This is a genomic window from Acinetobacter sp. SK-43 (assembly GCF_015351505.1).
GTDB lineage: Bacteria > Pseudomonadota > Gammaproteobacteria > Pseudomonadales > Moraxellaceae > Acinetobacter > Acinetobacter junii.
The window spans coordinates 1-115,343 of the sequence record NZ_JADKPY010000001.1; the positions used below are offsets into that span (position 1 = coordinate 1).

Consider the following 115,343-nt stretch of genomic DNA (forward strand, 5'->3'; position numbering starts at 1 on the left):
ACCCTTATTTCTTCCCTTGACAAAATTCTTGAAACGAAATTTGGGGTCTAGGAACAGAAAAGTACGGACCCCAAGAGATGATACTACCTTCTTGTTCAATATGATTTTTTATATCTCCAAAGAAGGAATCATAAAGTTTGAAATAGTTATATGCATTTAGGTTTTTGGAATTTTCATTGCAGACTTGATGGATGCCCGATTGTAAATCAGGAGCTTGAAAGCTTGAATTTTTATCCTTTATTTCCTCAATGATTGAACTCAAATAGCCTATCTGGAACTGAGGAACTGGAACTAAAAAAAGGAAGGCGAAATAAATAGTTGCAACAACAGCTAATAGTTGAATAATGCTTTTATTTTTTTTGGCTTTATCCTTGTATTTTTTAATAAAAAAATAAAAAATGAGGCTCGGAATAGCCAGTAATACTAATATAAAGTACCAGTCTACATAAAGAAAACTTATTAAACTTTCCAATCTCTTTCTCAACTTATCGCGTCAATATAAATATTTGATTAACTACACCTAGTGTACACAAAACCATTAAGAATAATGAGGGTATGTAAATCTTAAATTTACGATAAAACCATAAGGCTGCGATAAACAAAAAAATTAAAAACATCATAAAATTAACGTTCAACTCTGTAGGTCCATCTACGGCGTAAATTGATGTCCATGTTAAGAGCATGACTAACATTAATGTTAGTGGAATTAAGTAATAAATATGATTTTTTAATATTGCATATTTAAATTTCATTGAAGTAAAACTTTTTTAAAATATTAATAATTATATCACACCTAAAATTGCCCAACCAATTGTCAATTAACATTTGCGTGGTGCTGCGAGTTGAATTAACATTGGCTATGAAGAAAGCCTATTTCAAGTATTTATTTTCATCAACTATCCTTACCAAAATTTTAATTTTGTATGGATAGCTGATGATTGCTTTGTGCATTCTTTCGTTATCCGTACGCCAACGGAGTTTTAATCATGAACTATTCTGTATTCACTTTAGCTGTTGTTGTTCTTGTTGTTTATCTTAAAGATTCAATTCTTTTAAGATTGAAAAACGCTCATTTTCCTTTCTCTGGTGCCAAACCTATAGTATTGGATAGTGTTAACTTTGGTTTGAAATACATGATTTATATCCTTATAAGTTGTGTAGTAGTCTCAGCTCTTGTTGCTTTGACTCAAAAAATCAAAAAAGAACAAGCTTCTAGTAAAGTTATGAGTGTAATCAATACTCATGCTTTGTTAAGTATCATTTCTTTCCTTGTGGTCATTGTAATAATCCCATGTGTCAAAGGAATCTCTATCTTGTTAAAAGATGGTACCAATGATCTTTACACAGCTTGGATCGGTGTTGTACTTTTCCTTGCTTTTACATTTGCCGTTACAGTTTTCGTAAGTTTGAAAGCTGAATGGTTCAAGGTCATTGATAAAGCTACAGACTAAACATCTGTTTGCAATTTTTTTAAAAAACCATTTAGAGTTATCTATCTGGTTTTTTTTGTTCTGAGGTAGGGGGATTTGCCGATCGGCAAATTTTCAGTCAACAAGAGAAAACGTATACATTGGTTAAATTTCAATTATTACAAGTTTAGTTTATCTAGTGATTTACATTTACAACTTTAGTTTATGTTGCAAGCTAAAGTGACAAGTTTAGTTAATTAAACAGGTTGTTTCAAAAATGAAACTTTAAATTTTGCAGTAATATTTGCCTAATATTAAAACATCTATTAATATTAATTTTGAAGAATGCCAACGTAGACATGCTTTCATCTAATGCTATCAATCAAAAATCAAATTTTTGTATGGATAGCTGATGATCGCTTAACGCTTTCTTCCGTTATCCGTACGCCAACGGAGTTCCCCTCATGACTAATTTAGCTATTTCCGCAAAGCTTGAATCATCTTTAGTTGCTAATCGTGTAAAAGCGTTTGTTCAACATAAAGGTTTCTCAAAAGCACAACCTGTTGGTTGGGTAAAAGATAATGTTTTTGACCTTAACGCAATTCTTTGCAGCGTTAAAAATAATTATCCCTTTGGATATTGTCCTTCAAATGAACGTTATGTAAGTAACGTTGAATGGAACTGGACAAAACTTCCAAAAGATTTACCTATTACTAAACTTGCATTTAGCTTGGTTCTCGGTGTTGAGTGTTTTTCAACATGTGTCCTTCAAAATGTCGGACGCAAGAAGATCAAGCTTGATGATAAATGGTCACATAGACTATGCAAAACTGGTGTTTGGTATGAAGAATTAACTTCAACTGTAGATTTATCTAAGTTTACTGATGAAGCAATCATTCAAAGTACACAAATAGCACAGCAAATCATAAATGAGATTTGCACAGTAGAGTTTAGTGATGTTGCTCAACTTGTTGAAGAAGATCGAAGCTTTAAAGGATACAAATACGAAGCGCGTAGAATTCTTTCATCTTTATACATGTTGGATATTTCAACTGAAATGCCAATATCTATAAATGATCGAATTGATTTTGTTAAGTTGCCTAAGCCTTACGCTTATAAGACTCAATACTATTGCGAATCGGAGTATTCACAGTACTTTTCTAAATTATTGAATCGTTTGCCTGTTAAAACAGTTGCCGATTTAATGCTTGATTTGATCCCTTGTCAACATGATGCCGGATTAATTCTCGCTGTACTGACCAGTGTAGACAATGATCAGCTTTCAAAAGAGCTTTTTCAAAGTTTGCATCCTGTGATTATTCGTCAAATAGATGAGTATGAGCAGTTGGTACTAAATTATGAAAAGCCTTCTTCTAAACCAGAAGATGTGTTGGCAATGAATCGTAAGATGCCAACTCCTGTTCTTACTAATTATTTGAACAGAGTTTCATAATAAATAAAGCCTTTTAGAATTTTTCTAATTGGCTTTTTTTTTGATTCTATATCGGGAGAACTGTAAGAAAGTACTGGTATGTCAGGAACAGGAATGGGTGGTGGTTTCATCCAGTTATTTGTAGGCAAACCTGCCAATGATGATCTTAAGGCAGTATTATACCTGTCAGCTATTCAATAAAATGCACGAGAGCAACATGAAAAAATCTGTTTTAATTATTTCAATTTTTTTAGGAACGATGACAATGAATACATGGGCTGAGAGCAGCAGTAGTAGTAGTAAGGAAAAGGTTATCGAAAGTACTAATATAAAAATTCAACCAGACAAACAAAAAGATGTTTTCGAATCGCCTAAGGAAGATGTGTTTGCTAGACCAGATCAAGATGTATTTGCATCACCTAAAGCTGACGTGTTCGCTGAACCTAATCAAGATGTATTTGCCTCACCTAAAGCTGATGCATTTGCTAATTCAACACCAGATGTTTTCGCTACTCCTAAAGTCGATAAATTTTCTGAACCCAAAAAAGACGTTTTCAAAAAGTAATGTTTTGAATTGATTCTTAAGATACCTCTTAGCAATTTTCTGAGAGGTATTTTTTTTATAATATTTATTTAAAATAAAACATTAAATTAATATTTATATTATATACTGATATTTTAATAATATATTGGTGTAATTCATGAGCTATCTTACGAACAATCCTAAACTGGCTGATTCAATTGAGAGCCTACACTCGGTGGCTGCAAATTTTGGAAAGGTTTTTTATCTTCCAATTTTAGACCCACACAATGTACAAGATGATTTTATTGAATTTTTTGACGATCTTGATGATTACAATGTCGAAAGTTTAAATGAACAATATGCCGGATTTCAGGAAATAGCTGATAGTTATGAGAAATGTTCCCGTAATGATCGTAGAGACTTTTTTTGTGAATTTATTTCAGAGCTACATCAAAAGTGCGAATTTCCAATGTTAGTCGAAGTTAGATTATGTCAGACAATATCAAGTGTAACTTTGGATAAAAATCAGGAACCGGTTGGTTTTGGCGGTGTATGGAACTCATATCACTCTAACTGGATTTTAGTTGAAAATTGGGAACAGGCAATTGAAAAGGGGATCACACTTGGTAAGCAAAACCTTTTAGAACATCACAAACTAAAAACTGCTTAAGTCGGTGAAGTTGTTTTGATAGGATCAATTGATAGAATTATTCCAAGGGGCATTATTATGACTAATTTATCGGAAAATAGTCCAAGAGAAAGCGGATCAAATCATTTTATTCTTAAGCATCATTATGACATTGGTGATCGATCTGTTCTCTTTTCTCTGGATGGATTAACTGAACATGAAGTTAAAGATTTGGCTGTCTATTTGCAATTTAAGGCTGAAAATCTATTAGATGTTACGATTTCTCTTGATAATATTACCATTGTACAATTCTTGGAACATTATGGTGCTGTTATTAAAAGTCGTGATCAATCGAATTTGAATGATCCCTCAAACTTAACGTTAATCGAAATGTATTATGAGCGAGAATCAAGAATCTGTGGTAATAACTGGTATGCAGAACATTACTCAGAGTTCGATGCAAAGTACGGCGTTCAGGCAACCGAATTTTTAAAAAGTAAAAGTGATGGAAAAAAATTAGATGGTGCCTTGATCTAAGGTATTCTTAAATGTGAAATCCCAAGAGTGAGTTATAAATGATCAAATGTCAAAAGTATCAAATATCCCGACCTACTCTAAAAAGTAGCTTGGAAGAAGATTTGCAAAAAGTTAATGCGCTATTTGAAAATAACCCCGAACGAAAAATTATTAATATTGAACATGTAATTTCACCTTCTGAAACCACTTATGGTTACAATGACTATTTTATTTGTGTTTGGTATTCAGAGTAGTAATTTTTGAATATCGTATTAAAAGTGATAAGAATCCCTATCTGTGAATAGGGATTCTTAATTAAAGTTATTAAGCGGTTTTTGACATAATGGTTGTAAACTAAAATATTTGAAGTTCTTAAATTACTTGAATTTAATCTTACCTAACCCACTTTTTGATACATTTCTTTCAATAGGATTACCATATATTTTTATATCGCCTACACCGCTTACTTTAGCTGTAACAGACTCAATAACATGAGACTTGATGGTTCCAACGCCACTGAGTTTTAAAGTAGCTATATCACAGATTAAATTTTTAAGGTTAATTGTCCCTGTTCCAGATAACTTTGCATCAACATTTTTTACACTCCCTGATAGAATTATATTTCCCGCACCTGACAAACGGAGTTCTATATAATCTTCTTTTAAATCATTACTTAAAAAACTACCTGTACCCGATAACTTTAAATAATTAAGTCTTGGCAAGACTACAAAAATTTTAATTTTACCACTCAAGTTATTGAAATTATTTATTTGATTTCTATTACCTATTTGAATACTCATACCATTAATTTGAAAACCATTTCCATTAAAACTGTTTGAACAAATGACTTGTGTTCCATTATTCGTAATAATAGTTATATTGCCTGTATTCTTGATGTGCAGCTCACCACCAGTAGCAATAAACTCAATGTTGTTTAAAATTTCATCATTATCGGAAAGTGCTATTGCAAAACCTGTATCTAAATCAGACTGAATAAACTCCACATCAAACGAACCTGAGCTACTTATGCTCGATACTCCCAAAAGATCAATCTTTTTTGAACTTTTGAGATCGGAGTTGCTTCTTATAATTTCTTCTATTTTCATTTTTCAAAAACTCCAAAGTTTACAACTATATTGTTCAAGTTTTGAACTTTAATGTTCAGTTTAAGACCTGATTGTTAAAGCACAAAACTTACAAAAACTAATTCATTAATTTATATTCAGATTGACCAAATAATTAAATTGAAAAACTGCTTGAGCTGCTCCAAGATTTATTGCATTTTCTTCCATTACTTGAGGAGCAATCAAAAGAAACCGCTCAACCAATTCCTCATAGCTTTGGGCTTCTGTAGTTACATTGACTGCTTTACAATCTGCGATCCACACTCCTTTGTCTATATCTCGCGTTACATCTACGTTAATCACTATGCTTAGAGTGGAGCTTTCATCACGTTCTAACTTTCCAATCGTAGTATCTGGTATGGAATTTATTTGTTCTTTTGAATTGTGGGGTATATCAAGCCAACCATGGGGTTTTCCAAACTCAGCTTCAATCTGTCTGGCAATTTTATTACCAATACCCTTGATTGGTGTCTCACCGGCAAATTGGCTCGCTTGAGACTGGCTTTTTTGAATTCTTTTACCAAAATTCGTAATGCCTCCGGATTGTTCCACCAAAGTTCTGGTATTTTGGTACCTGATTGTTTTGCTATCCAAGTTTTGTTCCTTAAACTGTATGCTTGATTATTAGAAAATATAATTTTAGTTTGAAAACTGGATTAGTATATTTATCGTAAACTTATTCAGTTTCAGTAATTTTGCCTTCTTCAACAAGACGTTTGAACTTTAATCGGTTGAAATGATGTGCAGCCGCGCATAAATCACCATTTTTAAGCCATTGCTCGGTAGAAGGTTCCTTGCCACCTTCATAAGAAATCTTTCCATCTTTGAAGAAATTGTCCATATCTCTGTGATATGCATCAATGACATCTTGGTACTTGTAGCCACGTACACCTTTTAAATTTTTATCTTCACAAGCGAAAAGAATGTTATTGATCGCAGCATTTGAATCAACTTTGTTATATTCAAGTTCGCCCAGAATAGAGATCAATTGACGATCGAGTGCCGGAGGTAATGGAGAAAATTGAATTGCAAAATACAGTACGAAAGTGAAAGCAATGACCAACCCAAAATCAAGTTGACGTTTTAGTAATACTTGTAATAATGCAACGATTCCAAAAGATATAAAAGCAGCCACTAAAATGGCTGCAACTGTACTGGAATAAATTAAGTAAAAAAACGGTTCCATAAAATGCCTGATTGAATTTATCTTAATGTCACACGAACCGGTCCTTTGCATTGTTTGTTTAAGGGGATACCTTCTTCATTAACACGGCGAAAGTATCCACATTTCTTACAAACTGTTTTGCCAACCAGTCCTTTAGGGGTTTGCAGTATTTTAACCCATTCATGACCATTTTGGTCATCAATATCAAGTTGAAGGTAATTTGAATTATCCATTAATGATCAGACTCTCTATTCTGATAAAGACAAAGCAATCGGATCAAGCTCAGATGAAGCATGTTGCCGCTCCAACTTTTGAATAATGTCTAATAACTGGCTTCGAACATTCTGAATTGCTTTACGTGGGTCAGCGTCTTTGGCTGAGAAATAGTAGTTGCTTTCCAATTGGAATTGCAGAGTTGCACTAAAGCAGCCCTCCGGATGTTCCGGTCTTAATTCAAGATCGCCTTTTTCAATTTTCCAGTACCAACCTAGATTTTCAAACACTATAGGTTTCCAACCGGCACCAAGTAGAGAAGCCATTTCATTTGAATCAACTACAGCTTGATCGTATGCTGATTTTTTACATTTTCCACCGCAAGCCGGTGAGCAGTAAATATCTCCATTAAGTACAGGTACCCATCTCGGATTTGAGTCAACCTCGCCAACGGCGGTTTCATCATGTTCATAAATATTCATATTCCTAGTATCCTTAAACCTGTATGTATTAAATCGACCAATTAAGATTGCTTGCTTTCATTATCGTTCCATCCATAAATGATGGAGATACTCATAAAAAGGACGATGAATGCAGCGACAATGCATAAGAAACAATAGAAATAAGAGAATTGCACCGGTTCAAACTTATATAGATACGCTGCAAGTCCTATTAAGATAAATTGGACAAATAATCCACATATAGCAATATTTTTTAGCATGGTGAGGCTCCATTAATTTCTGTAGGAATTCATCAATTGAATGAACTGATCTTCATTTAAGACGGGTATATTCAATTGCTGAGCTTTGTCTAGTTTGCTACCGGCTTTTTCTCCTGCGACTACACATTTTGTTTTTGCTGAAACACTGCCTGACACCCGTGCGCCAAGCGACTGTAGTTGTTGAGTTGCTTCATCGCGACTCATGGTTGATAAGGTGCCTGTTACGACCCAACTTTCTCCATTCAGAGGCAGGTTGGAGGATGCCTGAGGTGCTTCCCACACAATTCCGGAGGCAATTAAACGAGCAATAATCTCAAGGTTATGACTCGCCCTAAAGAAATCATATATCCATTCTGCTGTTATATCGCCCACATCGGGTGTTTTCTTTAGTTCCTCTAGGTTGGCACTCATTAAAGCTTCTAAGCTTAAAAATTGATTTGAGAGCATTTTAGCGGTAGTCTCTCCAACTCCTCGAATACCTAGCGCATAGATAAAACGATGTAATTGAGTTTGTTTACTCGCTTCAATTGCTGCTAATAAATTTTGGACTGATTTCTCGCCCATTTTGTCGATCGTTAATAATTTATCCTGATGTTCGTGTAGATGATAAATATCTGAAACATTGTCGAGAAGATTCAGTTTTAATAAAGACTCAGCCCAACGATCACCAAGTCCATCAATATCGATGGCTTTCCGCGAAACAAAATGTCGGATAGCTTCGATACGTTGTGCTGAACAATACAATCCGCCAGTGCAACGAGCCAGTGCTTCGCCTTCTGGCATGACTACGGGAGATTCACACTCAGGACAATGCGTAGGTAACTGCACCATTTGAGTAATCTCAGGACGGTATTCATGCCAAACCTTCTCAATTTTAGGTATGACTTCACCCGCACGGAATACACTTACTGTATCCTGAATTCGCACGTCTAAACGATGAATTTCACCTATGTTGTGGAGTGTGACATTTGATACCGTGACTCCTCCAACGGATACAGGTTTAAGTCGGGCAACAGGTGTTATTGTGCCTGTGCGTCCAACTTGCCACTCAATATTTTCTACTGTAGTGAGAGCAGCTTGTGCAGGGAATTTATATGCAGTAGCCCAACGGGGTTCACGGCTTAAAAAACCAAGTGTTTTCTGTTGTTCTAAGCTATCTACTTTAATGACCATCCCGTCAATCTCTACAAGAAGATCAGGGCGGATGCTCATAATGTACTGATAACACTCCTCTACCTCTTGAATACTATTTACAAGCCACTGGCGTTCAGCAATTTCAAATCCAAATTGTCTAAGCCAGTATAGGCTTTCAGACATTGAATCAAGACCGTGAGCAGGATTACATTGAGCAATGCCGTAAGCATAAAATGCTAGGGGGCGACTAGAGGCAATCTTAGGGTCCAATTGACGCAAGCTGCCCGCAGCAGCATTACGAGGATTTGCAAAAGTCTTTTCACCAAGTTCTATTGAACGGCGATTAATCATTTCAAAGCCGGCTTTTGGCATTAATACTTCGCCACGTACTTCTAAAAGATCAGGAACGTTATCAGCGTAGATATTCAAATCAATAGGAAGATTACGAATCGTTTTGACATTTTGAGTAATATCTTCTCCATTTTCACCATCACCACGAGTAACTCCACGGACTAGAACGCCGTGTTCATACCAAAGTGAAATTGCTAGACCATCAAGCTTTAGCTCAACGTCATATTGAATTTTTTGATTCGGCAAACGTTCAGTTATACGCTGATCGAAACTCTTTAATTCATCGAAGTGGAATACGTTACCAAGAGATAGCATTGGAACAGTATGTTTGATTGATTGAAATTTCTTTAATGGCTCTCCACCTACTTTCCGAGTCGGGGAGTCTTTTTGAGCAAACTCTGGATGTAATTCTTCCAACTGCTTAAGTCTGAAAAAAATTTGATCGTATTCAGCATCAGTGATTAATGGATCATCCATTACATAGTAAGCATGATTATGCTTTGAAATAGATTGAATAAGATTCTTCATTTGTAAGACAATGGGTTCAGAACTCATTTTTTTCTCCATTAAACGATTTGGAAATATTAATTTTTTACATCCCGCTAGAGAAAATTATTTTAGTGAAACAATAAATTGATAAGGACAATATTTATAAGAAAGTAAGTCGGCTGTAATCTTTTCTTTAGGCGTAAATGTCTTTATTACTTCGCCATTTTTTGGGTTTTCTTGAATTAGTTCCAATTTTAAGGAGAATTTACGACCTTGACTCCGGATAAATTCAAGTATTTGAATTTCAGTTTGATTTAATTCAAAAATGCTCTCGCCATTAACAGTTGCAATAAAGTTATTAAATAATTCTTTTGTAATTGGTGAATTTTGCTTAATGGCAGATAGAATATTAGAGTAGGCTGTATTGTTCATTAAAAATATCCTTTAAAAAATTAGGGAAACACTAATTTAATTAGACGCGAATTTGGCAATCTTATCGTGAGTTTTTTCTAAAGAGGATTTCTCTGCATCTTCTTTAGTACTTGGAGCAGTGATGATTTCGTTCATTGAACGGATGGTATCAACTGGAGTTGAACCAGTAAGGTACCAAAGGACAAAAATACAAAACGCTGCCGCTAAGACTAAACAACCAAAAAATTTCACTGCTACAGGTATACCAGTCGCAGAGTTTGGTTTTTTTGTTGAACTATTATTCATAGAAATCAATCCTCATAATTTTTCAAAAGTGCCACTATTCTTTCTAAAGAATTTTCAATAATTTCAATTTGTTCAGTATTTAAAGTGGTTGATTCTCCTTTAATTTTGGAGTCATAAAAATTGCTAATAATCTTTTGCATAGAACTTGTTATACGGTGTAAATCATAAGGGTAAATATCCCCCCGTGACTTATAGAGATATTGAATAGTATTTACCAGTTTAGAGTCCTTACATTCATTAATTAATTCAAAAGCCTCCTTTTTCTTAATCTTTGGTCTGAAAGGATTTAAGATATGAAGTACCGGCGCATTGTAAACTTCTGGATTAATGTATAATTCTTGACTCATAGGACTATCCCATCAATGTAAATTAATTTGAGAATGGTAATGCTTGGATCATGGCATAAATGTCGGCACCATCTTCCTCTGAAACGTATTTCTTAAGATCGGGTCCTAGCTCAATCAAAATTTCTTCAATTTCTTTTCCATCCAATACTTGTTGTAAAACTTTTGCTGCAAGTTTGAAGGATGTGTGTTTTTTATCCAATTCAATCGAAGGGGAGACGATAGCAGGGGATGGGGGAGTCTGCACAATATCTTTATCATTCGCAGTGCTTTCGATATTACTGTTTTCATTTCCCTTTTTAGATTCGCTTGAATCTTTTTCCTCAGAATTTTCTCCTTGATTACCATGGCTTTCAGGCTTTACTGAACTATTAGCCGGTTTGAGATCAGAGGGACCAGATTTGATCGCCGTTTCACTACTGCTTTCATTCTCAGAAGTTTCATTCTCTTTGAATGCGTTTGGGCTGATACCTTCTGCTTGAGGTTTGGCACTTGGTTCAACCGCTTCTTGTTCAGGTTCCGCAGGCTCAGTTAATTCTTTGATAATACGTGTCAGTGTACTTTCATAAATCAGTTCCGGATTAAACTCACCATCAGCATTTTGAGCGTATGGTTTAACTTTGGAGAGCCAATCTGAGTGTCCCATTTCGATTAATTTTGAAATGCCAACAAGGACCCGTTCAGAGTTAATGTTATGCTCAAGGACAAACTGATTGTCTTTTTCAGTAAAGTATTTTGCAACTCGTAGCAAACGACTCACCACTGAATTAGTAATACCTAAAACTTGACCGGCTTCACCTTTTGAACATTGCGCCGCATCCATATAATCAATTAGGGATTTTGCTTTTTCAATAAAATGCATGTCTGCACGAATATTGTTTTCAACAAACTGATACTTGATTACATCGGCTTTTGTTTTAATCAAACTCGGCGGTACGAATTTGAAGTCGTGTTCAGTGAAATTTAGTTTTGCCAATGCATGAAAACGATGTTCACCAGTTAATAGAACATACTCAAAACCATCAGGCACACTATCGCCGTCAATTTCTGGGTCTACCTTTCTAATTTCTGGATAGTTGCGCAATGGGTAGGTAGCGGCAATCTCATCAACTTTGTCTTGATGAATCTTAAGACGAATCTGTTTAGAAACATAAATCTTGTTGAGACTGACTTTGATCAGTTGTTCAGTATTCAGCAAAGACTTATTAAGCGTATCAGTAATACGTTCACCTTGTTTGGCTCCTAATCCACCAACAAGGTCATCAACATTTAATTTTCTTCCGCGCATTGTTTTCACCTTATTCTTGATCATCTAGTTCGTCTTGACGTTTTTCTTTACTTGCATTCTGACGAGTAGATTGCAAACTGGAGATGATGTCCTCAACAACATCACGCTTTTGGCTTTCAGAGATCAATCCTAACTGTTCACGGATTTCCAAAAGGGCTGAAACATAAGCCTCAGTAACACGTTCGATTTTGCGAGGAACAAAGGCATTGCCACCACGCTCGTGTGCTTTAACAAAAAGTCCGCTATATGGAATATAAGTTTTCATTACAGTCCATTCAGAATTTGAAGGAAGGCTTAAAATTGGCTCTAATAGAGCAAGAGCGTAATTTGTGCCTTTTTCCCCACCCTTAATATCGGAAAGTAATAATAATTTTGGAATATTAAGGTTAATGTTACGGCTGAAATGGTTGATGTATTCAAGGGTATCTTTTGTTGCGTTCAAATCAAATTTAGACGCTTTAAAAGGTGTAACTATAAGGTCAACTAAAGGAAGGATGTCATTAAGATACATTTGGGCAGTATCTTGCGAGTAACCTACAAAGCCTGCTGTATCAATCCAGATTTCATCCATTTGATCTAACAGACGATTAACGATCTGTGATGGCATTACATCTTGCTTCGGCGCAACCACCTGTGGAAGCACGTATTCAAAGGCTTTTACCTTATCATCACGATTATCATCTTGCCAGAGAGTTGCAGAACGCTGAGGGTCGCAATCTAAAATTACTACATTACGAGTACCTTGGAACATAGAAGCAGTCGCAAGATTGATGAGGTTGGTTGTTTTACCGCAACCACCTTTTTGCGAAACAAACAGGATAACTTTTGCTTTATTTTGAGTCATTTTGAAACCTTTTGGTAATAAGTAAACCTATCATACGATGGATATAAGTATAACTCAAAAATAGGGGTGTATCAAAATTTAGAACACTCAAAAAAAGGGGTTTTTTTGATTATTTTGTGATTAATTGTAAATAACATTAATTTAATATTTGATTTTAATTGTCGTTAATTATTTGAATAACTATATTTATAAAACACTATCAAAAGAACGGTGAAATAAATGTCTGAGTTAAAAAATGTAGAAAATGAAGAATTTTGGAAAAACCGACCCGCATTTGTCATGGAGCCTAACCCATTAAAGCTTGATACTCTGAAAAAGACGGGGAAAAAAATTGGCTTATTTGTTGTCTTTGCTCTTGCATTCTTGTTTGTGATGGAAGAAATAGTTATACCAAAATTAAGTAAAGCCCAAGCTCAACTGAATAGCGACACTATAAAGCCGGAAATGCTTAAATTGGCAGATTCTGGAAAGCCACAAGCAGCTATTTGGATGGCGTTAAATTATCCAAAAACGGATGCTTATCGATTGGATCAATTGATCGCACAAAAAGATTCGAATGCGATGATGGCAAAAGCTACTTTGCTCTGGTCAACTGATCCTGATTCTGCAAAATTATATATTAAAGAGGCTGCTGCGGAAGGTAATCCTGCGGCAGTAAATTATCTTTCAGAAAAAAAACCTAATGATATTGGCTTTGGACGTTTCATTGTGGAATATGTATTGAAATAGAGCATAAGAAAAAAAGAGCCTTTAAGAAGGCTCTTTTTTTGTTTTAAATATTATCGGACAAAGTGACAGTAGCTTGGATTAACTCAGAATTGATCCGGTCTATTTGTTTTTTTAGAGGAGCAAAAATTCTCACGAAGGAATCTTTAGATTCTTTTGACGATGGTGATTCACCTGTAAAGGTAATACTAAATAGGGGTTTAACTAAATGTAGAAGCTCTGTTTGCAGCTCAATATATTTTTCAATAAATGGAAGGATAACTTTTGCATATTGTTTATCTAGTTCGATTACAGCATTAGTAATGGATAAGCTATCGTTTTTGAATTGCTGCACAACATCCTCAATTTTACAACTATCTGTTTCAACTGTTTTGCAAACATAAATCGAGCGGTCGGGGAGACCTAAGCTGTTTAATAAAATTTTGAAATACATTCTTTTAACAATTTGATACTTAACAATATCATTACCCATTAATCGTTTAATAGGTGAACTGGTTATACATGCAACTTTAAAAAAAGTTTGAAATGCAGAGTTATAATGCTTGATGTACATATCAAGTAAAGCATCAATTTTTTGGCTCGCTAAATTCTGAATTTTGATAACATTCGAGATTAGTTTTAACTGTTGAGCTAATTCATGAGACATAGTTATATTAACCATGGAGTCTTGATGTTTATCAAAATCTAAATGACCTGAACTTGCCTTAATAATATTAGAAGAATTTAGTAAATCTTCAAGGTCGATTACAACATCACGGACTTTATGTATATCATTGATTTTGTGTGGATAAAACAAACTTATAGGCAAGCCAAACATAGTGGTGTTTTCAAATTCAATAAACTCCAACTGGTCATAGTACTCTATGATCGTTGAGAAAATTACATTAAATGTAACTTCATGAAGTTTGTTTATGAAATATTTTGATTCATTGCCGGTCCATTCAAAGATAAATTCTAATGAATAGAATCGATTTGGTATTTTTATTTTATCTACCGTGGGATAAGCACGAAGGTATGGCAATACATTTCCTACTTCCGTGATTATTTCACCTAAAACATCAGGGTTATTAATAATATTTATAATTTCTACAATACCTGAACTATGATTAACATTTTCTCGAATAAGAAACTTCGCAAGAGAATTTTCCATTCTTTTAGTATTGAAATCATTCAAACTAATTGCAGTCTTATCATCATTAGAAAGACTGCACAGACCATTGTATGTATTAAATCCATAGCCATGAGCAATAATTTCATAGCATTGTTTGAGAGTAGGTGATTTAAAACTTGGTTCTAATTGATTTAAGCAGTCGGTGTGTTGCAAGACTAATTTTAGTGTTGAATGTAAACGTTTTGCTTCTTTCTTTACACGACCATCTAAAGGGTGAATGTTAGTATTCATGACGAATCCTTGATATATTCTGCAAAGGTGTGAATTTAAGCTGAGCAGGGTCAAGGCTCGGCTATATTAAATGAAATAGCTAAATGACTTTTACGTTCACACAGGTAAGGCGCACAAAACCTTTAATCAAAATAATATGATTGTAAAGATTTTGCAAATCTTTTTATAAAGGTCATGGTATTTGAAAAAGGAAAATAAAATTAAAAGAACAAAAAAAAGCACTTATAAAAAGTGCTTTTATGGAAAGCCTACAAATAAGAAAAGGCTTAAATATAAGTTTTGTATTTTTCTAAATCTTCGCCAGATGCTTCAAGTTCTTTAAACCAAAAAGGCTTACGTCCCAAACCATTCCAACGCTGTGTAGGTTTTTTAGGATTGAAAAAGTACAATTTTCGTTGATTGTCATTTTCGTTTAATTGAACCGCAAAATCTTCAATATTTACACCTTGTTCAACTTTTTCACGAATCCAATCTGGACGGCGACCAACACCAGTCCATGTGTTCATAGAGTTGTTAGGATCAATATAAAGCTTACGATATTTACCATTCTCAGAATGACTACCGTACACGGCATCCGCACTTTCTAACACATGCGTGATCTCATCAAATGGAATATTGTAACGCTTTACAATTTCCAAAATTTTGAGAAGTGCGCCATCTTTTTCAATCAATTTGCGTTTTTCTAGCTCTTTTGCTGCATGAGCTAACATTTGGTCAATTACACTTGATGGTAACTGACTAACATTAACAATTATGCCGGCTAAGCTATTTTGGCTTTCATTGGTGTCGAAAACAGCTTGGAGCAAATTGCTAGAATCTGATGTCTGTTTATTCATGGCTAACCCTATCTATACTGCAAACAATCCATGGCATTAAATTACCACTTATTTGCTTTATGTTCACCTAAAATTAAACTAATTTTACCTAAAATAATTGACCCAATAATTTGAACCTTAAAAGAGAAGAAATTTTTTAATATTAGATCAAATAAATACATTCAAAACCACTTTACTTAGTTTAATTTAACATATTGATTTAATGTTTAATTAAAAGAAATGTTTGAAAAATTTTATTAATGTAAACGACCTATTAGGTCGGTTCTTGACAGAATTTGGATCAAAACCTTATGAAAAACAAGACTCCCCCTAGTACTGCACATAACTGAAATTATATGCAGTACTCTACATTGCCTTACTATGTAATCTTATGTAATATAATTTGATAATAGTCGTCTACCTCTAAATTGAATCCAAAGTTTTAAAATTAGAGTGGAACGACCTGTATATTTTATTCTAAATTTATAAGCTGAATTAATACTCTAAAATTTCAAATTTTAGCTATTGCGAATAAAATTTAGCTAATGCTTTAAACAGAATTTTTAAACTATTTTTGAACGTATGATAATAAAAATATAATTAAATCGTTATTCGATTTTAATAATGTTTTGACCAAACTTTGTTCTTTATATGTGGATCAGTTCACGGAAATTTAATCTTATTTTAAGCTTTGTACATGTATGACCGCTACTCCAATGATTGAGATCGCATGTTCATTAGATGTAATCTTGGGGAAATCAGGATTAAGTGAAATTAGCTCAAATTCAGGTTGTCGATAATTCGTATAGCTTAAGACTCGATATTTCTTAAAAATAACTGAATTGTGTCCCTCACTTTCTGCTATAACAAAATCACTTGGTGCCGGCTTTGCTGTAGGATCGATGATTAGCTTATCTCCTATTTGGAAACGTGGATACATGCTCGGATCATTAACCAAAACACAAAATATTTGATCAATTGAAGCACCTGTATAATCAGTAAAAGTATAGCTCGTTGCTCTGAGTGTCCCTTTTGTATATTCTCTCCATTTCTTTGCTTGGGTCATGTTAAGAACAGGAATCATTTTTACTTGAAGTTCTGGAGGTTGTGTTTGGTCATGAACACCTTGTATGGTTGTTGGATTATCAAGGCTTTTTGGTGTCAGCCCAATTTTTCCCTCTAAATTTCTTGCTGAACGTTCACCAATGTTTCTGTGTCCATGAAGTATCTGTGATAAATAACTTGCCTCTAGCCCTTTTACAGCACAAAACTCGGCGTAGTTCTTAAATTTTCCCGAATCTATATACTCACTAATAAACTTTTTTAGATTCATTCTACGAATAATCGAAATGTCCATTTGCCCGTATCACAGAATTAAAGCTAAATTCTTGCTAAATTGAATAAAATGTAAATTGCATAATGCTAATAAAATTAAGCACTTGCTAAATTATTATTGAAAAACAATGTGAAATATAAAAAATATATCAATAAAATCAATATAATAAAGTGACTAAAGGAGAACCTGAAAAAATATTCATGATCATATTTAAATGTATGAATATAAAGCAAATATAATTATTTCAATGAGGTATAGGTTATCCAGAAGGTTAAATACCTATACTTCATTATTTTTGTACTACTCTCTTTCTGATAACAATTTTGTTAATTTATCGATTTCCTTGAGTCGATGTTCATCTGTTTCGCGTATATAGACCATGGTTGTGTTTAGATTTTTATGCCCAAGATGTTTTTGAGTAGCTACTACATCTATCCCCATATTCAGCCAATGAGTAGCACAAGTATGTCTGAATGTGTGTGGGGTTGCATTACCAAGCTCTTTTGCTATGAAGTAATCTTCACATTCCAAGGCTGCTTTTTTAAGTGATTCTTCAATAACGTAGTTGATCCCTCTATCTGAGATAGGTTTAGTTGCTTTTAAGATACTGTTGGGTTTAAGTTTCACCGCAGGGACCACAGGTATATGTTCTTCATTTTCACTAGGCAACTCTGTTAAACCGATACTTGTTCGATAAAATTTTAATTCATTCAACAGTTGTTCGGTCAGTAATACAGTATGTTCCCTATTACCTTTCATTAAGAAATTAAGGACCCAAACTCGCCGATTTGCTTTCTGCTCAACTGAGAAACAAGCCATATTAATTTTTGAAATAGATGAACGCCGCGCACCAGTGTAATACAAGAGATGCATTAGCCATCGATCTCTAACGGCTTTACTACGGTTATGATGGTTATTCGACTTTAAACTCTCATGCTTTAGCCAAGAGCTGAGGAAATCCCACGCATCAAAGCTCAGTGACTTGCCTGTAATGTTGTAAGAGGTATCGACTTTGATTATGGTTGATAACGCAACCGGATTTGAGCGAATAACCCCTGCTTCTTTTATGTAACTGTAAAAGCTGTTAAGCACCATTTGACTATATTTAACAGATTCACGTTTTAAACCTTTCAGAAGAATTTGGGTTTTTGCTGTCGGTTCACCATCTTTAGGCTTAAGCCAATCTTGATTTGGACTGAATAGTATTCCCAGATACTCATTAATATCATTAGCAGAGATATGATCGAACCGGATGTTCTTCGAATCGCAGAATATCAAAAAACGTTTAATCTCTTTGACATAACTGGCGAGAGTATTGTCTGAATTACTACAAGTGCGTTCGATCCATGCTTTGATGACATCAACACCCGATTTCGCCCCGATCGGATTGCTTACACTCCAGTAATCAAAATTCTCAGACAGTTCTTGCATTGTGTTAGTAGTCATAGAGCAATAGAAACATTAAAACTTTAAAACATGTTAAAGCATAAATCTAAATAATAAAAGATTAATAAATATTATCATCATGGATTATTTGTTAAATATATTTAAAATAAAATATTTTTTAAATATAATTATTATATTGTTGAGGAATAAGATTTTATGATGCCAATGTTCTTTAAAATTTTGGGAATTGTTGCTTTGATTTTGTTAATACTAATTATTGTATTTGGACCCAACTTTAAAGCTAAGGAACTTGAACCCAATGAAGAACAAGAAGATTCAGGGAACGAAGAATGTGCATCTGACTTTGACGGGAATGTTTCCCCTAAAAGAATTTTAACTGATAGTGAAGCTTACAATCTTGAACGAATCATTAACAACATGCCAGAAGGATTACTGATTTGTCCTCAGGTCAGTTTCAATGCTTTTATTAATTGCAAAATTACAAAACTCCGAAACCAATTTAATCGAAAGTCGGTGGACTATTTGATCGTAGATCATGATTTCAATCCACTTCTTGTTGTTGAAATTGACGATGATTCACATACAAGTAAAAAGGTAAGAATGCGTGATTTAAAGCGGGATGAGATTGCAGCAGCAGCCGGTATACCCACACTTAGAATAACTAATAAAACTCCAACGGAAAGTCTTGAGAATCTAATAAGGACCCATATACGAGAGGCTGCTTAATTATCAATCTTCGAGATATTCTGCTTGTGTTAGAAGTGATTGATAAATTGCTTCTCCAAGAAGCTGTTTGGAAAACATTAGTTGAGATAGATCAAAAATATACGAAATTTTATCTATGTTTAACCATAGTCGTCCTTTAGACAAAAATGAATCAATTTTGTATAAGTGTAAAGAGCTGACTAATTCTGTATCCAAGAAAGTAATACACTCCCATTCTTCCTTTTCCTTTTTTAGCAACTGGAAATAGAATAATGGAATAAAATTAATTAACTCATCCAAAAGGGTTATAAGATGAGGTGTACCATTTAAAGTAATGTTAATTTTAAAGACAATATTCCCTTTGGGATTTACAAATACCTCGCCACAAGCTCCATCCATTGACCTAAAACTTATAGCTTCGCCTATCTTGTCTATTAACATTTTCGTAACTCCTATGAGTCTAATAAAAAAGCGGAACTTATAAGTTCCGCTTTAAAAATTAGTTTGCGTTCGAGAAAATTTCAACAATTTCCTGAGGTTCCAAATAACGAGAAATAATTGGGTTATTCTCAATCAATTTACTCATAAGGACATGGTTTTGTTGAGTTTCCCTTGGAATTGATCTAACTTGGCTAGGATATTTTTTTAAAAATATTTCTGTACGATCAATTGTTTTGGCATCATCGGTGAAAGCAATGTATGACTCAACATTTTTTTCAAAAAATATTGCTGCTTTGTCAGTCGGGATGGATTGTTTTAATAATCTGTATTCGTCTATTGAGCAGTCAAATTTTTGTAGTTGGTCCCAATCCAGTTTATCCGCTTGCGTGATTAAATAAGCGAATGACTCTCGGCTTCCAAGAAGTGACTGTCGCAATTCTTCATTATTTACAACCTCATCAATGAAGAAATATTTTGGGAGCTGATCGATCCACCCTTCTTTAATTGCTTCTGCGACTGTTTGAACAATTCGATCTGCTCCAACAGATTTTAGTCTATTGTAAGGAAGATACCTGAAAGCCTTTTTATTCAACGTATAAGCACTGGCAATTATTTCACCGGTCCAATTGAAACTTTCTAATTTAGGATATACGTCATTTTGAATAGCGATTTCAAAAATGTCTTTTGTGATAAAGCACGGTTGTAAATGTACTATCCACTCAGGTTTTTGTGAGAACAAATGTACGAAGGCTTCGTATTTTTCGTGATGCATCAGGACTTTTGGATCACAGTTGTCAAAAATGTATTGAGGCGAGTAACTATCAAGATTTTCAATGAAATAAATTAATTCATTGATTCGGTGTTGATTGGGTATCAAATTTGCTGCAATGAGGTGGGTAGCCCCCTCAATTGGAAATTTTATAAGCTGCTCTATGTAAAAATCTGCATCCAATTTACTTCGATCTATTTTGTCGAGTAAGAATGCATCTTCACTTTCTTTGGCAATTTCAATTATTTTCGAATCAATAATATTTGGTGGTACAAACTCTATGGCACGCCAATCCAGTGAAACGGCTTTTTGACAAATATAGAAATATTTAAGGTCATCACGCACATACTGTAGAGCTAGTGGTTGTTTATTTATCACCTCTTGGACTATTTCTTTAGTCTGGTGAAATTCATTCAAAAGACCGAGCAATCTAGGCTCTAGCATGACTGCTGTAGCATACATTTTTGGTTGAATGTATGAGTCGTCTAAATTTATTAAACAAAGAGGATTTGCATAAATTAAATCCCAAACATCATTTTCATTGAATACTTCGGGGGGTACATAACCTAGAAAAAGAGGATTTTTTTTGATTTCGTTAATAAAATCAGCAGATTTTAAAAAGTAAATATTAAACGCCCGATTGCTTGGATCATAAAAGCGATTTGACGTGTATTCTTTGTAAATATTATTGCCATACGGAGGCTTGATGTTGGTCGCCAAAATTTTGCCACTGTGTAGTAGCTCGTTATAAAGCTCCTGATTTGTATTTGACTTCATAATATAATTTTCACAGCAAATAAATATAAATATTATAGTATTATTTTAATAATATAAAATAGAAATATAAATAATATTTAATAAAAAATCCCCATTACGGGGATTTTAAGGATTCCAATTTATTGCTTTGGTTCAGCACTTAGGAGATGTTTGGTTCTGTTGTGGACCTCACTATTCGCATCCCTAGCTTTCTCACTGTATGATTGCGGATCAACTGTAACCATGTTCGGATTAACCTTTTGAGGTGCGTGAACAGTATTCGAGCTTGGACCTTGTACATTGCTTGGTAATGATGTAGCACTCGGAGATAAATTGGTTCTTTCTTGTGCTGCTTCTATTTGAGACTGAGCATTTCCTGTCTTTTGATCAACACGGTTGCCAATGTCTTGGACTGAAACATTACCCACTGATCTACTCATTTCATTGTATCGTTCCGCACCTTGTGGATTTAAGAACTCCATTGCAGCATTATTAATTGCAGGGTTTCTGGATTGTAATGCTGCCGCTACCAACGCTACATTTTGTCTGTCATTCGGATTTCCGAGTGATGTTAAAGCGTCTTGTTGTCTACGCATGTCATCTTGGAATTTAGGATCATTAACACTATTCACAGATGATTTTAAATTCTCAAATGCTTGAGGATTCATATTAATCATCCCCTGAACATCTGGAGCTTTAGCTGAGACAGAGCTTGAGAAATCCATACTCTCTTGTTCAATGTGTTTAAGGGACTCAATTTTCTGTTGAATCTTATTAAAGTCACTAGAGAACTGTTCTGTATACCCACTACCTTTAGTTTGTGTAGCAGTATTTCTTAGCTCTTGTAGTCTTTGAGAATAGTCAGACGATGTGTGTGAAGTGGTTTTACTATTTCCGGTTGTAGCCGCCGTTGAGTTAAATTGTGCGTCATTTTTAGCAAGCGTGGTAGACTGATTTGTAGTCAATGCTGTACCGTCACTATTCACATTAGAGGTTGATCCAGAAACTTGCCCCCCAATTTGCGCTCCTGCCTGAACATTTAAAGCAGCAGGATTTTTGCCATTCTTTCCAGAGTTAGCATCATTTTTGTTGCCAGTATCGCCACCAAAATTTTTGTTCCCTGTGACACCACCAGAAGCCCCAACGCCACCACTAACCCCACTTGACGAAACATGTTGTTTACTTGCTGTAGTATCCAAGCTAGTTCCATCAGCTTTACTTAGTTGAGTTGTATCACTTGTTCCTCGTTGCGTTACACTACCGCTACTTATAGAGGTGCCAGAAGCGTAATTAGCTTGACTACCTGTAGTTGATGAATTAGTTGTTGAACTCCCAATTTCCACTCCCATGCGGCTCTCAAGGTTTGCTATATCAGAAGCAATTTCACTTCTGGTCGCACTGGCAGATTTAGAAAGTTCAGTTGCACTCTTTTGTGTATTTGATGAAGATAAACTGACTTGTGGAACACCATTTACAGTTGCAACATTTTGACCGGAAATTGTCACGGCTGAATTTGTTGTTGCTAATGGTGCTGACTTTGAAACATCCGGAGTATTTACTTTAGCGTCATAATTACCTGCATCAGCACTATTCATTCGGGCAGTGATTTGGCTCATACCCATCATCATGCCAGTAAATAGCATCATGCAGAGCATTGGGACACTGGCGAGTAAGGAATTTGCTAGGGAAAGTTTTTGTGACACAGCCGCATAAAATTGTGGACCTGTAATCAAGTTTAATGTGTGAATACCTGTGGAAGTTGCAACTTTGTACCACTCGTCAGCTAAGGTATGCTGAATATAAAAATTGATCATTGCTGCTACAGGAAGCCATAAATATGCTGATACAGTAAAAGCCATATAGTTGCCTAACAACTTAAATGAACTTGTTCCCTGAATCATCACGAATAACACCATAATCGGGAAAAATAAAAATGAAATCATTATGAGAACATTTTGACCATCTCGCATTACTTGTAAAAAACCTGTGCCTGCCGCCGCATTTTTTTCTTCCCATTGGCTACGTGAAGCGATCCAAGCAGAACATTTTGACATTCCAGACATGCCATCTGCTTTGTCATAACAGTAGCTTGCAGTTTCTAGCATTGGATTGAATATCGTAGCCATCATAAAGCTACGGGCATTATCCTGAGAAGTATTACCCATCAAACTTACATAATTGACCATATCATTAATGGTGTAATTACTTCCGCCTGCTGTTGGTTTTGGATTGAAGCCTGCAACTTCACCATTCGCTGTCATCTGACGTATCATTGCATTCCTCAAGTTGTACAATGTCACATCGCCAATAATCTTATTAACTTGTGTGGCACCACCAGTTGAGTTGTTTATCCCATCAACATAAGCTTCCATTGCTTTTTGGACTTCATCTGCTGCTGACGAGCAAGTCATAATATTGTCAGAAGTACTACCTGTAGCAGCTAAAGTTACATATACGACAGAGTTACTACTGGTTTTTGCAGCATCCGTAAAATATTTAACAGGATTCGCGTCTTTCTTATAGCTTTCAACATTAAAATTCGGATTGCCGGCAATACATGACTGATAAATATTTTTAGTAGTTTGTAATAAGGATTGTGACGGAACGATAGATGCAGAATCACGTAAAGCATTGATGAGCTTAAGAGGAGTTACATAACCTTCTTCTGAAATTTTAGGCATATAACCAGTAGGGCTGCCGCCTACGACTTGATAGGCTTTTTCAACAACTTCTGTAAAAACAATACTAAATCCACTAGCGACTGCTGCCGGCAAGCCCAAACCAATTGGAACATTCGCGACCGTCTTTACATTACCTGTTGAGATTTCTTCGATTGCGATTGTTGTTTTTGGTACCGTTAAGACCATGTAAACAATTAATGGAGCCAATAATGCTCTTAAATCCATTTGCTGTTTGAATGCAGCGTTATAAAGCCAAACAACAAATAATAGCATTACACCAAAGAAAGCCCCGATACCTAAGTTACCCAGACCCGTACCATGGAATAAACCCGTATCATTGAACAGCATTGCTACGCCGTTCAATGCACTAGCAAAAAGCCCTGATTCGCCCATCGTGTAAATTACAAAAGGATCAGCCATCAGAAATCCTATTAATATTTTTTAAAATTAATCAATTATAAATCTAATGTTATGGAATATAAAATAAAACAATAAAAAAACTTTAAGAAAATAATATAATTATTTTTTCATTTTTTATCTGTTATATTTTTACAAGATAAAAATACTTATTTATCAATCAAAAGAGGAATTCTATGAAAAAATCTACTAAAGCACAGCTTTGCGGCTTAATATTTTCACTATCACCACTGTATCTTTATGCGGAGCCTGTCAATGTTCAAGAAAGTCAGTACACTGACTCAAATCCAGAACAAAATTTTCGCACTTTACATAAAGATTTGAAAATTTCCTCTTTGTCAGGTAGGGAGAAGGCACAGAAATCCATACTTGAAGGTGTAAATAAGAAATTAGATGCCTTAGAAAAACCTGATCAAAAGTTTTCCTTTCTTATGGCAATGAACCAAGTTTTCAAGGACAGATTCCATGTAAATTACAATGCCTTTGTTCATCTGAATGATGAAGATAAAGCATTTATGGATGGTTATTACACGACAATGTTGGTTCTATTAGATAATGAAATTAAAGAAGGTAAGAAAACAAAAGCCGAACTTATTGAAGAATATGAAAGTAAATATCCTTTTAAAGTATTTAATCAAGACTTAGATAAAGTCCACGCCGCAAATCGATAAAAAAAGCGGCAAAGCCGCTTTTTTTATTTCTTGGGTTCAACCCCAAGTTTTGTATCTAATTCACTCGTGATTTTGTTAACTGCTTCACTATTACCTAATTCTAATTGTTGCTTTTCATTTAACAAACGAATGATTTCTTCATTGTTCCCATCTTTCTGGGCATTCGCAATTTGTCGATCATACTCAGTTGGATAATCCGAAAATGACGTAACAGTCGGGGTGATTAGCTTACCATTCGAATCTTTTATTACTGGAGCATTTGATGCTATTTCGGAACTTACATCGCCATACTCTTTATTAATGTTCTGGATTTTCGCTTGTTTATCAATCGAAATTTGATTTACATTGACCTGTTTTATTGGGTCAAATTCTTGACCGGTCAGATTGTTTGATTTTTTGACTAAATCGCCAGTGCTTGAGATTAGCTCATCTGCCTTATCAAATGACGTGCCATACTTCTCTTTTGCTTTTGAAATGGTCTCAGCATCAATTGTTGATGAAATTGAATTAAACTTTTCATCTTCGGCTTTCATTCTTGAATTTGCGGAAGATAAGTTCGATAACGTGTCTCTTTCTCTAAAAGTATCAACAACTGTAGTAGATGGCGCAATTGCGTCCATTGCCGAAAGCATGACTTCCGAATTACCAGACTGCCGAGCAGCTAAAAAAATAGAAACACGTTCTATGGCATCAGGCGTAGATTGCCCACCAAGTCTAAGAATTTTTTCCGCATCACCTTTTAACTGATCCCAATTAGTAACATTTGATCGACCTAACTCATCAGTTTTATCCAAAGCGGCATTTACGACTTTACTATTTGGGGCAAGTACATTGGTTCTACCGGAAATATCACTATCACTGATACTGTTAGATATGACCCATTGTAATGCCTGAGATTTTTGTCCACTTAAGCTTTGCACTTCACTCGCTAATTGGGCAGCTTCTCTTTTTTCAGCTATTGAATAATTATTTGATTGATCTTGTTGAATAATTTCGTTCAAAGCTGTTGCTTTGAAGTTTGCATCTTTACTATTCTTGATTCGTGATATTAAGTTTTCAGTCGTTACAGCTTGATTATTCTTTGATTCTCCCCCCTTGATACCATGTTCATTATTGACGGTACTATCGAAAGTAGGATTCTCAGTTAATTGATTTACTACAGTACGTTTACCCTGCACTGCACTTGAATTGACAACATTAACATCTCCGCCAATTGATACGCCCGCAGCAGCTTTTACCTTATCTTTCCCACCTATACCACCCTTCGCCGTGGCTGCAAGTGTAAGGTCTCCCTTAATAACAGTATTACCAGATTTTTGAGAATTCGTACTCAAAGAATCTGATTCATTAATATCTTTAGTGGTATGCGTATTACCATCAGTAATAACCTTGTCAGAATTACCTGTACTATCATTATAAGTAGCTAGTTTTTCTGTTCCTGTTTCAGTTGAGTTCCGATGTCCTTGTGCATTTGATACAGAATTACTAAATCCATCAGACGATCGTGCAGATAACTGTTCTAATCGTGATAACTTTTGGCTGATTTGATCATCATATTCAGCCGCTTTTGATCTCGCAGCACTGATTGATTGATTCATTTTTATATCAGTTGATCCAACACCCTGAATAGTCGCGGCACCAAAACCATCCTTATTGATAATACTCGAATGCGAATTAAGAGGAGCAGAACTAATCGGTGTCTTACTATTTATATTTGCATCGTAACCGCCGTCTGCCGGATTGATACCTTTAGCGAATGCATTCATACCCCACATCATTCCGCCGAAAAGCATAGAGCATAATACAGGAACCATTCCCATAGCGTTATTTGCTACGGCAAGCTTGGTTGTAACCACGCTATATAATTGTGGGGCTTGACTAATTGTGAATATGCCATTCGGATTGGCTAATTTCAGCATGTACACAGCATCTTGAAACGTATATTGCCCATAAAAGTTGATAATGGCAGCCATTGGCAACCATAGGTAGTTTGATAAAATAAATGCTATATATCCGGCAACCATTTTTTTACTTGCCATACCTTGAAGCATTATCATGAAAACCATAAATGGAAAAAGCATGAACCCTACAAGTACCATCATGTTCTGACCATCTTTCATTTTCTTAAGAAAACTTGTACCACTCGCAGCAGATCGATCTTTCCATTGTTCGACAGTACTGATCCAAGCAGAACATTTTGAAATTTGGTCGAGTGAAAACTCAGATGTACACTTTGATGCTGTCCTTACCATTGGGTCAAAAAGAACATTTACTAAGAATGAGCGACTCTCGGATGCACTTTGACCAGTAAGGCTACTGATCATATTCGCTACCTGTGCATAGTCGTATTTAATTGTACCCGTTGGACCTTTTAATTTTCCATAAGTGTTATTCACCGCCATGGCTCTAGCCATTTTTTCAGTAAAAGAGTTCTTTTTAAAATTGGAGCCTAACAATCCCGTTGAATCGTTATTTTTATCAGTTAAATGAACATCTAAGGCTATTCGTATATAGGAACCCGCATCAGCACATGACATGGTTTTGATTGAGCCTTGTCCTGCTTCACTGACAGTGAAAGAAACTAATCTTTCCGTTGAGTTCAATACACTTTGAAAATATGCGGATACATCCTTCGAGCGAGTGTAGGTTTCTGGATTCCATTGATCATTCCCGACAATACATGTGGCATAAACTTTATTAAATGCTTGTTGTAATAATGGGTGATCCGTATTCAAGTTGTCATATCGAACAGAGTTCAATACTTGTAAGGGGGTTAAAAAACCATCTTGGGTTAATTTTGTTGGTGATCGCATTATGTTATCGACCGGCAAAACATAGAAAGCCTTTTCAATATATTGAGTGATTACTGAGGACATTCCACTGATCACTGAAACAGGAATTGCCAACCCAATCGGCACATTATCAACTTTCTTCGGTGCCTCAACATTATAAATATCACTAATTACAACAGATGTTTTAGGAACTGTAAGAATGATATAAAAGATGAGAGGGACAATAAGAGTGTGCCAATCGAATTTCTGCTCAAAAGCAGCTTTATATATCATTACTGCGAAAAGGATTACTATTCCTACGAAAGCCCCAAATCCTAGTTGTAAGGGACCATTTCCCTTAAAAATAGGGCTGTTACTAAACATCATGGCAATGCCATTCAAAACTTCTGCAAAAGTCTGGGTATCCCCCATAGAGAATATTTCAAACATATCTTATTCCTTATCTTTTGCTTCGCGTTTCGCGTTATATCGTTGAACAGCTTCGACCATGGTTATATTATCTGCGGTCAACATTGAACTATCTGGGTCTGGCGTATAGTTTTTGGCGACAAGTGCTGAGTTTAATGATGTAGGACCATGACGCTCTCTTGGAACAGGATTATCCCTTAGCTCATCCTTAATCACTTCAAACCTACGCTCTTTTTCTTGTTGCACTTTCTCATTTAGACCTTTCTGCAAATCCGCTCTACTTAGGTCATTATTTTCCTCAATTTTTCTACGGTCTTGCCCAACTTCTTGACGATTTAATCCTGTTGATTCCGTCAATTTTTGGTCATTCACTTGTGTTTCTTTTTCAACGTATTTTTGTCGTGAAAGATTAAAATCACTATATTGAGGAGTTTTTTCTTCATCAGTTTTTGACATAGCCCGATCTAGGTGCAAATTTGCAGGCATAGTTTTATTACGCTCAATAGTGTTCATAACATTTTCTTTGAGCATTTTTACTGCTACATCACCTGAAACAATCGGAGCATTCAAGTTCTCAGCTAGTTTTCCTTTGTCACCCACCGAATAATGCAAATCTTCACCATTTTTATCCGGAGAGACAGTTATACCGTGCGTCAACAATGTATTTTTATTAAATTGTTGTTGGCTTTGTTGTCTGTTCTGCTCATGACGTACTGCCAAATCAGACGCATTTGGTCCACGATAATCCGCACCATGTCCTTGGGGAATAAAGCTACCCACATCACTTTTAACGGGTCGAGCAATTTGTGTTCTGGTTAAATCTGCTTTATTTAGTGAGCTTGCAGCAGCAATTTGTCTTTCCTCGATTTCTCTTGAAATCTTATTCTGGTAGCCTCCATCACGTCCGAGGACCGAGACATGTAGATGCTGTCCAGTAAAGTCCTTGGATTTAGATTCATATTCATTAACAAAAGCTACTTTATAACCGTGTTTTTTGGCTAATTCCTGCATCTCTGAAATTGCTTTTTTTGCATCACTAGGATTACTAAGTACTATATCGAACGCTTTTCCTTGTACATGTTTGCCAGTACTGCCAACGTTTTGATGATATTCATCATTAAACCCAGAAAAGTATTTGATCTTCCCTCCAAGGTGTTGATTTGTAAGATGTGCAAATTCAACTGTGTAACCTCGGGACTGACCACCGCCGTAAGCTTGGTCCTTATTGTGACTTGGAGCTTTAATCGGAAGTCCTGCATTAGCAATGTATTTATTATCGACTAGCCCATCACCCAAAATTTGTCCTTTTAGCCCTGTTTTTGAAAGTGCTGATGAAAGGCTTGGATTATTTGCTGCCGCGAAATCTGCCGATGACATTTGACTTATATGACTAGGTTCAAATTTTGCTTTTGATTGTGAGACCAATTCATTATTTAGACGTTCAGCAAAATCCTTTCTATTTTTTTCGCCGTTTTCGCGATATTTTTCATCATCAATGCGCCAGACGATGTAATTCTTACCAACAGCATAATGAATTTGATCGATTGTATTGGTATCACTATTTAATGCAGCCCAAGCTGTTGCGTAACGTTTATTACCTGAAAGTTCTTTATGCATGAATTGAGCCATTGCATCTAAAGAAGCTTGACTCTCTACATAGGATGCAGAACCAACTTTTCCTCGTGAAACCAGTCCTTTTGCCATCATTTCTTGATCTAAGGCGATTTTACGATCTTGGTTAAAGCTGATCATTCCCCCATTGGTTAAATGTTGTTTTTCTGGGTCATAGTGTGTGCCATACAAAGATGATGAATTGAAGCTATTTTCGCGTCCTACTTCGGCTGTCAAAATAGCTGCTTGTTTAGGTGTAAAGCCTGCATGTAAAAAAGAGTTATACACCATAATCATATTTTGTTGCTGTTTATCCCCTCTAACCTCCAACTCTCCGGCTAAATAGGCATATTGCCCATCCAAATTAGCATTTGAACCAAAGTATTTTGCAAAAGTACCGGCTAAATCTCTATGGTCTACATTCATTTTAGACCAGTCGGTGTTAACTGATCTTAGATTGTCATTTAACTCATGAGATGGAGCATCAAATCCTGTTAATGCTTTATATGTAGCATTTGCAGACTCGTAGTTCATGCTCATGCCTGCCATTACTATTGTGTAATAAGCAAATTGTTCAGGGTTAGCAAATTGAGATACAGCTAATTCAGTTACTTGAGCATGAGCTGCTGCAATGCGCTTCGCATCTTCCCATTTATCCCCATAACGTTCTTTATTTTCACGATCGATACGGTCTAAGTCCGCACGTACAGATTCATGTCTTGTTATACGATGCATTACATCTGAATCAAGCATGTTCACAGTAAAACTAGACGCTGCTATTTGTGAAATAGCATTATTCACTTGCTCTAATTCTGCTTGGGTTTGTGATAGTGCTTGTGTGAGAGAAGCTTTATATGCTTGACTTTCCTTTGTCGTTTCATTTGATGCGACACTCACATTTTTATCTAAACCATGTGACTTTCCATCAAGTACTTTATTATCTTGATAACCGCCTGTTATCTGGTAGTGGCTATCTGAATATTCTTTCTGCTGATTCCCTGACCCTTTATAAATGGTATTTTTTTCGGTACCACTCATTACACCCCGATCCGCATCTTGATAGCCTGCCTGCGCAATTGTTGCTGAACCGGCTTTAACTTGTACGAAACCAAGAGAATAGGCATTATCTCCAGAACCTTTTGCAGCAGTTTGTTCTGTACTCGCATTCTGTAATGCAGCCGGTGTTCCATCTGCTGCTAATGTAGTATCAGCAAATGTGGTCCCTTTTCCTGCCTTTAAACCAATGCCTGCACCAGTATTTACGCCTACTTGATTTGTAGCAGTTACTACATCACTTTCATCACTTTTAAGCTGCGTGCGTTTCCCATTTTGAGTATAAATACCACTATCTGTTTCAGAGTATTGTTGGTTATAACCTGAGCCAGAACTTATATCTTTCCTAGTGTGATCTCGAACGTTACTTAGATTATTCTCAGTTGTTCCCCCATTTGTTGATAGGGAACTTAAACTATTAATTTGAGCTGTGAGACTATCAGAACGACTTTCTAAAATAGACTTCTTTTTTTGCAGCGCAACCATTTGAGAGCCTGTTGCTTCAAATGATTGAGATGATGACGTTGTAAAAGCTTTACCACCATTTGAATCAGTAACCGCCCCCAAGCCATTTGATGTTGTCATTGAAGTTTTATTTGCAAAAGGCGATCCACTAATAGCATCTGGTACATTTTGTTTAGCATCATAATATGAGGATTTAGTTACATCTGAACGTCTCATGAATCCAACAACAGCCATGGTCAGCCCAGAGAAAAACATCATAGAAAAAATTGGTATGATCGCAGTTAAACCATTGGCGAGTGATAGTGAATCACTTACGGCTTGATAGAATGCAGGATAATCTGAAATACCAAACAGATTTCCAGAATTAGAACCAGAAAAAGTAAAGATTGTGTCCGTAATTCTTATATAGGAGTAAAAATTAATAATGCTCGCGATCGGCATCCAAAGATATACGGATGCGAGATACATACAATAACTGGTTACAACTACTACTGATTTTGTCCCCATGTATACGATCATGATCACTACAAGTGGGAAAAGAAGGATTGCCAAAAATAGTAGAATATTTTGACCATCTTGTAGCATTCTTACGAAGCCTGTTGCTGCCGCAGCATTATCCTCTGCAAGCTGAGCTTCACTTTGTACCCAAGATGTACAATGAGCCATATTTGTTGAAGTAGAATCAGTTGATCCTTGATTATTTGCACAAAATGAAGCTGATTGAAGTGGCTGATTAAATAAAGTGTTTAATAGAAACTGACGACCATCTTGAGCTGTCAAATCTGTGATTTGAGCGAAACTATTCATGACATCGTTATAGTCACGGGTTTTACTAAGTGAACCAGAACTGTTTGAGAGCAATAGTGCGCCGTTTAATGCTCTTTTAAAATTATAATTTAGAGTTCCGGCTGTTGCCCCATTTCCATATACAAAAGATTCAAATGATGTTTGAAGTTTGTTAGCTGCCTCATAACAACTAAAAGTTTCAGAGGTACCATCAATATTGCGTAGTGTTACGATGCCGGCAGAGCTTGTATATAAAAAATTGATAAAATATGTGTACGCATCAGGTGAATTTTTATATTCATCAGGATCAAACCTAGAATTACCAACGATACAACTTTGATAGACTTGATTAATCATATTTGAAATATAAGGGCTTTCATCACTAATATTTATATAGCGCAATGCGTATAGTGTTTTTAAAGGTGAAGCGAAGCCGTCAGTCAGCAGTCTTGGACTATTAGGCGTACTGTATGCCTTCTCCATGGATTCTGTGAAGCCATACGCGACACTACTCGCTAAGTTGAGTGGTAAAGCTAACCCAATTGGAATATTCGAAACTTGTTTAGTAGGGGCTTGATTGTAGACATCAACTACTGTGACGGTAGTTTTAGGTAGAGTAAGCATGACATAGAATATCAATGGTGCGATCAACATTTTTAGTTCAAACTTTTGCGTAAATACCGACTGGTACAGCGCAATTGTGAAAAGAATAAAAACGCCTAGGAGTACACCATAGCCCAAGCCAAATGCAGCATTCCCCGAATATAATGGGTCCTGAAAGATCAACGCAACACCCTGCAACATAGCCTCAAAAGTATCAGTGTCGCCAAGTGTATAAATTACAAAATCTGCATTTGCCATCGCATATATTCTAAATTATTAGCACAATATTATATTATAGAATAATAAGCCCTTAATAAATAATTATTACTGAAATGTTTTTTAATTATTAAAAACAAAAAGCCTAATATTAATTAGGCTTTTAAGGAGTTGAACTTAGATTGAACTTAAAAAAGATCGTTACTAGAAGAATTGAAGTCACGCATGTCATCGTTGAGTGTCTCATTGATTGAGCCTGTAATTGTCTCATCAAACATGGTGGTGCTTGAGTCAACTGCACCCATCCCTAAGAACACGGCACCCATTGCAGAACCAGTTGCTAGGTTATATTGATTTAACGTGTGCAAACCAAATTTATTGGCTGCATGATATACGCCAAATGGTGCGAACATTCCAAAATCGTAAAACTCATTTAGTAATCCATCAATGCGTTTAGACTTGTTATGACTTTTCTTTTCTTTCAAGCTTAACCGGTTGTCCATAGCAGACTTCTTGGTGATTCGCTTTGCATTAGATTTGAATGCTAATTGATTTTGCAAATCTTGCTGTGATTTTCCATGCACATAATATACATAGTCATCAATGCTAAGATTTAATTTTAAAAATTGATCTAAATTTGGAACTGAGTTATCTCGATTACGGTACACATTGCCACTTAAGATAAAATGTTGTTCCATTAACGCAATTTTTTCATCAACAATAGATGTCTTACTATTGTTTTCAACGCTTTTAAATAGTTTGGAAATAATACCCATAGTGACACCTCACAATTTAGTGAAATCGAAAAAAACTCCAAGTTTTGATATGAATGAATTAATATTATATAAAAGTATTATAAAAAACTAGGAAATTATTGTTATTAAATATTAATGTAATCTGAAAATTAATAAATAAAAAACGCCCTATTGGGCGTTTTGTTTTAATCCAATATATTATATCGCATGTACTTTGTCTTAGGGTCGATATAGTACTCAGCCTTTTTTGTCACTTCATTGCCGGTTCCGTCATCCACTTTTATTGAATGAGTGACAGTTTTTCCTTTGAATAATTTTGACATCTGGGCAGTTGAGAAAGGTTTAGTTGCGATTTTAGGCTTAGATGTATACCAACTTTCACATGTATTGCACTTGTAACGATTACCTGCGATTAAATAAAGTCCTGCACAACCATCCTGCATACATTTGTCTTTACTTTCTTCACCAGTATTTGCAGCGTCTACACCATCAAAACTAAAACCCACTCGCTTTTGTTCATGGTTTATAACCAATTTTCCTGCAAAATTATTTCCTTGCGCACTTTTAAAACCATTCAGCACGTCTGTAGTTCCGTTTTGAATTAGAGTCCTAATTTCATCTTCTGACAACTTTCTCTCATTGATGGTGCGCCAGACGCTAAAATTACAATTCTGGTTATCTGTACAAACCACGCTCGAAACTGTAGATTCCATTTCAGACTTACACAACGGACAAGCTAAATCATATTTAGATTTAGGGAAATAAAACTGAATAAAGTAACTTCCATCTTCTTTGACTTTTAAATCCAATGCGGCACTAAAAACTTTATTTTTTGAACCTTTAATTTTGGGATCAGCTTTTTTTACAAAACCAGACAGAACGCCAGTTTGTTTATTTTTGATTAGGACCTGTAATTCTGCATCTGAAAGCACTTTGTCAGCCACAATACGTTGTATTTTGAAACGACATTTTGTATTTGAACACATTACAAATCGAGGTTCTAAATTCAGTTCATTTGCACATTCTGGGCACTCACAACCGGCTAATTTAAGGATTGGAATATTCTTATGAGCAGTTTGTAGCTTGGAAATGAAATCTGTAACAATATCATTAGTATGCTTCATAAAATCTACGGATTTTTCCGCATTTTTATTCACTGTTTCTAATTGTAGCTCCCAATCTGCTGTAAACTCTGGCATCGTTAGAGAGGAAATCCCATTTTCTTCCAAGAATTCAATAACCTGTTTTCCATATTCAGTCGGGATGATGTATTTATTGCTACCCGATTCTTGAAGCATAGCTTTTTTAGGACTGCCATTCGAAGCTGTTGTAGATAACAACTCGTCAATAATGTTTGCGCGGGTTGCCGGAGTACCAATGCCACAGTCTTTTAATGCTTTTTTCTGGTCCCCTTTCATTAACCGAGAAATGTTTTGCATTGTTCGTACTAACGTACCATTTGTGAATGGTTTTGGAGCTGTAGTTTTGCCATGGTTTAAGTTTACTGATAAAGTTTTAATTTCATCTTTAGTTGTAAAGGCTGGTAAAAGAACATCTTTCTTTTTAGCTTTTTTATCATTTTCTTCTTCATTCGCTTCAACTAAAGCTTTCCAACCTTTATTTATGATACTTTTCCCTACTGACCGGAATGCATTATTTTCGATAAAGGTGAACCGTTCAGTTTCGCTATATTCCATAGGTGGTAAAAAAGCAGCCTTGAACCTTTCCACGATTAAGAAATAGATTTTTTTTACCGCATCAGTGGCACTTGGATCTAATTCTTTACCAGTTGGAATAATTGCGAAATGGTCAGTAATTTTTGAATCGTCAAAAATATGTTTACCAACAACATTTATCCGATCTTTGGCTTCCTGAGCCATAAATACTACAGAAGCATTATTCTTCTGTTTAGTCATAAGATCATCAAAAATACGAGCGACTTCAACAGGATAATCTGACGGTAGATGGGTTGATTCAGTACGAGGATATGTAACAGCTTTATGTTTTTCATAAAGCTCCTGTACTAACTCTAGTGTTACCTTACTACTAAATTTAAATTTTTTATTTGCAATGTATTGAATGGTTGTTAAATCAAATAAATTTGGAGCGTTAGACTTCTTTATAGCCTGATTTTCAATAACATTGGAAACAGCTTTAACATTCTTACCATTATGACATGATGCCAAAATCTCGTCTGCTTTAGCTTTATCAAAAAATCTCGAAGTACTGCTTTGATCAGAGTTGTTTTCATCCTCCTCCTCATCACTCGATGATTCTTGATCGTCATTATGATTTTTTTGTTTTTTCAAAATTTCTTCATAATTTACCCATTTCCCTTCATAAGTTTCGCCTTTAACATCGAATTTGGCACCAATTTCCCAAAATTGTTCAGAAACAAAATTATCAATTTCCCGTTGACGATGAACTACCATGGTGAGAACCGGTGTCTTAACACGCCCTAACGCCGTGATCTGGGAAAGGTTCTGCATTCTACTCATTACTGCTGTAGCTGCGATTGAACCATTAATACCTACGATCCAATCGGATTTAGAGCGGCATCGAGCAGCTTGGTTTAAACCTTCATAGGCTGATGCATCTTTAATATTTTTATATGCTGTAATAAGACCTTCTTTTGTCATTGAATTAATCCACATCCGCTTAAGCGGCTTGGTGGTTTCAGACTTTTGATAGATCAAACGTCCTATCAATTCACCTTCACGCCCCGCATCACAAGCATTAACAATTTCTTTAACTTGGGGACTATCGAAAAGTTTTTTGATTACATCGAACTGAGCTTGATAACCATCTGCATCAATAATGTTTAACTGCCAATCTTCATCATTTGGCAGGATTGGCAGTTTAGAGATGTCACTGGTAGTTGGGTGATGTAGTTCTACTAAATGACCGATTGCCCAAGTGATAATGCAGTCTTTCTGATTTGTTAAAAAACGATTTGTTGGCGATTTTGTAAAACCGCCAAGTGCAAGTGCAATCTCACGTCCGACTGATGGCTTCTCAGCTAAAATAACTCGCATTATATTGACCTCAATCCTCTAGTTCATTAATAGGACAATTAAATCCTTTGTCAGTATTACTACCGCTATAAAAACGCAGGGTATTTCCGTTTTCATCATTAACCCAAAAACCAAATTCACGACCAAACCAATCCAAGTCCAAATTGTCGCCAACTCGCAAAGTTTTTTTTATGAATCTATCTAAAAGAAACTTGCACTCATTGTTCGAAAATGTTGAGGAAGCTCTTGTTTTTACAATTAAATCTTTATGAAAAGGAAAATTACTGACGTTCTTTAAGTAATGAAGATGTTTAGGTAAGTAATTTGGTAAAAAGGTCCGGCTCTTATCTTTTTTGTTCTTATTTATATATCCATCAATGTAGTGTCCAGAGCCTAGAAAAACTGCTAGAGGAATTAAATCAAAAATGATTTCTTGGTTAAGTAATTTATGATTAAAAACAATAAATGGTTCAAACGTGTAGTTACCTTTTATTGAGTCAAAGAAACCATAAGCATCATTCTGGGACTGATCTTCATGAATTATTTTTAAGATTTGTTCAGACTGAACTACTTTTTTTATAGACCCACCACAGCGTAGCTCAAACAATTGGTTCAGCCTATAAAATCTGGATTTGTGCTGAGGTAAAGCAAAGAAAGTGCCTGACCGATTATCTTGATAGAGAGCGACTTTTTTAACGGCTCCATGCTGCATGAATGCAAGTCTTAGATTGTTTTGATACTCAACAACGTCCCCACCATTTTTTGGAAGAAATGGCAGTGTGATTACCAATTTGTCACCAATAAAAAGCCCAAAAGAAAGCCCAACGAAAATAGCATTCTCAAGTAGTGAATTAGGTACATCAATAACAAGTTTCAGCTTGCTTGCAATAGCCTTATATTCTTGAAATTTAGATGGCATAATATTATTACGTCAAATTATAAGGGATTAATAAATAATATAACATTTAAGAAATAATTTTAATATTTAAAATAAAATAAATCAGCAATTTTGCTGATTTATTTTTAATAACATTTAATAAATTTTAACTTTCATCACTGTTCGTATGACAAACTGGAACTTCGAAATCCTGCCAATAATCGACTAATGTTTGAACACCAAAATTATTTTTCATGGGTACATTCGTGACTGTGATGCGAGCAGAAATATCAACGCATTGGGAATATTCTTTTTTTTGATCAGTCTCGTTCGTAAATTCTTTTGGTTCATAGACTTTGTTGAATCTAGTACTTACAAACACTTTTCCATTCTTGCTATGGGTAAAAGCTAAAATAGATTTAGCATTGTTTCCGATCAATTCGGCATGAAGGCTTTGACGATAAAAATACTGCTTTTCAATTAAATTAGGTACTTCTTCAATAAACTGAGATGGTCGTTCAATACGATAATCTTTTTCGTAGATTAAGCCACTAGGATCGGCGGTTAATTTACCTTTCGCTTTAATCCATTCCTGTAAAGTAGGCTTGAACAATTCGTTGTAGAGTGGTTTTTCTCCAGAAGTTTGTTGTGCATCGTACGAAGTAATTAAACTTGGGTTTAATAATTCGTTAACTGGTAAGCCCTTACGGTTATCAGTCGAGGCTAAGCTTTTATCTGGTACTGGTTTTAAGGTTTTAGTTTCTGCATGAGTACCTACTGATACGATCAAAGCCGAAAAAAAACAAAAATTTGAGAAAAATTTATTGATCATCATAATCATTTTGTCCCATTGATAAAGTTTTGTTTTGCCTGATCTAAATCAGCCTGATTTACAGGGTTCTTACCTGTTTCTTTGGTCGTTGTTGTATTTGCCTCATTTTCATTTGGAACAACACGCCCATCTCTTTGTGCTGCCGCTTTACCATCAGTAGGTTGGCTTACAACTGAATAAGGATCATCAGCAGTAAGAATTTTATACTTCATATCTTCCGTATTAACATTTTGCCAAGTATTTTCCATTCTCACTTCATTTCGTTGTTCCCAGTACGCTTGATTCTTTGACGCACTCGCTTGTGACTTTGCCGTAACTTCCGCAACAAATTCTGACAAGTCCATTTTCGACAAATCGATCCGGTTAAACTCATCAATTGTAAAACCTTGGCAAGTGGCATTTTCTGGTCCACCCATGCCTCGTCCTAATTGCTTATTTCCTTCTGTATTAACAATCCTTGCCAATGTTGAATTGAAACAGCAATATGTTTTTTTCTTGGTACGGCAAAGTTTAACTCCTAAAATTTTCACCGTTTTAGAGCAGTACTCACCCACATATATACATAAATTTGCACTGAGACGATTTGGCAATGCTTTTTCTTCCTCAGACATTGCACTTTTACAAGTAAAAATCTGTTCAATGAGTCCAATGGCTTGCTGAGCTGCAAATGCACTAGGGCTAAACATCAAAGCTTGTGACATCCCCCCAATTGGGCTACCACCAGTACTCGGTGTACTAACATTGGGATCATTGTTTGCGCTCTCCTTCACTTGATCCTGAATTGTTTTCCATTCAATACATTCTTTATTTTGAGTATTTTCTGGTAAAGCGCAAAAGCTGTTTAGTTTACTTGTACATGCCTCCTCATCCATATCATCAGTACAAATTGGTGCCGGTTGTGTAGGCGTGGTCCCTGTTTCTGCTGCATAGGCAACTGGCATAAAACATAATATCGAGGTAAGCAATAAGCTGAATTTCATAGCTTGATTTTTCTTATGTTTAATCATTACCAGTCCCTTTTTTTGGTTGTGAACTATATTGGCTATAACTTTGTTGATCACCTGTAGCTGTTCCTGATGGTGAATAGCCATAACCCATTGCTGTCAGTTTAGACCCACCACCGCTTGCTAAAGCTTCTTTACCGGCATCTGTTTCTGCTACTGAGCTTGTACCCTGCAACATATACATGGCTTCATTTGGTGCATACATTGAGTCGTATGTATATGGATTTGCACCACCATTTTTAAACTCTTGGTTTGCAGTGGCATTTGGGTCACTATATTTTTTATCTACTGTAGAAAATGTGTCTTTAAAGGCATTTTCATTAGTAGGCACAATTTTATTTCCGCTACTATCGAGTGCTTTTGGTGGCGTTCCACTCCCACCTTTGCAACAAGCTGCTAATGCCCCAAAACCACGCTTTGATCTACATTGTGATTTAACACCATTGAATAACCGGATATTATCTTTATCCATGTATTTGCCTGCTTGGTTGCCTATTTCGAGCAATGCCAAAACATAAGGCATATCTTCATCTGGTTTATCTTTTTCTTGGGCAGTAATATAACAATCCGGTCCTACACATGTTTGTACAGGTTTACATGATAAGCGGCGATCAGCATTTTCTTTGTTATAAGCTGCTAATTCCGAAGGGGTCATATTTTTTGGATCGATTGGAATCGTACATCTAGTTTTTGTCTCGTATAAAGTACATCCTTTAAACTTATTAAACCCAACAGTGTATTCGTTTTCATCCAAGCAAGTTTTAGAGACAACTTCACAATTTCCACCAGTCGGAGGAGTTTCTTTACAGGTTGATTTATCCTCTAAAAAGTCATAGCAAGTTCTTTTGGTCTGATACTGCCAACAGCTTCTCGTAACATCAACCCCGTTGAATTGACGTGTATCAATAGGTTGGGTACAAACGACTTCTTCTACACAGCGTTGACTATCCTGCAATGGTGGAATTAATGGACGAGGTAAGTCTGTGTATGTACATCCTCCTTCCGAATATTCAAACCAAGCACCAATAGCCGCCCAATTAGGAATATCGTTTACCAGTCTAACCCGAATTGTATTTATTCCATTTTTAAAATATCTACCTACATCAATATCAGTATCATAACCATCAACCCCCCCACCTATTCGTCCAAAAATCTCTTGACCATTCACATAGATGTACATGTTATCATCATATTTTACATGTCTTAATCTAACTCTCACTTGATCGGCATTTGAGAGATTTGCAGTAAATTCCCAACTAGCATCGGTCGGGTATTCTTTCGCATTCCACTCAAAGCCAAACATCGTATCAGTTCTAATAACATTTACTGGTCTGTCTTGTCGGGTGACAGTGAAAGTGTCTCTAAAGTTATGCGTATATTTACATTCAATCCCACTTGAATCTGCATAAACGGTTTGCAATCCACCTAGAGTACTTAAAATTAATAATGTTCTATTAAGGAGCGTAGAAAAATTCTTCATGATCAAATCTCCACTTTTGATATAGAACAAGTCGTTTTCCAAGACTCTTTACACATACACCCCATATAACTGGAAGGATCAATAGCTACATTGAATGATATGCCTGCCGGTCCATGGTAGTTAGTCATTTCAACAACAAAGGTATTTTGTCCAACAACCAACCATTGTCGAAGATTTAAATTTAGTGTTTGTGATCCATCTGTTTTGGGACTGTCTGCCCCCGCTACGCGATTACCATTTACATAAAAATCAGCTTTATTGTCATAGTAAAAACTTGTAAATATCATCTGGACCTTATCGGGATTTTTTACAAGAAAATTAATTTCCCAACGCCCCGTGGATGATCTGTTACCATCATTCCATCGCTCATTGAGAGAAAACCCGCCATCGGTTGCGACAAAACTGCCGACCCTACCGTTACTACTACTTGACAACTTAACTGTGCCTCTATCCATTCCTGCTATGCATTCAGGTAGGTCTCTTGTACCAGTCACATTATTTCCGCAAATGATTTCACGATTTTGCATACAGATTTGTTGGCGACCTAAACTTTTTGTATTACAAGTAGTCGTGTGATATTCGGTTCGAGTTGGCTCAACATCACACGCATAAGCTTGGCTGTTTGCAGCGTTTACACTGGCTGAGGATTTGGCATCAACACTAGACACATAATTGTTTGTTTTAATATTTGTAGTGTTACGTTTGACAACGGATGTTCTTAATGGATCGGTCTCAGCAAAACCATTAACAATTGCACTATCGTTTGTGTTTGCAACAGTACGGATTACTAAACACTGATTTGCTAAATCTGATGTTGCACTATTCGGGCTTTGGGTCATTTCGCTTAGCTGTTGATCGCTATATTGCAGGCACTTATTTTTAAGTGCTAAGCCATCTTTATCTGGAACAACGTTTGTATTGTAAGTAGATTTTAATGAATCTACATTTCCCCCGCCACCATAGAGATCAGTAATGGTATTTTGTTGCTTACTTAAGTCGCGAGTATCGGAATATTTGACAATATTACGATTGTCATCCATCTGATTTATACCGAGTTTACTCGTATTTGACTGATCATAAATATCTTGGCTGTTATTTGCAGTTCGACCATCATTGGTACCTTTATTAATATTGTTGGCATCTGCATAGCCTTTCTGTACTGAAGGATTGCTACTGTCGCAGTTCCCGTTCGCGTAATTGTAACCACAATCAATTACTGAACTAATATCTACACCGGTTTGCTCTTTGGTCAAATTAGGATTGTAGTTGTGATCTGCCACATTAGCAGCGAAAGATACATTCTGCACTGCGATCGCGATACTGACAGCTAGTAAACTTTTTTTGCTAAACATTAGAAAAACCCAAAATTATATTTAAATTATTTTAATTACAAATAGTAAAAATTCAAACATTTTATAAATATTAATTGTTAGATAATAAAAACATTAAATTTTATATTTATTTAAATCAAAAAAAATAGCTTTAAAATTTTAAAGCTATCTTGGCAACAAAGTGTATGTCTAAGCAAATTTCTTAAATTGAGGATAACCAATGATGTCATAGACTTGCTCTAACGCTTTGAGTCCATTTGAGTTTAATCTAATTGGCTCATTTGAAAGTATTTGTGCATACGGATACAACTCACGGATTAAATGGAAGTGATAGTCACTTAAAAATTCCTTGGGAATTAGATCAACATACTTTTCGCCGGCATGTATAACATGCTCCAAAATTTCATCATCAAGATGTTGCGGAGGAATGAATTTGATAGCTATTGGGTTAGAGTATACGGCAGTCGCACACATTACATAATCACGCATTTCTACCTTAATGAACTTAAGAAATATGCCATTTCGTTTTAAAAGCGATAGCTTATCCATATCCAGTCTCCTTTAGTTCGCAGATTCACTTAAAGATGAAACCAGTGAAGTATTATTTTTACGTGCTTTTTCTCTGGCGATAAAAATACGAATTGAATCACTTTGTTGATCTAGTGGTATGGTCTTATAAAATTCGGGTTTTTGTTTCAAAGCAATTTCCCAAAGTTTGCCACTTCTTTTTAAGGAAGTAGGCGTATTCAAGATGTTGTCAGGATTATACTCCACCGCAGCCACCGCCATATCCCAAGTTTTTGAAGCTAAAGGTAAACGATGGTAATACTCTGGATTTTTCGTGAACAAATATTCAGCCAGTGACTTTCTTACGATTTCCGAATCAAAAACCTCTTTGTCATTCGGGTTACTGAAATACTCTAACTGTGACATCTTTTCAAGCATAGCAGGCTTGTCGTATACAGGCTCGGGAAAATATGCAATCCATTTAGGATCATGTTGCATAATTGCCTCACAAATTTCAGGTGTACGATCCGGCATAACCATGAATTCAATTACGAAAGGATGATCCAAAACTACTTGTTTCAATATTCCTGAGTCACGTTGTTCAATATCGATTCGGCGGACGTACTCTGGTGCCTGTAAAATTAACTTATTGATATAAGACGCATCACGTAACTGTAAAGGGACGTATTCATGCGCTTCCACATTTTGTTCAATAGCTATAGTACATAATTCAGTAGTCAACATCGACTCAGGAATAAACTGAATAGCCAAACCTTGAACTTTTAGTAAATTAAGCAAATGCTTTGGCTTAATTAACGATAAGTTCAGATTCTCAAAAACCCTTTGCGGATTATCAAGAATTAGTCGATTAACCAAGTCATCAGAGAAAAATATTCGATTGATCATGCCATAAACACGATGGTCTCGTCTAAGTGCCTCAAACAAAACATTATCAGTAAGTAAATTTTCAGGAAAGCTTGCAACAATTGTTGGTTCAGACTGAACAATCAGTAAGGCTTCTTCTTCTGATGAAACCCCTGTAAATTTTAAATCATAATCTTTATTCATACGGAATACCCTTATTGGTCAGCCTTTGGGTTTAACTCTAATGTAATTGAGCCAGAAAGCCCTATTTTCTGTGCAATTAACAGTAAATTATAGAGAGTTGAGTCTCCACCTCCACCCAAATGATAGTGAACTTTACCGACACTCGATCCTACTAAAGAAGCGAGCTGCCGAATACCAATTTCGTTCTTTTCACAATGGGCTTGAATTGCTTCTATAAGTGCTAACTCAATTCCTGCCAGTTCTGTTTCAATTTTCTCAATTGGAACAGAAAGTTCAAAAGCACTTCCTGACATTAATTTTTCCCTTTTGCAGAAATTGCTTTTGGCGGTCTACCACGAGGTCTTTTCACTTTTTCATCAACTGGAGCAGAGTCAATTGGATATTTACGTGGTCTACCTCGTGGGCGTTTAACTTCCTCAGTTGCTTCTTCTATTTCATCATTGTCTTGAGCGATCTTTCTAAAATTAGAAAATGCTTCAATTACACTATTCTTTTGACTTGTAGGAATGCTATCCCACTGATCTTTCCAATTTGTAATGAAGTTGTGAACTGCTTGACGCAATGTACTATTTCGGGAACGTAATGAAGCTCCGCATATAGTAATTAACCAATAGAAGAATGATGCCGGAATAGAAAAGAAAATTGATTGTGGCTTTTCGTTATCCATGATATTCGTCAAAGTCGGATAATAGATGAAAGTTTCATCCTCAAATGGATCATTGACCTCAAGATAAAGTACGTGTTTATAGTACTCCAAGTTTTGTGCGAAAAGCGCATCTAAGTTTCGGAGGTTAAATTGAATTGGAACTTTATCTTCGTGAACTAGCTGACCATCTGCACGATAGGCACTTATCGTGTAACGAAGTTCATCATATTTATCCTGAAACTTTAAATTAGTTTTATATTCAGCAAAAGTCTTTCTTGCTTTTAAAATGAAAGCATTAATTTTCTTTTCGTCACAACTATTTTTGCCAACGATATTCTTTAACCCGTCAGCAATCTCTGTCCACGACAGGTTTTTGGGTTCATGAGAACAGTCAAACTCTGGCTTTTCTACAGTATGAGATTGTAGGTTCATGGCACAGTCAATCAAGCTTTCAAACGGAGCTGTTCTATCACCCGACCATGGATTTGGTGAAAACTCAGTCAAGGTTGCAAGTACCATCAAATGAGCTTTCTTAATTTTCATGGTTTTACTAGCTTTATCAATTTGTTTGACCAAACTCTCAGTTAGCGGCAAAGATAAATAACTGGTTTTTTCAGAAGCACGGAAAAGCTCAGTGTATTCAATTTGATTAAACCAGAACGGTTTGGAAACTAATTTATCATGGGTGATAAATAAAGTTACCCCTGCTTTATAAGTGTAGTATGAAACATGAAATGGCTCATCAGATTGCTGAATTGCAAAATTGAGTAATTGGATGAGCGTTTCTTCTGGGACCTGATGACAGTCAAAAAAAGGGATATTTCGTTTACCCACAAAACGAATAACTGAGTCTTGGGAATACTTAAAATTTAAACTCGTAAACAAAGGAGATTTCAATACTAGGTCGGACATAGATACTCTAATAATTAAAATAAATGATTAACAAGAGTATAGTAAATATTTGCAGCTAAGTCTATATCATTTTTGCGGTATATATTTTGATTGAATTATTTTATTTAAGTACATAATTTTATAATATATTTATAGAAATCATTGAATCTTAGGAATTAATATCAACTTGAAAGGAAAAGGTATCACCTTTTCCTTATCATGATGGTCACTAGAAAATTTTAGAAGCTGCTCGTTTCGCACGGTTCATATCAACAAAATCTTTCCAATTTTTCTCGGTGACAATCTCATTTTTGATGCGGTTTTCTTGTGAGGCAATAGAGAAAACACCATTTCGATTGAGAATATTTTCAGCAGGAGTTCTATTCTCATACCGTAGAAATGTTGTGATCGCAAAAGTACGGGATTTATTCTTTAGATCAATATTTGTGGAAACTAAGGAAGCAAAGGGAATGTAAAAGCTTTGCCCTAACATAACTGGATCAAGCGTAATGAAATCTACTACTGCAATTTTATAACATTTGTCATCTTTAACATGACCATGCCAGAAACCTTTAGAAGCATTGAGATTTTCAATGGTTTCCTCAAGACCTTTCCCGTGTTGAGGCTTGTATGCGCCATAGACTACTTTTAACGGCAAATTTTCTTCATCTGGTTCTGGTACATCTGTAATTTGTCCCTTGTATGTGTAAAGTGCTTGAGCTTCACTGGCATCCATTAATACCATTGCGTTATCAGAAACTTTCATAAGTGCATATTGCATGATTTGGTCCTTATTTATTCAATCAAACGGAATAAAACAATGAGTTAGTCGGTGGAGAGTAAATTAATTTTTGACTGCGCAGCGATCATCTTTCTATACCGGATTTTAAAGTTTTCAACTGCTCGTTCATGTGAACCCATGACGGCGGGCAAAACTTTTCCTTCCATTTCATTATCGATTAGTTCTTGTGTTGGCTCTTTAGGCATTAAGATGTATCCATCTGGAATCATTTTAGTTTTTGCACACTCTAACCAACTTATTAAACAACCAGTTACTTGTTCCGCCAGTTGAGAAATCTTCTCTTTATATATAGGATCATCATTGTCTATTAAGGACCAATTGGGATCATATCTACCAGTACCATCATCGCTTTGCTTCCAAACAAGAAGGCTTATATCACCACCTTTTTGTATGTAATTTTTTTCAAATGCTTGTCGTTCGAAAATTGCATTCATATAGGTAACAATATGTTCTGCATTCATAATAAACGTCCTACTTTAAAACTTTATTCCAGTTGACCTTCCAGATTGATAATTTCAAAATAATCATCAATTCTTAGGGCGTAAAAATCCATATTTAGTAAGCCATCTTCTCGATATTTAATGAATTTTGATAGTTTATCCAACAAGACCATGTTATCGATTTCATTGATAGCTAAATAATTATCAGCTAACATTTTTTTTGTACTTATAGAACCTATCTCTAATCCATAAGGAAGTAGTGTCGCCGTGTATTTCGAATGATGACGATAGTCGATGATCCAAAGTATGCTGAATATTAGCAGTGTACCCATGCAAAGCAGTAAGCTTCGTTGACCTAATGAGACATGCCCGAAATATAGGAAAAGACCTATAATTAAGATATGGAACAAAATAACAAAAATTGCCATGAATTTGATTTCATACCTATTCTGTTTTTTCTCTAAATCTTTAGCTAATTCAATTGGTAAAGGGACGACACTAAGGACATAGTTTTCATATTCTTTTAAGCTCATTTTTTTATGTTTACTAAGAGATAGCACTCGCATGATACACCTCATTCTTAATTCTTTAAGGATTAAGTAATGGTTAATGTTAAGCTAAAAAATTAAATCATTAATAGCTTAATTAATATTGGATTATAATAAAACGTTTTTTTAATGTTTTTATATATAAAATATTTGCACATAGTATTGGGTGATGTTTGATTTGCATTAGAATCTAAATGTTGCTCAATGAACTTGTAGAAATTAACGAGATTGAGCATTTGGACAAAAAAATCGAGGTATAAAAAAGTATGGGAAGCAGTCTAAATAACGAATTTTATGGGCATTTTTGTCCTGTAGAGGAGTATATTTATATTTTTGGTCAATGCCTTAGTAAAGATGGGTATATTTTAGTTGCGATCCTCACAATTGCACTTGTTTTTTATACAATTTTCAAATTAATTCACAGCAAAAGAAAAGATATTGAACCAGAATTTTTGAGTAATCAGTATTCTTTCACATCATATAAGCCTCTTGAAAAGGGTGATTTAAAGCAAATTACTGTTCATGAACTTGGTCATGCACTTGTCGCAATGAATTTCAAATCTTTATTTCAAGACCTTTCCCTTCAAATATTTGATAAAGATTTAGAAAGTTTGAGGCAAGGTTATATTTTTTATCAAATCAATTCAGAGATAGATGATAAAAGTCCAAAGATTCTGGAAGTAAAAATGCTAATTTTATTGGGTGGGATGCAAGCAGAGAAACATTACTTTGATGGTAATTGTCTTGTACATGGTTGCAAAAGTGATTTAGATCATTGGTTCAAACTTGCCAGAACTTATCTGCGTCACAAAGACGATGATATATTTTACAACGATCCGGAAAATTCGTTTGAACAACAACATAACACTCAACTTTTGTTAGATTTAAAAAAATACCAAATTCGAGTCCTATCCGAATTTTTTAATGCTAACGGCGCAGTTTTATCCAAGCTAATCGATTCAACGATGGACAAAAAAAGATTATCATTTACTGAGCTAAAAGAATGTACCAAAGATATTGTGCAGACATCCAATATGCCCCATGAAAGTTAAAGTAAACATGAACCATGCTTGGCATGGTTTTTTTTCATCAGCCAATTGACAAAAATAGGCACAAATGCCTATATTCCTCAATAGGCACAAATGCCTAAATAGTTTCCTTTGCTCTGGAGCGATTACATGGAAAAAGCGGAAATTAGGATTTCTGATGTGGCACGGGTTTATGTGAATTCAATAGAAGTAGGATCGATACCACTTCAAGATTATTTAGATATGAGGAGAAATGCTTTTCGAAACTATAAAAACTATATAGCTCAAGCATTTAACTATTTGCATACAGCTTTTATTGTAATGAATAGAATTATTATGAGTGTTCCTGCAATTTGGTTTGCGATTGCATTAATTTTTACCCTTTTTGATTCAAGTATAATTACAGATTTTTTTACGCTTGTTCAATCTAATAGCCCGCAGCAGAATACAGATTTATTCATTTACATACTAAATAGATCATTGATCTTGAGTTCATTACTAACTTTGCTGATGTTTCCTCTTACCGGTTGTGATCTAACTAGGTATGGTTTTCAAGACAAATTTCAATTATCTGTAGCAAAACAGCTAATGAAAGAATTAGGAGAACCCGCATTGGGGACAATCGAAATTACATACACAAAAAAATCTGCATTGTAGGTGAATGAACCTATGCCGACCAGTAGAGAAAGATATATAGAATTGCTCGAAACTTATAAAATAACCCAAGCAGAGAGTGCGGCTCTGATATGCGCAGAGACTAAAAGACCTTGTTCAGTTCGAACAGTTCGATCGTGGATTAACGATCCTGATAAGCCGTCATCCCGTCCCTGTCCTGCATGGGCGGTTGAAGTATTAGAAAATGCTCTTTTGAACAATGCAACTACGAACATTAACACCATGGCAGATAAATGAATTTACTTAACTTTATAGAAACTTATCCTTTTACTACCGGTCTTATTATAGGGACTGTATGCCTTGTTTTGCGTTTACTCAGACCGTTAATCATTAGATTCGATTTTGTAGGAACACCATATTTTCACTATGCAGTTGTAAAAAAAATTCTCGAATCGGACCACACTGTTGTTATGTATGAAGTGAGTTCCAACGGGCACAAAAGTGTAATAGATGAAGAAAAATCCCAAAGAGTTTTTATCGAGGACCCATTAAGAGTCGAAGATGACTTTATGTTCTCAAAAGTCACCCCGCATATACACTATGATCCAAAAACACTCAAAATTAAGGGTTATTTTCACTTATTAAGTCCTAAGATGGCTAAAGATAAATATTATGAAACCGTCTACGAAGGTCAATTAGTACTGATAGAACATATACCGGCTTATAAAGAAAATTCTAAGGTTGAGGACAAATAATCATGATTACTAAAATTTTTGTGAACTCGCTGCTTATATTCGCCGGTTTCTATTGCATGTACATAATTGTTTATAACCTGATCCAGAAATTTATATTTCAACCTAAGCGAGATTTCGTTCATGCAATGAATGCCCAAGTAACCAAATTATTAGACAAGTCAGCTAATAAATATGGCTTAAAATCAGCATATACAATGGACGAAACTGTTGGCTCAACTACAAAAACGAAAGAAGCAGCCCAAGAAAAGTATGCCGTAGAGCTTTTAGCAAAATGCAAAGAGGAATTAAAAATGCACTCTTTTTACGTGGCTAACCAAGACGCAACTAAAGTAAGTGCGATCTGCATGGTGCCATTAGAAGATGAAAGCATAAAGGTTTATCACATTGTATTAAGCCCTAAATCCAAATCTTGAACCGAGGTTAATTTCATGAGTGACATGGACCAAACTGATCTTATTAAAGAGATGGTTGGTATAGAAACAGCCAGAGCCGTGGTAACTGGAAAAGCTTCTCAAGATATTTTTTTTGATATTGGTTTAAAGACTTTTTTCCAAATGGATAATCACGGCGAATGGAAGTATTGGGATGCAAAAAAAGAATCATGGTTGATATGTGATCCAAAGTCAGAGGATGATCTTATTGATCACTCCCGTCTTTGGGTCGCAATTTGCAACTATACAAGGTCATTAACACTTGGTTCAAAAGTCGTTGCGTTCAAGCCTATGGAAGCTGAAATAAGGACAATTTCACTAATTTATAACGATACTGGCATGGCGATGTTAGATGATTACTACCTCGTCCCTTTAGACCAAATCCGGCACCCTACAGAAGAAGAACTTAAATTGGGCAAACGTAGTGATACTGAGCCTTAAAAAAACTTTCAAGCATCAGTGGTCAATATGAATTCCTTTGTTGTGAGTAGCGCACTTGATTACCAATGAGTTGATAATTATCAATTGAATAATAATCACGACCATTATGTTCGATCCGTGTTTCGAGCCACTTATCATCTATAAGAACTTCAACCACATCACCGCTTGTGAATTCAACACCATCACATTCAATACGACCAATAGCATTTTTTATAGCAGACATACATTACTCCATGCGAACGATTAATTGATTGTTTCAAATAAACTAAATCAAAGTTTTATTTTATGATTAGTAATGCTTGCACCACGATTGATAGTTTCCTCAGCTTTTTTTCTTGCTTCACTGTATTGGTTTTGACCTTCTTTCAATGTTTTTTTAAAGTTTTCAGCAGTCTCATCAAGCTTATTTGGAGAATCATTAACCTTTGTACTCATACTAGCCACCTTTATGGATTGATTAGCCCTTCAAGTGAAGGTAGTCGATAAATCATACTAACATGTTAAAATTGGTAAATACCAATTGAGTCCAGACCTTTTATAGACTCAAAAAACGGATGGTTTTTAAATTGTTTTTCAGCTCCCATTCCCCTACAAAATCTTCATTAGAGATGCCATTGTTTTTTGATGTTATATCCATCCATTCTTCAAAAGCGGTTTGATCCACGTACCGTAGTTGATCCAAATGAAAATTATCCTTTTTGAAAAATACAGCGACAGTTTTTGTTTCAACCAATTCTTTTAAGATTTTTTGCGCGGTATCAATACCGCCAATCCGGTCAACTTCGAATTTTGCTTGTTGAAAATCCATATCATCGTAAACGTCAGCTAAATCTATTGCTTGCTTAAGATCGTCAGCCTCAGCAACTTCGATAAACATGACCTTGTTTTCTTTATTGATAAGCCATTTACCAATCTCGAAGGTACCATCATCTTTTTCACGAATCTGATTACGCATAACACATCCTTTGAATCATTAGTTTTTCATGAACTGGAAATAACGCTAAACGTACGCTTAACTTTATTCTTGGTAATATATAAAACAAATAAAGAAAGCCCAAAAGAAAAAATAGCATTTTTCAAGTCTGGTACGTTGTTGTTGTAGTTATACTCAATGTATAGCGTGAAAGACAGCCAAAACATGAAAATTAAAGCCAGTGCAAAAACTAAAAGATTAAAGATGAGTACTAGCCAGTGTTTTGTCATTTTTTATGTCTTAAGTAAAGTTTAGACCATTGTATCCTAAAGGCTATTGTTTGGAGAGACTGTTGTTTCCTGATCCGGATAAGATTAGCGATCGAGGTAAAGTTCACAACGGTTTTTGGAGATAGGACTTCTCCGGAAAAAGACCTGGTGTAAGCTTCATTGAAACCAGTTAAAAAATAAACCAGACCACGGTGCGAGAATTGTTTCGCTCTTAAAGATTTACAGTTATGAGTAAAAACTAAAATCGATAAAAAATATATAAATAGATTAATGATTGAGAAATGTTAAGCAAATTTAAATGCCACTATGGATTGAAGCCTAAAAATTTCGTGGATTAAATCAGCGACTTTTATAAATCCTAGATGGGTAATGGCATCAATAAAATAGCTATTTTAACCCACTTAAAAACTATCAGGAAAAGCCCCAATTTTTTTCAAAATGATAGCCTACTTGCTGCGACCGCCACGCGCATTTTTCCGACCGCTCGGGTGAAGTCCACGGCGGGAAATTTTAAAAAAATTTTCGCCGCGCCTACCAGCATATACCACAAATATGGGAAAACTCAGATAAACGCATTTAAACCATACAATCCCGACTGCTATAAAGCACCATGGTTTTCTATAAAAATGGCATAGGAATTCACAATGCCTTATAGGTATCTATAAAAATCAAATCGGGAACCATAACTTTAAAATAGGAAACTATCCCCTATCCTTTAGAAATCTATAAATACAAATATAGCTGACTATATAAAGCAAGGAAGCACCCTCACATGCGATGTAACATCAGATAAGCGAATCAATGTGTCAAATCATCAACTCATATATAGAAAGCTAATACAAAGCGAATAGGAGGCAATAGAGCAGAATATAGGTAACTCTTAAGGATATAGCCATCTAAATATAAACAACTATTGAAATTTATAAGCACGCAGTGGATCGGGCGCGGTGCCGCCAGAATTTAGCAATATAGAAAGCCGTAACAAGAACAATAGAAAGGTATTTTATAAGTATAGAGAGCTAAATTTTTAAAAATAGAAGACTATAAATAGATAATAGGAAGCTATAAGTGGGATAGTGGCGGCGGCGGGGCTAACCCTAGCTCTAGGGCGGATTAAATCTAAAATTAAATTTAATACTAGACTTACACTAATTCATGCTCATGAACGATATGCCCCGCCGCTAGATAAGTATAATTAAATATTCACAAAGATTTATATAATTGCTGTAAATAAATAGCAAAAAACTAAAATATTAAACCAAAAAAACCACTGCGCATGCAGTCGGGAAAATGACCAGAATTTGCGAGTACTGCACATAATAATTATTTTTTTCAGTAGGTTAACTACCCCCACAGTTAATAATTTATTTGATTTTAAGCAATATATATAGTATTTTTATTCTAATGCTTTTTATTTCCGAAATATTAATTTCAAAATTAATCTTTTCCCGATTTTAAGAATGAGGCTTTTAAAATGAGTAAAGAAGCAACTCAGATCGCTCAAGATAATACGGACTTAACCGAACAGTTCAAAGAACTCTTGAAGGACCGTGATGTCAATGACATCGAAAGTGTTATCAAAAATTTAAACATGATGGCTGATGTAAAACGAAAAGAAGATTACCTCGCTATTTATAATGAATTTGAAGAACGTGTGATTGCACTTGGTTTCGGTAGCTTGCCAGACTTTTTGGTCGCGATCGAAGCGCAAGGGCTTGTTAAAACCGCACGTAAAGAACGTAAGAAAGTTGATGTTCGCTATATCGATCCAGAAAACCAAAACAATACATGGACTGGTCGCGGCAAAAAACCAATCTGGATTCAAGATTACCTTAGTAAAGGTCGTGAACTTGAAGAATTCTTGGTACCGGCAGAGAAAGAAGATCAGGAATAAATTTTCAAATCATTTGTACATCATTAAAGCAGCCAAAAAACTGGCTGCTTTTTTCTGGAACGTAAAAAATTATTTGTTCGCAAATTTCCTGTAAAAGAGTTCTTACAAAGTATGTTTAAACAATAAAAATTTTTGACATAATAGATGTAAACTCAAACTAATAATTAGCCCAAATATCATTAATCATGAATTGGTTTGAAGTTTCAAATAAAACACAAACCAAAAGCTTATGTTTTGAAATCTTTTTAGCGTCTGAAATCGCTTTTTGTGGCTCATCATATATCATTGCTAATTCAGGTGTCCGAGCATAAGCAACTGAAAAAGAAATATTATTGTCATTAATTTTAGCTACAAATTCATCTTTTTCAGGAAGATGGATAACATAACCTTTTACTGTGCTATCTCTTGGTAAGCCTAGTTCAGCTAGAACTTCATCTACACTTCTTTCAGTTCCATAAAAATCATCTCTTTGTTCTTGAGCTTGCTTTACTCTTTGCTCAAGTGTACCCCTTTGTTTAGCTTGTCCCATTTATTCAACCTTTTGGTTTACAAATATATTGTTTAAGTTTAGAACATTAATGTCTAGTTTACGACCTGATTGTCAAAGCACACAAAGTTCCATCTTATTTATATTCTTTCTTTAAATTCTGTCTCTATCCATATTCTTTTTATGTTCGTCTATTCCTAGATTCCAAGTCACCCATAGAATTATCAATGAAATGATCCATGAAATATATTTTAGCACACTTCTGCCCATTGATTCATCTATAAGTTTTTGTATTATTTGACTTTTTGAACTTTCTATATTTATTATGTTTTGCATCTTGATCATTACAATGTAAGCCATTAATCCACCCAAAAACCATATAGCTAGTGGTTTCTTGTGTCGTAATAATACGGTTATTTGTTCTATAAATTTTGATAACAATTTCTACTTCTCTCTATTGATTTGTTTTATTTTTCCATGGGGTCACAAGTGAGTTAACCCAAGTTTCCATTGCCATAACTATTTGCTCTCGTTCAACTGATTCTGGATACATGCTTACTTTAGCATTCCAACTTGACGGCGTTTGATCTGTCCCATAAACCAAAAATTCATTTATTTGTCCTTCTTCAATTAACCGATCACTCATCCATGTCTCAAATGCCCTAGCAAAAAGTTCAGTTGGTTCTGCCCAATAAAGCTTTTTGGTTGCAGCATCCAATCGTGCGGCATTATTTGAATATTCACTTATTTTACTCAATGATCCATTGTATTTTTTATAAACTATATTTTGCATCAAAAACATAAAATCTGGGATCATTGTTTGGTCCTTTATATTTCTTATATATCGAGCTTCCTCTCTAAGAAAAGTCCGATGGTCCTTAATACTATAAATAAATTCTTCTGATAGGAATTTTGAATTTGTTTTGTTTCTTTTGGCTAAATACGCATCAAGAGCATGTCCAAATTCATGTGCCAATGCCCCCACACCCTTTGTTTTAGTCAAATGGATTAACCATTGATCCAGTTCAAAATGTGCGGCAACACTATCTCCTTTCCCACGACTTCCAAAAGCAATCCCCAGAGTCCCGCCCAAAGAAGCAAAAGTCGGTGGTAAACCAAAAATACGAGTTAGGTCCATAAATGCATCATAGGTTGCATCAATAAATCCTTGTCTTTCTGATTGAGTTACCCAATTACCAAATTCAACTCCACGAAATTTAAAAGTTTCAGCAAATGTTTCAACTGATATAAGCCCACCTTGTCTGTAATCTGGACCTTGACGGATATATGGTCTATCGAAACATGGGCGAACTGGTGGTTTGGTTCTCTCCTTTTTTTCCTTTGGCTTATTTTTTCGACCAGTCAATACTTCTTTATCGAATATCTTCTTCGCTTGTGCCATAGCCTCCTTAAATGTTGAAAATTCAGTCCACCCATCCAATGTCCTTACTGTTTTAGGTGTAGCAGATTTCACGGCGAACCAAGCCTTTTTTTTGGTATTACTATCTATCAGAATACAGGCTCCATAATTATCACTATCCAATACATCTTCATCATCAAACCAACCTAAAGCCTCTAAACTATCCAACCTTAGTTTGGACTCCATATTTAAACTCAATGGATGTGCTACTTTTCTTCTTGTCGTTTTACCGGCTGCGTAACGCTCTATATCATTTTTTGAATTAGGGTATTTGTTTTTTATAAAGGAATTAAAATGATTTCTCAGAATATCAATTGATTCATAATGCGAATTTTCATAAGCATTTTTCAAGAATTCAATGCTTTCTATGTAGGCTTCACGCCAGATCGTTGCCGATAAGTTAAACCAACCTCCATCTAAAGGCTTATTAGATAAATTTTCATAAATTACCATGAATAAAACGGCGTGTTTACCGGTATTTAACCCCCCCTTAACATCATCTCGAAAGTTTGGTCGAGTCCAGAGGCTCCTTTTGGATATTTGACCTCCAGTCTGATTCAATGTGAAATGAACAGGTAATGCCAAATCTTTCTTAGCACCTTCAAATTTTTCACCTATATCACCGATATAGTCACTTGAATCCTGTAAATTTCCGTCATTCATCTGGCTATTACCATCCCATTAAAGCCAAATCAATTTTGCTGAGGGGTTATCTAGCATTTTACTAAAATGAATCGCATGTTCTAAAGCTGAATTGACATCAAATACTATTCCTAGTTCCTTAAGAAATTTAAGTTCATCCTTGAAGGTTCTTTTATTTACACTGTCCCTTGATGTTGAAGCATAGTATGCGTATTGACCCGCCAAATACTCGACAGTGAAGTTTGTATGCTTACCGGTATGATTATGGTCAAAAAAACTAACCAACTTTGAACAGTCTATTTGCCATAGTCCGGCACTTACAATAAATTCAGATGCCATTGTTTGCCTAACCTAATTCATCAACGAAACGGATGTATTAAAATCTGGTAACGTTAAATTCTGACTTGTGTAAATCTCAAAGTGTTCCGAATCATCAGTGAACACTTTCAGTTCATCAAGCAAATCATTAACTTCTTGTAATATATAGTTTTTAAATATATTGTACAGTTCTTCACTTACATACTTATTCCGAGTAAGAATATTTGTAGTTTCTACGAGGAAGGTATATAGAACCTTTTTTAACTCGAATATTAAATTTGCCTCTGATACTCCCTCAATATTGAACATTCCAGATTCTTCACTGAAATACCTAACAAATATTAATGATTGATGTTGATCTAAGAACCGTCTTAATGCTGAGTAAGACTCCACATGCTTTTTATAAACCTGTATATCTTTAATGGAATCAGTTATATAAACATGGTACCGACTTGATAGTAGGAATGAATGATGATTTTGTGTTTCCAAATATTTGGAAACATTGGTTTTTAGATTTTGACCAACATATCGATTTTGCATACTTTTTCCTTAAGAAATCTTTAGTTATTAATTATCTAACTGATTTACAGACATACTTTTGAATTGCGCCTGAAATTTTACTTTCATTTGCTATACGGTACTTGATTTCAGAAAATGAATATCGTTCTTCTGAGAGTTGAGTTCCATTCCTATCATATTTTGAAACATACAGACGAGCGATCGTCCCTTTTTCACAATCAGCCATATTTTTTGCAATAAAATATTGTCCCTTACCTAAGTAAGATGAATTATTACTTTTAGATGTCATTTTACTTGTAAAGGCTACCATCTTATTTTTTTTATTCGCCGAGATAGATGCTTCATCTACCTGAACTAAAACATTCTCATCCTGCGTAACAAAGGACCAGATATTTTTATTATCTGTTCTGAAATTCGGGACCGATTGTATAACCTCTTTTTGAGGATTATTTTTTGGCAATAAAGGGCATAAATAGTTCATCACATCTGAGTAGATTGTGTTTGGACTGACTTTAACCACATTAATTGCGTTGCCATCGTCAGTAGATTTATATGAAATTTGACCGGCAGGGTTATACTTAATTAGAGCAAAAAGTGTTTTAGTACCTGTTGCGCAATTTATCGTTTCTTTAGCAACTAACAGCTCTCCTTTTTTCAACCCGTCCTGATCGCTACCTGACTCTAAACGGCTTTTGTAGAGAATTTCATTGGGATCATTCACATTGATCAAGATGGAATCTTTATCAACAAACATTTTCGTGCCAGTTTTAGTGATAGCGATTGGTTGCCAAGAAGCAGCGCCGACTTGAACAGAGAGTGCCGTGATTGCACCAAATATCACATATTTTTTCATATTGGCTCTCATTCTTGAATGATCATTAGCAATACAATATTAATATAATTATAAATCATTAATATAAATATTTAGTAAAATATTCTATAAATAATATATGCAATTAAGATTGCAATAACAAAATATAAGTATCGTAAAATGAAAGAGCCAGAGTGGTCCCCCTTCATTTTTCGCACATAGTCAACATGGTTCTCTCTCATATTTTCATCAGCTTGTTTAATTTTTTCTTCTAATTTTTCCACAAAACCTAAAACTTCATCCTTTGTATAATCATTATTAGATCGCAGCCATAAACTAAAAATGAACCAAGTACCTTTTTCAATTGCCGCTTTTCCAAATAACGGCTGGATATTTCCTTTTAATTTCGCATCACCTACATTCGTCACAAAACCTTCAATTGAACTTGGATCGACCTTCAATACTTTGGCAAGATGATTGATGTGTGATTGATTTTGGAAAATAGGGTTGTAAATTGTATTTTTATTTCCTTTCCTATTGATATGAATCCAATTTTTCTCATCCACATTCCCTTTTAACACACCATTTAGATTTTTTGTTTCAATACAATAAATTCCTTTTTTACTGATAACGATATGATCAATTTGAGTTGTGTTTCCTGATACCGTCATAAATGTCACATCATCATAGATTTTGGCACCACCCCACCCCAACCAGAATCTTAATTTTCTATCAACGATGATCTCGCCTTGGCGACCAAACTCTTTTTTTCTTTTTTGATCAAAGTAGTTCTTAATACAGAGAATAATGCCGAGCAACGCAAGACCGATAAACAGAAAATAAATATCCATACAATGCACCAGTTAAAGCAAATATTAAAATAATAATACTAAATTTTATAATAAATGTTATTATAAAATTAATGTTTATCTTAATATTTAAATGCTATGAAAAACCGTCATCGTGTTAATTTTGTTTGCGCAATTTCTATAACTTTGGTGGGCTGCGGCACAAGTGGCTTAGGCGAAATCAGCAAATATCAAGCTGCCCCCCTCATGACTGATTGCTTAGATAACTCCACATCATATATCTACAACAATGAGCAAAAGGAGTTCAGCACAGCAAGTATCAACCTAGACATGCCAAAACCTAGCGACTTGACATACATTGCTAAAAGCATCAAATCCTACTTATCTAATGAAACCGAGTCACTTAAAGAATATCAATCTACTTTAAGAAAGAACCCTTTAGTAAAAATTGCTCGAGTTAATTTAACTTCCCTGAACGATAAGATTTCTTGTGATTACATCTATTTAACCGATAAAAATAATCTTATTATCCAACAGCCATTACTCTATAAAATTACGGGACCACACCAAACGCATTTCATAAATTCTGAACAACTTGTCCACGAGATAAGCCCTATTGAATACCTTTTCGAACTGCCAAAAAGCCAACATGGAATTCGTCTATTTCATTTAAATTTTACAGATCAAATCCGCAAAGTTACAGTTAACAATTCGGATGTACTCAATCGAATCAGTAATGTAATCGCAAGTAATAGTTTATTGGAGTTCTATGACTTGGATAAGCCAATACAAGACAGTCTTGCGATAGAGTTGGCGAATTCAGCAACTACAAATCTTAAGATTCCTACTTTTGTGCCTCAGAATCCGATATATATAACCCCATCACTAAAATCAAAACCAATGACCAGTTTGGACATTGCAGACGATGAAAATATCAATGCTAAACAAATGGATCAATACAACAACGAACGCTATGTTGATGCAACTACAGGTATTAATACTACACGTCATATTTTGAATCAAATGCGTCAAGAACTTGGTATAAGTGATGATCGATATACAGTTGGTGGAAAACAAGAAAGTACCCAATTGAGTATCAATACAAACAACTTCACTCGGGAGGAAATCCAACAAGGGAACAGACAGATGCAGCAAGAACAAGAAAAAAAATGGGGTAAACCTCAGTGAACTACTTTGAGCGATTAACCACGTATGTAAAGGCAATCAGGGGCAATTCCGATGCTCAATTTAGCATTGCCAAATTTATGATGGAGAATGATGATCCAGATTCAAAAGATAGAGCTATTACTTGGTTCACAAATTCTGCTAATCAAGGTCATTCAGAAGCTTGTCTTTATATAGCTAAACACTTCATTAGAAGTAATGATACAGATAATGCAATTAAATATTTACGTTTAAGTATTCCTTCTCCAACCGGTATTCAAGAATCCTTGTTAGGGCAAATGCTGTTAAATGGTTTTACTGCATATATAGACCAAAAAAGAATGGATCAAAGTTCAGGCGAACCTGTCAGTGATTTGGATAATTATATAAAGTCCCTCTATCCACAAATCGAAAAAACACATCGTTTGTGTACCTCTGACAAAAATGCTCAAGAAAACTTAGAAGAAGCTCTGAATCTACTCAATCAGGGGATCGAAAAAAACAACCCATTAGCATTACATGCTTTAGCTATTTATACACTCGAATATAAAGATGGCTTGACTAAACCAGAAAGGAACATTGCTTTAGATTGGCTGCATCGTGCTGCGGAAGCAAACTTTGCACCTTCATTACAAGTATTGGCAGGGATGTATGAAAACGGCTTGTTTGGCATAAAAACTGATATTGGGAAAGGTTTAGACATGCGTATCAAAGCAGCAGAAACCGGCTCTAAAGAAGCGCAATATGCACTGGGTATGTTAATTTACAAAGGTAATGGTTTTGAGCAGAATCGAAAAAAAGGGATCGTTTTAATGAAAATGGCGGCTAAACAAGGTCATCGAGAAGCGATAGACTTTCTTGAATCAATTGATTCGAAAATATAATTTAAAATTTTATGAAGGGAAAATGTAATGGAACAAGAAACAATAGAAATCAAAAAATTACGAGATGAAAGAACACCAGACCTATTTCACACTTTAACTGAAAGTGATATTGATATTATTAGTCTAAAATTAAGTGAAGAACCCAAAGCAAGATTCAAGAATTACTTGGACAAAAATATCATACGTGAGTTTATTGTTTATATCTCGGATCGAAACCCTAGTATTGTCACGAAACTTCAAAAGTACAAAAAAAGTAGAAAGTCTAAAAAAAATATATCGGCTGCCAATAAAAAAGACGAAATTCTTATATAATTAATAGCTGCTAAATTAATCGATGCCACATAGATACAGGAAAACTATTATTAGGCAGAAACCCTTTATTATTACGTTTAGCAGGGATTAAAAGGTTGTCTCCATTTAAAGTGAAATATTCTTGTTTAAAATAGCCACCCATATTCAATAAATCATCAACTACCCAATGTTTTAATCCATACTTCTCAATGGATTTTGATCTTAAAGCTTCCTCTGTATGCCAACCATAACTAAATATTCCGTAGACCTCTCCACTATCATCTGAGCTAATAAACGGAGCTAGAGTTGTATCAATACGCATAGGGACCTCTGGTATCTGGTGCAGTGTAATTAATTTATATAAACAAACGATTGAGGTGCTTTGAGTCCTTCTTTAAGTTCATTTAGACTAATAGGTGTTTTATATGCTTTTACGTTAGCAATTTTTATAGCATGAGCTAACGATCTACCCTTGAAATACTCATTGAAAAAATCTTCACTAATCCCTGAATAATGCTTTGTTTCCTCCCATACCTGATTTGGGGAATTTGAAATTATTTGATCAATTTCGAATTCCCCAATAATTTTTCCAACGGGAGCAGTTGCATATATTAATACTTTCTTTATATCAGTTTTCTTGAAAATTGTTTTACGATATTCAAAATGTTTTTTACCGTTTAAAATTTTATCTGCGTAATCTGGTTTTATTGAAATTAAAATTTTCATCATTATTTCTCACAGGTTCTTCAAATCAGATTTTATTTCAGGTAACTCTTTATCGTCTATGGTTGATGAAAAGTGCCTCAAATCATAACGCATAAAATCTACCACAGACAGGCTAAAAAGCTCTATATCAATGAGATCATCCTTATCACATTTATCTTGTTTTATTAATTCATTAGGATCATATAATGTTACATTTTTTTCTTTTATGGCTAAAAACCTAGAATTATTTTCATGGGAGTTTTTTAGAAACTCTTTTGCCTCACTCTCATTTTCGAAATGTAAATATATGGGGTTTGCTTTTATTACAGAATAAAGGAATCCATTATCCTCTAATGTTTCACAAATTGGCTTTTGGGGGAATTGACGGCACATCAAATGAAAAACATCATCGTGTGGATTGTATGTGTCGCTAATGTCATTCGTTATATTAAACATCTGCTGATAAATGGTGCTTGTACTATCATTACTTTCAACCCTGATAAATTGTACATCTTGAATAGACTGAACTTTTGCAATTTTTTTTATCAATTGGCTAAGAGACTTGATAGTTCTAAATTGCTCCTTAGAATAAAGAAATATGATGATTTTATACTTATGTAAGTGTGATCTTATACTAATATACGACCACAAGAAGCTTTGCATATCTACTAACAGAATTCGCTTCATGCAATTAAAATCCTTTTAGTTGATATTTAAATAGGAACTAGCTCGATCATTAATTTGATCGAGCTTAATTTTTTAAGCTGCTCTATTTTCTAATAAAGCCAGTGCCTTGAATTTAACATTTGGATAGCACTGCCATACAGTTTTCTCATCAGTAATTTCATCAAAAACAGGCGCGGACCAATTGTAAAATTTCAGAAATTTATCTTTACTAATGGTTTCACCATTAAAGAATTGTTCTTTGCTCGAAAATATAGCATAACCGTTATTAGTTTTTTTGAAATATGTTTCACATCCTTTTTTCGCATACACTTCAACGGACTTTTCCGCATCATCAATTGTTGGGCAAATCTTAGACAAAGAAGATGCCGTGATCGCTACCAAATCATCTCTTATCGTGAATTTTGCAAATTCTGGTAAACCATGGTAAGTGTGCGCAAGAATTCTTATAATTTGTGACTTCACCTGAGTTAAATCTTTTTCTACTATCGCTTTTTCTAAAAGAATAACACCATCATAAATATCATCTACATAACCCAAATAATCTTCTCTTGGAAAAATTGTTTCTTTGAAATAAATATCTTTTAAATCCTTTTCTTTTATTTGCATATCAATCAAGTATGCTAGAGCTAAGCTAGTGGTGATCACATCGCCAATCCCATCGCGCAACTCTATGTAGTCTTTTTCATGTACCGCTTTTACTAATTCCTTAAATTCAGACAAGAAAATATTAAAGCTACCGAGTGAAGCTGCTTGATTTTCCAAATTAAACGACCCCTTCACTCTTGTAAATTCTTCCTGCAAAGCAAAGATCATAGGATAGTCATGTAACTCTAAGATTGAAGATAGTGAACTCACAATTTCCACTCAATAAAAAAACTCATTTGCATGATTATATCATACAATTAATATTAGATTAATATTATTAAATAAGTTAATACTCGCAAATATTTTAAATTAATATTTTATTACATTATTGAATTTCAAAAGCACCTGCTATTTTTATAATACTCTATTCTCTTTAGTCCCTTACCATCAGTTGTGACTGGAAAAATTGGCTAACTTTGTGAAAATTGGCTTTTAAGCCCGAGAGCTGCCCTTTAAAATAAAAATAATTTTCAGTCGGGCAGCAATTGAATTTTTACCGTAATCAATGGCTTATCGTTAGCTTAAAAGCCTTCATTTCTCTACCTGCTTAGAACCGCCGCCACAATCAAATAAGACATCAAGCACAGTTTTTTCAATTACCATTTGAATTAACTTCAAGATCAAATGTTTTTGCCTTTAAAATTTTAGCTGCTTCGGTATCACCCTTAATCGCAGCATCATTTAACAATTCCAGACCCTTCGAAGTATCTTGCTTTACTCCAATTCCGTTATAAAAGTATAAGCCTAATTGTCTGGTGGCGGGTTTATAATCTTGCGCAGCAGCCATAGCTAAGTATTCGGCAGATCGCCTCAACAAGCTTTGTTTATCTAATACAACATCTTCATTTAATTCACCGAACCTTAAGGTGTTTGCCATCTCGAATTGAGCTTGAGGAAAACCTTCATCAGCAGCACTCATCATTAGTTCAACACCTTTACCTATATAGTTTTTATCTTTTTTGGCTTCCTCTATGTATATTTTGGCTAAAATATATTTGTATTCTAATTTTTTATCTTTAATTAGCTCTAACAACTGAATTGCCTTTTGTGGATCAGCTTGCGTTGCCTCACCATAGTAGTTCATTCGCGCTAAAATAAATGTCGATAATTCGTCTTGTTTTTCAAATCCTCTTTTCGCCCAGAAAAGTGCTTTTTCATCGTTACGCTTAATGTTCACACCATCATAGTATTCACGAGCCAATTTACCCATTGCGATGGGTACGCCTTCCTGCGATAAATCATACAGTGACTTTAAAGCCGTGTATTTGCTGTCTGTGATTACTTCTGCTTTTGTGAAAGAATCTACTTTCGAGTCAGTTGATAAATAATAACCTAATCCACCAAAACACAATGCTACTGTTGCCAATACAACAATTGGCTTTTTATTTTTCATCTACTTTTATCCAAAATACTTAAAATTAAATAATTCTTTATCCAATAAAGAGCTTTCAAAAGCTTTTAGATCAACATCTATATCAATATCCAAAGCCTTTATAAATTCTCCATCTTTCCATCCAATTTCACCACATGGAAAGCCCTCCGGATGTGAAAAATTATGTTCTGTAATTTTCCAGAAAGGTTCGACTTCTCCATAGTTATATGAACGACCACCTCCTACTCGAAATAATGGTAGTTTACTGATTGTCCAAAATAAAAAATGCAAGGACCCCAAATGGTTTCCTGTTAATTTCATGGTATGTTGTGCTACAGAGTCCGCAGCGATAACATCAAGCCCATAGTTAACACGGCGAACCGATTCTTTAGAACCTGTCTTTTTTCCCTTAATATCTGCAACCCTATCTTGCAACTGCTGTATTTGTTTGTTTAGTTCAGTTTTTTGCTCAAAATTTGGCGCATTTCTTTTTTCATGTTGAATTATTTTAATTTTGGCTTTTAATTCTTGTATTTGTGGTGCTGTCTCTGCATCTTGTTCCATAATATCTAAAAGCAACTGTTTATCACCCTCAGTTATATAATGGTCAAAATCATCAAACGAATCAGCTATATGTCCTCTACTAGAATTTGCGGATTTAACTAAGGATGAAATTGGGGCAATTGCACTGCCAACCCCTAATGCCCCAGAAATACCCCATCGACCAAATAAATCCATCATTGGATTTATCTTGCGAACATCAATATTGAGACCTATCGTTGTTGCACGTTCATTATTTATTAAGTTTCCAGTATCAATACCCTTCGCAAGAAGATAATGTTCATGAATTGAAAATAGTTCACCTCTTTGCTTCATGACTTCTAAAAGTGAACGATAACTGGCAAACCTTAACCAACCTCTTAGTGTCTGAGAGGGCATCAGGGGGTTTCCATTAGTATCAACAGGAAAGTGAATTGTATTTGGCAGGTTCACTGTGAAAGGCTGAATTAACTTAATACCTCCTTTAAATTGATAATACTTCATAGGTTTACCTCTCGTGATCCTATATAACAATGACGTTGTTAATTGGAATGTAACAGTCGGTGGTATCACCACTTTTATAATTCGGTTTATACCGGCAACATTTAATTGGCTCATTCCGCGCCATGTTAAAGATACTTATTGGGAGGATTCGATTCAATTTATCATCATAGAACCAACTATAATCTTCCATAGAATCTTCAACTGTGACTTTCGCTATCTCTCCAAATCCTGCATTTGCTGACCGCCCTATGCCAATTAAGCTATTAAGATAAAATTTAATTTTCTCTGCATCACCATGTGCAAAAAATATGATTTTGTTTACTTTGGTAGCAAGTTTCTCAGTAAATAACCGTCTAAATGGACCTTCATTTTCCTTGATACTTTTTTTAGGTTTGGTAAATTTCCCTGAAAATTCCGTCCATTGAAAATGTGTCGCTCTTACCACCTCAGTAGCAATAATTTTTGAATCTCTACCTTTCACGAACAAAGCTTGTGATGCATGATATACCCCACTAGATTTCGAAAAAACTTTATCAACTTCTTCTATTGCAATAGGATGTGTATCAGAAAAATTACGAACCGCCCAATAGATAAGTCCATCCAAGTGTATTGGATAGTAGTTACCATGAATGATAGAAGTGATTATTTCTATCTCAATCCTTAAGGGATGAAATGATGACATAGTTCACCACTTGTTTGGCTTGGTTAAAATTTAATCTTATTATATTTCAGAATTATTATTTTTTAAACATTAATTTAATATTTCACCACACAAATAATAGAGAATAATTATTTAAGCTGTAATCAAAATTAATATACAAACAAATAAAAAAGGACAAAAAAATTGTCCTTTTTTTAAATCAGCCTAACCTACACGGCGAAACTTTCAAGTGTAGCTCCGGCTTCAATCGCAGCAACCAACCATTTAGGTTTTAATCCACGTCCAGTCCATGACTGTTCATGATTTTCTGGATTGCGATATTTCACTTCCGCCTTCTTAACTGCTTTTTTATTTGGTTTAGTTGGTTCCGCAAATAATTCCTCTAAAGAGATACCCAAAGATGCAGCCAATTCGCGAACATGAATACGAGCATCATTAACTTCTTTTTCTTTACGAGCTTCAATTGCAGAAGCAATGTCTTTTTGTAGTGCTTCAAGGTCTGAGATTGAGGAATCCGCAATAACTTGATCTAAGCTTTCTTTCATTTACATCTAACTCATTATGTATTGTAGGTAAATTTGATTATATGCAATTTAAAACTTAAATAAAGTTTTTAAATACAACATTATCAAAATATTTACATATTTATTGTTTTATAGACTAATTGCAAGACTAAGATTAGCCCAAAGCAAACTACTCCAAAATTAAACATCTGATTAAACCGTTTTACCTTATCCACCAACGTTGCAGAAAGATTAGCTTTTTGGGTCTCTAATTGAGATAAGGTTTTTTGAGTAATTGAATGAGCAAATAAAGTCAGCCCTCCAAAGCACAACAGTAACAGTACAAAGACATCACTATATGGCAAGCTTGGACCACGAAATATCTGTTCTGAATAATTCTTATCCACAAAAATCGCCAATATTAGTATTACATTGAATGTAATAGCTACCGATCCCACGGCGATTTGCTTCGCTATAAAATTAGATCGCCACAACTGTAGTTGGAGTCGCGTTATTGAACTGGCATAAACTGGACTATTGAAATCGAATGACTTAAAAGATACAACGATCCAGACAACCAAAAAAACAGAAACAAAACTTAATAAAAGTAAATTCAACATACTTGACTCTTTTTCTTTCAATATTTGGTGAATAATTTCGATGGAAATTAAAGTAAAAATTAAATCTACAATACAACGCTAATTTCGCTATCCATATAAGCTTCCACCTCACCCTCACTAGAAAATATGCCTGCTTTTGCGTAATTGCTTAAAAATCTAACAGGAATTGCATTTATGAGAGGTTTAGATTTCGGAGAATTAAAATAAGGCATTCGTGGATCAGCAAACCAAATAATTATTCGATCTTCCGGTGCCCGCAAGCCTCGACCCAAACCTTGCTTAAGCACACGGACGCAATAATTATTTTGTTTAAGCCATAGGATATTATCGATAACATGTGGCGGAATATTTTTTGAAGTCATGTATTCTCGTGCTACATATTCTTCCAACTCATTCTTAGGTGGATTAGGAATTCTTGTTATCACAATATTCTGCAAAAACTGACTATTGTCAGCAGAACGAATATTTAAACCATCCCATCCAGAAGGTGTGATTAATACATCAGAATGCCCTGCAATAAACTCCGGTAAGCATTCCATCAATCGCTTACCGGCTTCTTGAGTTATACATTCAACACCTAAGCCTTCCATGTGTTCTTTGATTAATCTGGTTTCCTCAAATGAGTAAGTCAGTACCAAGGTGGGACCTGTCTTAACAGCCTCCTTAATCATAGATGCAGTGTATTTCAACCAATAACTATTGAATCTGTTACATCTATTATCGCGGTCATAACTTGTTGGTACCGAAACATTCTTAGATGGTAGAATGAATCGCATATCTCCATACATAGACGGCGTTAAACGCAATAGGCATGTTACCGCCTCATGGGAAAAGCCAAGATCGCCTGCAACAGCTATTGCCTTTTCATCTACCCTATTATCAAACAGGGTTGCAGACGTTATTATCACTCGTGTTGTTAAACGTTTTAAAGTATGTGCAAAAAGTCGAGAAGCAATTGGATTTACAACTGCTAGACTTGGATTTCGCATATTATCGCTGTATAGGATCGCTCTATATAAATAATCATTAGAGGACCGCCATTGCGCTAAAGTTATTAATGCTTCGTCTAGTTGCTCTAAGCATTCAACCTGAAAATGATCCAAACTATTCAACTTTTGAAATTCACGAAAATCTTTCTCTAAATGACGTAGATTTGCTTCAATTTGAGCAACATAATCAATCTGATCTGTTAACCACTGCTTATGACCACCAGAACTAATGTAAAAGTCCTGATATGAGCCATTTGCTTTATCATATTGAATAACATTTGCCTGCCAATGTTTAAGAAACTGGCGTGTCTCTTTTACATACGGCGCATGTATATCAAAATCTTTTGCGCTACTAAGCAAGAAACTTATCCTTGCAAATGGCAAGATTTTATTTGATCTTTCTGACATGAGACGATCTAAATGATGTGCTTCATCGGTGATTACTGCATAAGCCGATTCAGTAAAATCTGTAACATTGTCATGCCCAATTAATGTTGCATGATTGGTCAATAGTAGTCTTGCGGAGGCTGCTTGATTGATATGTTTTATATAAGCATCATTACTGATCCGCCCATCATACAACAAACATATATCTCTACTATGGATATGGTCTGGGAACATAAAATATTCCTCCAACCAATCTAGCCACAAACCTGATCCACTGTTACAGCTCTTATGTGCATAAGATAAAAATTCTTCTAACTGTTGACAGTAATCAACATCATGCGAATACTTCGCTAAGAGCTGCTCCACAAGATGCTGAGTTCGTTCCATACAATAAAAAGCTTGCCGACCCATTCTGTAAGCGCACGGCACCGGCTCCAAGCCTAATAGCTCAATTACACGAATTGCGAACGGCATATCCTTATGCATGATTTGTTTCTGGAGCAACCGAGTAAATGTTGAAATAATAATTTGATTTGCTTCTACGTGGGTACTAAGAAAAATCAAACATGGTATCAAGTAACCTAAGCTTTTTCCTACGCCGGTTTCTGCTTCAATAATTGCAAGTGACTCATCTGGGTACATCAATGACTCACCGACTGCTTGGGCATATTGATATTGCTCTTTGACATATCGTCCACCAAGCGATACCACAACACCATGCGGATTAAATGCTTCATGTATGTAATCTGATAATTTTTTATTAGTCATGAAGAACCCTCACGCAACCCAATCCATATACTCTTTTATTCCCGACACCAAAATTCCATGCCGAATCAAATTTTTCGTGATGAAGTATTAGACCCTCGAAAATCACATTCATCGTGGGTTCTACAATAAATAAATTGTCACGTTTATGATAAATCGGCACATCTATTCCCTCATGAATCTCAAAATTTGTACTAGATGGATCGAAACCCAATTCATCCATTACCTTGTGAACACGTACCTTTTTTTCTGCTTCATTCATTAGACGAATAGAGTTTTTGTACCTTGGGCTTGTTTGTGCCTCATATTTCAAATTCGGTGTTTTTATTCTTTTCTTTGTAGATAATTGCACTACCACTCTTATAGGCTTATCCAGATTAATGGCAAATTCATTATGTTCAACGATTGGGTGTTGAATAGGTACAGAACTCTTGCCGATCAACCCATAATCATCTCCATATTGAAAGACAACATAAGTGATTGCCTTATAATTCTCCGAAAAAAGATCACTCAATCCATTACGGCGTAACCAGTGTACAAGCGTATAATGAGCATCCTTACCCTTTGGAACGCTTATTTCGAATAACCATTCATTAAGCTGCTTCATTAACCACCACCTTAAGTAAATTCAATATAAAAAGCCGAGAATGAATATCCATTGCTAACAGATCATTAAATTTGATCATTAGAATTTGGTTTTTTTCTACGAACATCCTTACATCATTATCCAAATTGGATAATTCTCCTTTGGCAATTTTTTGCATCAAGCTAATCGCTTTATCAACAATTTTTTTATCGTTGAGTTTTACAAGCTTTGTAAGCTTTCGCCATATATCTAAATTTATGCAGTACCCCCCTTTTGAAGTCGAAATATAAACAGAACGCTCATCTGATACCATTAAATTTTGAGCATATTCTGCATACCGTATTGTGGGTCTTATAATAATTCTTTTTCTAGGATTGTTTAGTAAATTTATTATATATTCATTTACACCATATACCACAAATTTAACGAGTTTTGTATCGGTTACTTGCTTCGCATAACGTTCACTTACAACCAAGGTCATACAGTCATTTTCTTCTATTACTAAAAGCGAATTTAAGAAGCTTATAGGGCTATGTGCGCGAACATGAGTTAACATTCCAAACAGCTTTGCATTTGGTCTTTGAAAGAAGTCACATACCATACAAGTATTTGTATTATTATCATTTTTGCAAACTTCAACATTATTCTCGCCACATACATCGCAGCATGAAGTTACCTTGAATTTTTCTTCAATAATTAGCGGAAAAATGCATTTTTTTATTAAGCCGTTAGCAGTCATAATCAGCTCTCTTAAAATATATGTTTTATTATATATTAATTACCTTAAATCACTAATATTTTATTGAAAAAAACATTAAATAATATAAAATATAATAATCAAACTTTGGTTGGAAAAACTATGACAGATAACCTGATGAGTACCCTTACTCAAATAGCAAAAACAGGCAATAATGACAATTCAAACTCACTTAACATCACTAATATCTACCTCAAGGTAATAGACATATCCAATGATCCTTCGGGTCTAACTTATGCTACTGGCACAAACCTTGTTACTGGCGAAAATATTAGAGTCCGGTTAAGTACGATTGATGAATCTGCACATGATCTAGTTAGCATGAAAAAAGAAGCATCTCTTGCCAATGCAAAGCACACGGTCACGAGACTTTATGCCGGACAAAAGCCTAGAGAAGAACTCATGGCTAAAAAGTTTAAGAGAAATGCTAATTTTCTATTCTTTGATCGCTGTTTTTTTATGGGCAATATTAATAATATCCCCACTTTTCGTAGCCATTGGGCGAACACCATCTCTAAACAACCAAGCATTGAAACAGTTACAGGCTATGTAAATATCCAGTATAAGGATGAATCCCATACACCTAATGGGAAAATACGTGCTTGGGCAAACGTACTTGAATTCTGTCGATACTTTACTTTAGAGGACAAATCTAAAAATTTAGATATGGTTGTATATGCCCTCAGAAATACACTTAATAAAACAAACAACATTCTGCGAGAAGGTCGCTTTCAAGCCGAGATCATTGATGGGAATAATAATACCGTAGCATTATTTAATATCCCTCAGAAGTACATTGAAACTAATGGCAAGGACTCGTATGGTCAATCATCTGTATTTCTTGCCCCAAGTGAGCCACGAGATTCAATAGCCACTTTTTTAATGAAAGACAGCAATTCAGCAAATTCTTTTTCAGTATCAAAAGATATTGCCCGAATTGTACTCAGTGTTTTTTGTGATTACCCATACCAGAAAGAAGATTTTCTTTCACAAGATTTAGATTATTTGCAAAATCTCGAGAATTTGAAAAATCAGCTTTTAAACGGTGAATTTAAAGTAAAAGTGTTTGGCAGCCGGACCTATCGCTTCGGTCGTGAAACTATCCAAGACCTCTCACCACGAGGCAATTACAACCCCTTAAAAATATTCGCCAGAGAAATCTATCAAGATAACAATCCAACTGGTAATTATGAAAACTTATATGTACCAATGCTTTTAGTAATGCAAGTTGCTGAAACCGGTCGCCGTTTTATTGTTTTCCACAATCGTATTAACTACAACACATTAGGTGAAGGCAAACCCAAAAGCCTAAAAGAATTATCTGATGATTTAGATACTGTTCAACCCTTAAAAACCAAAAGCTATTCAATTTAATAGGGACAAAAAATGACGAACGAATCCGTATTTGCAGCAGCAATGGACCATTTAAATAACAAGAAATATGGAGATGCTGAAAATCTATTTCGCGAATTGATGAATCAAGGAAATATACATGCTCAGATTAATCTAGCAACAATGTTTCTTGACCCCAATTTGTCTTTGCGTAGATACAAGGAAGCTTATGAATTATTGATTGATGCTGTAGAAAAAGTTGATGGTATAAGTGCAGCAAACAATATTGGCATGATGTATATGGCGGGCATACATGTTGAACAAGATTTTCACAAAGCATTCGAATGGTTTCAAAAAGGAGCTGACCATCAAATTGGTGCATGTTTCGTGAATCTGGCTAAAATCCATGTAATCGGAGCAGTAAACAACGGTAAACCTGATCTAAAATCTGCTATCAAATGCTTCATCCAATCATACAAGTTTGGCTATCCAATGGGATTAGACGAAATAAGTACCGTCTTATCACGTCAAACCCCAACCACACTCTCAAAAGAAAAAAAAGAGGAGCTTGTTGATTATATAAAACGCACTTATATCGAAGAAAATAGCCTTGACCCTAAAAGTGGTGATGGGTCTCATGAAGTCGAATTGGCAGAGATGTTCGATCGGATTGACGGTACATATTCATATAAATCTGATGCAGCAGAATGGTATGCTGCTGCACGAGAAAAAGGTTGTACTAAGGCAATAAATAACCTAGCAGCAATGTTCCTGACTGGCGAGCATGTACAACAAGATTTGAAGCAGGCATATTGTTACTTCAAAGAAGCTGCCGAACTTGGTGATGCTTTTGCAATGAAAAACTTAGGTTGCTGCTATCTTGAAGGTAATGGGACAGCCGTGGACCTTAATGCTGCATCACATTGGTTAATGAAGTCAGTCGAGGGAGGTTGTAAACATGCCATACCTCCTCTAGCCTTTACGTTATATTCAATAAACCCCTTGGACTCGTCAACTTATATTGGCTATATGGAAAAGGCATGTGATCTAAATCACCGAGAATGCCTGCTAATACTCGGAAAAGAATATTTAGAAGGTGAAAATTTAAAACAAGATTTAAACAAAGGCATCTCCCTTTTGAAAAGAGCGAGTTCGTTGGGTGAAGAATCTGCACCATTAATCCTTGGTCTACATTACATCTCAACCGAGAAGCCTGAAAATTATGCAGATGCATCAAAGTATCTTTTGAAAGCCGTCAGTGCAAAAGATAGACACCCAAAAAGCTTATCTTTAGTAGCCCAAATATTTTTTAATAAGAGAGAATATGAGGAATTTGATAAGAGCCAAACATTAAGGCTAAATAAACTACTTGCAGATAGCGGTGATTCCGAAGCTCAGGCGCGTGTAGCAGCTTTATATCTGGAAAATTGTGAATCTAACCAAGACATAGAACAAGCATTGAAATATGCGATTCTCAGTGCGGATCAAAAGTGTATAGCAGGGCTTTCAATTTTAGTAACCATGTTTATTACTGGTGATCTTCCAGATAAGTCAATACTTCCAAAAGCATTGGATGACCTTGAAGAAGCAAGCAAAAATGGTTCTGCAATTGCTACTTTCGCTCTTGGGCAGTTTTATGAAGTTGGTACAACGAATATTGCCATGGATAAGCAACTTGCTATTGAATACATTAGTCAAGCGGCAGAAATGGGTTACGAACCGGCTAGTCTAAAAATCAAATCAATGCTTAAGAATTGAATCTCAAGGGCATATCTTTCTTGGATATGCCCTTTTAATTATAGGTCGTTTCAGGAGGCTAATTTATGGAACCTAGTCTAAAGAAAATAGTATATATCGGTTCTCTTTTTCTTGTATTATTGATAATGGTACCATTAACAAAGTATGTAGCGGCTCAAAATCTTAGTGATATTATCCTTTTCATTACAACAATTAGCCTTGCGAACATTTCCTGTTTACTTCATATATTTATTTATAAAAAAATAGAAACGAAAGCAAAATATAATGATTACAGCCAGAGAAATATAATTTTTGCGAGTACAGTTGTTTTTTTAGAGTTAAATGGAATATCTTATACTATTCAAAAAAAAGAAAATAAAGAACAGTTTTCTTTTTCAGTTAATTGGAAAAAAAAAGATGCTGCAACCGAGCAATTACGTGCTATTTTTTGCAGTTTATGCATACACAATTTCAAAGGAATTACTCCAACTCAACAAACAAAATGGGCGATTCAAAACGATTGGGAGGAAAATCTGGAAACAAATCTAACAATTGAAGAAAAAAAACGGCTCTGGAAAAAGCAATCCAAAAGCTTACAATTCCATTTTAAGAATAATAAAAAAACAGTAAATCAAATTCATAAATTTATTCAAAAAAATAGTAACAGTGAAATGATAAAAAACTTTGTTGAAGAATTGGTTAAAAAAAAATAATAAGTCATACTTTTTAAAACCTTAAATAAGCAGACTTTTTTTCATACTGCTGAAATACAATATATTTTTCCACATGCGCATCATGCTTTTTTATTTTAAAATATGATCTATCAAAGTTTTCATCAAACTCATTAATTAGCACTCCCTCCCTGTGATACAGATAAATAATTAATAGAAAAAAGAGGACTGTCCATAAAATAATTACATGATCATAGTAGTTCATTTTTAGCTCCAAAATATTTATTAGCCTAATAAAGTGACAAGATAAACTATAGGGAAAGGCACAATATAAACTAAATTAATTAATTTATTATATTTAGATTTCCGTAAGTACATAAATTGAAGTATCAATAAACAGATTTCTACCAACATTAAAATAAAAAATAAACTCTTGAAACCATATACAACTAGAAGTGAAGTGCCATTAAGAATTATCATAATTGTGATAAAAATTGCTATTACCTTAAAAATTTTTACTATTTTTTCCATCATGTAGACACCTAAATTATTCATCGTTTAATTTAACTTATTTTAACATTGGCAGAGTTACTTAATTTCTCTTTTAGAAATCACCTGAAATTAAAAGGCAATTGAAAATCCGGATTACATGATTGGCAAGATTCAATGTAACCAAACCCATCTTCTCGAATAAATTTCTTACTCTTACATTGCTTACAGATAGAACCTTTTTCTAAAACTTTGAAAGAAAATCCATTCTCACCTTGATCTTTATCAAAGAAAATTTCAATTCCGTTTTTATAGTACGCCCTAATCGGTTCATGGAGCTTAAAAGTCTTTATAGTGCGACTATGATTCACTGTGTTGAATTCATAACCACGATCTCCACCAAACTTATAAAAATATACGAAATAGGACTTTCTCAACTGCAAGTCATAAAATTTATTTTCCAGTAATATTTGGCAAAGCCTAGCTTTGAGTATTTTCATACTCAATGACATTTCATGATCATCATAATGAATATCATGTGAACCATCGCCAGTATTTATCCTTGTCATATTTTCAGTATCCCATATAAACCCACGACTGAAATTATACTCCCCCATAAAAATCAATTTTTATGAGGGGCTAATGTACTTATGCAATAGATACGAAAGTATCTTCAATCTGCTGATTTGCTTCTGGTAAAGGAATACCTATATTCTTAAAAATCAAATTAGAAGATAGAATAATATTCTGCCTAGCTTTAGAAATTCTACCGGATATTACACATCGTCCCTGCCACTGCGGATCAGTTCTGGACCAATTGATATGTTGTAATCGTTCAACATACTGCATCCAGTCGGTAGGTCGGTTTTTTATTAAATAACATCCCACTTCTGCTATTGCTAGCCAAATAACACTATGCGCATGTACAAAAGAATCTCTAAGCTCCATCGGCTCTATATGCAGCTTACCCAGATTAGCCCATTGATGTATGTTGATACTTACTTCCTGCCAGAAGGTATGAATGATTTCTGGATTGTCTGAGATTTTTTCCTCTTTGAGCATCGTTTTAGTCACTTGGTAGATTCCACTAAATGTGAAAAACATCTTGGACTTGGATGGTAAATTTGTTCTTTCGTAATCCACATATTCTTTAAAAAGTGGTACTGAATCTATCACCTCTCGTGTTACTTTATTTAGTCTATCTCTATGGTTGAAAAGCAATTTAATGGATTGTGCCGGTTTAGTTGCATTAATATTAATATCAGCAAATACTTGTTGAGCAGCTTCAATACTACCGTTGCTATAAAGCATTACCGCTATATATTCATCACCAAGGTATTTTGAAAATTTTACTGCTTCCTCAATAGCCGCACGTCTATGCTGACCATCAAAAAGACGTACATCAGCATCAAGGGATATTTTTAAACGCCCTAGATTGACAGTGCCATCAAACCGTTCAAAATTTACCTCACCGGCGCTTATATACGCAACAAGAGGAGGTAGAATATAGGAATCTGGATTATCCACCATATATTTCACGATTTGTGACACTCGAGCTTTATTAAGTATTCTTTGACTTCTCTGCTCAACTGGAAGCTGTGTATTTTCTTCCCTTAGAAACTTTGATAAAACTTTCAAAGGAACCTGTATTAGATAGTTTCCTTTTCTACCCTGAATGCCTGAAAGTGCTGCAAATGAAAAATAGTTCTCGCTCATAATAATTCCTTCAATTTCATAAACTTTTGAATGCTTTGTATCAATCTTCAATCCAAAACTTAAATTTAGGAACATTAGCTTTAACTTTCACAACACTATTTGGACCCATAAAAATAATTTGTTTTTCGTGTTCTACAAGTTGACGATCACTAAAACGGTTTTCATTAGGTACAAAGTTAAGAGGATTTTTTGACATTACGATCTCCAAAGTTATATATACAATATACAACATATACCGCAATTAAAACATACTTTAAATTATTAATTATTGTAAAAGATGCACCAAACTAAAAGCAAGTTATTGATATTTTTTGTTTATTATAATTTTAAAAATTTTTATTGTTCAGAAATTTACGACTTAGATTATTTTAAACTTTAAAAAAGCTTTAAGCGATTTCTAATACTTAGATTTCCCTTAAAGCTAATTTGTATTAGTAAGCATAAGAACGTAGTACTTCATCGAAATAACCTTCGTAATCCGCGCATTTAGTCATCGATAAATCTACTTCATTACCTACAATAATTGTATGATAAAAAGATCGGTCGGGCTGGTTATCCGAACCTATTAAAACATAACTGTCACCAACTCTTTGGAGTACAAAACCGATGTCACTAAACATCGTATCATTACAGTCAAGTCCAACAAGGATATGGCAATTTATCAACAACTCTTTTACGAAATCTTTAGAAAGCGATCCATAAGAATATCCTGCCTTGAGATAATTAGCCTCATTTTCAAATCGCATAAATGCACGAAATACATCCAATTTCCTAATATCATCGATCCCGCAATCCAAATTATTGATATAACGGTCCACATTACCGGAATAAGAACAATTCCAATTCATGCTGTTAAAGATCAAGCTATACCCAATCGCATAACTCAAATCAGATGTATTGTTTTGAAAGCTTTTAGACTGGAAAAAGCTGAAAATTGCTTCTACATACTTACGATTCTTAATACAACCTTTGAGACCAATTTTCATGAACTCCTTGAATAGCAGATGAATATCATGAAATTTGCAATTACGTGCAACCTTCGAAAAGAACTGGAGCCATGGAATGAAGGTTTTTTTATCCTGCGATAATTGCTGTAGTGTTAAATGATCACAACTTATAAAAAACGCAATGTCGCTGTTATCGAATCGGGCTTGATCATCAATATTTGATAATATCAATTTAGCGAAGGACGATTTAGACAAAAAATTGCTTGTCTCTATAACTTTCAACAGTTCTGGCGAGATATGGATAAATTTTGCCATAGCCAAATGATTAGGTAAAAATTTATTATAAATTTTAATGGCTTCTGAATGGATCGTTAAATTTAAAAGTGTACTGATTCTTATTTTATCCGGCACATACGGGAATACTTCTGACAACGGCTTTAACGAAAATAATTTATCTTGGAAGAATGAGTGAAGCATTGAAACAAGACAAGCAAATTTTTCTAAATTTAATGAAACCAATTTATTATTTATAAAATTCAGTATTTTATTATTGGTAATTTTAGTTCTACGATAGTTCAAATAATCATAAGAAGTCGTTAATTTTTTAAATATGGCTTCTGTGAAATATGTTTTCCACTTTAATAAATTGTGTTCATGATCAAGCATCTCCTCAAAATTAGAAGAATGTCTCGTATCAAATACAACACGTCCAGATTCGATAAATAATGGGATGTGGCAATTACTGAGTTCAACCTCCTCCCAGACTCCAAATGCATTTTTCTCTTGAATAGTCAAACACTTATTTTGAGAAATTTGAATTTTCCACAAATCAAATAAAGCCACTTCATTAGAATTGGAAAAACTAATACTTTCTTGAATTTCTAATCGCTCTAAGAATTGATCTAATAAGCTCATTTTAACCCTTTCAATTGCTCTTTCATTATTTCAACATTACGTCTAGTATTTTCAATAGATTTCTTTTCAGCACTAGAAAGACCCGTATGTTTATCATCGAATTCTACATTTATATCTGAATATCCGCCATACCCTTTTTGTACTGCATCGAACATTGCCTTATTATAATTACTAGATGAGTTAATAATCTCCGTCTGTGACTTACTTGCTAATTCACGCATCTTGAGTATGCTCTTATTTTTTTCAGATTCACTATAGTAAGGAGCTTCATTATTAACTTGGGCTTGACAAACACAACAGATAAATCCAAGCGAAATAAATAAAATTTTTTTATAATTCAAAATCATATTATTCTCCATTTAGTACCGGCAAACCGCGAATCTCGTAAGTATAGACCCCTACATTCTTCTTCTGTTCAAATTTTGCATCGGATATAAGCTGAAAATTGTAATTTTTCTTGAAATTCTCTCCATTCTTCAATTGGACCATTTTCTGCATTTCATCTTCTGATAATTGTTGCGAAAAAACAGTTTGAGCAAGTACTGCGGAGTAGATAGCCCAACTTTTCTTTGCTACTACAGCCTCCTCAGTGACTTGACTTCCTACGATCTGCATTACTAATTTAATATTCGTAGCTTTATCATTAAAACCCGTCACGGAATATTGAAGGGTTTTCTTGCTTTTTTGATTTGGGATTTCTATTTCCGATGTACTACAACCGTATAAGTTTTTTTCAGCATCTAAGAGCGTATAAGGGGTTGTTACGACATTTGCATTAGCTAATGCTGCACAAGCACTTGAAGGTATGGCTCCCCATACCCGATCGCTTTCACTAACCGGTCGTTTTAAATTTTGAGTGTTTATAGACGTAGTATCTTTTAAAGGTTTGCCAGTAAGATATATTTTATAGCCGCAAAAGACTGTAAATATAATCACTGGAATACCAACAGTACTCACTATCACTATCTTCTTTGTCTTTTCTTTCATAAGGCTCTCAATCATTCATCCAAATTGGCTGTATCCATTTAATCAACTTGCGTTCTCGCCCATTGGGAAGTTTTTCTTTATAAGTATGCCAATGAGCTTTACGCCATTTCCCTTCTTTAAATTTATGTTGCTCTATCTTTTCCTCGAATCTGAAACCTAGATAATCGGTACCATTCTGAGTAATAACATCCTGCTTATGCAAAAATTCGCTTAGAACATACAGAAGAACATAAAATACAAAGGCAATATTGCCCCAATCAGGGATTGCCTTTAAGTCCTGAAATGGATTGAACTTCTCTACGGTCGGTAGTGGAATAGAGAAATATTTTGAATACCGCCCATCATTAGAAAATAGTGAAATATTGAGTGAATACTGATTAGCTATCCCCTCATCTAAACAGTCCTTACAAAATAGAATTCCATCATAATTGCCAAACTTCTGATTAACCAGAATTGCTTGTGAGGGAAAAGCGAAAAGTAATTCTGGACTTATATAGTCTAAAAGACTTGTTTGATAGATAAAGTCCATGACAGACTCAGACACAACAACTATGCGAGGATTCATGGACCAAACAAATAATGAATGGATGAAGTCTAAATTTTTATACGGTAGCCCGAGTAAACTATCATCAATTTTATTTATATATTTTTCATAGTAGGAATAAAAAATGAAACTAGGAACGATGAAAGATTTATTATTATCAATAGCTTGCTCAACTTTCCACAAGCCAATCATCTTCTCCACATTTGGGATTTTACTGTTAATTTCTAAAACTGCCTCATAAATATTCATAATAATATAATGCATATTGATTTAATTTATTATAATAAATTAAAATTTATTATTAAAGTATTATTTGATTATTTTATTAATAAATAATTAATAATATTAATAATAAAATTCACAACTCGATCTGGCATACCACATAGATACACATTGAGATTTGTGAGAAAATCGCCAAAAAAATTGTCAACTCTACGTTGTCTAAAAATTAATATTAGACTAAAATTAATTTTGAAGAATACTCATATTAAGTTGTTTTTCATCAGTTTCTTTCCTTACAAAAATTTTTTGTATGGATAGCTGATGATTGCAAATGCATTCTTCCGTTATCCGTACGCCAACGGAGTCTTAAAATGTCTAATTCAGCTCAAACTACATCTATCAATTTCACTAAGATTAAAAACACTTTAGCTCTTAATGAATTTGATTTACCGATACTTGGGGAACAAGGTTTGAATGCTTTAATGCATACTGATCTAAACCTTAAGCTAGAAGATGTTTTCTTCTGCTATATAGCTCCTGAACAAGCTAAACCCTTGAAAGACTATATCAATGGTTTTTCACGACCAGAAGAAAGGGAGTTTTTAAATGATTACGTCAACTGGCGCACAAATGCACCTAGAGATTGTTTTTCTTACTCAACAGTAAGAATCACTGCTGCACTACATCATTTGGAAAAAGTTGATATGTACTTAACATATCGTTATTAAACAATGCCTTATCCGCATTATTAATATTTAATAAAATTAGCCACTTAGAATTTTTCTATTTGGCTTTTTTTACACTTAAAACAAACATTTGCCTAATATTTAAACTTCTATTAATATAAACATTGAAGAATACCTTTCTATTCTCATCAGATTCTATCCTTACATTTTTTAATTTAAAGTTCGGATAGCTGATGATCGCTCAAGCGTTTCTTCCGTTATCCGTACGCCAACGGAGTTCAATATGCTTTTTTTCTTACTTTCTGAATCAGACATCGCAAAATTTATTTGCCGTGACTATGACAATATTCCTGTCTCTAAGAGAAATCAGTTTACATCTCTTGAAGAAGCAGAACTAGCTAAGAAAAGGGATGCCAAGCATCACCTTAAGATTCTAAAATTATTGCGCAATGGTGGTTATTCTATCATTGACCTATAATTTTGATACAACGACTAAACATCGCTGTATAACTACCATAAAAGCCACTTAGAATTCTTCTATTTGGCTTTTTCTTTTTTTAAACAGCCTGATGTTTGAAATATTTGCCTAATAATAAAAGTTGAATTAATATTACAAATGAGGAAATCAATTTTTTTGTGATTCTTATCAGATTCTATCCTTACTATAATTTTTTATGTATGGATAGCTGATGATCGCTCAATGCTTTCTTCCGTTATCCGTACGCCAACGGAGTTCTTCTCATGCAAAAGTTAAACGCTACCAAAACTGTCAATACGCAATCAATCATTAATCTAATTAATGGCGGTATTCACTTCCCTAAAATGAAGAATGTTTTTGTTGTTAATGAGCATAGTTCTTGCCCAGATCACAACAATAACCTACAAGTTTATAAGGACTTAAATGCTGTATATTTTGCAATGCAGTTCAGAGGAAAAATGAAAACCTGTGCAGCATGTACAGTTACTCAGAATCCTTCTGTTGATAAACGTGCGCCAATCAATACGATTCGCCTTTCTCGAGACGGAAACGAAGTATATACGCAAAGTCTATTTGCTTATAATAAGGAGTTTGATGTCAAAGTACGTCAAACTGCTGCACTTCCTAAGTTTCAAGATAGCGGATTAACTCAAGCAGAATATAATCTTCTTGTTGATTGGGTTAAATTCAGAACTGATCGCGAAACCTCCAATCTTGTTCACAAACGTGGATTAGGTTTGGTTAAGATTAATTCTGTTTTGAAATTAGCTGAATCTTATCTAACATACGAAATAAGTGCTAAAAACACTTATTAATTAATAATAAAAGCCTTTTAGAATTTTCTAATTGGCTTTTTTTTTGCCGGCTAGTTTGTGTGGGCGATAAAAAAAATTATGCTTAGTTACAATCAAGCACCAGAATTTAAAAATTATTTTTTATGTGAAATACCATACATAAAATTGTATGTTACAAAATTATGTATGGTGATTATATTTTATTTTTGAACCTAAAAATCCCCGTCTTACATCCAGTCCGTTTCTTCTATTGTTTCAACCAAACCTAATTTTGATGCTAGTTTTAATATTCTAGGATTTTCCCGCAATTGAACTGGTACAAAATTATAAAGAGTTTTGTCTTGCTCCAAAGCTATCAGACATTGTTCAACTGTACGCATATCAGTTGGTACCAACTTTAAGACATCAGGGATTTGTTTTATGGCAATAAGAAAGAATTCATTGCAATGCAGTTTTTTGGGTATACCATAAATTGCATGAGGATTTTGCAAAATAGCATTCCTACATAGGACCTCATCAATAACATCTTCTGGCACGTATGAAATCGCTTCACCATTTTGTGCAATAGCTAATGATGGTATTTCATTATCTCGATAAGGTGTAGGTACATATTTAAGGGATAATCCGTCATTAGAAACCGCAACTTTATATAATTCATCATTCTTCAAATGATTAGGTACCGCCCCCAATGCCATTCCGCAGCGAGCTACTGCATCTGTACATAAATCTTTAGTTCTAAACTTAGATGGAATTCCATACAACATCATTGGATTACAATTGATCAGTCGATGGCTAAGGTTTGCGTTAAACAAATCCTCCGGCACATGGTGTAAAGTTTCGTACTTATTAAGAAATGGTGCTATCTCAAAAATCATTTCTTTTGTGATTTTTTCGTACGGTACTTTGCTAAAGGAAGATTCATCTTTGCGCACACTCATTATTACTAGATCGACATCAAATTCTTTAACTGGCAATAAATCCAGTATGGCTTGCACTTCTTCTTTTTCACATTTCTGAATAGCTTCTTTTATTATTTTAAGATCGATAAATTTAGTTGGGAAACTAAATATTTCTCTATAATTTCTTTGCAATGCCGTAATACAGATCGATGCCGTACGCCATATTTCTGGTATACATGCCAAGGTAAAATGTGGAGACTCCATGGCAAGTAAACATAGTTCATGATCCTCTTGATCCCTTAATAGAATTCTTAATATTTTGGGATTACATACACATAATTTTTTTATGAAAGCACGATCACTCTTAAGTGTTTGAGGTAAGTAGATGATGTTTCTATGATCTAGAATTACAAACTTTTCACAAATCAATTGAGTTTTATTTTCTTCATCGAGCTTACTCAACATCGGTTCATTGATTTGAGAACTAACCCAAGGCATTCGCTCCTGAGGAATAGTCAGCAAATTTGTACTTAACAATTGGCAAGCTGCTAAACAAGATAAGTTATCTAACTTTGAGAATGGAATGTTAGATAAACACCCATCTTGCGCAACAATGATATGCATTGCAACACGTTGGGAAACAAACAATTCAGGTATGTCCTTGATCAAGCACTGCCCACTTTGGATGTCTGCGATGATCTCATGTTCAATATCTTTTATTTTCTTAAAAAGTTCTTTGTAAGATAAATCCATAAGGAGTACCAAAATCACAATAATATACAGGTTTAATTATACAAAATTTTAATATTCAACATATAATAAAAGAAATGTTTTATTAAAAATGAGCTAATGTTTTGAAAATATTATTTAGAAAAACATGCGTTGTAGCGGTCCTTGTGGCTGGATGCTCGCTTGTTAACGCAAAAGAATACCTACCCCCTAATATGGCTTTCAAGCCTGTTTTAAGTGGTAATATTATTACTATCAACATTGCTGAGGGGTACTATCTGTACCAAAATAAAATTCTATTACAAAAGCAAAAAAAGGATGTAGAGTTTAAATTCATGAACAAATCGCTCCAAAAGAATTTCCCCCAATTTGGAACTTACTCTGTTTATTTAGATAAGGTTCAGCTCAAGATTGCGTCAGACGTAAAGCCGCCTCTTACCATAAGATTTCAAGGGTGTAGTGCCGAAGGTCTATGTTATCCACCACAGCAAGTAACACTTACATCAATTAAATGATGCATCTCCTTTTAGGTAGGATCATAGAAGTCTTAATTGGATTCATCATAATTAAGTATATAAGTTTCTACCTCTTTACATTTATATTCCCATCAAATTTCTGGCTAATTTTAGTCGTTGGCAGTTGGCTCACTATTGGACATATATTAAAGAAAAGATTAAGTTATCAAGGTCTGCTTTCAAACTGGTATGCTCCGCTAATAGTACTAAATGAAACTTTATTGAGCTATTTTTTTGTTCTATTAACAATTTACTTTTTAGTTAAGAATAAATTATATTTTTCAGTAGACTTGGCATTAACTTTAACATTAAGTGCAATAGTATTAGTATTCATAAATTATATGTTTAAAAAAAGCAAAATTCCACCTTTGCTAAAGACAATTATATTATTCTCAGCAATACAGATTTATTTCATACAAACGAATTTCTTTCAGGAAATTTACTTAAAAAATGGGTCTCTCTTTTACAACATTATAATCGAAATCATTATTTTATCCGTATTATCTTATATAAACTACCTTAATATGCGAAACTTCGTTTTTTACCAAAAACTAATAATCAAAAAAAATAAAGATTCTTATTCGAACTATAATCAAAAATTAAATATTGCAGTACATGAAGCATCACACTTATTATTCTATACATACTTTAAAACATTACCTAAAGATATAAATATATTTTTATTTAGTAAAGCAAAAAAAATTAGCCAAGATGCAGAAGGAATAGTTATCGCAAGAGTACCGATACATAATACAAAAGAATTTTTAATTTGGCGAATGATGCTATCAATTTCAGGAATTAGAGGTGAGCTTTTAATCTTTAATGCTCATAGTCATGGGTCTGAATCAGATTTTCAGCAATGGCGTGAACTAGCAACAATATATTTAATAAATTTTGATGGAAGATACATAAGTCAACCAATATCCACCACGGATTTTAATAATAACAAATTGATTGAAACAGAGCTATATGGTGAACAAATTGAAATTATTGACCGCTTTTTAAAAGAAAATAAAAGTTTACTAATGAAAGTAGCCAAGAAAACCTTAGTCTTAAATAAGCTAAACTATCATCAGATATACCCTTTTATGAAACAGATAAAATGCACAAAAGGGATTCCGAAAGAAAAATAATCAAACAACTTACTTCAAGTACAAGTTAGATGAAGTTTTTTACATACTTCAAGACGTAATCAGAGTTAAATATTAGCAACTGCACATAATCTAGTTGTGCGTGAAAATCCATAACCATCAGGTTTACTGTACTGTGCAATTTTTAAAAAATCCATTGAGGTAACTTTATAATAATATCGTATCAATTTTTTACTTCCATGGATACTTGAACTAGGCATCAAATAAATGTAGTTACAGTCGGGCAATGACTCTAGTAGAGACCTCTTTACCTCGTATGATTTCAATTGTTTTTTCTTAGTAGGAATTCTTACACGAATATATGCTGAATAGCTATTTGTGCTTACTGGAACCTCGTTAATTTCGCTTAAACTATATATATCCTTAAAAAATCTAACATCTTGAAGAACTGAACGGAGATGCTCCAGAGAAGTTTTCTTTTTTGTATAGACTCTTATCTTAGATTGAACTGAAACTGAGTTAGAGGGATCACAATCAAAATTTGTCTCAATAATAGCTATTGCATAACCACTTATGCTTTTCTTTACTGAGATGTGATGCAGTGTATTTATAGCGACTGAAATTGCTCTCCTAAAGGCATCTTGAATCTTAAGTTGAGTCATTAATTCATTTACTTTAAGCTTTGGTTGCAAAGGAACAAGCTCAAAATAATATCCATAAAGTGCCATTTACTTCCTCCATATAATTTCGTTTCCGGACGAAAGATTAATAATATTCTCAACAACTAATTCATTTATTATTAAATTGATCATTTCATCAGAAAATCCACCATCACTTTTAGATATTTGATTAATTGAGTTTTTTAATTTCTCAACAGTTTTAGGCTTTTGAACCAATAACTTAATCTTTATTCTCTTATAATCTACTTCCCGTTTTGTTAAAGATAATAAAGTGAAAGGCTTTTTCAACCCTTCACAATTAGTTGAATTATTGTTATCAGATACAACCACAAATTGTTTATTTGAGATATGTGTAAGTTCAGAAATCAAATAATTGATTTCCTCAGTATTTAATGTTTGAACAAGAAAATTTGATAGTAAATTTATTTTTTCCATTTTTACAACTAGCTCAGTTTAATTAATTTCTAAAAAGGTAAATTTAAAATATCAAGATGACCGCCAGAGCCTACACCTTTAAAGAAATCAAATTCCTCTTTCCATATACAACTTGAATCAAGAACGTGATCATATTCCATCAAAAACTTTGTTATAAAAAAATCTATTTCATCATTATTTGTAGGTATATTATGTGATAAGTATAGATTATTAAATCTTATTTTATCTCTATAACCTACTACATGTGCGATTGCGCTTTCCAATATCAATTCAATGATTCTGCACTGAACTACTATTCGATTTGAATTTGATAAATGAAGTTTTAATGTTAAAAACTGCCTTAATGCCGGATGAAAGGTACAGTATTGATGAATAAAATTGATTTCATTTTGATCAAAGTATTTACCGAATCCAACTAAATCTAAACCACTGGATGTTCTTGCCAATTTATTTACAACAGCAAAAAAGTAAGGGTGAAATAAAGGAATACCACTTTTTTTATCATCCCTGTTTTTTGGCAAAATAAAAGTTATATTTGAACGGTTAAGTTGATTAGATTCCCATAATAAATAAGCTTTTTGTAGTTCAATCGAATTCTCTCCTGAAATACTAATACCATTATTCAATAAAAATGATCCAATATATATTTCATCACTAATATTTGAAATTGATTCACTTTTGAATATAGGATTTAAATCTGAAAGTAAATATTTTTCCCCAGATATAGATATATCGATATTATCTGAGACTCGATTAATGCTTAATTTATTATTAAAACCAATTGATATGTCAAATCCATTCTCTTTAAAACTAAACATATTTCTACCTTCATTTTAGATTGGTGAATTTACAATATATACCGCAAAAATGCAACACTCCAACCCTATTTAAAATTTATTTTCTGTGAAAGCAATCTTCTGAAATATTAAGAATATTACTATTATTGAATAAGTAATTACATTAGAAGGCATTGCTTCCAAATCACGATTAGTTACCGTAAGAACATTGTCTGTCAGCAAAGCTAAGTTGTATACACCTGTAATAAAAACAACTGTTAACAGTACTTCCTTCAATGTCAGTATTAGGTTTTTCTTTCGCGAAAATCTATATAGTAAAATAAAAGTATATATTATGCCTAAACAGACATATACGGCTCCTGTTGTCTTTACTAAATTTTGTGCAAAACTTGTCTTGAACTCAGTAGTACAAGATATAGCAAATGTAATAAGAATAATTGCTATGCCACTTAGAACTTTAAAAAATTTGGCATTACTCATTCCAAAATTGTACATGTTATACCCTACTTAAATTCGTCTGCATCTTTCTTTTTACGATTAAAATACTTAAAGTGTCTCGATAAATCCAAGTCAATTCCCAAATTATCAATATAGAATAAACTGAATAGCAACAACACACCTAAAGCAACACCCAATACAATCGAGCGTAAACTATAACCAAATCCATACTTATCTCTCTCAGCAACAAATTCATATTGTTCAGAGATTGGAACTTTCGCACTTGAAGCCAAGCATTCTTTAAAAAAGTAACTTGGTGTCAAACTTATGGAATTGAACTGGAAATGATGATCAGGATTAAACAATCCAGTCTTGATTTTTTCATTATTTTCTTGAATAAGCCTATATCTAGCAGGCGCGTTGTTCTTATTAAATAACCATGCATACCCCGTTAACAACAATGCTTCGTTAAGGTTAACACCATCACTTAGCAGCTCACCATGTACACAGCCATTATTTGGATTATTATTCGTGACTACATTAACAGTTCTGCCTAAAAAAATACGTTCATAGACCAAACGTGATTGGCTATAGAGATTTTGATTTGGATATGGCGTGACAATCGAATTCAATTTAACAAGGATGTCTTGACCATTGGTGTTAACGATTACACTTCCACCATCTCTTACAGCAACTACATTACCCTTAAAATCAGCATGAGCTTGTGCGATGCATAAAAATGTTAATGGTATAAGAGTTAGATTTATTTTCATAAAAAAAGCCAAAAAAATAATATTTATTTTATATTAAATTTAAAGTTAAAAAAATGTTTTTTATTTTAATAATAAACATTAAGAAAATGTAATAAAAAAGGGCTTTTTTAGCCCTTAAAGTTACAATTATTTGCGACTTCTTAAATGGTCCAAAAGTTTCTTTGCATATTCCTCTGGTGTATTGTTTTTTATGACTTCCTGAACTGTAAGAAATTTTTCAGGGTTTTCAGGATCGACTTGATTTGCCAATGAATCAAACAAATACCAAATTAGTGGCGTTGCCAGTTTATGCTTTTGCCAATAGACCAAGCTTGTAGCCTGTGGTTTATTTGTATTTGAGAAGTTTAATGCAATTGCTTTACGCGAAGTCCTATGACGAGTGTGAGTCTCTGGTTGATCTTCATTTATTAAGCCTTCAAGATTTAGAGTTAAAGTCATTCTACTACCTACTTTTTCAAAGCTAATTTTTGATAATTTGCTTTCGCAGTTACCGGATCAACACCTAACACTTTTGCCGAATCTTTGTATCCTCTTTGATCCAAGTATTTATTCTTGGCTAAAAGCTCTAACATCTCCGATGCATCAGTGTTTTCAAACAAATACAACAATGCATCCCCAATAAAATCTCGCCATGTAGGGTCCTTAGCTTCTTTAGCTTTTTCAAATATATCATTTCGAAGCGCATTTATTGGTTTTGTCAAATCTTGAGATATATGTCCACTCCAATTAGCTTTGAACTCTGGGTCGCCAACTGGACCTTGGTGATTTTGCTTAGTCATTATACCTACGCCATAAACAAGATTTTTTTAATGGTAAAACATATACCGCATTTAAGCAATACTTTTTTATTTTTTTAACAATAAAATAAGTGTTTAAATCGACATTGAAAGAAATAAATTTTCAAAATAAAATATTGAGCTAATGTTTTATTATTTGGATCAATTAATGAAAAAAAATCAGGGAAATATAATTATTCTTTTCGTTTTAATTTTGCTAATTATTATTATTTTTTCCTTTCTTTCTCTTAAAGCAAAAATTGAACATGCATGGACCCCACCTACCAATCGTGATAACCACTCTTTGCCACCTAAAAGAAACGAACAGCAAACTTCAACTCCTTCATTAACGGAGACTGAGTTAAGTACTTCCTCTACGGAATCAAAACAAGAATCTCAATTCTATGAGTATTATAATGATTTAAGTGTTATTCAAGACAATGAAATTACGAATCCTTTTTTAAGTAAGTTTAATGAGCAGAACCAAGCAAGTAATTTGAAAGAACATGCCCAAATAAATTCTAACGAAGCCGTTAAAACCAAGGTATCTATCTCAAATATCTTAAAGAAAGCCCCGAATGGGTTTGATTTCCCGAATAAAACTGGACTACTTACTGGTTATCCAACATTAAACAGTAAAGGAAAATTAAATATTTCAATAAGTAATAAACTTGGACATTCAAATTTAGCTGTGTTTCTTTACCTAATAAAGCCATTTAATGACCAAAGTAAGATAGACCTTAATGAACTTTTAACAGGCATATATTTAAAAGCCGGTGATGAATTCTCATTTGCAAAAGTGCAATCGGGTTACTATCGAATCGTATGGGTAAACCTAGCTAATAAAAAAACTTATCGTTCAAAAGAATTCGTTGTTTTTCAAGACAATAAGTATGCCTATGATAGAGTTTTTACATTTTATCCAAATAACACATCAATAAAGAACAAAGCTACTGAAATTTCCATATATTCACTTTATAAATAAAGCATGAATCATTTTAGACTCGTGCTTTAAAATTAGTATAAACAGCATATAGTACAATGCAAAGTGTTGAACAAAGTCCAATTACTGCTCCTAAATACACCGTTTTACTTACGTCTATCTGTAAGCCCATAGCGGCGACACCTAAGGCAATAATAAAACTTAGTAAACCACCACCTCCAAATCCCAAGAAAAATAATGCAAAAGCTCCAATCAACTTCATAGTAAAATCATCATTAATAATACTCATTTGAACTCCCTAAATTGATTAGTTTTATAACATTTACACCGATTTAAATTTTATCTTTAAAGCACAACATCGATAATACAATATCAAATATACCGCATATATGGAATACTTTATTTATTAGTCATACCCATTTTCGCTCTATATATATAGATGTTATAAAGTGCTGAAAGATATAATAAAGCTGCTAGAACGCTGTACAAAACCACCTTTTGATCAATTTTTTCAGCTACAGCTTTAAGCTCCGGCAGTTCATCCTTGCTGTTAGATAGGTTATATATTTTATATAATACATTCGCGTCCGTTTGACCAATATTACTATCATTTTGTTTGATGACGCTATCAAGCTGAGTGGTATCAGCTTTTAATAACATTTCATTGTCACGGTTTGGAATTTGTTTGAATTGATCAGCAGAAATTTGAACATTGAGATAAGCTTTTTCAAGGGGATTAATCTTTTCAGCAGCAACAATTCCATAGGCTTCTACGTATTTGTTAGAATAAACCATACTCCCTACTTTAAAACTTGTTAAGAAACGATTCTCAAATTTCTCAATAACCGGATTGATTGTTGAAACCCACCCATAGAACCCCAAACCTGCTATAAGTACCAAGATCAACCATTTTTTACTCTGGTCATTCATGTATGAACTCATCATAACTAATTGGAACATGATAAAAAATACAATAATTCCAACAAGAAGTATGGAACTTAAGACACCACTAAAATCTAAAAAATAAGTAAAAAAGATATTTGAATTTGATCCCAAAACATCATCAAAGGGAAGAATCACAAAGGGAGACAATGGAGCTAACCCAAAGAGTTTCAACATTACAAAAGTACCGGATGCGATTAGTAAAGTCGCAATTTTCAGATTATCGTAAGATAAACTCGAAAGCAGAATTTTTATGGTGTTGTTCATAACAATTAATCATAATATTAGATTATCATTATGATATTATAAATAATAAGTTTTAAAAACATACTTTTATCAAATTAACAATAATTTGATAAAATGTTAAATGCATTTAATGTTCATTGTGATGATAAGCAACCATGGCTAAGCTTGAAATATTAATCCTCAACTATCTTGCCGTCTTTTTTTTAACAATTGCTATAAGTATCTTTATCTCTAAACCAGAAAAAATACTGAAAGCATTTTCATTTTGGACGTTAATTGCTCAGTCTATCTTAGCACTACTTCTCTATAAAGTGATCCAAATTTATGATCAATTTCAAATAATTTACCTTGTTGATGTTGTTGTTTTTGCTATATATTTATTTACCAGAATTCCTAAGAGAACAGATAAAAAGAGCAAATTTGATCATCTTGCAGATTCCCTATCTAAACTACATAAGCTCGCTGAGGATGACTTCACAACTTATATTACAACTTTGTTTAAAGCCTATGGATTCCAGTCGGTGAGGCAAGTTAAAGTCGAAACCGATGATAGTGAAAACCCATTAGACCAATATCTTCTTGCAAGGCATGAGGCAAGCTTAGTAGAGATTCGGGTTTTAAGCCAAATTAAAAATCTAACCGAAGAACATATCAATACAATTGCTAGCAGCTTTCGTGAAAGTACGTCCCAAGCAACAATTAGGTTGTTAGTAACTTGTGGTTGCACTAATGAAAATACAGAGATTCATATCAGAAATAGCGGTGTGGACTTAAAGGTCTTTGATTTAAATGCTATTACTGACCTTGTTTATGTTCTTGCACCAGATCATCAACCAAAAGCTAATTTTCTTACTCACACTTTCATTAGAAGCATTGACTATATGTTGGAGGGCTTAACCTCTCTTAGAAACAAACTCGAAATTGATGACTCTTTTATTAACAAAACAAATGACTTAAAAACCTCAAAAAATTCTATCAACAATATTTTAAATACGGCTAATGATACATGTAGCACTATTGAATTATTTGAAGAAAACTTATCTGAGCCTTTAGTAGAAACTGAAACTATAAAAGTTGAAAAAAACCGAAAGCGGAAAAAGAAACGAGCTGAAACACCCAATAACGAAAATCAAGGAAGCTTAGTTTTCGCTGAGACGAATGAAAAGGGTAATAATGATGTATTGAATGAAGGTACACCATCTAGTTTATTAGAAAAGTTAGGGACCAACGACCCTAAACAATTTAATGAAGAAGTTACTAGCCCTATAATAAGTAATCAGGAAAATTCTCCGGTTCCTATTAACGAACCAATTATAGAATTGATTGTAGATTCAGATAATAAGACTTCCAATATAGCAATGAATGATGTCGGTCTTAATATTTCTGGTGATACTCTTGGTGTAGACTCTGAGGAGCCGGCGACTAATGAAGATAATTTTGCCGTAGGCTATGAGGAGATTCAAGATAACGAAGATATTCTTATTGAGGAAGCCATTGATCCCCTGTCAAATTTTGATGCGCTAACTCTGAATACTGTTTCTGAACCTGTGATTGATTTTGATAGTGATTTTCCAACTAGCTTAGAAGATTTTCCGGAAAATGATAAGTCGGAAGAACAAATACTCGAAAATTTTGATCTGCAAACAGCTTCTGGTCAAAGTATTGATATTCAAATTGATCTTAGCGATCTAGGGGGTGCTATTCCTAGCCCTCCCAACTCCAATAAAATGAAAAAAGAATAATAATTAGTTGTTATTCTTTTTATTATTTTTTTCGATTAAGTCTTTAGCTAATAAGTGCTTTCGTTGTTGGTCTGCAAAGTTGTCACGTAAAAAATTAAAAAAACCCGAGCAAAAAACCACACATAGCATGATAAAACCACTTAATGAACTTAAATGTTTTGTATTGAAGGATAATATAATTATAAATACCAAACTGGTACAGATGAATGCAAAATACATCCCATACAGTCGCGAATAGTAAAAACCTAAGTCAGAAACTTCTACTGAAAAAAAAGATTTAATGTGAAGATGCATAATGCCTACCACACCTATTCCCAACAACCAACCCAACCAAGTCGTAAGCTTCAAAGAATCTGATAAAATTAGGATGCTTGCGAAGCATATTGAAAAAATTAAGGATAAAAGTAATGATATGAACTTTAAGTCCCTAGTTCTTAAAAGGAAATTTTTCACAATCAGCCCCCAATAAAACATTATCTGAATAATAACATTATAAATATCTATTTGTATAAATGTTATTAAAATAATATAATTATTTAGCCAATGTTTTGGTGAACTCCGTTTGTTGTCGTAGTCACAACCCCTTTCTATAAAGGATGGAGTAAAAAGGGCTGTATTATCGATGCAGCCCTTTTTTTGTCTTTATATTTATAAAATATTAATTTAATATTTATTATTAAAAATCTAATCAAAGGCAACCCAATGTCTAAACCATTAAATCCTTACGAAGTTTTACAAATTGAAGACTTCTCGACCGTTGAAGAAGTCGAGAAGGCTTTTGCAATTAGAGTGCGTGAGTTTGATGGGATTGAGAAATTCTCAAAAAAACAAGCCGAACTATATTCGAGTATTCATAGTGCCTATGACGTTTTGACCAATCAGAACACTAAAAATATGGTGGATGAGGACCTTCGGTTAAAGAATACAAAAAACCAAAATATTCGTGTAGCAGAGAATCTATCCCCTCATGACGAAGCTAATATTGAAGCAATAAATGAAGAAAGAGAACTAAGCCGAAAAAAAACAATTGGAATCAAAGGAAAAGGTACTAACTCTGCACCTAAGTTTATCTTTTACAGCCTCTTTGCTTGCTTAATTGCATTTTATTTTTTAAATTTTTCAAAAAGTAAAGATACCACCAATAACCAAGAGCAAACGACTCAAGCTGAAAAAAAACCAACAGAAGAACAACCTAAGTCTCCTCCTCAACAAATCAACCTCATTGCTAAAGCAACGGAGATTAGAAATAATGTGCTATACCCTGATCCAAACTTATTCAAGAAAGCAAATTTAATTCATGCCCCTGATGGCAGTGTGTTTCCAATCGAAGCCGGACTAATACCCACCCTTCCCCAAACTACTGATGGTCAAGGATCGATAGTTATACAGAATCCGCATCCTACTGCTGTATTTGGAAAACTTATCGTTCAATTTACTGAGTCAACAGAACCAATGGTTATTCGGTATTTTTATATACCGGCTAAGCAAACACTGGAATTATTTAAAACGCCGTCAGGTCGTTTTCAGATTCAAATACTCACACTAGACAAACCCGTTGCCTACGTTTCACCTGTATTCACGATTCCTCTTTATAATGAATCTAGGGTTGTCCAAAAAGCTGATTGGGCATTCCCTCATAGTCCTGATTCTGTTTTCTAAAATGTGAAAGTATTTTGTATGTTCTCAGCCGCAGGTCCACCCAAAGCTGAGAATTTACCTGAGTAATAAAGATCATAAAGTTTGTTAATAAGTACACTATTTGTTTTAATGAATACTAATTCTTTCTTTGTGGAACAATCGCAAATACTTATTCCAGAACTATTGTCAATATACGAATCAACACATAAGACTTTCACTCCGGCTGTATTTAAAAAATTTTCTACTCCTTTTGCCTTACATTTTAAGCTGCTTAGCATAGGTTCTGCCTCTAATGCTAAGCGAATATAATAGAGTAATAAATCATTGTTTTTTTCCTTAATTTTTAATCTTTGATCTTTACTATATAGTAAGTAATCATCTGGAAATATATCTTTTCTTCTATTTGACATTTCACATCCACCACCCAAAACGCATAAAAATATAGAGCACCAACCATATCAATGCTACACATGCTACCCAAAAAATATTTAAATACTTTAATTTTCTTTCTTTTAAATAAAATACTTTGCTGTTAACCTCATTTTTATTACAGGTTAAAGAGATGTCACACAAAGATTTATTATCACAAATAAATGTATTTGCAGAAAAAACAGCAGAAAAAAAACCACATATAACTAAGGTAGAATATGATTCCTTAGTTATCGGTACCAAATCAAATTTTCTTAGTGTTATCCATGCAATTGCAATTGTAAAAAGCAAATAACCAAACAATGCACCAAAATCCATCCTATACCTATATGATGGTGAATTAGCAAAAAATGAAGCAATCAAAATATAAAGCTGATTACTAAAATAAGAAATATTTATAATATAGAGAACAAAGAAAAAGAAACCCAATTTACCGAAGTTAAATAGGCTTGCTATACCATAAGTGATCAAAAGAATCAAAATGGCAATACTATTGAATGCTAGAGAATAAGTAACACCTGCAATAAAGCTTTGATGCTTATCTTCAAAAAAAAATATTTTCATATTTCACTTCTCAAAAATATATTTATATTAAGACTCAAAAAAGATCGAATAAAGCAACAAACACCTTTTAATCATTTTATTAAAAACCATGATAATTCAAATAAAGTAAAAACAATCCTAATAAACAAACGTAAAAGATATACCAAATCCATTCAAATTTTTTTAGTTCTTTTTTTTCTATAAAGAATTTTTTTTCACTTTCTTTTACCTTCTCTGTGGTAAATTCAATTCCAGACACAGTTTTATTTTTCATAATAATAGTACAAATTATTAAATAAGTTGCACATGAAACTTTAATAAGTCTTGAATAGTTCTCTTTAGAAATTTCAAATAAGTTAAATTTATCTATTGATATATATGCGATTATTATTGTTATTAAAAAACTGCCTAGCAAAACTCCTATATCTTTTTTATATCTATAAGAAGATGCCTTTGCAAAATATGTAGCTGTCAAAAAATATAATTGTTTGCTAAATAAGTTTAAATTTAAAGCATAAATAGTAAAAAAAATTAGACCCAATGTACCAATTTTAAAGAAATAGAATAAACCGTACACAAATAGCAAACCGATTAAAAACAATACGTTTACAACAAAAGAATGAACTACCCCTGAGAGAAAACTATCATTTCTATCGTCAAACAAAAATATATTCACTATAACTACCTATTTTAACTCTAAATTAAGATAATGATCAAAAAACACTTCATGTTTTTTAAAATCTTCTCGCTTATGACAATCCAAAAAAAACAACATCTTTTCTTTATCAAGAATATTTCCATCTAAAGCTTTCAAACAATGTAGTAAAACATTTTGATAAAAAAGTGACATTCTGAACGGGTTTTTAAAACCTTGAATCAAAGCTCCAATTATATTTTCTCTACATGCTAGGATAGGAATAAGTAATGAAAGCTCTGTATGGTTAAATTCAAATATCTGATCATCTTTTCCTTTAACAGTAAAAACCTCATTATCATTAACAATATATAAAATACCAAATTGACTAAACCTCCAATCTGAATCAACCTTTTTCTCAGTAGCCATTATGGTAAGTGAGGTACATAACACCCCCATATTAATTGAAAATTCAGCATCCAGTACCCGCGCAACATCTTGTCTAAGACCAAGGCTTATCAGACACTCATGTAGGTCAGTTGCAAAACCTTGTAAGCTTACCAAGTCGGATATTTGTGGTTCGAATTGAGATATATGAAACTTTCCACTAATCATTTTTTAAATGATCCCTGCAATTTTACAAACCTTTCAGATCGCTTCCAATTGCTTTCAACACTAGATGCTTTGGGATTGTCCATTTGTTTCGCTTTATCCAACCACTCCTTTGCAAGAGCCATATCTTTTGCATAACCATAATTTCCATAGAAATATGCATTAGCCTTTAGAAGCATTGCATCACTGTCATCTTTATCAATTGCTTGGTCCAACCATTCTCTTGCCTTTACATTGTCTTTTAAAACGCCCTTCGTTCCAGTTGCATACATATCTACAACTTTAGCGAATGCAGGCAAATATCCATTATCAGCAGACTTAAGATAAAGTTGCCCTGCTTTTTGGTTATCTATGCTTTCTCCCATTCCGGCTTCATAAATAACGCCAAGGTTGTAATCGCCCATTGCACTTCCGTTTGCAGAGGCTTGTTCTAGCCATTTTTTTGCTCGCTTCAAATCTTTTGGTACCAACTCTCCCTTTAAATAAAGCATACCTATGTTGTTTTGTGCGTCTGGTAAATTCTTATTGGCTGCATTTGTCATTAATTGCACGCCTTTTTTATAATCTTTTTCTACATACATACCTGTTAAATATAAATATGCTAATGAATATTCTGCTTCTGGGTAGCCCAATGCAGCAGATTTCTTTAGGTATTCAATTGACTTATTATTATCTTCTTTTACATAAAATCCATTTTGATATAACAAGCTTAGGACGTACATTGCTTTTGCATTGCCTTTCTCTGCAACACGCTGAAACAATTGAACTGTTTTAATGGAATTTTCTGTGTCATCAGATTCTACTTCCATACCGTCTTGCAGAAGATATAACAGCGAGAGTCTATCGATAGCTAGATCATCGTTAAGATCAGCAGCTTTTAAATAATTTTCCTCAGCTTTTTTTACATCATGAGTAACACCTTTCCCCATCGCGTACATATCACCCAACGCTACAAAAGCCGGAGAATATTTTTTGTCTGCGGACTTTTGATAGAAGTTTAAAGCTTGTTTGTTCTCCTTCCCTTTGAAACCAATAAAGGACAGGTTTCCAAGATTAAAATTTGCTATTTCATCTCCCTCAAGAGCGGATTTTTCAAAGAAGTTTTTTGCTTTATCGTAGTCACCTTTACCCAAAAAAATAACACCTAGCGCATTCATCGCATCCACTGATCCACGATCAATGGCTTTTTGATAATACTGCTCAGCTTTTGTAAGATCGACTTCAACTCCTTTACCTTCTTCATACTTAACGCCGAGTTTATAGAAGTATTCTGCTGATCCATTATCGACAAGTATTTCTTCTTCGGGTCCCTTAACGTCATCTACTTGAACTTGATCGAAATTTTCAACAACAGTCGGAGCTGCATCCTCCATCGAACTATTGTACAAATTTGGAGTGGTACAACTTGAAAACATTAGAGAGGAAAGAACTATTGATAAATACTTTTTCATAAAACCACTTAATAAAGAATATTAATTTAATATTTATTATAATACATAAATTTTATTATAATGTTTTAATAAACTATATTTACAAAATTAGGATCGTGGTATGTGCTTTAAAAATCTCTTTTTCTTAATTTTTGCAGCAACACTAACTATTTCCGCTTATGCCGCACCTATAAATTTCGATAAAGAAGTAACGGTGCTTTATGCCCCTACTATTACAATCACTCCAGATCAGGATTCAAGTAAATTTCCTCATTCTCTGCTTGTGAAATTGCTCATAACCAATGAGGGATATGTTGAAAAAGTCTATTTTGCTAATGGTATCAATCCTTTGGTAAAAAAAAGAATAGAAAATGAAATGCGTTATGCGAGGTTTTCACCATACTTAAAGCAAGGGATTGCAGTTAAAAGCATAGTTCCCTATGTCGTAAATTTTTATTTTTTAACAGAAGAAGAATATGGCGGGCATTAAAAAACCCATTATGAAAATGGGCTTCGATCAATTTAATGATCCATCAACTTTGGTTGAAGTAAGGTCAAACCTTTACGGCTAATCTACTGCATCCGCTATAGATTATTAAACATTAAAAAATATTTGTCAATCAACTCTCATCAAAACCTTTCATCGATTTTCTGACTTTATCTAATAAATAGGACGAAGGATTATATTTCTCTAAAAGATAATCATCTGTTCGCCCTAAATACATTTCAATAAGTAAGACTTTCTCCAATACCATTAGGCTGTGATTTTTCTCATATACCTTTGTAAAAAAGGGCAATAGTCTTCTAAACTCTGCTTTTATTTCTCTAAATTTTGGTGTTAAGTAGAATATTTCATCCCGATAATCTTCAAGTATTTTTTTAACTTCATTCCGTTCTAAATCGAATTTTTTTGCAACCAGATCATAACTTTTTACTTCATCGTAGTACGCTAGAACGACAGCCTTTTCAGCCAACTCTTTTGCATAATCTTTAATTTTTAAATCATTTTCATAACGCTCTATCCAATACCTAACTGTATGAAGATTAATGTTATATTTTTTACTGACGAAGCTTTTGTTCTTGGTTCTAAGATAACTTTTTACCACTTCATCAATAAATTCATCTGAATATCGCATGAGTTATCAAATTAATATAAAATAATAGACAATATACCACATTATTGCAGTACATCTATGAAGAATAAAATTGGTTTTTTGCTATTTGCCTTTTCTACTCTACCGCTTCTAAGTTTTGCTCAAGCACAAGTCGATGCAAACTTAATTCCTGTAGTATCATCTCAAACATCCGGATATGATACTTTCAACGCTTACGTGCTGAAAAATTCCATTAAACGAAAAGGGAATAAAAGCACCTTTAGTTTACTATTAACGGGCGTGTCTACATCAGAAACTACTCAAAACTTCGACCCCACTCCCGTATCTTCTGATAACAAAATTGACGAATATGATTTGGATGATGGAAGAATAGTATTGAATGTTGAAATGAATTGCGCAGCAAAAAAAACAGTTGTTAAAAAAATTCTAAGCATTGACAATGAGACGGGGAAATTCAAAGAACAAATTAATGAAAGTACTGACCAAGACTTCGATATGAATACAGCCTTACACCCTATTGTTTGTCAATAACTATCGGACCGCCGATTTATAGTTCTGAAATGTAATTGTTGGACCAAATTTCTTTTTTATATCGATTCTTTCGATTTTATGGACCTTCCATTTCTATAATTTACAACTTACCCCCTTTTGCTTTTTTACTATTATTTTTGTCGTTAGCTAAAACTTTTAGTGACATTCCTAAGATTTTGGAATGCCACTAGGGAGCTAAAATTATTGATATGTTGGTGATATATTCTTCATATAACCTCTTGCTATATCTTTAATATCAGGACTTGACGCATTTTCAAAAATTTTTCGGATATTACTTGCCAAGCTCAGGTCCCCACGCATGATGTCATAATCAGTCGGTGCGGCGCAGCCTTGCTCATCAAGGTTATCTTGAACATGCGATGCTGCAACAACCAATGCAGGCACACGATCAATTTTGAACATCTTGAAAGCATCAGGATGTATAAATAGTTCAGGTGGAGTTTTAATGTCCATCGTATTCATGAAAGCTTGAGTACCTGCAAATTTCAAAGGATCAGGACCAATATTTCCATTCAGAAAGACAGCTATACCAAGTTTTCCCGCATCATTTAATAATGCCTGCAATGTTTCTTTAGGCATCGATGATGAAATGAATAGGTAGGCTCTACCGGTCGTAAAATCGCTTTGTCCCCCTTGCCCATTTTGCGAACTTTTATCTTTCAAAAGAGCCTCATTATACTGTTTGGCTATTTTCTCAAGATCAATTTGTCCCACCTGATTTTTCAATTTTTTATCATTTATATAATCAGGAGTTGTTTGTGGAGGAACTTCTATTTGACCCAATTCAAGACGTTTAGCCACTGGATCAGGTAGCTTTTGTCCTTCTGCAATTTTTACGCGCTCAAGTACACTGGTGGCTTCTTTCTGTTGCTGATTTAAATCTACATTGGGTACAGGATTTTCTCGTCTCACTCGTTCTATATCAATATAACCAGTGGATTTTAAATCTTTAACATTTGTGCCAACTGCTCTGTTTTGATCTACAGGGGCAGAATGAATTTCCATAGCTGCTAATAACATTATTAGAGCCAAAAAAGATTTTTTATGTTTTTTCATGTTTAATCACCATATCCATACACTTTTTGGCAACAATCTCTCTTACGGTAAATTTGGAAAGACATATCTTCACCTTTTACTGGATAGTAACGTCCTGTACCCCAAATAAGAGTTGTGCGACCGAATGGCTGACAACATTGCTTTGATTTTTTCATTTCAACATCTGCTATACCCGCTCCATCATTTACAGCTCCGGTTTCACCACCAGTACTAGAATTTGAGCCTGCAATTGCCTGTGACATAGCTTTTGCAATAGATTTAGTCTGACTTACAGGATAAGTCATACTATATTTGTATTGACGCTTATTCATAAGCAACTGACGATAACCGCCACAAAGTCCATTGTTTCCGTAATAGCTCAAATTAATTCCAACACGATGCATCTTATTCAATAATCGCAACATGACGACACCGCTCGAGTCCATTGTAGATACTGATCCATCAATTTTACCCGTCATTGGATACATCAAACCATTACATCCTACACACCAATGAAGTGGAGCTATGCCAAAATGCGCAGTGGCAGCTACACAATCTCCAGTACAAGCTAAGACCGCAGGAAGTGTTCCGTATAAGTACCCGTCTGGTGAAAGCAAGTTTGCATACTCAGCCAACAACCAAGATGGATCAACTTCGGTTAAGTATCCGACATCAAACCCTTTTTGTTCAAAGCATTTAGAGTTATCCAACATTTGTCCAATGATATACATCACCGGATTAATGTAGTAGTGAGCTTGGAAAAATGTGCTTGTATGCTGTTGATCTTCCTCTTGCCCAACGAATCCCGCAGTATCTCCTGTGAATGAACCAGTATCAGCGAACGAAACCCCTCCAAGTGCAACCATACAATAGGGTTTGGTTGTTACATCCATCACACGCGCCGGCTCGTAGAAACTTATAGGAACACCGATATACAGATCACAAGTGCAAAGGTACTGTTTCCACCCTGTTAAATCCTTTGTCCCATCTTGACCGCCTTTGTAAAAAATGCTCGATATTCCAATAGGCATAATACAGCTCCAACACATACCTGTAATTGGATTCGTAAATTCTCCAGTACAAACAAGATTTTGTTTCGTACTTCCACTCTCCTCAGCATAGGCATTTGTGGTACCCACTAATACCAAGGCACTTATAATAAGCAAACAGGCTGAGAGAAAATTTTTCGTATAACGGCAAATTCCTTTTATGGCGTATACAATCGCCACATTAAAATTAAAGAGCGATTTCATCTACTTTCAACCTCATTTCTTGTTGCGTTACATAACTTGGCGTTTTTTGAATATCTAAACGATTAATAAATTCGCCAGTTTGATCAAACCAAAACTGAAATTTGTGCTTTACGCTTAAGTCATACCAATTACCGCTTACTAAAATGATGAATGTTTTTGGGTTTTTTTCACGTAGTTTTACAGCCCATTCAACCTGTTTTGGATCATCACCATCAATGAATGCCATAGGATGTGAGATACCCATTTGCTTAAGTGGATTAATATAATCGCCTTTTCGCGCAATATATTTCCCGTCTGGCATTTGAATATCCATTTCAAGAATAATTGAAGGATCAACTAATCGAGTTTTGTTTGACTTGGCGTGAGGTAGCTCCGTGCCTTTCGGTCGCTTAAACCCTTCCATAGTTTCTTGAATATATTTCTGTTTGAAGGTTTCCCATTCACCAGAATCAATCATGCCTTGCAACTTACCTTGGATAGCTTCAATAAAATTAATCTCTGCAACGGGATATGTATCACCGTAGGTACCAAAGTCTTTAGCAAGTACAGAGTGGCTAAAGGAAAAACTAGCACTAACACCGATAACCAATAGAATATTTCTATATCTGGGTTTAAGCATTTTTATATCCCTAATCTTATTTCTTATTCGCTTTAGAAATTGCTACTTTATCCAGTTTGTAATCAAGCTCTCCGGCAGATACAGCCCCCGCAACCACGGACCCATCTTCTAAGATCGTCATAGGTGTACCATCAAAACCGAGTTCGCGTGATAATTGAACATTGGAATCAACTGGATTTTCACACATACCATCTGATGTTGGTTCTATACTTGATACCAAATATTCTCTCCAAGCTTTTTGCTTGTCTTTAGAACACCAAATCTTTTTAGAAATATTTCTTGCGTCTGGATGGAGACTTACTAAAGGATTTGTGAATACATAAATCGTAACATTATCCAGTTTCATCAATTCTGGTTCGAGACGTTTACAAAATGGACATTGAGGATCACTGAATACTGCTAATTTCCGTGATCCATCACCTCTCTTATAAGTAATAGCATCTTTAATAGGTAGAGAACTGAAATCAATTTTCTTTAACTCATCACGTTTAGGAGAAGTTAAATTAGATTGATCTTTCATTCGAATAATGTCACCAAATAAAAAGAATTCGCCAGTTTCATCTGTATATGCCAGATTTTTACCCAGAACCACTTCATAGACACCTTTTATGGGAGTTTCGTCTACAGAAGCCACCTTAGTTGCGGGATAATTCTTTTTTAAATTTGCCTTTAAAGTCGCAATATCAGCATTCGCAGATACAACGGATGCTGATAAAGTCAAACCAATTAATAACTTTTTGAAAGTTTTCATAAATACTCACTTATAAATTTTAAAATTTGACATTACTGGTATCTGGGCTGAATCATCTTGTGACTCAATAACCGGTTCTGGTCTTAAATCCGAATTTGATCCGGCTCCATCATCTTCTTGAAATGAATTGGACTGATTACTAACACTCTGCTCTTGTATTTCAGTCGGTGGGACGGACGTTCCAGATTGAAGAATGCGGTGATTATCTTTAACGATCTCCAAAATCTCGCTTAACATACGTGAGTCTATTGATTCTTGGTTAAGGGGTATTTTGGGTGGCAATAAATCTGGAGCATTAGCTCCGCCCCTAACTAATAATCCGTTCCTGTTGTACCACCGAAGGATTTCAATCATTATTTTTGGAAATGCACCATACTTAAGTGTATTCACCCATTTCAGAATTTCTGGGTCTGAATCACCTCTAATGATTATCTTGGCTTCCTTCGATTTCATAAGCTTAATCCGCGATGCTAGAAGGATCATTTAAAGCTTGAGAAATACCAAATTTCCTCATACCAATTGCAACGGAAAAACGAGCATTCTCCGCCAACTCACATTGTCTCCAGATTTGTTTAAGCTCGTTGTATACTGACTCTGATCCTCCACCGGCGATAATGATGTGATCAATTGTTCGCGCCTGATTTCCAATATAATTTTTAACATCCTGCACGACTGTACTAACTGTCATCGGAACAGATTGTTTAACTAGATCGCTAACGTCTCTAGTTTCACCAAACTCTTTTAATTTGCCAGTGCGCATAATTTCTTGGCATTCGATCAAAGTTGTGGATGTGCCTTGTGCATTGAGTTTATTTTGCAGTTCGCTAACTGCCTTATACATCCCAACACTTGATCCTGAACTTTCCTGAATCCATTGAAAATTATTCATCAGTAAAATGTCAGTCGTAAAATGTCCAACATCAATTACTGCAAACTTTTTCATAGCAGCACTAGTGCCGTTTGGTTTATATCGACCTTCATCATTTAGTAAGCAATCCTGAAAAACGCCCCACGGCTGTGGTACTGGTAAGACTGCGCAATTGAATACGGATTTGACTTGTTTAAAAAGTAACTCAGAGCTTGATTCGAAAGTATTAACAGGTAATCCTGCAACAATCATTTTTGGCACTACTCCATAAGACTTAAGGTATGTCTTAGAACGTATAAGAAGGGCTTTATGCTCCACACCTTCCAACCAATTGCTAACTAAACCGACTGTTTGACTTGCACCTTGCTCTATAGCTGTTTCACCAATAAAAAATTCCTCACCATCAACTTCAATAGTGTTTTCACGGGTGACTTTAGGGTTCGCATCATAGGTTAACTTTCGTGCAGGACTAACCACTGATGGAATAAAGTGGGTTTTTACTTGATTATTAAATAGAAATGCGATCTTAACGCCACTTCTACCAACGTCTAGCCCAACCACTACTTCCTTCGGATTTATTTTTGCCAATTTGCATCGCTCCGTAACAATCCAAGAATTAAACTATTATAAAAATAATAGAAATTAAATAATTCTAATAATAATATATTGTATTTATTATTTCCAATAATAAATAAAATGTTAAATAAATATTAATTTATTGATAAATAAAAAAGGGTCCATCTAGGACCCTTTATAAATTTCATTTATTTAGCGATAAACACGCAGCAAAGCACCATCAAGATATGTGTTAGAGAAGGTGTTTTCAAACCATGTCAAGCCATCTCGTGCGAAGTAAATATTTGTAAAGAGTACATTCATAGCCCCCACGTTCTCTGCTGTTTGCCATGTTCGTGTCATGATCGCAACTGCACGACCATTTTTATCATATTCAACAAAAACCGGATCATTATCGAATGTATTTGTTGCACCGCTAAATTCTACAACTTCCTGACGTAAACCCGCATTAACCCTACCACTTATATAACTCTTATATACACGTACTTCATGCCCCTGTGCCTTTGCTTGGTCCACAAAGTATTTTGCCGGCAAGTCTTTTTCAGAATTATAAGAGTTAGTTCTAATACGGCGTAATGCCTCTTGAGCATTACCTTCATGATTCACATCACGGCGCAAAAAAATAGTGCCACGATCTTTAGACTTAAGTTGAAAATTTGCAGCAATCAATGGTTTTGCCAAATGAATTTCAAATGTTCCTTTTTCATCTCGCGTTGTATATAGAAAGGCATCACGAATTTTGGTATTTGCCATATTATTATATAAATCTTCTTGCTGTTTCGATATGGCTGTTGAAATCGCAGAAGAAGCTTTTTCAATTGCCTGACAACCAGTAAAAGTCCCCATAGTTGCCACCAACATTACAGAGAGCAATATTTTTTTCATATAAAGTCCAAAATAATTATTCAATAATATTAAAATAATATTATCAAACAAAAGACAAATCTATAGTTTTAAATAATAAATTATTATTTTTTGCAAACTCCCTCAAATCATCACCGGATATTCCATTCTTCTTCGCAACACGTTGAATACATGTATTTTTTCCATTTTCATAGAAATATTTGATTTGATTTTCAATCATTGAGCCTATGTGTGAATATTCCATAAGTTTTGATAAATCATTCCAATCACTATCATTTGAGTATTTTTCTTCATCTGGAAATACAGGAAAAATGAAAGGTGAGTTGTGTAGATAGGAGTATTCAAATCCTTTGTAAAGTCCAACTTTAGTTTGTTTTTTACGGTCATTATCAGTACATATAATAACTTCTACGTGCGCAAACTTTTCTTTAAGCAGCTTTAGAACCACCCCAATATTGTGAACATCAAAACACACAAAGATGACCCCATCCGTTGCAAGATACAAACTATAACCCGTGGCATAACCCTCACAGAGATAGATACGTTTTGTTGATTTTTTCCAATCCCCCAAACAATAAAAAGCCCCCACCGTTGAAATATCTATACGTTGAAGCTTTACACCCTGATCAGTAATTCTCTGATAAGTAACAAACTGAAGATCAAGATTTATAGCCGGAATTAATAAATCTCCTTTGCGAATAAAAAAGTAATCCTTATCCTTGTGTTCTTTTTTAAATTGATTGTAATAAGAGCCAATTTTTAGGTCCTGTTTACAAATAATTAAACCCCTACCCGCAGGAACACCTTTCTTTTGCAAATATTTCTGTTGATCTGGATCAGCTCTTTCATCTTTTAATGATAAATATTCCTCTAATGCCTTCTTGCTTAAATTTAACTGCAACTCGCGTTCTCTGCGCTCCTTCTCAGCTATGTTTTTTTTATATTCTGCCTCATTAAATTTTGGCTTATTTTTCGATATTGATTTATCTTTTGGTTCATACCAAAAGTAATTGGTTTGTGGCTTAGATACCTCTTTCCCAGTTGTTTTATCAACTACACTAAACAATGTCCAAATGATCATAGGATTGCCAGAAGTCGTTAAGTGACCATCAACATATTTATAGCGACCAAAAGCCTTGTTCTTATAGCCATCTTTAAAAAACCGCCCCCCTTTCGAGGTGTCATCGAATGATTTTTTTAGATAAAAACCTTCGGATTTTAAAAGGTTTTCGAATTGCATTAAGAACTCTTGATGATTGTACCCCAGATTAGCCATATTGCTGCTTTACCTCACCTTTATCATCAAGGAATAAAAAGCTTGTCCATACATCAATTTCACTAAGATGCTGACCACCATTCATTTTCACATTCTGCATTATGAACATTGCATTGTTCTTATATAGAGGTTGCGTATTCCCACGTTCTTTATAGCTTTTGATTGTTGCTGATATGATATTAAGCGTTCTATCTGACGGACGAATTCTTGATAAATCGATCGAAGGGTCCTTTTCACAACAAATTTGAATATTTTTTATTAACGTTGTATGTGAAATACCTTTTTGATTTAGCAAATTTTGAATTGGGTCATTAGATGCGGACAAAGATGTTTTAATATCTCTTTTCTTAACACTTGTTGATCCAGTTTTACGCTTATATTTGAAATTTTGGTTGGTACCCTGAGTTAACAGCCAACCATTTGCTTTGCATTTAGCAAAAAAGCTTTTATGGTCCTTAGAGAAGTCTTTATATGTCGCATATTTTGCTTCATTAATTATAGATAACTCTCTAAACCGGACATCAGCTTTACGAACAATTGGAACAATCGAGGTAGCCATCTCATTCAAGCCTAGTACACGCATACCATCAAGACTTCTTAATCTACTCAAAGCAACATATCCCTGCCCACTTTCAAAAGTTCCAGACAAGTCAATTTCAGCCCGATCCAAAGTCATACCCTGACTTTTATGAATCGTTATAGACCATGCAAGTCTGAGAGGCAATTGAACTACACTTGCTATTTCGTCACCTGAATCATCCAAAATAGCCCATGACTCTGGTTCAACGAAAATTTGACCACCGGTCGTTAATTTCACTACAGGAATTAAACCGTGATCATCATGCTTATATGTTCCCGTTACTATTCCAGTACTGCCATTACAATAGCCCATTTCTTCATTGTTTTTTGTGAACATGACCAATGCGCCAACTTTATATTCAAATGTGTCTGGTATGCGGCTTTGATTTTTAATCATGTCACAAAGCCCTGCCACACCATTCATTTCAATATCATGTGTAAACGATTTATTATTAATTTTGGCTAGATGTTCAGAGTTGATTCTGTCTACATCTTCATTATGGGTATATAACTTTGTTATATCACCACCATCCAGTAAGTTTGTTCTCGTGCCGCGAATTAATTCCAGACTTTCCGGTGTTACCGCATTATCACGAATTTGATTTAGGATTGTTGTTAAAACATCTCCATTTTGTCTGTATTGTTTTGTTAGATAGCAGATTGAAAAATTAGCCTCAACCCAAGAATCAGACATAAAACAGAACTTTTTTGCACCAGTGCCGTTTCCTTTTTCTACTGGAGGCAATTGAAAAAAATCACCGCAAACAACTAATTGAATTCCACCAAACGGCTCATTACTCTCCCTACAATATTTGAGAACTTGGTTTAACATTTCAAATTGCTTAGAGTGCAGCATTGATATTTCATCAATAAAAAGTACCGCCGTATCTTTAATTGATACTTTCTTCTTCTTTATTTTATCCAAATCTTTAATGGATAAAGAATCTCTTACGCCTATCCCACTCCACGAGTGTATCGTGGTGCCCTTTAAATGACTTGCAGCAATGCCAGTGGAAGCAGTGATAGCATACTGAATACGGTTCTTTTTAAGATGACCGATATATTGATTTAAAGTATAGCTTTTCCCTGTACCGGCAGAGCCAGAAAGAAAAACGTTTGCACCAGTCTTTAAGATATTAAGGGCTAATTCTTGTTCCATGCTACGAAAACCGGCATAAGTTAATTTAATATATAATATACCACTTTTTTACAATACTTACAAAAACATTTTTTTCAAGCAAAGTAATTCAGTTAAAAAACTTCAATTTAATTTGCGATCAAATTATAGTATAAATATAGATAATATTTCACTAATGATGGATTTAAAAATGATTAAAAATATATTTTTAATTTTAATTACAACACTTAGTTCAGCTACATTTGCAAATACAGAAGAAACAAGGACTTATAACCAACCTCCAGTTGTGACTGGTGAATTTGAAGTTGAACAGGAAGATCAAAAACATCTGGCTAAACTAGCAAAAGACACAGATACAATTCAAGTTGAATCTGATTTTTTAGGCATTAAAAAATTTGCAAACGAAACTTTTAACAAAAAGAAAATAAAAGAACGTTTCGATGAAGGTGTAGCAAAACTACGTGAAGATGAAAGTAGCATTAGCACAGGAAAACTTGATAGATAAGTCAACTTAACCACCGAATGTTAAATTAATTATTATTAATAGTTTAACATTCATTTATAAATCTTTAATTGTTATTAAAAGAAATCAATTCTATAATATTTTTAATTCAGTCAGTTTCAAAAAATCCCAACTGAATAGCTTTTTATATAAATTAGAGTGATTCCCAGATGACAGAACAAACCATTAACATTCATTCAGCAGAAAACCTTGAAGAAACAACTGGAAAGTACATAATTGGAATAAAAAATGGGGTTGCTATGGTACGATACCCGAACAAGCAAAAATTTCGTGCCGAGGTTGCAGCAGATGGTTTTGATATAATTACGGTAAATGAAGTAAATGCTAATTTAATCTGGAAAAAAACTATAAATCTTTCAGTACAAATTGTTGAACCGATGAATATGAAGCGTAAAATCTAAATTACGCTTTTTTTGCTTTGCATACTGCAATAGTTTTATTACATTCACCTACATTAAAAAAACCTATATGACATTGGTTTATAGGTATATCCAAACTTTTCGCTAACCACTCATAAGCTTCTTGCCGAGCGGCAGTTTTTGAGTATCCTTCTAATATTTTACCCTTCCAAACTTTATCAAATTCGGCATGAGCTAATACCCTCTTTTTTCTTAAATCTGATTTTGCAAGTGTACCGAACGGTTTCTTATTTATATCATGCATTCCTACCCATGCTTCGCAAGGTTCACAATAGTAAAATTCCTTATTGCTCAGTTTATGCCCTGCCCCATACAAAACACCACCTTGTACAACTTTAGAAATTGCATTGCAATATTGGCAACGGACACGTCTATAGAAAACTTTTCCTGCTTTGGCTTGTTTACTATTTTCCATAAAATCCTAATACACAATCTTAAATTTTTGTTCGAATTGATGAATCGCCGTGTCCCTACCCTGTTCATAGAAATACTTAACTTGCTCATCAATCATATTACTCATATCCACATCAGATTTAAAATCTTGTAATTCATTCCAAGTTTTAAATTGCTCATTTTTTTTACCAGTCGGAAAAACAGGGAAAATGAAAGGCATATTAAATTCTTTAGCATACATCAAGCCCTTCTTAATTCTGGCTTGGTTTTTAGTTAATAAATCTTTTGCAGTAGCAAAAATAAATTTAGCATCATTTTCTTTGAAGATTACAGACCGAGCCACGTCAGCAATATTTTGTACGTCAAAACACACTAGAACCGTTTTATTTTTTACACGATGTAGTGTGCTACCAGTTAAATAATCTTCACATAGAATATATTCTTTATCATTTGAAGGATATGGACCAATAGCAAAGAATCCTCCTTTGATGCTCGAAGCAATGCGGACATTTTTTGCATTAATTTTATTAACCGATAAATAACTTAGAAAATCACCGTTAACATTTCTAATTGGAATCAATAAATCATTTTTATCTACTTTAAATGTGCGTCCGGCATCAAGCGTAGCATCACCTACATGGTTATGTTCAACAACGAATTTCTTTTTAGCTAATCTCAGACCCTGAGAAGCAGATACACCATTATCTTTCAAATAGGAATGATCAGACTCCAAAGCTTGCCGACCGGCAATATCCTCAAACTCTGTTTCTAGCATTTTTGAAATCGCAGAAGGTACTCCCGCCAAACTATGATTTTCAATTACATTATAATTATTGCTGAATTCACCATTGATGCTGTCTCTAATAAGTACTTTATACACGCCTCCATTTTCGTTTGGTTGTACAAAATTATACTTACCAACAACCGTATTATCGAATAAAGATTGGATTGATCCCGAATCAAAATTTCCTAATGAGTCAGGAACTACTTGGAGATTTAAATCGTGTAATTGTTTATCTAATGCAATTAACATATTTGGTGTTGAACGGGATGAACTTGATAAAACATTTTTAGCCTTATCAAAAACCTTTTTTTCTCCTTTCATAACTGAAATTAGATAGCCACATGCACTTAAGAATAAGTATGACAAAAAGCCAAAACCAAAAACGTAAGCAACAAGAGATAATAAGTCAGTCATAATAGTAAACCTTAAGTTCATGTTAGAATTATAAAATATATACCGCAAAAACACAATATTATATATATTATTTTTTAATAATTGTTTTTAAGAAATTCTTTTTGCCGATCGGCAAAAACCTACTTGAGAAATGAAAGACAAATTTTGAAATTTGTCTATTTGCTATTAAATAGCTCATCCTCTTATTAGTTTATTATAGTTACATGAATTTGCCGATCGGCAAATTTGTTTACATAAAATTTACTTTGATAATATTCTTCTCACCCAATCAGAAACCAGATTTACATTTGATTTAGCTGCATCCGTAGCTAAATTGACCATTTCTGATCTATTCTGCTTTACCATAGAATTTACTTGATTGGAAATTGGAGGAATGTTTTCTGAACCTTGCTTTGGTAATTGAAAAAAGATTGCACTTGAATTGTTCGATGCTACTCGAAATGATTTCATGTTAACGGCTTCATGAGAATTTACAGGCAGAATAAAGCGATAATTAAAAATCTCTGATTGCGAGGCTTTTGGAAAGAACTTTATACCACTGTAAAGCTGTAATTGGTTAATAGACACGTAGTCATATCTGCCAGATTCATCATTGATTGCAACATACGCTCCGGCAACATTCAGTTTTGGGAACAACACAACTTTATATATATGGCTTGGGACCAAGACGTTGTTCCCAATTTTTCTTAATTTATTTCCAAGAAATAATGGACCAGTAATAACATAGACAGGTTGATTGTTCCTTGTAACAAATGCTCGTAAAGCTTCTTCAATCAAACGCCATTCTTCTTGATTGTTATGAGGACTTTGAGGAATCATATTAACAAGTGAAAAACTTTCATATTGATCTTGAACAGTGAACCGATCGGCACTCGGAGACAAATGCCCACGATCAAATGATGAACCTCTGTAGTCTGTTAATAAACTTCTATGTTGGAATGGTATGCGTTCTTCCTCATGGAAAGTATTATTCCTTTTTATTTGATACGCCGCTTTTAAAGATTCCGGTGTTAATAGTGATGCAGACCAAAGACCTGTTTTAGATATACCAGAATAACTGACTGCAAAGCCTGAAAAACATAATTCATAAATGTCCTTAGATAAAAGGGCATTTTCAATAATAGGTGGAACTTTTGCATAGAAAATTTTATTGCAACGTTCCAAAGTACTTGCATTAGAGCTTGCACATGCAAAAAAAAGTAAAAATGATAAGCTCTTAATTATTTTCACTATCTTTTCCTTTATCTTTTATATTGAGTCGCTCAGATATACGGTATTTAAGTCGGGAAACAGTATTGTTGATATGGGTTATACTATAGTTCCATCTTTTGATTGCCTCATATTCATTATTGAAAAGTACATATTCTTCTGGATTTAGGACAACAATTTTCGTTGCTAAATCAGTACCTATTTTTAAATCAAAAAAATCAAAGAGTGAATAAAAATGAAACTTACCGAATTTTTTTAGGAATTGCATGACATCCGAATTAAACTCAATTTTTGCCGATCGGCAAAACGTGAAAGTTTTATCCTGATTCAAACATTCAGGTACAATATCAATGAATTTCCCTTGGTTCTCAAAGGTCATTAAAGAATCCAAACGCCGTTTGGCATAATTGGTGATTGTAAAACTTGCCGTTCGCGAACAAAAGTCACCCTGACTAATGCTATTTAATAGTTTGGAAGGGGGCGGCTCATTTTGTCTGTTCGGAATTTTTGGTAAATCTGTTTCTTCTACGATGTTCAACTCAATAGCTTTTCTAAAGACTTCATTGATACCGTCAATACTATCTAAATATTTTAGATTTGTTGAAGAAAAAATTTCCATTTAAGCATAAGGCACATGTAATAAATAATAATATTAACAATATATTATATTTATTTCAATTCAAAATAAATTACTTATGTTATTGTTTTTTTTATAAATATCTTTATAAAAATAGAATTTACTATAATTTATCTTGTAGCTGAATTGCAGATTTAGAATTATTAAAATATTAATGTTTCATTAATATTAACATTATTTATAATTTATAGCATAATAATAGTTTATATTCTCTTTTCGCAAACAGACACATCAGGCATTAAAAAATGAAGTTAAGAGAGCATCCTCACAGATTTCAAATCTTATGTGGGTTAATTTGCGCAAGTCTTTTTACTTTACTTACCATTTATGTATCATTTAGTGATAGTAAAGCTAATAAAGCTTTTCAAAAGGGTAGGGTAGGTCAGCAGGCTGCTACAGGACGTTAAATTTGCCGATCGGCAATTATCTTTGTTTTCTAAATTATTTGCGTAAGCCAATAATTGTATGCGTTAGCTATGCCATCAAAGCATTGAGTGTCAGCGAAAATGCCGCAGCGAAAGCGAAGCAAATTTTGGTTTTGAACCTCAAAATGAGATTCAAAACCCGAAAATTAAAACAATTCGAGCTGTAAAGCTAGTTTGATTTTTCCATCTACAAGCATCTTACACTTATGCTTTTTCGTTGGACCTTTTGTCGTTCTAGTTTCATCATACAAACTTTTAGAGTCGTTATAAGAATTAGTCTCAACGTGCAGTGTTGCGTTATTAGTTCTCCCTGTATCTGCATTTTTAAGTTTTGAAGTTAAGCTACTAATTTCAATAGCATTTTCTAAAAGAAGTTCTTCAAATTTCGCCTCTGGTTCAACATCCGACAAAGCTATTTGAATTAAATTAAGTCGCAACTTCTTGTATTGAAATTCTGTTTCTTTATCAAATACTTGACCAATTTTAGGTTTTATCTGCGAAATAATTTCGCTTGCATTTTTAAGTTCTGTGCTAATTTTGCATTCAACTTCATTAAACTCAATACCAATACGTTTTGACAACGTAATAAGCATACTTGCGACATTGATAACAGTTATTTCGTGTTTTTTGATAGCCAATCTTGATATTTCGTATTCCTCATCAACTGTGGTGACAACTAAATGACAATTCATCGAATTTTGTCTATGTAAAGGTAAGCCAAATAAATAACCTAGTTCGTCAGAGTCGTAAGCCGTAATAATTTTATATATAACCTCCGCAGCTCCAATAGAATTTCTAAATACTTCACCAGTCGGAGAAACATAATGGAATGGTTTATCCTTATCTTTCAAACATTCTTTTACCATTGTTTTAGCGCGTGAGTAGGAGCAGGGGATAGCATCTATGTATATCTTAGCTTGTTGCTCTTTAAGTTTTAGTAAGAATTCAAGAGCATTCCCATAGTTGGTAAATATCTGATCATTGATACTGATATTTAACTGCTCAGCTCTAAGAATAGCTTCCTCATATAAAGGGGCGTAGTAATTCAATGCGCTTTCCAGATAACTTTCCCGCTTACTAGGTAATGTATTTAATGCCTTTTCAGATTTTGAAACTTGCAAAACAAAATTAGCTTGTTGTCTTGAATAGTTTGCTTTTAAACGTTCAATTTTTTGTATCTCAGCTTCTAACTCAACCCGCTCAAGCATTAAGGGATTGCCGGTCGCCAAAGCAGCAATTTCTTTCATGCTTATGGCATCAGCCTCAGCACCAAAATCAATAGTATGCTGCCCGTTATAGTTTCGGAAGATACCAATCATTTTCAGCTTAATACTGTTTAGCTCCCACATTCGCGCATCTGAAGAATGCTCAGTCACATAACAGCTAATGCCAACCTCAAACATATCGCCTAATAATTCAAACAGTAGATTTCCTTGTCTTAAAATTCTTCCTTCTCGTTGTTCAATATCACTAGGTTTAAAAGTAATGTCCGCATGGTGCAAATGAACTAATCGCT

127 protein-coding genes (1 of these 127 running past the window's edge) are annotated in these 115,343 nt (G+C 34.2%); 32 read left to right on the forward strand and 95 right to left on the reverse strand.

Features of this window, described 5'->3' with window-relative positions:
• Positions 1–4 precede the first annotated feature (4 nt).
• Complete coding sequence (locus tag IRT38_RS00005; RefSeq protein WP_194596639.1) at positions 5–472, reverse strand: hypothetical protein; 468 nt, start codon at positions 470–472, stop codon at positions 5–7.
• 514 nt (positions 473–986) lie between these two features.
• Here IRT38_RS00005 and IRT38_RS00010 point away from each other — a divergent pair.
• From IRT38_RS00010 to IRT38_RS00030, 5 genes are all read left to right on the forward strand, one after another.
• Positions 987–1,451, forward strand: a complete 465-nt coding sequence (locus tag IRT38_RS00010; protein WP_194596640.1) for a hypothetical protein — start codon at positions 987–989, stop codon at positions 1,449–1,451.
• A gap of 422 nt (positions 1,452–1,873) precedes the next feature.
• Positions 1,874–2,863: a hypothetical protein gene (locus tag IRT38_RS00015; RefSeq protein ID WP_194596641.1), complete on the forward strand. Its 990-nt coding sequence runs from the start codon at positions 1,874–1,876 to the stop codon at positions 2,861–2,863.
• A 196-nt stretch (positions 2,864–3,059) separates the two neighbouring features.
• A complete protein-coding gene (locus tag IRT38_RS00020) occupies positions 3,060–3,407 on the forward strand; it encodes a hypothetical protein (protein WP_194596642.1) in 348 nt (115 codons plus the stop codon).
• Between the two features lie 136 nt (positions 3,408–3,543).
• A complete protein-coding gene (locus IRT38_RS00025; protein WP_194596643.1) occupies positions 3,544–4,035 on the forward strand; it encodes a hypothetical protein in 492 nt (163 codons plus the stop codon).
• A 57-nt stretch (positions 4,036–4,092) separates the two neighbouring features.
• On the forward strand, positions 4,093–4,530 hold the full coding sequence (locus IRT38_RS00030; protein ID WP_194596644.1) for a hypothetical protein: 438 nt from the start codon (positions 4,093–4,095) through the stop codon (positions 4,528–4,530).
• 356 nt (positions 4,531–4,886) lie between these two features.
• Here the strand turns inward: IRT38_RS00030 and IRT38_RS00035 are convergent, their stop codons facing one another.
• The 11 genes from IRT38_RS00035 to IRT38_RS00085 form a co-directional block, all read right to left on the reverse strand.
• The gene (locus IRT38_RS00035) at positions 4,887–5,615 is read right to left on the reverse strand and encodes a GIN domain-containing protein (RefSeq protein ID WP_194596645.1); all 729 of its coding nucleotides are present in this window, start codon (positions 5,613–5,615) and stop codon (positions 4,887–4,889) included.
• A 105-nt stretch (positions 5,616–5,720) separates the two neighbouring features.
• On the reverse strand, positions 5,721–6,227 hold the full coding sequence (locus IRT38_RS00040) for a DUF1902 domain-containing protein (RefSeq protein ID WP_194596646.1): 507 nt from the start codon (positions 6,225–6,227) through the stop codon (positions 5,721–5,723).
• 82 nt (positions 6,228–6,309) lie between these two features.
• Positions 6,310–6,819: a hypothetical protein gene (locus tag IRT38_RS00045; RefSeq protein WP_194596647.1), complete on the reverse strand. Its 510-nt coding sequence runs from the start codon at positions 6,817–6,819 to the stop codon at positions 6,310–6,312.
• Positions 6,820–6,836: 17 nt separating this feature from the next.
• The gene (locus IRT38_RS00050) at positions 6,837–7,031 is read right to left on the reverse strand and encodes a hypothetical protein (RefSeq protein WP_194596648.1); all 195 of its coding nucleotides are present in this window, start codon (positions 7,029–7,031) and stop codon (positions 6,837–6,839) included.
• Positions 7,032–7,046: 15 nt separating this feature from the next.
• Positions 7,047–7,493: a hypothetical protein gene (locus IRT38_RS00055; protein WP_194596649.1), complete on the reverse strand. Its 447-nt coding sequence runs from the start codon at positions 7,491–7,493 to the stop codon at positions 7,047–7,049.
• 251 nt (positions 7,494–7,744) lie between these two features.
• Positions 7,745–9,772: an NAD-dependent DNA ligase LigA gene (gene ligA, locus IRT38_RS00060; RefSeq protein WP_194596650.1), complete on the reverse strand. Its 2,028-nt coding sequence runs from the start codon at positions 9,770–9,772 to the stop codon at positions 7,745–7,747.
• A gap of 57 nt (positions 9,773–9,829) precedes the next feature.
• A complete protein-coding gene (locus tag IRT38_RS00065) occupies positions 9,830–10,138 on the reverse strand; it encodes a hypothetical protein (protein ID WP_194596651.1) in 309 nt (102 codons plus the stop codon).
• 36 nt (positions 10,139–10,174) lie between these two features.
• The gene (locus IRT38_RS00070) at positions 10,175–10,423 is read right to left on the reverse strand and encodes a hypothetical protein (RefSeq protein ID WP_194596652.1); all 249 of its coding nucleotides are present in this window, start codon (positions 10,421–10,423) and stop codon (positions 10,175–10,177) included.
• A gap of 5 nt (positions 10,424–10,428) precedes the next feature.
• Complete coding sequence (locus IRT38_RS00075; protein WP_194596653.1) at positions 10,429–10,770, reverse strand: hypothetical protein; 342 nt, start codon at positions 10,768–10,770, stop codon at positions 10,429–10,431.
• Between the two features lie 22 nt (positions 10,771–10,792).
• Positions 10,793–12,055 (reverse strand): ParB/RepB/Spo0J family partition protein, encoded by a 1,263-nt coding sequence (locus IRT38_RS00080; RefSeq protein ID WP_194596654.1) that lies wholly within the window; start codon positions 12,053–12,055, stop codon positions 10,793–10,795.
• Positions 12,056–12,065: 10 nt separating this feature from the next.
• Entirely contained in the window at positions 12,066–12,899 is an 834-nt protein-coding gene (locus tag IRT38_RS00085; RefSeq protein WP_194596655.1) for a ParA family protein, read from the reverse strand.
• 219 nt (positions 12,900–13,118) lie between these two features.
• Here IRT38_RS00085 and IRT38_RS00090 point away from each other — a divergent pair, with 219 nt between their 5' ends.
• On the forward strand, positions 13,119–13,628 hold the full coding sequence (locus IRT38_RS00090) for a hypothetical protein (RefSeq protein WP_194596656.1): 510 nt from the start codon (positions 13,119–13,121) through the stop codon (positions 13,626–13,628).
• A gap of 43 nt (positions 13,629–13,671) precedes the next feature.
• On the opposite strand, the gene IRT38_RS00095 is transcribed toward IRT38_RS00090, so the two are convergent.
• From IRT38_RS00095 to IRT38_RS00110, 4 genes are all read right to left on the reverse strand, one after another.
• The gene (locus IRT38_RS00095; RefSeq protein ID WP_194596657.1) at positions 13,672–15,027 is read right to left on the reverse strand and encodes a hypothetical protein; all 1,356 of its coding nucleotides are present in this window, start codon (positions 15,025–15,027) and stop codon (positions 13,672–13,674) included.
• 266 nt (positions 15,028–15,293) lie between these two features.
• Entirely contained in the window at positions 15,294–15,863 is a 570-nt protein-coding gene (locus tag IRT38_RS00100; protein WP_194596658.1) for an H-NS family nucleoid-associated regulatory protein, read from the reverse strand.
• Between the two features lie 658 nt (positions 15,864–16,521).
• On the reverse strand, positions 16,522–17,199 hold the full coding sequence (locus tag IRT38_RS00105; protein WP_194596659.1) for a S24 family peptidase: 678 nt from the start codon (positions 17,197–17,199) through the stop codon (positions 16,522–16,524).
• 279 nt (positions 17,200–17,478) lie between these two features.
• Positions 17,479–18,624, reverse strand: a complete 1,146-nt coding sequence (locus tag IRT38_RS00110; RefSeq protein ID WP_194596660.1) for a tyrosine-type recombinase/integrase — start codon at positions 18,622–18,624, stop codon at positions 17,479–17,481.
• Positions 18,625–18,780: 156 nt separating this feature from the next.
• On the opposite strand from IRT38_RS00110, the gene IRT38_RS00115 reads away from it, so the two are divergent.
• The gene (locus IRT38_RS00115; RefSeq protein WP_227592119.1) at positions 18,781–19,311 is read left to right on the forward strand and encodes a DUF2726 domain-containing protein; all 531 of its coding nucleotides are present in this window, start codon (positions 18,781–18,783) and stop codon (positions 19,309–19,311) included.
• Between the two features lie 3 nt (positions 19,312–19,314).
• Here IRT38_RS00115 and IRT38_RS00120 read toward each other — a convergent pair whose 3' ends face one another.
• From IRT38_RS00120 to IRT38_RS00130, 3 genes are all read right to left on the reverse strand, one after another.
• The gene (locus tag IRT38_RS00120) at positions 19,315–19,731 is read right to left on the reverse strand and encodes a hypothetical protein (RefSeq protein WP_194596661.1); all 417 of its coding nucleotides are present in this window, start codon (positions 19,729–19,731) and stop codon (positions 19,315–19,317) included.
• A gap of 58 nt (positions 19,732–19,789) precedes the next feature.
• A complete protein-coding gene (locus IRT38_RS00125) occupies positions 19,790–21,277 on the reverse strand; it encodes a hypothetical protein (protein ID WP_194596662.1) in 1,488 nt (495 codons plus the stop codon).
• A gap of 119 nt (positions 21,278–21,396) precedes the next feature.
• Entirely contained in the window at positions 21,397–24,357 is a 2,961-nt protein-coding gene (locus IRT38_RS00130; RefSeq protein ID WP_194596663.1) for a conjugal transfer protein TraG N-terminal domain-containing protein, read from the reverse strand.
• A gap of 173 nt (positions 24,358–24,530) precedes the next feature.
• Between IRT38_RS00130 and IRT38_RS00135 the strand changes: the two genes are divergently transcribed.
• On the forward strand, positions 24,531–25,025 hold the full coding sequence (locus IRT38_RS00135; RefSeq protein ID WP_194596664.1) for a hypothetical protein: 495 nt from the start codon (positions 24,531–24,533) through the stop codon (positions 25,023–25,025).
• Between the two features lie 23 nt (positions 25,026–25,048).
• Here IRT38_RS00135 and IRT38_RS00140 read toward each other — a convergent pair whose 3' ends face one another.
• The 16 genes from IRT38_RS00140 to IRT38_RS00215 form a co-directional block, all read right to left on the reverse strand.
• On the reverse strand, positions 25,049–28,246 hold the full coding sequence (locus IRT38_RS00140; RefSeq protein WP_194596665.1) for a conjugal transfer protein TraG N-terminal domain-containing protein: 3,198 nt from the start codon (positions 28,244–28,246) through the stop codon (positions 25,049–25,051).
• Between the two features lie 3 nt (positions 28,247–28,249).
• Positions 28,250–33,001 carry a conjugal transfer protein TraG N-terminal domain-containing protein gene (locus IRT38_RS00145; RefSeq protein ID WP_194596666.1) on the reverse strand — a complete coding sequence of 1,584 codons (4,752 nt, stop codon included), beginning with the start codon at positions 32,999–33,001 and terminating at the stop codon, positions 28,250–28,252.
• A 146-nt stretch (positions 33,002–33,147) separates the two neighbouring features.
• Positions 33,148–33,735, reverse strand: a complete 588-nt coding sequence (locus IRT38_RS00150) for a hypothetical protein (protein WP_194596667.1) — start codon at positions 33,733–33,735, stop codon at positions 33,148–33,150.
• Between the two features lie 164 nt (positions 33,736–33,899).
• Positions 33,900–36,749, reverse strand: coding sequence for a DNA topoisomerase (locus IRT38_RS00155; RefSeq protein ID WP_194596668.1), 2,850 nt, complete (start codon positions 36,747–36,749; stop codon positions 33,900–33,902).
• Positions 36,750–36,759: 10 nt separating this feature from the next.
• Positions 36,760–37,647 carry a hypothetical protein gene (locus IRT38_RS00160; RefSeq protein ID WP_194596669.1) on the reverse strand — a complete coding sequence of 296 codons (888 nt, stop codon included), beginning with the start codon at positions 37,645–37,647 and terminating at the stop codon, positions 36,760–36,762.
• A gap of 124 nt (positions 37,648–37,771) precedes the next feature.
• Positions 37,772–38,440 (reverse strand): hypothetical protein, encoded by a 669-nt coding sequence (locus IRT38_RS00165; protein ID WP_194596670.1) that lies wholly within the window; start codon positions 38,438–38,440, stop codon positions 37,772–37,774.
• A 2-nt stretch (positions 38,441–38,442) separates the two neighbouring features.
• Positions 38,443–39,444, reverse strand: a complete 1,002-nt coding sequence (gene traN / locus IRT38_RS00170; RefSeq protein WP_194596671.1) for a conjugal transfer protein TraN — start codon at positions 39,442–39,444, stop codon at positions 38,443–38,445.
• Positions 39,437–40,921: a conjugal transfer protein TraN gene (gene traN, locus IRT38_RS00175; RefSeq protein WP_194596672.1), complete on the reverse strand. Its 1,485-nt coding sequence runs from the start codon at positions 40,919–40,921 to the stop codon at positions 39,437–39,439. Before traN (IRT38_RS00175) ends, traN (IRT38_RS00170) begins: the two co-directional genes overlap by 8 nt.
• A gap of 2 nt (positions 40,922–40,923) precedes the next feature.
• Positions 40,924–42,273 carry a hypothetical protein gene (locus IRT38_RS00180; protein WP_194596673.1) on the reverse strand — a complete coding sequence of 450 codons (1,350 nt, stop codon included), beginning with the start codon at positions 42,271–42,273 and terminating at the stop codon, positions 40,924–40,926.
• 168 nt (positions 42,274–42,441) lie between these two features.
• Complete coding sequence (locus IRT38_RS00185) at positions 42,442–42,801, reverse strand: hypothetical protein (RefSeq protein WP_194596674.1); 360 nt, start codon at positions 42,799–42,801, stop codon at positions 42,442–42,444.
• 12 nt (positions 42,802–42,813) lie between these two features.
• Positions 42,814–43,827: a hypothetical protein gene (locus tag IRT38_RS00190; protein ID WP_194596675.1), complete on the reverse strand. Its 1,014-nt coding sequence runs from the start codon at positions 43,825–43,827 to the stop codon at positions 42,814–42,816.
• 11 nt (positions 43,828–43,838) lie between these two features.
• Positions 43,839–44,120 (reverse strand): hypothetical protein, encoded by a 282-nt coding sequence (locus tag IRT38_RS00195; RefSeq protein WP_194596676.1) that lies wholly within the window; start codon positions 44,118–44,120, stop codon positions 43,839–43,841.
• Entirely contained in the window at positions 44,120–45,385 is a 1,266-nt protein-coding gene (locus IRT38_RS00200) for a hypothetical protein (RefSeq protein WP_194596677.1), read from the reverse strand. Before IRT38_RS00200 ends, IRT38_RS00195 begins: the two co-directional genes overlap by 1 nt.
• A gap of 208 nt (positions 45,386–45,593) precedes the next feature.
• Positions 45,594–46,145 carry a hypothetical protein gene (locus tag IRT38_RS00205; RefSeq protein WP_194596678.1) on the reverse strand — a complete coding sequence of 184 codons (552 nt, stop codon included), beginning with the start codon at positions 46,143–46,145 and terminating at the stop codon, positions 45,594–45,596.
• A 44-nt stretch (positions 46,146–46,189) separates the two neighbouring features.
• Positions 46,190–46,627, reverse strand: coding sequence for a hypothetical protein (locus IRT38_RS00210; protein ID WP_194596679.1), 438 nt, complete (start codon positions 46,625–46,627; stop codon positions 46,190–46,192).
• A gap of 23 nt (positions 46,628–46,650) precedes the next feature.
• Positions 46,651–47,172, reverse strand: a complete 522-nt coding sequence (locus tag IRT38_RS00215) for a hypothetical protein (protein WP_194596680.1) — start codon at positions 47,170–47,172, stop codon at positions 46,651–46,653.
• A gap of 248 nt (positions 47,173–47,420) precedes the next feature.
• On the opposite strand from IRT38_RS00215, the gene IRT38_RS00220 reads away from it, so the two are divergent.
• Both IRT38_RS00220 and IRT38_RS00225 read left to right on the forward strand, forming a co-directional pair.
• The gene (locus tag IRT38_RS00220; RefSeq protein ID WP_194596681.1) at positions 47,421–48,206 is read left to right on the forward strand and encodes a hypothetical protein; all 786 of its coding nucleotides are present in this window, start codon (positions 47,421–47,423) and stop codon (positions 48,204–48,206) included.
• A gap of 126 nt (positions 48,207–48,332) precedes the next feature.
• Positions 48,333–48,839 (forward strand): hypothetical protein, encoded by a 507-nt coding sequence (locus IRT38_RS00225; RefSeq protein ID WP_194596682.1) that lies wholly within the window; start codon positions 48,333–48,335, stop codon positions 48,837–48,839.
• A gap of 53 nt (positions 48,840–48,892) precedes the next feature.
• Here IRT38_RS00225 and IRT38_RS00230 read toward each other — a convergent pair whose 3' ends face one another.
• Positions 48,893–49,072, reverse strand: coding sequence for a hypothetical protein (locus tag IRT38_RS00230; protein ID WP_194596683.1), 180 nt, complete (start codon positions 49,070–49,072; stop codon positions 48,893–48,895).
• Between the two features lie 18 nt (positions 49,073–49,090).
• Between IRT38_RS00230 and IRT38_RS17465 the strand changes: the two genes are divergently transcribed.
• The 3 genes from IRT38_RS17465 to IRT38_RS00245 are packed head-to-tail and all read left to right on the forward strand — an operon-like array spanning position 49,091 to position 50,424.
• Entirely contained in the window at positions 49,091–49,552 is a 462-nt protein-coding gene (locus tag IRT38_RS17465; RefSeq protein ID WP_227592120.1) for a hypothetical protein, read from the forward strand.
• 2 nt (positions 49,553–49,554) lie between these two features.
• Entirely contained in the window at positions 49,555–49,965 is a 411-nt protein-coding gene (locus IRT38_RS00240) for a hypothetical protein (protein WP_194596684.1), read from the forward strand.
• 15 nt (positions 49,966–49,980) lie between these two features.
• Positions 49,981–50,424 carry a hypothetical protein gene (locus IRT38_RS00245; RefSeq protein ID WP_194596685.1) on the forward strand — a complete coding sequence of 148 codons (444 nt, stop codon included), beginning with the start codon at positions 49,981–49,983 and terminating at the stop codon, positions 50,422–50,424.
• 22 nt (positions 50,425–50,446) lie between these two features.
• Here the strand turns inward: IRT38_RS00245 and IRT38_RS00250 are convergent, their stop codons facing one another.
• The 3 genes from IRT38_RS00250 to IRT38_RS00260 all read right to left on the reverse strand — a co-directional run bounded on the left by IRT38_RS00250 (position 50,447) and on the right by IRT38_RS00260 (position 51,379).
• On the reverse strand, positions 50,447–50,647 hold the full coding sequence (locus tag IRT38_RS00250; protein ID WP_194596686.1) for a DUF5348 domain-containing protein: 201 nt from the start codon (positions 50,645–50,647) through the stop codon (positions 50,447–50,449).
• A gap of 47 nt (positions 50,648–50,694) precedes the next feature.
• Entirely contained in the window at positions 50,695–50,859 is a 165-nt protein-coding gene (locus IRT38_RS00255) for a hypothetical protein (RefSeq protein ID WP_194596687.1), read from the reverse strand.
• A gap of 100 nt (positions 50,860–50,959) precedes the next feature.
• A complete protein-coding gene (locus tag IRT38_RS00260) occupies positions 50,960–51,379 on the reverse strand; it encodes a hypothetical protein (protein WP_194596688.1) in 420 nt (139 codons plus the stop codon).
• 1,722 nt (positions 51,380–53,101) lie between these two features.
• Here IRT38_RS00260 and IRT38_RS00265 point away from each other — a divergent pair.
• Positions 53,102–53,521 (forward strand): H-NS family nucleoid-associated regulatory protein, encoded by a 420-nt coding sequence (locus IRT38_RS00265; protein WP_194596689.1) that lies wholly within the window; start codon positions 53,102–53,104, stop codon positions 53,519–53,521.
• A 157-nt stretch (positions 53,522–53,678) separates the two neighbouring features.
• Here the strand turns inward: IRT38_RS00265 and IRT38_RS00270 are convergent, their stop codons facing one another.
• The 6 genes from IRT38_RS00270 to IRT38_RS00295 form a co-directional block, all read right to left on the reverse strand.
• Positions 53,679–54,050 (reverse strand): hypothetical protein, encoded by a 372-nt coding sequence (locus IRT38_RS00270; protein ID WP_194596690.1) that lies wholly within the window; start codon positions 54,048–54,050, stop codon positions 53,679–53,681.
• A 412-nt stretch (positions 54,051–54,462) separates the two neighbouring features.
• Complete coding sequence (locus IRT38_RS00275; protein ID WP_227592121.1) at positions 54,463–56,091, reverse strand: LPD1 domain-containing protein; 1,629 nt, start codon at positions 56,089–56,091, stop codon at positions 54,463–54,465.
• Between the two features lie 18 nt (positions 56,092–56,109).
• Entirely contained in the window at positions 56,110–56,409 is a 300-nt protein-coding gene (locus IRT38_RS00280) for a hypothetical protein (protein ID WP_194596691.1), read from the reverse strand.
• A gap of 12 nt (positions 56,410–56,421) precedes the next feature.
• The gene (locus IRT38_RS00285) at positions 56,422–56,928 is read right to left on the reverse strand and encodes a hypothetical protein (protein ID WP_194596692.1); all 507 of its coding nucleotides are present in this window, start codon (positions 56,926–56,928) and stop codon (positions 56,422–56,424) included.
• Between the two features lie 31 nt (positions 56,929–56,959).
• Positions 56,960–57,760: a hypothetical protein gene (locus IRT38_RS00290; RefSeq protein WP_194596693.1), complete on the reverse strand. Its 801-nt coding sequence runs from the start codon at positions 57,758–57,760 to the stop codon at positions 56,960–56,962.
• A 71-nt stretch (positions 57,761–57,831) separates the two neighbouring features.
• Positions 57,832–58,569, reverse strand: coding sequence for a nuclease-related domain-containing protein (locus IRT38_RS00295; protein WP_194596694.1), 738 nt, complete (start codon positions 58,567–58,569; stop codon positions 57,832–57,834).
• Positions 58,570–58,773: 204 nt separating this feature from the next.
• On the opposite strand from IRT38_RS00295, the gene IRT38_RS00300 reads away from it, so the two are divergent.
• From IRT38_RS00300 to IRT38_RS00310, 3 genes are read left to right on the forward strand one after another with little or no spacing between them, the layout of a single operon-like run.
• The gene (locus IRT38_RS00300; protein WP_194596695.1) at positions 58,774–59,715 is read left to right on the forward strand and encodes a hypothetical protein; all 942 of its coding nucleotides are present in this window, start codon (positions 58,774–58,776) and stop codon (positions 59,713–59,715) included.
• Positions 59,712–60,575, forward strand: coding sequence for a tetratricopeptide repeat protein (locus IRT38_RS00305; protein WP_194596696.1), 864 nt, complete (start codon positions 59,712–59,714; stop codon positions 60,573–60,575). Before IRT38_RS00300 ends, IRT38_RS00305 begins: the two co-directional genes overlap by 4 nt.
• Before the next feature lie 27 nt (positions 60,576–60,602).
• Entirely contained in the window at positions 60,603–60,887 is a 285-nt protein-coding gene (locus tag IRT38_RS00310; RefSeq protein ID WP_194596697.1) for a hypothetical protein, read from the forward strand.
• A 10-nt stretch (positions 60,888–60,897) separates the two neighbouring features.
• On the opposite strand, the gene IRT38_RS00315 is transcribed toward IRT38_RS00310, so the two are convergent.
• From IRT38_RS00315 to IRT38_RS00370, 12 genes are all read right to left on the reverse strand, one after another.
• A complete protein-coding gene (locus tag IRT38_RS00315) occupies positions 60,898–61,188 on the reverse strand; it encodes a hypothetical protein (protein ID WP_194596698.1) in 291 nt (96 codons plus the stop codon).
• 29 nt (positions 61,189–61,217) lie between these two features.
• The gene (locus IRT38_RS00320; protein ID WP_312846986.1) at positions 61,218–61,595 is read right to left on the reverse strand and encodes an ASCH domain-containing protein; all 378 of its coding nucleotides are present in this window, start codon (positions 61,593–61,595) and stop codon (positions 61,218–61,220) included.
• Positions 61,596–61,601: 6 nt separating this feature from the next.
• Entirely contained in the window at positions 61,602–62,258 is a 657-nt protein-coding gene (locus tag IRT38_RS00325; protein ID WP_194596699.1) for a hypothetical protein, read from the reverse strand.
• A gap of 72 nt (positions 62,259–62,330) precedes the next feature.
• Positions 62,331–63,113, reverse strand: a complete 783-nt coding sequence (locus tag IRT38_RS00330; RefSeq protein WP_194596700.1) for a hypothetical protein — start codon at positions 63,111–63,113, stop codon at positions 62,331–62,333.
• 382 nt (positions 63,114–63,495) lie between these two features.
• On the reverse strand, positions 63,496–64,296 hold the full coding sequence (locus IRT38_RS00335) for a tetratricopeptide repeat protein (RefSeq protein ID WP_194596701.1): 801 nt from the start codon (positions 64,294–64,296) through the stop codon (positions 63,496–63,498).
• 6 nt (positions 64,297–64,302) lie between these two features.
• Positions 64,303–65,319, reverse strand: a complete 1,017-nt coding sequence (locus tag IRT38_RS00340; RefSeq protein ID WP_194596702.1) for a hypothetical protein — start codon at positions 65,317–65,319, stop codon at positions 64,303–64,305.
• 19 nt (positions 65,320–65,338) lie between these two features.
• Positions 65,339–66,001 carry a hypothetical protein gene (locus IRT38_RS00345; protein WP_227592122.1) on the reverse strand — a complete coding sequence of 221 codons (663 nt, stop codon included), beginning with the start codon at positions 65,999–66,001 and terminating at the stop codon, positions 65,339–65,341.
• A 188-nt stretch (positions 66,002–66,189) separates the two neighbouring features.
• On the reverse strand, positions 66,190–66,525 hold the full coding sequence (locus IRT38_RS00350) for an H-NS family nucleoid-associated regulatory protein (protein WP_194596703.1): 336 nt from the start codon (positions 66,523–66,525) through the stop codon (positions 66,190–66,192).
• Between the two features lie 92 nt (positions 66,526–66,617).
• Entirely contained in the window at positions 66,618–67,103 is a 486-nt protein-coding gene (locus IRT38_RS00355; protein ID WP_194596704.1) for a hypothetical protein, read from the reverse strand.
• Between the two features lie 65 nt (positions 67,104–67,168).
• Entirely contained in the window at positions 67,169–69,247 is a 2,079-nt protein-coding gene (locus IRT38_RS00360) for a helicase C-terminal domain-containing protein (protein ID WP_194596705.1), read from the reverse strand.
• Positions 69,240–69,851, reverse strand: coding sequence for a hypothetical protein (locus IRT38_RS00365; RefSeq protein ID WP_194596706.1), 612 nt, complete (start codon positions 69,849–69,851; stop codon positions 69,240–69,242). Before IRT38_RS00365 ends, IRT38_RS00360 begins: the two co-directional genes overlap by 8 nt.
• On the reverse strand, positions 69,838–70,569 hold the full coding sequence (locus IRT38_RS00370; RefSeq protein WP_194596707.1) for a hypothetical protein: 732 nt from the start codon (positions 70,567–70,569) through the stop codon (positions 69,838–69,840). Before IRT38_RS00370 ends, IRT38_RS00365 begins: the two co-directional genes overlap by 14 nt.
• Before the next feature lie 120 nt (positions 70,570–70,689).
• Between IRT38_RS00370 and IRT38_RS00375 the strand changes: the two genes are divergently transcribed.
• The 3 genes from IRT38_RS00375 (at position 70,690) to IRT38_RS00385 (ending at position 74,369) form a co-directional block, all read left to right on the forward strand.
• Positions 70,690–71,961 (forward strand): hypothetical protein, encoded by a 1,272-nt coding sequence (locus tag IRT38_RS00375; RefSeq protein ID WP_194596708.1) that lies wholly within the window; start codon positions 70,690–70,692, stop codon positions 71,959–71,961.
• Between the two features lie 12 nt (positions 71,962–71,973).
• Positions 71,974–73,677, forward strand: a complete 1,704-nt coding sequence (locus IRT38_RS00380) for a tetratricopeptide repeat protein (RefSeq protein ID WP_194596709.1) — start codon at positions 71,974–71,976, stop codon at positions 73,675–73,677.
• 65 nt (positions 73,678–73,742) lie between these two features.
• Complete coding sequence (locus IRT38_RS00385) at positions 73,743–74,369, forward strand: hypothetical protein (protein ID WP_194596710.1); 627 nt, start codon at positions 73,743–73,745, stop codon at positions 74,367–74,369.
• Between the two features lie 13 nt (positions 74,370–74,382).
• On the opposite strand, the gene IRT38_RS00390 is transcribed toward IRT38_RS00385, so the two are convergent.
• The 8 genes from IRT38_RS00390 to IRT38_RS00425 all read right to left on the reverse strand — a co-directional run bounded on the left by IRT38_RS00390 (position 74,383) and on the right by IRT38_RS00425 (position 80,174).
• Complete coding sequence (locus IRT38_RS00390; RefSeq protein ID WP_194596711.1) at positions 74,383–74,592, reverse strand: hypothetical protein; 210 nt, start codon at positions 74,590–74,592, stop codon at positions 74,383–74,385.
• 346 nt (positions 74,593–74,938) lie between these two features.
• Positions 74,939–75,433 (reverse strand): hypothetical protein, encoded by a 495-nt coding sequence (locus IRT38_RS00395; protein WP_194596712.1) that lies wholly within the window; start codon positions 75,431–75,433, stop codon positions 74,939–74,941.
• Positions 75,434–75,464: 31 nt separating this feature from the next.
• Complete coding sequence (dndB, locus tag IRT38_RS00400) at positions 75,465–76,532, reverse strand: DNA sulfur modification protein DndB (RefSeq protein ID WP_194596713.1); 1,068 nt, start codon at positions 76,530–76,532, stop codon at positions 75,465–75,467.
• Positions 76,533–76,572: 40 nt separating this feature from the next.
• Complete coding sequence (locus IRT38_RS00405) at positions 76,573–76,728, reverse strand: hypothetical protein (protein WP_194596714.1); 156 nt, start codon at positions 76,726–76,728, stop codon at positions 76,573–76,575.
• A gap of 235 nt (positions 76,729–76,963) precedes the next feature.
• Positions 76,964–78,394: a hypothetical protein gene (locus tag IRT38_RS00410; RefSeq protein WP_194596715.1), complete on the reverse strand. Its 1,431-nt coding sequence runs from the start codon at positions 78,392–78,394 to the stop codon at positions 76,964–76,966.
• Positions 78,391–78,741: a hypothetical protein gene (locus IRT38_RS00415; RefSeq protein WP_194596716.1), complete on the reverse strand. Its 351-nt coding sequence runs from the start codon at positions 78,739–78,741 to the stop codon at positions 78,391–78,393. The genes IRT38_RS00410 and IRT38_RS00415 overlap by 4 nt, the downstream gene beginning before the upstream one ends.
• A gap of 1 nt (position 78,742) precedes the next feature.
• Complete coding sequence (locus IRT38_RS00420; protein WP_194596717.1) at positions 78,743–79,381, reverse strand: hypothetical protein; 639 nt, start codon at positions 79,379–79,381, stop codon at positions 78,743–78,745.
• Between the two features lie 7 nt (positions 79,382–79,388).
• Positions 79,389–80,174, reverse strand: coding sequence for a hypothetical protein (locus IRT38_RS00425; protein ID WP_194596718.1), 786 nt, complete (start codon positions 80,172–80,174; stop codon positions 79,389–79,391).
• 344 nt (positions 80,175–80,518) lie between these two features.
• Here IRT38_RS00425 and IRT38_RS00430 point away from each other — a divergent pair, with 344 nt between their 5' ends.
• The 3 genes from IRT38_RS00430 (at position 80,519) to IRT38_RS00440 (ending at position 82,126) form a co-directional block, all read left to right on the forward strand.
• Positions 80,519–80,875 carry a hypothetical protein gene (locus IRT38_RS00430; RefSeq protein ID WP_194596719.1) on the forward strand — a complete coding sequence of 119 codons (357 nt, stop codon included), beginning with the start codon at positions 80,519–80,521 and terminating at the stop codon, positions 80,873–80,875.
• A gap of 241 nt (positions 80,876–81,116) precedes the next feature.
• A complete protein-coding gene (locus tag IRT38_RS00435; protein WP_194596720.1) occupies positions 81,117–81,311 on the forward strand; it encodes a hypothetical protein in 195 nt (64 codons plus the stop codon).
• 263 nt (positions 81,312–81,574) lie between these two features.
• Positions 81,575–82,126 carry a hypothetical protein gene (locus tag IRT38_RS00440; protein ID WP_194596721.1) on the forward strand — a complete coding sequence of 184 codons (552 nt, stop codon included), beginning with the start codon at positions 81,575–81,577 and terminating at the stop codon, positions 82,124–82,126.
• A 206-nt stretch (positions 82,127–82,332) separates the two neighbouring features.
• Here the strand turns inward: IRT38_RS00440 and IRT38_RS00445 are convergent, their stop codons facing one another.
• Positions 82,333–83,757 carry a DUF4116 domain-containing protein gene (locus IRT38_RS00445; protein ID WP_194596722.1) on the reverse strand — a complete coding sequence of 475 codons (1,425 nt, stop codon included), beginning with the start codon at positions 83,755–83,757 and terminating at the stop codon, positions 82,333–82,335.
• Positions 83,758–83,948: 191 nt separating this feature from the next.
• Between IRT38_RS00445 and IRT38_RS17665 the strand changes: the two genes are divergently transcribed.
• Both IRT38_RS17665 and IRT38_RS00455 read left to right on the forward strand, forming a co-directional pair.
• Positions 83,949–84,248, forward strand: coding sequence for a protein-disulfide reductase DsbD N-terminal domain-containing protein (locus tag IRT38_RS17665; RefSeq protein ID WP_227592125.1), 300 nt, complete (start codon positions 83,949–83,951; stop codon positions 84,246–84,248).
• Positions 84,249–84,772: 524 nt separating this feature from the next.
• Positions 84,773–85,381 carry a hypothetical protein gene (locus IRT38_RS00455; RefSeq protein ID WP_194596724.1) on the forward strand — a complete coding sequence of 203 codons (609 nt, stop codon included), beginning with the start codon at positions 84,773–84,775 and terminating at the stop codon, positions 85,379–85,381.
• 65 nt (positions 85,382–85,446) lie between these two features.
• Here IRT38_RS00455 and IRT38_RS00460 read toward each other — a convergent pair whose 3' ends face one another.
• The 7 genes from IRT38_RS00460 to IRT38_RS00490 all read right to left on the reverse strand — a co-directional run bounded on the left by IRT38_RS00460 (position 85,447) and on the right by IRT38_RS00490 (position 89,241).
• Positions 85,447–86,067, reverse strand: a complete 621-nt coding sequence (locus IRT38_RS00460) for a type I-F CRISPR-associated endoribonuclease Cas6/Csy4 (RefSeq protein WP_194596725.1) — start codon at positions 86,065–86,067, stop codon at positions 85,447–85,449.
• Positions 86,068–86,454, reverse strand: coding sequence for a hypothetical protein (locus tag IRT38_RS00465; RefSeq protein WP_194596726.1), 387 nt, complete (start codon positions 86,452–86,454; stop codon positions 86,068–86,070). It lies immediately after the preceding gene.
• 29 nt (positions 86,455–86,483) lie between these two features.
• On the reverse strand, positions 86,484–87,272 hold the full coding sequence (locus IRT38_RS00470) for a hypothetical protein (protein WP_194596727.1): 789 nt from the start codon (positions 87,270–87,272) through the stop codon (positions 86,484–86,486).
• 69 nt (positions 87,273–87,341) lie between these two features.
• Positions 87,342–87,746, reverse strand: a complete 405-nt coding sequence (locus IRT38_RS00475) for a hypothetical protein (RefSeq protein WP_194596728.1) — start codon at positions 87,744–87,746, stop codon at positions 87,342–87,344.
• Between the two features lie 8 nt (positions 87,747–87,754).
• Positions 87,755–88,462 carry a thermonuclease family protein gene (locus IRT38_RS00480; protein WP_194596729.1) on the reverse strand — a complete coding sequence of 236 codons (708 nt, stop codon included), beginning with the start codon at positions 88,460–88,462 and terminating at the stop codon, positions 87,755–87,757.
• 126 nt (positions 88,463–88,588) lie between these two features.
• Positions 88,589–88,900 carry a hypothetical protein gene (locus tag IRT38_RS00485; RefSeq protein ID WP_194596730.1) on the reverse strand — a complete coding sequence of 104 codons (312 nt, stop codon included), beginning with the start codon at positions 88,898–88,900 and terminating at the stop codon, positions 88,589–88,591.
• 8 nt (positions 88,901–88,908) lie between these two features.
• On the reverse strand, positions 88,909–89,241 hold the full coding sequence (locus IRT38_RS00490; RefSeq protein WP_194596731.1) for a hypothetical protein: 333 nt from the start codon (positions 89,239–89,241) through the stop codon (positions 88,909–88,911).
• A 166-nt stretch (positions 89,242–89,407) separates the two neighbouring features.
• On the opposite strand from IRT38_RS00490, the gene IRT38_RS00495 reads away from it, so the two are divergent.
• Positions 89,408–90,223, forward strand: coding sequence for a hypothetical protein (locus IRT38_RS00495; protein ID WP_194596732.1), 816 nt, complete (start codon positions 89,408–89,410; stop codon positions 90,221–90,223).
• 13 nt (positions 90,224–90,236) lie between these two features.
• Here the strand turns inward: IRT38_RS00495 and IRT38_RS00500 are convergent, their stop codons facing one another.
• Positions 90,237–90,470: a hypothetical protein gene (locus tag IRT38_RS00500; RefSeq protein WP_194596733.1), complete on the reverse strand. Its 234-nt coding sequence runs from the start codon at positions 90,468–90,470 to the stop codon at positions 90,237–90,239.
• 110 nt (positions 90,471–90,580) lie between these two features.
• Complete coding sequence (locus tag IRT38_RS00505) at positions 90,581–91,390, reverse strand: hypothetical protein (protein WP_194596734.1); 810 nt, start codon at positions 91,388–91,390, stop codon at positions 90,581–90,583.
• 134 nt (positions 91,391–91,524) lie between these two features.
• Here IRT38_RS00505 and IRT38_RS00510 point away from each other — a divergent pair, with 134 nt between their 5' ends.
• Both IRT38_RS00510 and IRT38_RS00515 read left to right on the forward strand, forming a co-directional pair.
• The gene (locus IRT38_RS00510) at positions 91,525–93,111 is read left to right on the forward strand and encodes a hypothetical protein (protein WP_194596735.1); all 1,587 of its coding nucleotides are present in this window, start codon (positions 91,525–91,527) and stop codon (positions 93,109–93,111) included.
• A 702-nt stretch (positions 93,112–93,813) separates the two neighbouring features.
• Positions 93,814–94,770, forward strand: coding sequence for a hypothetical protein (locus IRT38_RS00515; RefSeq protein ID WP_194596736.1), 957 nt, complete (start codon positions 93,814–93,816; stop codon positions 94,768–94,770).
• On the opposite strand, the gene IRT38_RS00520 is transcribed toward IRT38_RS00515, so the two are convergent.
• The 5 genes from IRT38_RS00520 to IRT38_RS00540 form a co-directional block, all read right to left on the reverse strand.
• Positions 94,767–95,159, reverse strand: coding sequence for a hypothetical protein (locus tag IRT38_RS00520; protein WP_194596737.1), 393 nt, complete (start codon positions 95,157–95,159; stop codon positions 94,767–94,769). The two genes, IRT38_RS00515 and IRT38_RS00520, sit on opposite strands and share 4 nt — an antisense overlap.
• 1 nt (position 95,160) lies before the next feature.
• Positions 95,161–95,742: a hypothetical protein gene (locus IRT38_RS00525; RefSeq protein WP_194596738.1), complete on the reverse strand. Its 582-nt coding sequence runs from the start codon at positions 95,740–95,742 to the stop codon at positions 95,161–95,163.
• Positions 95,743–95,821: 79 nt separating this feature from the next.
• Positions 95,822–96,397 carry a hypothetical protein gene (locus IRT38_RS00530; protein ID WP_194596739.1) on the reverse strand — a complete coding sequence of 192 codons (576 nt, stop codon included), beginning with the start codon at positions 96,395–96,397 and terminating at the stop codon, positions 95,822–95,824.
• Between the two features lie 9 nt (positions 96,398–96,406).
• Complete coding sequence (locus tag IRT38_RS00535; RefSeq protein WP_194596740.1) at positions 96,407–96,970, reverse strand: hypothetical protein; 564 nt, start codon at positions 96,968–96,970, stop codon at positions 96,407–96,409.
• Complete coding sequence (locus tag IRT38_RS00540; RefSeq protein WP_227592123.1) at positions 96,967–98,418, reverse strand: tetratricopeptide repeat protein; 1,452 nt, start codon at positions 98,416–98,418, stop codon at positions 96,967–96,969. The genes IRT38_RS00535 and IRT38_RS00540 overlap by 4 nt, the downstream gene beginning before the upstream one ends.
• Before the next feature lie 100 nt (positions 98,419–98,518).
• On the opposite strand from IRT38_RS00540, the gene IRT38_RS00545 reads away from it, so the two are divergent.
• Positions 98,519–98,887, forward strand: coding sequence for a hypothetical protein (locus IRT38_RS00545; RefSeq protein ID WP_194596741.1), 369 nt, complete (start codon positions 98,519–98,521; stop codon positions 98,885–98,887).
• A 130-nt stretch (positions 98,888–99,017) separates the two neighbouring features.
• On the opposite strand, the gene IRT38_RS00550 is transcribed toward IRT38_RS00545, so the two are convergent.
• A complete protein-coding gene (locus IRT38_RS00550) occupies positions 99,018–99,533 on the reverse strand; it encodes a hypothetical protein (RefSeq protein ID WP_194596742.1) in 516 nt (171 codons plus the stop codon).
• A 57-nt stretch (positions 99,534–99,590) separates the two neighbouring features.
• On the opposite strand from IRT38_RS00550, the gene IRT38_RS00555 reads away from it, so the two are divergent.
• Positions 99,591–100,043, forward strand: coding sequence for a hypothetical protein (locus IRT38_RS00555; RefSeq protein ID WP_194596743.1), 453 nt, complete (start codon positions 99,591–99,593; stop codon positions 100,041–100,043).
• A gap of 201 nt (positions 100,044–100,244) precedes the next feature.
• Here the strand turns inward: IRT38_RS00555 and trbC are convergent, their stop codons facing one another.
• From trbC to IRT38_RS00600, 9 genes are all read right to left on the reverse strand, one after another.
• Positions 100,245–101,120 carry a type-F conjugative transfer system pilin assembly protein TrbC gene (gene trbC / locus IRT38_RS00560; RefSeq protein WP_194596744.1) on the reverse strand — a complete coding sequence of 292 codons (876 nt, stop codon included), beginning with the start codon at positions 101,118–101,120 and terminating at the stop codon, positions 100,245–100,247.
• A 2-nt stretch (positions 101,121–101,122) separates the two neighbouring features.
• A complete protein-coding gene (locus IRT38_RS17470; RefSeq protein ID WP_227592124.1) occupies positions 101,123–102,352 on the reverse strand; it encodes a TraU family protein in 1,230 nt (409 codons plus the stop codon).
• Complete coding sequence (gene traW, locus IRT38_RS00570; RefSeq protein WP_194596745.1) at positions 102,336–102,971, reverse strand: type-F conjugative transfer system protein TraW; 636 nt, start codon at positions 102,969–102,971, stop codon at positions 102,336–102,338. The genes IRT38_RS17470 and traW overlap by 17 nt, the downstream gene beginning before the upstream one ends.
• A gap of 16 nt (positions 102,972–102,987) precedes the next feature.
• Complete coding sequence (locus IRT38_RS00575) at positions 102,988–103,722, reverse strand: DsbC family protein (RefSeq protein ID WP_194596746.1); 735 nt, start codon at positions 103,720–103,722, stop codon at positions 102,988–102,990.
• Positions 103,723–103,728: 6 nt separating this feature from the next.
• Entirely contained in the window at positions 103,729–104,175 is a 447-nt protein-coding gene (locus IRT38_RS00580; RefSeq protein WP_194596747.1) for a hypothetical protein, read from the reverse strand.
• A 4-nt stretch (positions 104,176–104,179) separates the two neighbouring features.
• Entirely contained in the window at positions 104,180–105,178 is a 999-nt protein-coding gene (locus tag IRT38_RS00585; RefSeq protein WP_194596748.1) for a ParM/StbA family protein, read from the reverse strand.
• A gap of 180 nt (positions 105,179–105,358) precedes the next feature.
• Positions 105,359–106,051 (reverse strand): hypothetical protein, encoded by a 693-nt coding sequence (locus IRT38_RS00590; RefSeq protein ID WP_194596749.1) that lies wholly within the window; start codon positions 106,049–106,051, stop codon positions 105,359–105,361.
• A 43-nt stretch (positions 106,052–106,094) separates the two neighbouring features.
• A complete protein-coding gene (locus IRT38_RS00595; RefSeq protein ID WP_194596750.1) occupies positions 106,095–107,270 on the reverse strand; it encodes a hypothetical protein in 1,176 nt (391 codons plus the stop codon).
• 28 nt (positions 107,271–107,298) lie between these two features.
• Positions 107,299–109,044, reverse strand: a complete 1,746-nt coding sequence (locus IRT38_RS00600; RefSeq protein ID WP_194596751.1) for a PIF1 family DEAD/DEAH box helicase — start codon at positions 109,042–109,044, stop codon at positions 107,299–107,301.
• A gap of 169 nt (positions 109,045–109,213) precedes the next feature.
• On the opposite strand from IRT38_RS00600, the gene IRT38_RS00605 reads away from it, so the two are divergent.
• Together IRT38_RS00605 and IRT38_RS00610 are read left to right on the forward strand one after the other, a co-directional pair.
• Entirely contained in the window at positions 109,214–109,528 is a 315-nt protein-coding gene (locus tag IRT38_RS00605; RefSeq protein WP_194596752.1) for a hypothetical protein, read from the forward strand.
• Positions 109,529–109,695: 167 nt separating this feature from the next.
• On the forward strand, positions 109,696–109,947 hold the full coding sequence (locus IRT38_RS00610) for a hypothetical protein (protein WP_194596753.1): 252 nt from the start codon (positions 109,696–109,698) through the stop codon (positions 109,945–109,947).
• Between the two features lies 1 nt (position 109,948).
• Here IRT38_RS00610 and IRT38_RS00615 read toward each other — a convergent pair whose 3' ends face one another.
• From IRT38_RS00615 to IRT38_RS00635, 5 genes are all read right to left on the reverse strand, one after another.
• Entirely contained in the window at positions 109,949–110,380 is a 432-nt protein-coding gene (locus IRT38_RS00615) for a zinc-finger-containing protein (protein WP_194596754.1), read from the reverse strand.
• 6 nt (positions 110,381–110,386) lie between these two features.
• A complete protein-coding gene (locus IRT38_RS00620; RefSeq protein ID WP_194596755.1) occupies positions 110,387–111,556 on the reverse strand; it encodes a hypothetical protein in 1,170 nt (389 codons plus the stop codon).
• A gap of 240 nt (positions 111,557–111,796) precedes the next feature.
• A complete protein-coding gene (locus IRT38_RS00625) occupies positions 111,797–112,786 on the reverse strand; it encodes a DNA/RNA non-specific endonuclease (RefSeq protein ID WP_194596756.1) in 990 nt (329 codons plus the stop codon).
• Positions 112,773–113,384, reverse strand: coding sequence for a hypothetical protein (locus IRT38_RS00630; RefSeq protein ID WP_194596757.1), 612 nt, complete (start codon positions 113,382–113,384; stop codon positions 112,773–112,775). The genes IRT38_RS00625 and IRT38_RS00630 overlap by 14 nt, the downstream gene beginning before the upstream one ends.
• A 589-nt stretch (positions 113,385–113,973) precedes the next feature.
• Positions 113,974–115,343, reverse strand: partial view of an Eco57I restriction-modification methylase domain-containing protein gene (locus IRT38_RS00635; RefSeq protein ID WP_194596758.1) — the final stretch only. It continues 4,291 nt past the right edge of the window; only the last 1,370 of its 5,661 coding nucleotides appear in the window; the start codon falls outside the window, past its right edge; the stop codon is at positions 113,974–113,976.

Excerpts from the sequence above, each read along its gene's own strand:
- IRT38_RS00010 (WP_194596640.1), top strand. The coding sequence starts at position 987 with ATGAACTATTCTGTATTCACTTTAGCTGTTGTTGTTCTTGTTGTTTAT.
- IRT38_RS00015 (WP_194596641.1), top strand. The coding sequence starts at position 1,874 with ATGACTAATTTAGCTATTTCCGCAAAGCTTGAATCATCTTTAGTTGCT.
- IRT38_RS00020 (WP_194596642.1), top strand. The coding sequence starts at position 3,060 with ATGAAAAAATCTGTTTTAATTATTTCAATTTTTTTAGGAACGATGACA.
- IRT38_RS00025 (WP_194596643.1), top strand. The coding sequence starts at position 3,544 with ATGAGCTATCTTACGAACAATCCTAAACTGGCTGATTCAATTGAGAGC.
- IRT38_RS00030 (WP_194596644.1), top strand. The coding sequence starts at position 4,093 with ATGACTAATTTATCGGAAAATAGTCCAAGAGAAAGCGGATCAAATCAT.
- IRT38_RS00035 (WP_194596645.1), bottom strand. The coding sequence starts at position 5,615 with ATGAAAATAGAAGAAATTATAAGAAGCAACTCCGATCTCAAAAGTTCA.
- IRT38_RS00045 (WP_194596647.1), bottom strand. The coding sequence starts at position 6,819 with ATGGAACCGTTTTTTTACTTAATTTATTCCAGTACAGTTGCAGCCATT.
- IRT38_RS00050 (WP_194596648.1), bottom strand. The coding sequence starts at position 7,031 with ATGGATAATTCAAATTACCTTCAACTTGATATTGATGACCAAAATGGT.
- IRT38_RS00055 (WP_194596649.1), bottom strand. The coding sequence starts at position 7,493 with ATGAATATTTATGAACATGATGAAACCGCCGTTGGCGAGGTTGACTCA.
- ligA (WP_194596650.1), bottom strand. The coding sequence starts at position 9,772 with ATGAGTTCTGAACCCATTGTCTTACAAATGAAGAATCTTATTCAATCT.
- IRT38_RS00065 (WP_194596651.1), bottom strand. The coding sequence starts at position 10,138 with ATGAACAATACAGCCTACTCTAATATTCTATCTGCCATTAAGCAAAAT.
- IRT38_RS00070 (WP_194596652.1), bottom strand. The coding sequence starts at position 10,423 with ATGAATAATAGTTCAACAAAAAAACCAAACTCTGCGACTGGTATACCT.
- IRT38_RS00075 (WP_194596653.1), bottom strand. The coding sequence starts at position 10,770 with ATGAGTCAAGAATTATACATTAATCCAGAAGTTTACAATGCGCCGGTA.
- IRT38_RS00080 (WP_194596654.1), bottom strand. The coding sequence starts at position 12,055 with ATGCGCGGAAGAAAATTAAATGTTGATGACCTTGTTGGTGGATTAGGA.
- IRT38_RS00085 (WP_194596655.1), bottom strand. The coding sequence starts at position 12,899 with ATGACTCAAAATAAAGCAAAAGTTATCCTGTTTGTTTCGCAAAAAGGT.
- IRT38_RS00090 (WP_194596656.1), top strand. The coding sequence starts at position 13,119 with ATGTCTGAGTTAAAAAATGTAGAAAATGAAGAATTTTGGAAAAACCGA.
- IRT38_RS00095 (WP_194596657.1), bottom strand. The coding sequence starts at position 15,027 with ATGAATACTAACATTCACCCTTTAGATGGTCGTGTAAAGAAAGAAGCA.
- IRT38_RS00100 (WP_194596658.1), bottom strand. The coding sequence starts at position 15,863 with ATGAATAAACAGACATCAGATTCTAGCAATTTGCTCCAAGCTGTTTTC.
- IRT38_RS00105 (WP_194596659.1), bottom strand. The coding sequence starts at position 17,199 with ATGGACATTTCGATTATTCGTAGAATGAATCTAAAAAAGTTTATTAGT.
- IRT38_RS00110 (WP_194596660.1), bottom strand. The coding sequence starts at position 18,624 with ATGACTACTAACACAATGCAAGAACTGTCTGAGAATTTTGATTACTGG.
- IRT38_RS00115 (WP_227592119.1), top strand. The coding sequence starts at position 18,781 with ATGATGCCAATGTTCTTTAAAATTTTGGGAATTGTTGCTTTGATTTTG.
- IRT38_RS00120 (WP_194596661.1), bottom strand. The coding sequence starts at position 19,731 with ATGTTAATAGACAAGATAGGCGAAGCTATAAGTTTTAGGTCAATGGAT.
- IRT38_RS00125 (WP_194596662.1), bottom strand. The coding sequence starts at position 21,277 with ATGAAGTCAAATACAAATCAGGAGCTTTATAACGAGCTACTACACAGT.
- IRT38_RS00130 (WP_194596663.1), bottom strand. The coding sequence starts at position 24,357 with ATGGCTGATCCTTTTGTAATTTACACGATGGGCGAATCAGGGCTTTTT.
- IRT38_RS00135 (WP_194596664.1), top strand. The coding sequence starts at position 24,531 with ATGAAAAAATCTACTAAAGCACAGCTTTGCGGCTTAATATTTTCACTA.
- IRT38_RS00140 (WP_194596665.1), bottom strand. The coding sequence starts at position 28,246 with ATGTTTGAAATATTCTCTATGGGGGATACCCAGACTTTTGCAGAAGTT.
- IRT38_RS00145 (WP_194596666.1), bottom strand. The coding sequence starts at position 33,001 with ATGGCAAATGCAGATTTTGTAATTTATACACTTGGCGACACTGATACT.
- IRT38_RS00150 (WP_194596667.1), bottom strand. The coding sequence starts at position 33,735 with ATGGGTATTATTTCCAAACTATTTAAAAGCGTTGAAAACAATAGTAAG.
- IRT38_RS00155 (WP_194596668.1), bottom strand. The coding sequence starts at position 36,749 with ATGCGAGTTATTTTAGCTGAGAAGCCATCAGTCGGACGTGAGATTGCA.
- IRT38_RS00160 (WP_194596669.1), bottom strand. The coding sequence starts at position 37,647 with ATGCCATCTAAATTTCAAGAATATAAGGCTATTGCAAGCAAGCTGAAA.
- IRT38_RS00165 (WP_194596670.1), bottom strand. The coding sequence starts at position 38,440 with ATGATGATCAATAAATTTTTCTCAAATTTTTGTTTTTTTTCGGCTTTG.
- traN (WP_194596671.1), bottom strand. The coding sequence starts at position 39,444 with ATGATTAAACATAAGAAAAATCAAGCTATGAAATTCAGCTTATTGCTT.
- traN (WP_194596672.1), bottom strand. The coding sequence starts at position 40,921 with ATGAAGAATTTTTCTACGCTCCTTAATAGAACATTATTAATTTTAAGT.
- IRT38_RS00180 (WP_194596673.1), bottom strand. The coding sequence starts at position 42,273 with ATGTTTAGCAAAAAAAGTTTACTAGCTGTCAGTATCGCGATCGCAGTG.
- IRT38_RS00185 (WP_194596674.1), bottom strand. The coding sequence starts at position 42,801 with ATGGATAAGCTATCGCTTTTAAAACGAAATGGCATATTTCTTAAGTTC.
- IRT38_RS00190 (WP_194596675.1), bottom strand. The coding sequence starts at position 43,827 with ATGAATAAAGATTATGATTTAAAATTTACAGGGGTTTCATCAGAAGAA.
- IRT38_RS00195 (WP_194596676.1), bottom strand. The coding sequence starts at position 44,120 with ATGTCAGGAAGTGCTTTTGAACTTTCTGTTCCAATTGAGAAAATTGAA.
- IRT38_RS00200 (WP_194596677.1), bottom strand. The coding sequence starts at position 45,385 with ATGTCCGACCTAGTATTGAAATCTCCTTTGTTTACGAGTTTAAATTTT.
- IRT38_RS00205 (WP_194596678.1), bottom strand. The coding sequence starts at position 46,145 with ATGCAATATGCACTTATGAAAGTTTCTGATAACGCAATGGTATTAATG.
- IRT38_RS00210 (WP_194596679.1), bottom strand. The coding sequence starts at position 46,627 with ATGAATGCAGAACATATTGTTACCTATATGAATGCAATTTTCGAACGA.
- IRT38_RS00215 (WP_194596680.1), bottom strand. The coding sequence starts at position 47,172 with ATGCGAGTGCTATCTCTTAGTAAACATAAAAAAATGAGCTTAAAAGAA.
- IRT38_RS00220 (WP_194596681.1), top strand. The coding sequence starts at position 47,421 with ATGGGAAGCAGTCTAAATAACGAATTTTATGGGCATTTTTGTCCTGTA.
- IRT38_RS00225 (WP_194596682.1), top strand. The coding sequence starts at position 48,333 with ATGGAAAAAGCGGAAATTAGGATTTCTGATGTGGCACGGGTTTATGTG.
- IRT38_RS00230 (WP_194596683.1), bottom strand. The coding sequence starts at position 49,072 with ATGTTCGTAGTTGCATTGTTCAAAAGAGCATTTTCTAATACTTCAACC.
- IRT38_RS17465 (WP_227592120.1), top strand. The coding sequence starts at position 49,091 with ATGAATTTACTTAACTTTATAGAAACTTATCCTTTTACTACCGGTCTT.
- IRT38_RS00240 (WP_194596684.1), top strand. The coding sequence starts at position 49,555 with ATGATTACTAAAATTTTTGTGAACTCGCTGCTTATATTCGCCGGTTTC.
- IRT38_RS00245 (WP_194596685.1), top strand. The coding sequence starts at position 49,981 with ATGAGTGACATGGACCAAACTGATCTTATTAAAGAGATGGTTGGTATA.
- IRT38_RS00250 (WP_194596686.1), bottom strand. The coding sequence starts at position 50,647 with ATGTCTGCTATAAAAAATGCTATTGGTCGTATTGAATGTGATGGTGTT.
- IRT38_RS00255 (WP_194596687.1), bottom strand. The coding sequence starts at position 50,859 with ATGAGTACAAAGGTTAATGATTCTCCAAATAAGCTTGATGAGACTGCT.
- IRT38_RS00260 (WP_194596688.1), bottom strand. The coding sequence starts at position 51,379 with ATGCGTAATCAGATTCGTGAAAAAGATGATGGTACCTTCGAGATTGGT.
- IRT38_RS00265 (WP_194596689.1), top strand. The coding sequence starts at position 53,102 with ATGAGTAAAGAAGCAACTCAGATCGCTCAAGATAATACGGACTTAACC.
- IRT38_RS00270 (WP_194596690.1), bottom strand. The coding sequence starts at position 54,050 with ATGGGACAAGCTAAACAAAGGGGTACACTTGAGCAAAGAGTAAAGCAA.
- IRT38_RS00275 (WP_227592121.1), bottom strand. The coding sequence starts at position 56,091 with ATGAATGACGGAAATTTACAGGATTCAAGTGACTATATCGGTGATATA.
- IRT38_RS00280 (WP_194596691.1), bottom strand. The coding sequence starts at position 56,409 with ATGGCATCTGAATTTATTGTAAGTGCCGGACTATGGCAAATAGACTGT.
- IRT38_RS00285 (WP_194596692.1), bottom strand. The coding sequence starts at position 56,928 with ATGCAAAATCGATATGTTGGTCAAAATCTAAAAACCAATGTTTCCAAA.
- IRT38_RS00290 (WP_194596693.1), bottom strand. The coding sequence starts at position 57,760 with ATGAAAAAATATGTGATATTTGGTGCAATCACGGCACTCTCTGTTCAA.
- IRT38_RS00295 (WP_194596694.1), bottom strand. The coding sequence starts at position 58,569 with ATGGATATTTATTTTCTGTTTATCGGTCTTGCGTTGCTCGGCATTATT.
- IRT38_RS00300 (WP_194596695.1), top strand. The coding sequence starts at position 58,774 with ATGACTGATTGCTTAGATAACTCCACATCATATATCTACAACAATGAG.
- IRT38_RS00310 (WP_194596697.1), top strand. The coding sequence starts at position 60,603 with ATGGAACAAGAAACAATAGAAATCAAAAAATTACGAGATGAAAGAACA.
- IRT38_RS00315 (WP_194596698.1), bottom strand. The coding sequence starts at position 61,188 with ATGCGTATTGATACAACTCTAGCTCCGTTTATTAGCTCAGATGATAGT.
- IRT38_RS00320 (WP_312846986.1), bottom strand. The coding sequence starts at position 61,595 with ATGATGAAAATTTTAATTTCAATAAAACCAGATTACGCAGATAAAATT.
- IRT38_RS00325 (WP_194596699.1), bottom strand. The coding sequence starts at position 62,258 with ATGAAGCGAATTCTGTTAGTAGATATGCAAAGCTTCTTGTGGTCGTAT.
- IRT38_RS00335 (WP_194596701.1), bottom strand. The coding sequence starts at position 64,296 with ATGAAAAATAAAAAGCCAATTGTTGTATTGGCAACAGTAGCATTGTGT.
- IRT38_RS00340 (WP_194596702.1), bottom strand. The coding sequence starts at position 65,319 with ATGAAGTATTATCAATTTAAAGGAGGTATTAAGTTAATTCAGCCTTTC.
- IRT38_RS00345 (WP_227592122.1), bottom strand. The coding sequence starts at position 66,001 with ATGTCATCATTTCATCCCTTAAGGATTGAGATAGAAATAATCACTTCT.
- IRT38_RS00350 (WP_194596703.1), bottom strand. The coding sequence starts at position 66,525 with ATGAAAGAAAGCTTAGATCAAGTTATTGCGGATTCCTCAATCTCAGAC.
- IRT38_RS00355 (WP_194596704.1), bottom strand. The coding sequence starts at position 67,103 with ATGTTGAATTTACTTTTATTAAGTTTTGTTTCTGTTTTTTTGGTTGTC.
- IRT38_RS00360 (WP_194596705.1), bottom strand. The coding sequence starts at position 69,247 with ATGACTAATAAAAAATTATCAGATTACATACATGAAGCATTTAATCCG.
- IRT38_RS00365 (WP_194596706.1), bottom strand. The coding sequence starts at position 69,851 with ATGAAGCAGCTTAATGAATGGTTATTCGAAATAAGCGTTCCAAAGGGT.
- IRT38_RS00370 (WP_194596707.1), bottom strand. The coding sequence starts at position 70,569 with ATGACTGCTAACGGCTTAATAAAAAAATGCATTTTTCCGCTAATTATT.
- IRT38_RS00375 (WP_194596708.1), top strand. The coding sequence starts at position 70,690 with ATGACAGATAACCTGATGAGTACCCTTACTCAAATAGCAAAAACAGGC.
- IRT38_RS00380 (WP_194596709.1), top strand. The coding sequence starts at position 71,974 with ATGACGAACGAATCCGTATTTGCAGCAGCAATGGACCATTTAAATAAC.
- IRT38_RS00385 (WP_194596710.1), top strand. The coding sequence starts at position 73,743 with ATGGAACCTAGTCTAAAGAAAATAGTATATATCGGTTCTCTTTTTCTT.
- IRT38_RS00390 (WP_194596711.1), bottom strand. The coding sequence starts at position 74,592 with ATGAACTACTATGATCATGTAATTATTTTATGGACAGTCCTCTTTTTT.
- IRT38_RS00395 (WP_194596712.1), bottom strand. The coding sequence starts at position 75,433 with ATGGGGGAGTATAATTTCAGTCGTGGGTTTATATGGGATACTGAAAAT.
- dndB (WP_194596713.1), bottom strand. The coding sequence starts at position 76,532 with ATGAGCGAGAACTATTTTTCATTTGCAGCACTTTCAGGCATTCAGGGT.
- IRT38_RS00405 (WP_194596714.1), bottom strand. The coding sequence starts at position 76,728 with ATGTCAAAAAATCCTCTTAACTTTGTACCTAATGAAAACCGTTTTAGT.
- IRT38_RS00410 (WP_194596715.1), bottom strand. The coding sequence starts at position 78,394 with ATGAGCTTATTAGATCAATTCTTAGAGCGATTAGAAATTCAAGAAAGT.
- IRT38_RS00415 (WP_194596716.1), bottom strand. The coding sequence starts at position 78,741 with ATGATTTTGAATTATAAAAAAATTTTATTTATTTCGCTTGGATTTATC.
- IRT38_RS00420 (WP_194596717.1), bottom strand. The coding sequence starts at position 79,381 with ATGAAAGAAAAGACAAAGAAGATAGTGATAGTGAGTACTGTTGGTATT.
- IRT38_RS00425 (WP_194596718.1), bottom strand. The coding sequence starts at position 80,174 with ATGAATATTTATGAGGCAGTTTTAGAAATTAACAGTAAAATCCCAAAT.
- IRT38_RS00430 (WP_194596719.1), top strand. The coding sequence starts at position 80,519 with ATGTCTAATTCAGCTCAAACTACATCTATCAATTTCACTAAGATTAAA.
- IRT38_RS00435 (WP_194596720.1), top strand. The coding sequence starts at position 81,117 with ATGCTTTTTTTCTTACTTTCTGAATCAGACATCGCAAAATTTATTTGC.
- IRT38_RS00440 (WP_194596721.1), top strand. The coding sequence starts at position 81,575 with ATGCAAAAGTTAAACGCTACCAAAACTGTCAATACGCAATCAATCATT.
- IRT38_RS00445 (WP_194596722.1), bottom strand. The coding sequence starts at position 83,757 with ATGGATTTATCTTACAAAGAACTTTTTAAGAAAATAAAAGATATTGAA.
- IRT38_RS17665 (WP_227592125.1), top strand. The coding sequence starts at position 83,949 with ATGGCTTTCAAGCCTGTTTTAAGTGGTAATATTATTACTATCAACATT.
- IRT38_RS00455 (WP_194596724.1), top strand. The coding sequence starts at position 84,773 with ATGCGAAACTTCGTTTTTTACCAAAAACTAATAATCAAAAAAAATAAA.
- IRT38_RS00460 (WP_194596725.1), bottom strand. The coding sequence starts at position 86,067 with ATGGCACTTTATGGATATTATTTTGAGCTTGTTCCTTTGCAACCAAAG.
- IRT38_RS00465 (WP_194596726.1), bottom strand. The coding sequence starts at position 86,454 with ATGGAAAAAATAAATTTACTATCAAATTTTCTTGTTCAAACATTAAAT.
- IRT38_RS00470 (WP_194596727.1), bottom strand. The coding sequence starts at position 87,272 with ATGTTTAGTTTTAAAGAGAATGGATTTGACATATCAATTGGTTTTAAT.
- IRT38_RS00475 (WP_194596728.1), bottom strand. The coding sequence starts at position 87,746 with ATGTACAATTTTGGAATGAGTAATGCCAAATTTTTTAAAGTTCTAAGT.
- IRT38_RS00480 (WP_194596729.1), bottom strand. The coding sequence starts at position 88,462 with ATGAAAATAAATCTAACTCTTATACCATTAACATTTTTATGCATCGCA.
- IRT38_RS00485 (WP_194596730.1), bottom strand. The coding sequence starts at position 88,900 with ATGACTTTAACTCTAAATCTTGAAGGCTTAATAAATGAAGATCAACCA.
- IRT38_RS00490 (WP_194596731.1), bottom strand. The coding sequence starts at position 89,241 with ATGACTAAGCAAAATCACCAAGGTCCAGTTGGCGACCCAGAGTTCAAA.
- IRT38_RS00495 (WP_194596732.1), top strand. The coding sequence starts at position 89,408 with ATGAAAAAAAATCAGGGAAATATAATTATTCTTTTCGTTTTAATTTTG.
- IRT38_RS00500 (WP_194596733.1), bottom strand. The coding sequence starts at position 90,470 with ATGAGTATTATTAATGATGATTTTACTATGAAGTTGATTGGAGCTTTT.
- IRT38_RS00505 (WP_194596734.1), bottom strand. The coding sequence starts at position 91,390 with ATGAACAACACCATAAAAATTCTGCTTTCGAGTTTATCTTACGATAAT.
- IRT38_RS00510 (WP_194596735.1), top strand. The coding sequence starts at position 91,525 with ATGGCTAAGCTTGAAATATTAATCCTCAACTATCTTGCCGTCTTTTTT.
- IRT38_RS00515 (WP_194596736.1), top strand. The coding sequence starts at position 93,814 with ATGTCTAAACCATTAAATCCTTACGAAGTTTTACAAATTGAAGACTTC.
- IRT38_RS00520 (WP_194596737.1), bottom strand. The coding sequence starts at position 95,159 with ATGTCAAATAGAAGAAAAGATATATTTCCAGATGATTACTTACTATAT.
- IRT38_RS00525 (WP_194596738.1), bottom strand. The coding sequence starts at position 95,742 with ATGAAAATATTTTTTTTTGAAGATAAGCATCAAAGCTTTATTGCAGGT.
- IRT38_RS00535 (WP_194596740.1), bottom strand. The coding sequence starts at position 96,970 with ATGATTAGTGGAAAGTTTCATATATCTCAATTCGAACCACAAATATCC.
- IRT38_RS00540 (WP_227592123.1), bottom strand. The coding sequence starts at position 98,418 with ATGAAAAAGTATTTATCAATAGTTCTTTCCTCTCTAATGTTTTCAAGT.
- IRT38_RS00545 (WP_194596741.1), top strand. The coding sequence starts at position 98,519 with ATGTGCTTTAAAAATCTCTTTTTCTTAATTTTTGCAGCAACACTAACT.
- IRT38_RS00550 (WP_194596742.1), bottom strand. The coding sequence starts at position 99,533 with ATGCGATATTCAGATGAATTTATTGATGAAGTGGTAAAAAGTTATCTT.
- IRT38_RS00555 (WP_194596743.1), top strand. The coding sequence starts at position 99,591 with ATGAAGAATAAAATTGGTTTTTTGCTATTTGCCTTTTCTACTCTACCG.
- trbC (WP_194596744.1), bottom strand. The coding sequence starts at position 101,120 with ATGAAAAAACATAAAAAATCTTTTTTGGCTCTAATAATGTTATTAGCA.
- IRT38_RS17470 (WP_227592124.1), bottom strand. The coding sequence starts at position 102,352 with ATGAAATCGCTCTTTAATTTTAATGTGGCGATTGTATACGCCATAAAA.
- traW (WP_194596745.1), bottom strand. The coding sequence starts at position 102,971 with ATGCTTAAACCCAGATATAGAAATATTCTATTGGTTATCGGTGTTAGT.
- IRT38_RS00575 (WP_194596746.1), bottom strand. The coding sequence starts at position 103,722 with ATGAAAACTTTCAAAAAGTTATTAATTGGTTTGACTTTATCAGCATCC.
- IRT38_RS00580 (WP_194596747.1), bottom strand. The coding sequence starts at position 104,175 with ATGAAATCGAAGGAAGCCAAGATAATCATTAGAGGTGATTCAGACCCA.
- IRT38_RS00590 (WP_194596749.1), bottom strand. The coding sequence starts at position 106,051 with ATGAAAAAAATATTGCTCTCTGTAATGTTGGTGGCAACTATGGGGACT.
- IRT38_RS00595 (WP_194596750.1), bottom strand. The coding sequence starts at position 107,270 with ATGCAATTCGAAAACCTTTTAAAATCCGAAGGTTTTTATCTAAAAAAA.
- IRT38_RS00600 (WP_194596751.1), bottom strand. The coding sequence starts at position 109,044 with ATGGAACAAGAATTAGCCCTTAATATCTTAAAGACTGGTGCAAACGTT.
- IRT38_RS00605 (WP_194596752.1), top strand. The coding sequence starts at position 109,214 with ATGATTAAAAATATATTTTTAATTTTAATTACAACACTTAGTTCAGCT.
- IRT38_RS00610 (WP_194596753.1), top strand. The coding sequence starts at position 109,696 with ATGACAGAACAAACCATTAACATTCATTCAGCAGAAAACCTTGAAGAA.
- IRT38_RS00615 (WP_194596754.1), bottom strand. The coding sequence starts at position 110,380 with ATGGAAAATAGTAAACAAGCCAAAGCAGGAAAAGTTTTCTATAGACGT.
- IRT38_RS00620 (WP_194596755.1), bottom strand. The coding sequence starts at position 111,556 with ATGACTGACTTATTATCTCTTGTTGCTTACGTTTTTGGTTTTGGCTTT.
- IRT38_RS00630 (WP_194596757.1), bottom strand. The coding sequence starts at position 113,384 with ATGGAAATTTTTTCTTCAACAAATCTAAAATATTTAGATAGTATTGAC.